General features: G+C 73.3%; 95 protein-coding genes and 2 pseudogenes (1 of these 97 running past the window's edge). 49 read left to right on the forward strand and 48 right to left on the reverse strand.

Annotated elements, in window-relative coordinates:
- Nucleotides 1-106: 106 nt before the first annotated feature.
- Nucleotides 107-1,555, forward strand: a complete 1,449-nt coding sequence (gene argG / locus ACZ63J_RS04540; protein ID WP_465342188.1) for an argininosuccinate synthase — start codon at nt 107-109, stop codon at nt 1,553-1,555.
- Between the two features lie 53 nt (nt 1,556-1,608).
- On the opposite strand, the gene ACZ63J_RS04545 is transcribed toward argG, so the two are convergent.
- From ACZ63J_RS04545 to ACZ63J_RS04555, 3 genes are all read right to left on the reverse strand, one after another.
- The gene (locus tag ACZ63J_RS04545; RefSeq protein WP_465399758.1) at nt 1,609-2,619 is read right to left on the reverse strand and encodes a medium chain dehydrogenase/reductase family protein; all 1,011 of its coding nucleotides are present in this window, start codon (nt 2,617-2,619) and stop codon (nt 1,609-1,611) included.
- A 77-nt stretch (nt 2,620-2,696) separates the two neighbouring features.
- Nucleotides 2,697-3,266, reverse strand: a complete 570-nt coding sequence (locus ACZ63J_RS04550; protein WP_465342186.1) for a TetR/AcrR family transcriptional regulator — start codon at nt 3,264-3,266, stop codon at nt 2,697-2,699.
- A 70-nt stretch (nt 3,267-3,336) separates the two neighbouring features.
- Nucleotides 3,337-4,038, reverse strand: a complete 702-nt coding sequence (locus ACZ63J_RS04555) for a S1 family peptidase (RefSeq protein ID WP_465304307.1) — start codon at nt 4,036-4,038, stop codon at nt 3,337-3,339.
- Between the two features lie 246 nt (nt 4,039-4,284).
- Here ACZ63J_RS04555 and ACZ63J_RS04560 point away from each other — a divergent pair, with 246 nt between their 5' ends.
- Nucleotides 4,285-7,065, forward strand: coding sequence for an AfsR/SARP family transcriptional regulator (locus ACZ63J_RS04560; protein WP_465399757.1), 2,781 nt, complete (start codon nt 4,285-4,287; stop codon nt 7,063-7,065).
- A 39-nt stretch (nt 7,066-7,104) separates the two neighbouring features.
- Here the strand turns inward: ACZ63J_RS04560 and ACZ63J_RS04565 are convergent, their stop codons facing one another.
- Nucleotides 7,105-7,611: a hypothetical protein gene (locus tag ACZ63J_RS04565; protein ID WP_465399756.1), complete on the reverse strand. Its 507-nt coding sequence runs from the start codon at nt 7,609-7,611 to the stop codon at nt 7,105-7,107.
- Between the two features lie 269 nt (nt 7,612-7,880).
- Here ACZ63J_RS04565 and ACZ63J_RS04570 point away from each other — a divergent pair, with 269 nt between their 5' ends.
- From ACZ63J_RS04570 to ACZ63J_RS04620, 11 genes are all read left to right on the forward strand, one after another.
- Nucleotides 7,881-8,477 (forward strand): DUF6801 domain-containing protein, encoded by a 597-nt coding sequence (locus ACZ63J_RS04570; RefSeq protein ID WP_465342183.1) that lies wholly within the window; start codon nt 7,881-7,883, stop codon nt 8,475-8,477.
- 189 nt (nt 8,478-8,666) lie between these two features.
- Entirely contained in the window at nt 8,667-9,254 is a 588-nt protein-coding gene (locus ACZ63J_RS04575) for a papain-like cysteine protease family protein (protein ID WP_465439310.1), read from the forward strand.
- Complete coding sequence (locus ACZ63J_RS04580; RefSeq protein ID WP_465342180.1) at nt 9,251-10,009, forward strand: hypothetical protein; 759 nt, start codon at nt 9,251-9,253, stop codon at nt 10,007-10,009. Before ACZ63J_RS04575 ends, ACZ63J_RS04580 begins: the two co-directional genes overlap by 4 nt.
- Before the next feature lie 72 nt (nt 10,010-10,081).
- Entirely contained in the window at nt 10,082-11,119 is a 1,038-nt protein-coding gene (locus ACZ63J_RS04585) for an Lrp/AsnC family transcriptional regulator (RefSeq protein ID WP_465342178.1), read from the forward strand.
- Nucleotides 11,120-11,166: 47 nt separating this feature from the next.
- A complete protein-coding gene (locus ACZ63J_RS04590; RefSeq protein WP_465439312.1) occupies nt 11,167-12,411 on the forward strand; it encodes an FAD-binding protein in 1,245 nt (414 codons plus the stop codon).
- 150 nt (nt 12,412-12,561) lie between these two features.
- The gene (locus tag ACZ63J_RS04595) at nt 12,562-13,836 is read left to right on the forward strand and encodes an ABC transporter substrate-binding protein (protein ID WP_465399750.1); all 1,275 of its coding nucleotides are present in this window, start codon (nt 12,562-12,564) and stop codon (nt 13,834-13,836) included.
- Nucleotides 13,837-13,839: 3 nt separating this feature from the next.
- Nucleotides 13,840-14,805, forward strand: a complete 966-nt coding sequence (locus ACZ63J_RS04600; RefSeq protein ID WP_465399749.1) for a carbohydrate ABC transporter permease — start codon at nt 13,840-13,842, stop codon at nt 14,803-14,805.
- The gene (locus ACZ63J_RS04605) at nt 14,802-15,647 is read left to right on the forward strand and encodes a carbohydrate ABC transporter permease (protein ID WP_465399748.1); all 846 of its coding nucleotides are present in this window, start codon (nt 14,802-14,804) and stop codon (nt 15,645-15,647) included. The genes ACZ63J_RS04600 and ACZ63J_RS04605 overlap by 4 nt, the downstream gene beginning before the upstream one ends.
- 4 nt (nt 15,648-15,651) lie before the next feature.
- Nucleotides 15,652-16,224 carry a DUF624 domain-containing protein gene (locus ACZ63J_RS04610; protein ID WP_465399747.1) on the forward strand — a complete coding sequence of 191 codons (573 nt, stop codon included), beginning with the start codon at nt 15,652-15,654 and terminating at the stop codon, nt 16,222-16,224.
- Nucleotides 16,221-17,330, forward strand: a complete 1,110-nt coding sequence (locus ACZ63J_RS04615; protein WP_465399746.1) for a Gfo/Idh/MocA family protein — start codon at nt 16,221-16,223, stop codon at nt 17,328-17,330. Before ACZ63J_RS04610 ends, ACZ63J_RS04615 begins: the two co-directional genes overlap by 4 nt.
- Nucleotides 17,330-18,544, forward strand: a complete 1,215-nt coding sequence (locus ACZ63J_RS04620; protein ID WP_465399745.1) for a Gfo/Idh/MocA family protein — start codon at nt 17,330-17,332, stop codon at nt 18,542-18,544. The genes ACZ63J_RS04615 and ACZ63J_RS04620 overlap by 1 nt, the downstream gene beginning before the upstream one ends.
- Nucleotides 18,545-18,563: 19 nt before the next feature.
- Here the strand turns inward: ACZ63J_RS04620 and ACZ63J_RS04625 are convergent, their stop codons facing one another.
- The 3 genes from ACZ63J_RS04625 to ACZ63J_RS04635 form a co-directional block, all read right to left on the reverse strand.
- Nucleotides 18,564-18,959 (reverse strand): hypothetical protein, encoded by a 396-nt coding sequence (locus ACZ63J_RS04625; RefSeq protein WP_465399744.1) that lies wholly within the window; start codon nt 18,957-18,959, stop codon nt 18,564-18,566.
- A 70-nt stretch (nt 18,960-19,029) separates the two neighbouring features.
- Nucleotides 19,030-19,893 (reverse strand): universal stress protein, encoded by an 864-nt coding sequence (locus tag ACZ63J_RS04630; RefSeq protein WP_465399743.1) that lies wholly within the window; start codon nt 19,891-19,893, stop codon nt 19,030-19,032.
- A 70-nt stretch (nt 19,894-19,963) separates the two neighbouring features.
- Nucleotides 19,964-21,175, reverse strand: a complete 1,212-nt coding sequence (locus ACZ63J_RS04635; RefSeq protein WP_465399742.1) for an MFS transporter — start codon at nt 21,173-21,175, stop codon at nt 19,964-19,966.
- Nucleotides 21,176-21,288: 113 nt separating this feature from the next.
- Here ACZ63J_RS04635 and ACZ63J_RS04640 point away from each other — a divergent pair, with 113 nt between their 5' ends.
- Both ACZ63J_RS04640 and ACZ63J_RS04645 read left to right on the forward strand, forming a co-directional pair.
- Nucleotides 21,289-22,167 (forward strand): LysR family transcriptional regulator, encoded by an 879-nt coding sequence (locus ACZ63J_RS04640; protein WP_465399741.1) that lies wholly within the window; start codon nt 21,289-21,291, stop codon nt 22,165-22,167.
- Between the two features lie 57 nt (nt 22,168-22,224).
- Nucleotides 22,225-23,193 carry a TIGR01777 family oxidoreductase gene (locus ACZ63J_RS04645; protein WP_465399740.1) on the forward strand — a complete coding sequence of 323 codons (969 nt, stop codon included), beginning with the start codon at nt 22,225-22,227 and terminating at the stop codon, nt 23,191-23,193.
- A gap of 21 nt (nt 23,194-23,214) precedes the next feature.
- On the opposite strand, the gene ACZ63J_RS04650 is transcribed toward ACZ63J_RS04645, so the two are convergent.
- Nucleotides 23,215-24,228, reverse strand: a complete 1,014-nt coding sequence (locus ACZ63J_RS04650; protein WP_465399739.1) for a helix-turn-helix domain-containing protein — start codon at nt 24,226-24,228, stop codon at nt 23,215-23,217.
- 103 nt (nt 24,229-24,331) lie between these two features.
- Between ACZ63J_RS04650 and ACZ63J_RS04655 the strand changes: the two genes are divergently transcribed.
- Entirely contained in the window at nt 24,332-25,282 is a 951-nt protein-coding gene (locus ACZ63J_RS04655) for an alpha/beta hydrolase (protein ID WP_465342169.1), read from the forward strand.
- A 7-nt stretch (nt 25,283-25,289) separates the two neighbouring features.
- On the opposite strand, the gene ACZ63J_RS04660 is transcribed toward ACZ63J_RS04655, so the two are convergent.
- The 3 genes from ACZ63J_RS04660 to ACZ63J_RS04670 form a co-directional block, all read right to left on the reverse strand.
- Nucleotides 25,290-27,092: a serine/threonine-protein kinase gene (locus tag ACZ63J_RS04660; RefSeq protein ID WP_465399738.1), complete on the reverse strand. Its 1,803-nt coding sequence runs from the start codon at nt 27,090-27,092 to the stop codon at nt 25,290-25,292.
- Nucleotides 27,089-28,960 carry a serine/threonine-protein kinase gene (locus ACZ63J_RS04665; protein ID WP_465399737.1) on the reverse strand — a complete coding sequence of 624 codons (1,872 nt, stop codon included), beginning with the start codon at nt 28,958-28,960 and terminating at the stop codon, nt 27,089-27,091. Before ACZ63J_RS04665 ends, ACZ63J_RS04660 begins: the two co-directional genes overlap by 4 nt.
- Before the next feature lie 106 nt (nt 28,961-29,066).
- Nucleotides 29,067-29,543: a hypothetical protein gene (locus tag ACZ63J_RS04670; RefSeq protein ID WP_465399736.1), complete on the reverse strand. Its 477-nt coding sequence runs from the start codon at nt 29,541-29,543 to the stop codon at nt 29,067-29,069.
- Nucleotides 29,544-29,660: 117 nt separating this feature from the next.
- Between ACZ63J_RS04670 and ACZ63J_RS04675 the strand changes: the two genes are divergently transcribed.
- Entirely contained in the window at nt 29,661-32,402 is a 2,742-nt protein-coding gene (locus ACZ63J_RS04675; RefSeq protein WP_465399735.1) for an AfsR/SARP family transcriptional regulator, read from the forward strand.
- Nucleotides 32,403-32,557: 155 nt separating this feature from the next.
- Complete coding sequence (locus tag ACZ63J_RS04680; protein WP_465439314.1) at nt 32,558-33,403, forward strand: DUF1932 domain-containing protein; 846 nt, start codon at nt 32,558-32,560, stop codon at nt 33,401-33,403.
- On the opposite strand, the gene ACZ63J_RS04685 is transcribed toward ACZ63J_RS04680, so the two are convergent.
- Nucleotides 33,387-34,424: an NADPH:quinone reductase gene (locus tag ACZ63J_RS04685; protein ID WP_465399733.1), complete on the reverse strand. Its 1,038-nt coding sequence runs from the start codon at nt 34,422-34,424 to the stop codon at nt 33,387-33,389. The genes ACZ63J_RS04680 and ACZ63J_RS04685 overlap by 17 nt on opposite strands.
- Nucleotides 34,425-34,894: 470 nt before the next feature.
- On the opposite strand from ACZ63J_RS04685, the gene ACZ63J_RS04690 reads away from it, so the two are divergent.
- Nucleotides 34,895-35,023, forward strand: a complete 129-nt coding sequence (locus ACZ63J_RS04690; RefSeq protein ID WP_465399732.1) for a hypothetical protein — start codon at nt 34,895-34,897, stop codon at nt 35,021-35,023.
- Nucleotides 35,024-35,029: 6 nt separating this feature from the next.
- On the opposite strand, the gene glgC is transcribed toward ACZ63J_RS04690, so the two are convergent.
- The 4 genes from glgC to ACZ63J_RS04710 form a co-directional block, all read right to left on the reverse strand.
- On the reverse strand, nt 35,030-36,247 hold the full coding sequence (gene glgC / locus ACZ63J_RS04695; protein WP_465399731.1) for a glucose-1-phosphate adenylyltransferase: 1,218 nt from the start codon (nt 36,245-36,247) through the stop codon (nt 35,030-35,032).
- Nucleotides 36,244-37,398, reverse strand: a complete 1,155-nt coding sequence (glgA, locus tag ACZ63J_RS04700) for a glycogen synthase (protein WP_465342161.1) — start codon at nt 37,396-37,398, stop codon at nt 36,244-36,246. Before glgA ends, glgC begins: the two co-directional genes overlap by 4 nt.
- Before the next feature lie 94 nt (nt 37,399-37,492).
- Complete coding sequence (locus tag ACZ63J_RS04705) at nt 37,493-39,025, reverse strand: hypothetical protein (protein WP_465399730.1); 1,533 nt, start codon at nt 39,023-39,025, stop codon at nt 37,493-37,495.
- A gap of 205 nt (nt 39,026-39,230) precedes the next feature.
- Nucleotides 39,231-40,778, reverse strand: a complete 1,548-nt coding sequence (locus ACZ63J_RS04710; RefSeq protein ID WP_465399729.1) for a choice-of-anchor A family protein — start codon at nt 40,776-40,778, stop codon at nt 39,231-39,233.
- 220 nt (nt 40,779-40,998) lie between these two features.
- Here ACZ63J_RS04710 and ACZ63J_RS04715 point away from each other — a divergent pair, with 220 nt between their 5' ends.
- The 3 genes and pseudogenes from ACZ63J_RS04715 to ACZ63J_RS04725 all read left to right on the forward strand — a co-directional run.
- Nucleotides 40,999-42,159 carry a sensor histidine kinase gene (locus ACZ63J_RS04715; protein WP_465399728.1) on the forward strand — a complete coding sequence of 387 codons (1,161 nt, stop codon included), beginning with the start codon at nt 40,999-41,001 and terminating at the stop codon, nt 42,157-42,159.
- Nucleotides 42,156-42,815 (forward strand): annotated as a pseudogene (locus tag ACZ63J_RS04720) (response regulator); the annotation flags it as partial. The gene ACZ63J_RS04715 and the pseudogene ACZ63J_RS04720, both read left to right, overlap by 4 nt.
- A 192-nt stretch (nt 42,816-43,007) precedes the next feature.
- Nucleotides 43,008-43,631 (forward strand): annotated as a pseudogene (locus tag ACZ63J_RS04725) (AfsR/SARP family transcriptional regulator); the annotation flags it as partial.
- Nucleotides 43,632-43,638: 7 nt separating this feature from the next.
- Here the strand turns inward: ACZ63J_RS04725 and ACZ63J_RS04730 are convergent.
- Nucleotides 43,639-44,013: an STAS domain-containing protein gene (locus ACZ63J_RS04730; protein WP_465399726.1), complete on the reverse strand. Its 375-nt coding sequence runs from the start codon at nt 44,011-44,013 to the stop codon at nt 43,639-43,641.
- Between the two features lie 402 nt (nt 44,014-44,415).
- Between ACZ63J_RS04730 and ACZ63J_RS04735 the strand changes: the two genes are divergently transcribed.
- Nucleotides 44,416-45,285, forward strand: coding sequence for a MerR family transcriptional regulator (locus ACZ63J_RS04735; RefSeq protein ID WP_465399725.1), 870 nt, complete (start codon nt 44,416-44,418; stop codon nt 45,283-45,285).
- Nucleotides 45,286-45,300: 15 nt separating this feature from the next.
- Here the strand turns inward: ACZ63J_RS04735 and ACZ63J_RS04740 are convergent, their stop codons facing one another.
- Nucleotides 45,301-45,735, reverse strand: coding sequence for an SRPBCC family protein (locus ACZ63J_RS04740; protein WP_465399724.1), 435 nt, complete (start codon nt 45,733-45,735; stop codon nt 45,301-45,303).
- A 243-nt stretch (nt 45,736-45,978) separates the two neighbouring features.
- Here ACZ63J_RS04740 and ACZ63J_RS04745 point away from each other — a divergent pair, with 243 nt between their 5' ends.
- The 3 genes from ACZ63J_RS04745 (at nt 45,979) to ACZ63J_RS04755 (ending at nt 53,113) form a co-directional block, all read left to right on the forward strand.
- Complete coding sequence (locus ACZ63J_RS04745) at nt 45,979-49,587, forward strand: discoidin domain-containing protein (protein WP_465399723.1); 3,609 nt, start codon at nt 45,979-45,981, stop codon at nt 49,585-49,587.
- Between the two features lie 101 nt (nt 49,588-49,688).
- Nucleotides 49,689-51,332, forward strand: a complete 1,644-nt coding sequence (locus ACZ63J_RS04750; protein WP_465304366.1) for a PucR family transcriptional regulator — start codon at nt 49,689-49,691, stop codon at nt 51,330-51,332.
- Between the two features lie 341 nt (nt 51,333-51,673).
- A complete protein-coding gene (locus ACZ63J_RS04755) occupies nt 51,674-53,113 on the forward strand; it encodes a M4 family metallopeptidase (protein WP_465399722.1) in 1,440 nt (479 codons plus the stop codon).
- A gap of 55 nt (nt 53,114-53,168) precedes the next feature.
- Here the strand turns inward: ACZ63J_RS04755 and ACZ63J_RS04760 are convergent, their stop codons facing one another.
- Both ACZ63J_RS04760 and ACZ63J_RS04765 read right to left on the reverse strand, forming a co-directional pair.
- Nucleotides 53,169-54,371, reverse strand: coding sequence for a cysteine desulfurase-like protein (locus ACZ63J_RS04760; protein WP_465399721.1), 1,203 nt, complete (start codon nt 54,369-54,371; stop codon nt 53,169-53,171).
- A gap of 23 nt (nt 54,372-54,394) precedes the next feature.
- A complete protein-coding gene (locus tag ACZ63J_RS04765) occupies nt 54,395-54,622 on the reverse strand; it encodes a hypothetical protein (RefSeq protein ID WP_465342148.1) in 228 nt (75 codons plus the stop codon).
- 87 nt (nt 54,623-54,709) lie between these two features.
- On the opposite strand from ACZ63J_RS04765, the gene ACZ63J_RS04770 reads away from it, so the two are divergent.
- The gene (locus ACZ63J_RS04770; protein ID WP_465399720.1) at nt 54,710-55,972 is read left to right on the forward strand and encodes a glycosyltransferase 87 family protein; all 1,263 of its coding nucleotides are present in this window, start codon (nt 54,710-54,712) and stop codon (nt 55,970-55,972) included.
- Here the strand turns inward: ACZ63J_RS04770 and ACZ63J_RS04775 are convergent.
- Complete coding sequence (locus tag ACZ63J_RS04775) at nt 55,923-56,357, reverse strand: DUF4383 domain-containing protein (protein WP_465342146.1); 435 nt, start codon at nt 56,355-56,357, stop codon at nt 55,923-55,925. The genes ACZ63J_RS04770 and ACZ63J_RS04775 overlap by 50 nt on opposite strands.
- A 106-nt stretch (nt 56,358-56,463) precedes the next feature.
- On the opposite strand from ACZ63J_RS04775, the gene ACZ63J_RS04780 reads away from it, so the two are divergent.
- Nucleotides 56,464-56,922 (forward strand): SRPBCC family protein, encoded by a 459-nt coding sequence (locus tag ACZ63J_RS04780; RefSeq protein WP_465399719.1) that lies wholly within the window; start codon nt 56,464-56,466, stop codon nt 56,920-56,922.
- Here the strand turns inward: ACZ63J_RS04780 and ACZ63J_RS04785 are convergent.
- Entirely contained in the window at nt 56,895-58,091 is a 1,197-nt protein-coding gene (locus ACZ63J_RS04785; protein ID WP_465399718.1) for an FAD-dependent oxidoreductase, read from the reverse strand. The genes ACZ63J_RS04780 and ACZ63J_RS04785 overlap by 28 nt on opposite strands.
- Nucleotides 58,088-58,531 (reverse strand): nitroreductase/quinone reductase family protein, encoded by a 444-nt coding sequence (locus ACZ63J_RS04790; RefSeq protein ID WP_465399717.1) that lies wholly within the window; start codon nt 58,529-58,531, stop codon nt 58,088-58,090. The genes ACZ63J_RS04785 and ACZ63J_RS04790 overlap by 4 nt, the downstream gene beginning before the upstream one ends.
- A 54-nt stretch (nt 58,532-58,585) precedes the next feature.
- On the opposite strand from ACZ63J_RS04790, the gene ACZ63J_RS04795 reads away from it, so the two are divergent.
- The 4 genes from ACZ63J_RS04795 (at nt 58,586) to ACZ63J_RS04810 (ending at nt 61,785) form a co-directional block, all read left to right on the forward strand.
- Nucleotides 58,586-59,041 (forward strand): MarR family winged helix-turn-helix transcriptional regulator, encoded by a 456-nt coding sequence (locus tag ACZ63J_RS04795; RefSeq protein WP_465399716.1) that lies wholly within the window; start codon nt 58,586-58,588, stop codon nt 59,039-59,041.
- Nucleotides 59,042-59,051: 10 nt separating this feature from the next.
- The gene (locus ACZ63J_RS04800; protein ID WP_465399715.1) at nt 59,052-60,344 is read left to right on the forward strand and encodes a cryptochrome/photolyase family protein; all 1,293 of its coding nucleotides are present in this window, start codon (nt 59,052-59,054) and stop codon (nt 60,342-60,344) included.
- Complete coding sequence (locus ACZ63J_RS04805) at nt 60,265-60,549, forward strand: hypothetical protein (protein WP_465399714.1); 285 nt, start codon at nt 60,265-60,267, stop codon at nt 60,547-60,549. Before ACZ63J_RS04800 ends, ACZ63J_RS04805 begins: the two co-directional genes overlap by 80 nt.
- Nucleotides 60,550-60,633: 84 nt before the next feature.
- A complete protein-coding gene (locus ACZ63J_RS04810) occupies nt 60,634-61,785 on the forward strand; it encodes a DICT sensory domain-containing protein (RefSeq protein ID WP_465399713.1) in 1,152 nt (383 codons plus the stop codon).
- Between the two features lie 131 nt (nt 61,786-61,916).
- Here ACZ63J_RS04810 and ACZ63J_RS04815 read toward each other — a convergent pair whose 3' ends face one another.
- From ACZ63J_RS04815 to ACZ63J_RS04830, 4 genes are read right to left on the reverse strand one after another with little or no spacing between them, the layout of a single operon-like run.
- Nucleotides 61,917-63,371 (reverse strand): MFS transporter, encoded by a 1,455-nt coding sequence (locus ACZ63J_RS04815; protein ID WP_465399712.1) that lies wholly within the window; start codon nt 63,369-63,371, stop codon nt 61,917-61,919.
- The gene (locus ACZ63J_RS04820; protein ID WP_465399711.1) at nt 63,368-67,543 is read right to left on the reverse strand and encodes a beta-ketoacyl synthase N-terminal-like domain-containing protein; all 4,176 of its coding nucleotides are present in this window, start codon (nt 67,541-67,543) and stop codon (nt 63,368-63,370) included. The genes ACZ63J_RS04815 and ACZ63J_RS04820 overlap by 4 nt, the downstream gene beginning before the upstream one ends.
- On the reverse strand, nt 67,540-69,234 hold the full coding sequence (locus ACZ63J_RS04825; RefSeq protein WP_465399710.1) for a fatty acyl-AMP ligase: 1,695 nt from the start codon (nt 69,232-69,234) through the stop codon (nt 67,540-67,542). Before ACZ63J_RS04825 ends, ACZ63J_RS04820 begins: the two co-directional genes overlap by 4 nt.
- A gap of 26 nt (nt 69,235-69,260) precedes the next feature.
- Nucleotides 69,261-69,899 carry a hypothetical protein gene (locus ACZ63J_RS04830; RefSeq protein WP_465399709.1) on the reverse strand — a complete coding sequence of 213 codons (639 nt, stop codon included), beginning with the start codon at nt 69,897-69,899 and terminating at the stop codon, nt 69,261-69,263.
- A gap of 447 nt (nt 69,900-70,346) precedes the next feature.
- Between ACZ63J_RS04830 and ACZ63J_RS04835 the strand changes: the two genes are divergently transcribed.
- From ACZ63J_RS04835 to ACZ63J_RS04845, 3 genes are read left to right on the forward strand one after another with little or no spacing between them, the layout of a single operon-like run.
- Nucleotides 70,347-71,360 (forward strand): alpha/beta hydrolase, encoded by a 1,014-nt coding sequence (locus tag ACZ63J_RS04835; RefSeq protein WP_465399708.1) that lies wholly within the window; start codon nt 70,347-70,349, stop codon nt 71,358-71,360.
- Entirely contained in the window at nt 71,357-72,187 is an 831-nt protein-coding gene (locus ACZ63J_RS04840) for an SDR family NAD(P)-dependent oxidoreductase (RefSeq protein ID WP_465399707.1), read from the forward strand. The genes ACZ63J_RS04835 and ACZ63J_RS04840 overlap by 4 nt, the downstream gene beginning before the upstream one ends.
- A complete protein-coding gene (locus ACZ63J_RS04845) occupies nt 72,184-73,392 on the forward strand; it encodes a glycosyltransferase (RefSeq protein WP_465399706.1) in 1,209 nt (402 codons plus the stop codon). The genes ACZ63J_RS04840 and ACZ63J_RS04845 overlap by 4 nt, the downstream gene beginning before the upstream one ends.
- Here the strand turns inward: ACZ63J_RS04845 and ACZ63J_RS04850 are convergent.
- The 3 genes from ACZ63J_RS04850 to ACZ63J_RS04860 all read right to left on the reverse strand — a co-directional run bounded on the left by ACZ63J_RS04850 (nt 73,382) and on the right by ACZ63J_RS04860 (nt 76,402).
- Nucleotides 73,382-74,353, reverse strand: a complete 972-nt coding sequence (locus ACZ63J_RS04850) for a YdcF family protein (protein ID WP_465399705.1) — start codon at nt 74,351-74,353, stop codon at nt 73,382-73,384. The two genes, ACZ63J_RS04845 and ACZ63J_RS04850, sit on opposite strands and share 11 nt — an antisense overlap.
- A gap of 94 nt (nt 74,354-74,447) precedes the next feature.
- Complete coding sequence (locus ACZ63J_RS04855) at nt 74,448-75,971, reverse strand: catalase (RefSeq protein WP_465399704.1); 1,524 nt, start codon at nt 75,969-75,971, stop codon at nt 74,448-74,450.
- Nucleotides 75,968-76,402, reverse strand: coding sequence for a Fur family transcriptional regulator (locus ACZ63J_RS04860; protein ID WP_465340408.1), 435 nt, complete (start codon nt 76,400-76,402; stop codon nt 75,968-75,970). Before ACZ63J_RS04860 ends, ACZ63J_RS04855 begins: the two co-directional genes overlap by 4 nt.
- Nucleotides 76,403-76,506: 104 nt before the next feature.
- On the opposite strand from ACZ63J_RS04860, the gene ACZ63J_RS04865 reads away from it, so the two are divergent.
- Complete coding sequence (locus tag ACZ63J_RS04865) at nt 76,507-76,875, forward strand: DNA polymerase ligase N-terminal domain-containing protein (protein WP_465399703.1); 369 nt, start codon at nt 76,507-76,509, stop codon at nt 76,873-76,875.
- Nucleotides 76,876-77,089: 214 nt separating this feature from the next.
- On the opposite strand, the gene ACZ63J_RS04870 is transcribed toward ACZ63J_RS04865, so the two are convergent.
- From ACZ63J_RS04870 to ACZ63J_RS04895, 6 genes are all read right to left on the reverse strand, one after another.
- On the reverse strand, nt 77,090-77,779 hold the full coding sequence (locus tag ACZ63J_RS04870) for a DUF998 domain-containing protein (protein ID WP_465399702.1): 690 nt from the start codon (nt 77,777-77,779) through the stop codon (nt 77,090-77,092).
- A gap of 107 nt (nt 77,780-77,886) precedes the next feature.
- On the reverse strand, nt 77,887-78,753 hold the full coding sequence (locus ACZ63J_RS04875; protein WP_465340411.1) for an NAD(+)/NADH kinase: 867 nt from the start codon (nt 78,751-78,753) through the stop codon (nt 77,887-77,889).
- 27 nt (nt 78,754-78,780) lie between these two features.
- Nucleotides 78,781-80,256 carry a flavin-containing monooxygenase gene (locus ACZ63J_RS04880; protein WP_465399701.1) on the reverse strand — a complete coding sequence of 492 codons (1,476 nt, stop codon included), beginning with the start codon at nt 80,254-80,256 and terminating at the stop codon, nt 78,781-78,783.
- A gap of 1 nt (nt 80,257) precedes the next feature.
- Nucleotides 80,258-81,100, reverse strand: coding sequence for an SDR family NAD(P)-dependent oxidoreductase (locus tag ACZ63J_RS04885; protein WP_465399700.1), 843 nt, complete (start codon nt 81,098-81,100; stop codon nt 80,258-80,260).
- A complete protein-coding gene (locus ACZ63J_RS04890) occupies nt 81,084-81,974 on the reverse strand; it encodes an alpha/beta fold hydrolase (RefSeq protein ID WP_465304419.1) in 891 nt (296 codons plus the stop codon). The genes ACZ63J_RS04885 and ACZ63J_RS04890 overlap by 17 nt, the downstream gene beginning before the upstream one ends.
- Nucleotides 81,971-83,266 carry a cytochrome P450 gene (locus tag ACZ63J_RS04895; protein WP_465399699.1) on the reverse strand — a complete coding sequence of 432 codons (1,296 nt, stop codon included), beginning with the start codon at nt 83,264-83,266 and terminating at the stop codon, nt 81,971-81,973. Before ACZ63J_RS04895 ends, ACZ63J_RS04890 begins: the two co-directional genes overlap by 4 nt.
- A gap of 94 nt (nt 83,267-83,360) precedes the next feature.
- On the opposite strand from ACZ63J_RS04895, the gene ACZ63J_RS04900 reads away from it, so the two are divergent.
- Complete coding sequence (locus ACZ63J_RS04900) at nt 83,361-83,948, forward strand: TetR/AcrR family transcriptional regulator (protein ID WP_465304423.1); 588 nt, start codon at nt 83,361-83,363, stop codon at nt 83,946-83,948.
- Here the strand turns inward: ACZ63J_RS04900 and ACZ63J_RS04905 are convergent.
- Complete coding sequence (locus ACZ63J_RS04905; RefSeq protein ID WP_465399698.1) at nt 83,945-85,003, reverse strand: amidohydrolase family protein; 1,059 nt, start codon at nt 85,001-85,003, stop codon at nt 83,945-83,947. The two genes, ACZ63J_RS04900 and ACZ63J_RS04905, sit on opposite strands and share 4 nt — an antisense overlap.
- A gap of 54 nt (nt 85,004-85,057) precedes the next feature.
- Between ACZ63J_RS04905 and ACZ63J_RS04910 the strand changes: the two genes are divergently transcribed.
- From ACZ63J_RS04910 to ACZ63J_RS04920, 3 genes are all read left to right on the forward strand, one after another.
- Entirely contained in the window at nt 85,058-85,633 is a 576-nt protein-coding gene (locus ACZ63J_RS04910; RefSeq protein ID WP_465399697.1) for a TetR/AcrR family transcriptional regulator, read from the forward strand.
- Nucleotides 85,634-85,643: 10 nt separating this feature from the next.
- Nucleotides 85,644-86,054 (forward strand): cupin domain-containing protein, encoded by a 411-nt coding sequence (locus ACZ63J_RS04915; RefSeq protein ID WP_465399696.1) that lies wholly within the window; start codon nt 85,644-85,646, stop codon nt 86,052-86,054.
- Between the two features lie 102 nt (nt 86,055-86,156).
- A complete protein-coding gene (locus tag ACZ63J_RS04920; protein ID WP_465399988.1) occupies nt 86,157-87,200 on the forward strand; it encodes an alcohol dehydrogenase catalytic domain-containing protein in 1,044 nt (347 codons plus the stop codon).
- 245 nt (nt 87,201-87,445) lie between these two features.
- Here ACZ63J_RS04920 and ACZ63J_RS04925 read toward each other — a convergent pair whose 3' ends face one another.
- From ACZ63J_RS04925 to ACZ63J_RS04940, 4 genes are all read right to left on the reverse strand, one after another.
- Nucleotides 87,446-88,198, reverse strand: coding sequence for an Asp23/Gls24 family envelope stress response protein (locus ACZ63J_RS04925; protein WP_465399695.1), 753 nt, complete (start codon nt 88,196-88,198; stop codon nt 87,446-87,448).
- Between the two features lie 226 nt (nt 88,199-88,424).
- Nucleotides 88,425-89,648 (reverse strand): SGNH/GDSL hydrolase family protein, encoded by a 1,224-nt coding sequence (locus ACZ63J_RS04930; protein ID WP_465399694.1) that lies wholly within the window; start codon nt 89,646-89,648, stop codon nt 88,425-88,427.
- Nucleotides 89,645-91,942 carry a beta-xylosidase/alpha-l-arabinosidase gene (locus ACZ63J_RS04935; protein WP_465399693.1) on the reverse strand — a complete coding sequence of 766 codons (2,298 nt, stop codon included), beginning with the start codon at nt 91,940-91,942 and terminating at the stop codon, nt 89,645-89,647. The genes ACZ63J_RS04930 and ACZ63J_RS04935 overlap by 4 nt, the downstream gene beginning before the upstream one ends.
- A 79-nt stretch (nt 91,943-92,021) precedes the next feature.
- Nucleotides 92,022-93,032: a LacI family DNA-binding transcriptional regulator gene (locus ACZ63J_RS04940; RefSeq protein WP_465399692.1), complete on the reverse strand. Its 1,011-nt coding sequence runs from the start codon at nt 93,030-93,032 to the stop codon at nt 92,022-92,024.
- Nucleotides 93,033-93,165: 133 nt separating this feature from the next.
- Between ACZ63J_RS04940 and ACZ63J_RS04945 the strand changes: the two genes are divergently transcribed.
- Genes ACZ63J_RS04945 through ACZ63J_RS04960 form a run of 4 tightly spaced genes read left to right on the forward strand, consistent with a single transcriptional unit; the run spans nt 93,166 to nt 99,241 of the window.
- On the forward strand, nt 93,166-94,458 hold the full coding sequence (locus ACZ63J_RS04945) for an ABC transporter substrate-binding protein (RefSeq protein ID WP_465399691.1): 1,293 nt from the start codon (nt 93,166-93,168) through the stop codon (nt 94,456-94,458).
- The gene (locus ACZ63J_RS04950) at nt 94,455-95,423 is read left to right on the forward strand and encodes a carbohydrate ABC transporter permease (protein WP_465399690.1); all 969 of its coding nucleotides are present in this window, start codon (nt 94,455-94,457) and stop codon (nt 95,421-95,423) included. Before ACZ63J_RS04945 ends, ACZ63J_RS04950 begins: the two co-directional genes overlap by 4 nt.
- Complete coding sequence (locus ACZ63J_RS04955; RefSeq protein WP_465340427.1) at nt 95,423-96,247, forward strand: carbohydrate ABC transporter permease; 825 nt, start codon at nt 95,423-95,425, stop codon at nt 96,245-96,247. Before ACZ63J_RS04950 ends, ACZ63J_RS04955 begins: the two co-directional genes overlap by 1 nt.
- A gap of 15 nt (nt 96,248-96,262) precedes the next feature.
- Nucleotides 96,263-99,241, forward strand: coding sequence for a glycosyl hydrolase 115 family protein (locus tag ACZ63J_RS04960; protein WP_465399689.1), 2,979 nt, complete (start codon nt 96,263-96,265; stop codon nt 99,239-99,241).
- Between the two features lie 194 nt (nt 99,242-99,435).
- Here ACZ63J_RS04960 and ACZ63J_RS04965 read toward each other — a convergent pair whose 3' ends face one another.
- Nucleotides 99,436-100,497 (reverse strand): LacI family DNA-binding transcriptional regulator, encoded by a 1,062-nt coding sequence (locus tag ACZ63J_RS04965; RefSeq protein WP_465340429.1) that lies wholly within the window; start codon nt 100,495-100,497, stop codon nt 99,436-99,438.
- Between the two features lie 102 nt (nt 100,498-100,599).
- Here ACZ63J_RS04965 and ACZ63J_RS04970 point away from each other — a divergent pair, with 102 nt between their 5' ends.
- On the forward strand, nt 100,600-101,583 hold the full coding sequence (locus ACZ63J_RS04970; RefSeq protein WP_465399688.1) for an endo-1,4-beta-xylanase: 984 nt from the start codon (nt 100,600-100,602) through the stop codon (nt 101,581-101,583).
- A 57-nt stretch (nt 101,584-101,640) separates the two neighbouring features.
- Here the strand turns inward: ACZ63J_RS04970 and ACZ63J_RS04975 are convergent, their stop codons facing one another.
- The 4 genes from ACZ63J_RS04975 to ACZ63J_RS04990 all read right to left on the reverse strand — a co-directional run bounded on the left by ACZ63J_RS04975 (nt 101,641) and on the right by ACZ63J_RS04990 (nt 105,847).
- On the reverse strand, nt 101,641-102,573 hold the full coding sequence (locus tag ACZ63J_RS04975; protein ID WP_465340431.1) for an acyl-CoA desaturase: 933 nt from the start codon (nt 102,571-102,573) through the stop codon (nt 101,641-101,643).
- Between the two features lie 296 nt (nt 102,574-102,869).
- Nucleotides 102,870-103,073 carry a cold-shock protein gene (locus ACZ63J_RS04980; RefSeq protein WP_004558414.1) on the reverse strand — a complete coding sequence of 68 codons (204 nt, stop codon included), beginning with the start codon at nt 103,071-103,073 and terminating at the stop codon, nt 102,870-102,872.
- A gap of 99 nt (nt 103,074-103,172) precedes the next feature.
- Nucleotides 103,173-104,468 (reverse strand): class I SAM-dependent methyltransferase, encoded by a 1,296-nt coding sequence (locus ACZ63J_RS04985; RefSeq protein ID WP_465340432.1) that lies wholly within the window; start codon nt 104,466-104,468, stop codon nt 103,173-103,175.
- Nucleotides 104,450-105,847 (reverse strand): FAD-binding oxidoreductase, encoded by a 1,398-nt coding sequence (locus ACZ63J_RS04990; protein ID WP_465399687.1) that lies wholly within the window; start codon nt 105,845-105,847, stop codon nt 104,450-104,452. Before ACZ63J_RS04990 ends, ACZ63J_RS04985 begins: the two co-directional genes overlap by 19 nt.
- A gap of 165 nt (nt 105,848-106,012) precedes the next feature.
- On the opposite strand from ACZ63J_RS04990, the gene ACZ63J_RS04995 reads away from it, so the two are divergent.
- The 3 genes from ACZ63J_RS04995 (at nt 106,013) to ACZ63J_RS05005 (ending at nt 108,946) form a co-directional block, all read left to right on the forward strand.
- Entirely contained in the window at nt 106,013-106,435 is a 423-nt protein-coding gene (locus tag ACZ63J_RS04995; RefSeq protein WP_465399686.1) for a DUF6292 family protein, read from the forward strand.
- A gap of 71 nt (nt 106,436-106,506) precedes the next feature.
- Nucleotides 106,507-107,415, forward strand: coding sequence for an aminoglycoside phosphotransferase family protein (locus ACZ63J_RS05000; RefSeq protein ID WP_465399685.1), 909 nt, complete (start codon nt 106,507-106,509; stop codon nt 107,413-107,415).
- Nucleotides 107,416-107,500: 85 nt separating this feature from the next.
- Nucleotides 107,501-108,946 (forward strand): trypsin-like serine protease, encoded by a 1,446-nt coding sequence (locus ACZ63J_RS05005; protein WP_465399684.1) that lies wholly within the window; start codon nt 107,501-107,503, stop codon nt 108,944-108,946.
- A gap of 50 nt (nt 108,947-108,996) precedes the next feature.
- Here ACZ63J_RS05005 and ACZ63J_RS05010 read toward each other — a convergent pair whose 3' ends face one another.
- A complete protein-coding gene (locus tag ACZ63J_RS05010; RefSeq protein WP_465399683.1) occupies nt 108,997-110,535 on the reverse strand; it encodes a S8 family peptidase in 1,539 nt (512 codons plus the stop codon).
- 273 nt (nt 110,536-110,808) lie between these two features.
- Between ACZ63J_RS05010 and ACZ63J_RS05015 the strand changes: the two genes are divergently transcribed.
- Entirely contained in the window at nt 110,809-113,676 is a 2,868-nt protein-coding gene (locus ACZ63J_RS05015; protein ID WP_465399682.1) for an ATP-binding protein, read from the forward strand.
- Between the two features lie 11 nt (nt 113,677-113,687).
- On the opposite strand, the gene ACZ63J_RS05020 is transcribed toward ACZ63J_RS05015, so the two are convergent.
- Nucleotides 113,688-113,964, reverse strand: partial view of an ATP-binding protein gene (locus ACZ63J_RS05020; RefSeq protein WP_465399681.1) — the 3' portion only. Its footprint extends 167 nt past the window's final position; 277 of the gene's 444 nt are visible here — the last part of the coding sequence; its start codon lies beyond the right edge, outside the window; the stop codon is at nt 113,688-113,690.

Genomic DNA, 113,964 nt, shown 5'->3' on the forward strand with positions numbered 1-113,964 from the left:
CCTCCCCCCCCCACCCCCCCCCCCCCCCCCCCCCCCCCCCCCCCCCCCCCCCCCCCCGGGGCACCCCGGATTGCACGACGATGCATAGCCGTGCATAATCATTCGCATGTCCAAGGTGCTCACTTCCCTGCCCGTCGGCGAGCGTGTCGGTATCGCCTTCTCCGGTGGCCTCGACACTTCCGTAGCGGTCGCGTGGATGCGCGACAAAGGCGCGGTCCCCTGCACCTACACCGCCGACATCGGCCAGTACGACGAACCCGACATCGAGTCGGTGCCCGGCCGGGCCGGGCAGTACGGCGCCGAGATCGCCCGGCTGGTCGACTGCAAGGAAGCCCTCGTCGAAGAAGGGCTCGCGGCGCTGACCTGCGGGGCGTTCCACATCCGCACCGGCGGCCGCAGCTACTTCAACACCACCCCGCTCGGCCGCGCGGTCACCGGCACGCTGCTGGTGCGCGCCATGCTCGAGGACGACGTCCAGATCTGGGGCGACGGCTCCACCTACAAGGGCAACGACATCGAGCGGTTCTACCGCTACGGCCTGCTGGCCAACCCCTCCCTGCGCGTCTACAAGCCGTGGCTCGACGCCGACTTCGTCACCGAGCTCGGCGGGCGCAAGGAGATGTCGGAGTGGCTGCTGGCCCACGACCTGCCCTACCGCGACAGCACCGAGAAGGCGTACTCGACCGACGCCAACATCTGGGGCGCGACGCACGAGGCGAAGTCGCTGGAGCACCTCGACACCGGCATCGAGATCGTCAAGCCGATCATGGGCGTGGCGTTCTGGGACCCCGAGGTCGAGATCGCCGCCGAGGACGTGACCGTCGGCTTCGAGCAGGGCCGGCCGGTGACGATCAACGGCAAGGAGTTCTCCTCCGCCGTCGACCTGGTGCTGGAGGCCAACGCCATCGGCGGCCGGCACGGCCTGGGCATGTCCGACCAGATCGAGAACCGGATCATCGAGGCGAAGAGCCGCGGCATCTACGAGGCGCCGGGCATGGCGCTGCTGCACGCCGCCTACGAGCGGCTCGTCAACGCCATCCACAACGAGGACACCCTCGCCAGCTACCACAACCACGGGCGCCAGCTGGGCCGGCTGATGTACGAAGGCCGCTGGCTGGACCCGCAGGCGATGATGCTGCGCGAGTCGCTGCAGCGCTGGGTCGGCACCGCGGTCACCGGCGAGGTCACGCTGCGGCTGCGCCGCGGCGAGGACTACTCCATCCTGGACACGACCGGCCCGGCCTTCAGCTACCACCCGGACAAGCTGTCGATGGAGCGCACCGAAGACTCGGCGTTCGGCCCGGTGGACCGGATCGGCCAGCTGACCATGCGCAACCTCGACATCGCCGACTCGCGGGCGAAGCTCGAGCAGTACGCAAGCATCGGCATGGTCGGCGGCAACTCGCACCCGAAGCTGATCGGCGCCGCGCAGGCCGCGTCGACCGGCCTGATCGGCGCGATGCCCGAGGGCGGCGCCCAGGTGATCGCCTCGCGCGGCAAGGCCGACGACGCCGAGCTGCTCGACAGCGCCGCGATGGAGTTCGGCACCGACTGACCCCCGCGTAGCCCGAAGGCCACCACGTTCTCGCGTGGTGGCCTTCGGTGTTTTCAGGGGACGAGCACAACCTTGCCGGTGACCGTGCCGGACTCGGCCAGCGTCAACGCCTTCGCGGCCTCGGTCAGCGGGATCCGCGCGGCCACCTGAGCCTTGAGCTGGCCCTTCGCCGCCAGGGCGAAGACGGCCGTCAGGTCCTCGGTGAGGCGCGCGCGGAACCGGGTGAGGTTCCGCTTGCCGCCCCAGACGTTGTAGAAGTGCGTGCGGCGCCGGTTCGGCAGCGCCTGCCACCACAGCAGCCGGGCGAAGAGCTTGAGCACCGGGAGCCGCGGGTTGCCGCCGGTGTCCTTCGTGGACGCGCTGCCGTAGGCGACCAGGGTGCCGCCGGGGGCGAGCAGCCGGAACGAGTCGACGATGCCGGGGCCGCCGACGTGGTCGAAGACGGCGTCGACTCCGCGGGGCGCCAGCTCGCGCACCCGCGCCGGGACGTCACCGCGGTAGTCGACGGCGGTGGCGCCGAGCGCGGTCACGACGTCGAGGTTGCGCGCCGACGCGGTGCCGATCACCTTGATGCCGGCCGCCTGGGCGAGCTGGACGAGCGTGGTGCCGACGCCGCCGCTCGCGCCGTGGACCAGGATCGTGCCGCCGGTCCCGACCTTCGCGATCCGGTGCAGCATCTGCCAGGCCGTGATGCCGTTGACGACGAACGTCTCCGCTTCGGCGGCGTCCAGGCCGTCGGGCACGGGGACCAGGTCGGCCGCGGGGACGACGAGGTGGCTGCTCCAGCCGCCGATCTTGGTCATCGCCGCGACGCGGCGCCCGACCAGCGCGCGGTCCTCGGCTTCGAGCACCGTGCCGACGACGTCGTAGCCGGGCACGAACGGGAACGGCGGCTGGTCGTAGTACTTCCCGCGGCGCATCTGCTGCTCGGCGAACGAGATCCCGCTCGCCTCGACGCGGACGAGCGCTTCGCCGGCGCCCGGGGCGGGCAGCTCGCGACGTTCGACGCGCAGGCCGTCCGGCTCGACGAGGCCGGGGAGGACGATTTCGGTGGTGGTGGTCATGGTGCTTTCCTTCCGATGTGTGAGTGACTGGTCAATCACTCGATGGGCGTGAAAAAGGGGGAACGGGGCTGGGTGGTTCAGTTCTTGCCGGGGTGGCGGATGCCGGCGGACAGGATCGCGGCCCAGTCGCCGGTGTGGTCGTCGAGGTCGAGGGTGGCGATGAGGTGGCAGAGCTGGCCGTAGGCGATGAAACGCTGGACCTGCTCGCCGGCGGCGCCGGAGCGGTCGCGGGCGAGTTCGGTGACCTTCGCGAGGCCACGCCGCAGGGCTTCGGCGATCTCGGGTGTGTCGGCCGCCGACTGGGCGTGCACCTGCAGCATGAGCAGGCTCCGGTCGGCGATCAGCTCGGCGTAGGCGCCGCCCATCTCGTAGAGGATCTTTTCGGGGTCGGTGCTGTCGGCGCGGGCGGCCCCGTTCGACAGCGCGTGCGCGACGAGCTCGTAACACCGGTCGAGCGCGGCGACGAAGAGGGAAACCTTGCCGGGGAACAACTTGAAGACGTAGGCGGGGGAGATCTCGGCCTTGGTGGCCACGGCGCTGATCGGCGTGCTGTGGTACCCGGCCCGGGCGAACTCGGTGATGGCCGCGTCGACCACGGCGTCCCGCCGGGCGTCGGAGGTGGAGAGGGTGGCACCGCGCTTCGTCATGTGAGTGACTGTACACTCACTCTTCTCGGCGAAGCAAGCCCCCGGGTCCCGGGGGCTGCTCGCGGAAGGCTCAGACGCCCGCGGTCTGGGAGATCCAGTCGCGGTACTTCGTGATGTTGATGTAGGCGGTGTAGGACTGGCGGTCGCTGGTCGAGGCGACGCCGACCTGCTTGCCGTTCGCGTACATCGGGCCGCCGGAGTCGCCGCCCGCGGTGATGCCGTCGCCGCGGTTCGCGCACACCGAAACGCCGGCCGCGCCGTCCGGGCAGTCGATCGAGGTGACGCTGACCTTGGCGACCTTCAGCAGCTGCGACTGGCACTCGATCTCCGGCTTGTCGGTGCAGGTCGCACCCCAGCCGTAGACCTCGGCCTGGTCGCCCACCTTGACGTCGCCCTCGCTGCCCAGCGGCGCGTACTCGGTCTGCACCTGCTGGTCGATCTGCACCAGCGCGATGTCGGAGTCCGGCGCCTCGTGCACCGAGGTCGCGTTGACCGTGGTGCCCTTGGTCTGGTCGAGGTCGCCGACGTGGAAGCTGATCGGCTGGCCGTCGGCGCCCTGCGTGCAGTGGCGCGCGGTGAGGATCCAGTCCGGGGCGATGATCGTCGCCGAGCAGATCTCCTGGCCGCCGGCGAACATCCGGGCCGCGGAGTGGAGCGAGTCGGCGTTGCCGCCGTCGATGATGGCCGGCTCGGCCGCCAGGGACGGCGCCGCGGCCGCCAGAGCCGAGAGAAGCACACCGGAGACGACTACGCCGGTTCGCGCGATACGCACTTTACGATCAACCTCCAGCCGCGGACCGGGGTCTCGCGGTGACGAGTGGTCAAGGACACGCTTACCGTCACCGTTGTGAGTGAATCCCGGAACCCGACGATGGTCGGTTGATCGAAAACACGACTTTCGTCGTGGGCTGTCCGGCGCAACCGGGAAACGGCTTCCCCTCGCGCCGCGTCGCAGTGCCGATACTGTCCGCGTGCAGGATTCACCCGCCTGGGGGCGGGCTCCGGAACGGGGGGCTCGATGGGGTCTGACGTGCGCTTTCACCTGCTCGGGCCGCTGCGGGTGACGGTCGGGGACCGGCCGCTGCCGCTCGGCGGGACGAAGCAGCGGGCGCTGCTGGCCCACCTGCTGCTCAACGCGAACCGGACGGTGACCCCCGGGCAGCTCGTCGACGTCGTCTGGCCGCGCGAGCCCCCGACGTCGGCCACCGCCAACCTGCAGACCTACGTCTGGCGGCTGCGCCGGCTGCTGCCGGAAACCGCGCTGCGGACCCACGGCCCGGGGTACTCGCTGGCCGTCGAGCCCGGCGCCGTCGACGCGCACCGGTTCACCCGGCTCGTCGCGGACGCCGCGCGGGCGGCCAAGGACGGCTCGCCCGAGACGGCGCTGACCCTGCTGGCCGAGGCGGAGGCGCTGTGGCGCGGCGACCCGCTGGAGGACCTGCCCACCGCGCCCGCCTGGGACGCCGAGCTCGGCCGGCTCGTCGAGAACCGGCTGGCCGCGGTCGAGGAACGGCTTTCGCTGCAGGTGCGTCTCGGCCGGCACGACGCGGCGATCGCCGAGCTCACCGTGCTGCTCGCCGAACACCCTTACCGCGAACGGCTGTGGCAGCAGTACCTGCTCGCGCTCACCGGCGCCGGACGCCGCGCCGAGGCGCTGCGGGCGTTCACGACGGCGCGGGAGCGGCTGGTCACCGAGCTCGGGGTCGAGCCGGGGCCGGAGCTGCGGGCCCTGCAGGCCGCGATCCTCACCGGCGACCCGCTGCCCGGGCCGGTCCCGGCCGCCGTCGCGGCGCCACTGCGGCAGCTGCCGGCCGACCTGTCCGACTTCACCGGCCGCGAGGACCACGTCCGGGAGCTGGAGGCCGCGCTCGGCGCGGGACCGGCGCCGGTCGTGCTGACCGGCGCGCCGGGAACCGGCAAGACGGCGCTCGCGATGCACGTCGCCCACCGCGTCGCCGGCCGGTTCCCCGACGGCCAGCTCTACGTCGACCTCGCGGGCACCGGCGCACCGCGTGACCCGGCCGAAGTGCTCGCCGACTTCCTGCATGCCTTGGGCGTCACCGGAAACACCGTGCCGGCCGGGCTCGGCGGGCGGGCCGCGCTGTTCCGCTCCCGCCTCGCCGGCCGCCGGGTGCTGCTGGTGCTCGACGACACCGCGACCGCCGCGCAGGTCCGCCCGCTGCTGCCCGCCGACGCCGGGTGCGCGGTGCTGGTGACGACCCGCGGGCGGCTGCCGGAGCTGGCCGGCGCGAAGCACGTCGAGCTGCCGGTGTTCGGCGAAGCGGAGGCCGAGCGGCTGCTGGCCGGGGTCGCGGGCGCCGACCGCGTGGTCGGCGAACCGGCCGAAGCCGCCGCCATCGTGCGCTGCTGCGGCTACCTGCCGCTGGCCATCCGCATCGCCGGCGCGCGGCTGGCCGGGCGGCAGGCGTGGAGCCTGCGCACCCTGCACGACCGGCTGGCCGACGAGTCGAGCCGGCTGAGCGAGCTGCGTGTCGGCGACCTCGGTGTCCGGCCGAGCTTCGAGCTGAGCCTGCGCCAGCTGCCGGCGGCCGCGCGGACCGCGTTCTGCCGCTCGGCGGTGCTGGGCGCGCAGGACTTCCCGAGCTGGGTCTTCGACGCGCTGCTCGGGCACGGCGGCGCCCACGAGGTGCTCGACGTGCTCGTCGACGCCAACCTGGTTTCCCTGGCGGGCCGCGACTCCGCCGGGCACCCGCGGTACCGGCTGCACGACCTCCTGCGCTGCTACGCGGCGGAGCTCCTGGCCGAAGAGCCGGCTTCGACGCGGCGGGAGACCTTGGTGCGGGTGCTGTCGGTGCTGCTGGCGCTGACCAAAGCCGCGGCGGCGGGGCTGCCGCCCGCGTTCGGCGCGATGACCGGGCCGCCGCTGGGCGCGGAGCTCCCGACGACGCTTGTCCGGCTGGTGGCCGACCCGCTCGGCTGGTTCACCGCCGAACGCAAGCTGCTGGCCGGCGCGGTCCAGCTCGCCGCCGACGCGGGCCTGGACGAGCTCGCCTGGCAGCTGACCGCGGCCGCCGTCCCGTTCTACGACCTGCGCGGCGCCTACGACGACTGGCGCCGCAGCCACCTGGCCGCGCTCGCCGCCGTGGAAGCCGCGGGCAACCGGGCCGGCGCGGCGGTGCTGTGCCGCGGGCTCGGGCAGGTCCGGCTCTACCACGACGAATACGCCGCGGCCGCCGACGACATGGACCGCTCGGCGCGGCTGTTCGCCGAGCTCGGTGACGTCCGCGGCGAGGCGCTGGCGGTGGCCGGGCTCGGCACCGTGTATCGCGTCCGGGACCGGCCGCGGGACGCGCTCGGCTGCTACCGCCGGGCCCTCGACGGGCTGGAACGGGCCGGCGACCGCAGCGGCGTCGCCCAGATGCGCAACTCGATCGGCTCGACGCACGTGCTGCTCGGCGAGTTCGCCGAGGCCCGGACGTGGTTGCAGCGGGCCAGGGACCTCGCGCGGGAGAGCGAAGACCCGCACCGTGAGGCGAAGGTGCTCACCGAACTCGGGACGCTGCACCGGGATTCGGGCCGGCTGCCGGAGTCGCTGACCTGCCTGCGGCTCGCGCTGAGCATCCTGGAGGAGCTCGACGACGAACGGTGCAGCGCGTACGCGTTGCTCGGCATCGGCCAGACGCTGCTGGCCGCGGGGGAGCCGATCCAGGCCCGCGGGGTCTGCGACCGCGCGCTGCGCGTGTTCCGGGAAACCGGGAACCGGCAAGGCGAAACGACCGGGCTGGCGTTGCTGGAGCAGGCCCGGCGATGGCGGCGCCCGTCGTCCGTGCGGGCGTGACGCGGGGAGGGGCCGCCCCGCGTCACGCCGGCCCGGCGATCAGTTGCTGTTGCCCGGCTTCCAGCCCAGGTAGCTGCCGAAGTAGCTCTGCTTCGCGTGGCCGATCGCGCCGTTGACGCTCGTCGCCCAGACCCCGCCGCTGCCGTCGGCGATGCCGACGTGGCCGTAGGCGGAGATGTCCCAGAACACGAAGGCGCCGCGCGGCGGGGTGCCGGTGGTGTGGCGGGCGCCGTCGGAGGAGCGCCAGTGCTCGATCGCGCTCGCGTGGTGCGTCGTGCGGTTCCACGACAGGCGTGCGGCCTTCTCGCAGTAACCCTGGTAGGCGGTGCTGCCCTGGCGGCTGGAGTACCAGGAGATCGCCTGGGCGGCGGTCCGCGCGGCGGCCAGCGCGGCCGGCGAGTCGGTGATCACCGCGCCCGGGTCGGCGATGTCGGCGGCGGTGACCTCGGCGTAGACGTCGGTGGGCGCGGGGGCGGCCGTGGCGGCGGTCGCGCCGCCGACGAGCAGGGCGGCCGAGAGCGCCACCGCCGGGTAGATGCTGCGCATGGGTTTGTCTCCCTCAGTGGACAAGTGCTTGCCGGGGAGGACCCTGGCCGCGGCCCCTACACCGCCACTACACCCGCGCTCTCGTGGTGCTGACGCGCGTGAGTGCGCGTGCGTCGAAAATTGTCATATCCGAACGGGCGCGTCACAAAAAACAAAACCCGTCCCCTCGAACCGCGTGACAAATTCCGGGACCGCCGGAAAGCGCATTGGCCGGTTGGGAAGTTTCCACCTAGGATCCGAAATGCCGTTCAACGACGAAAGGACGTGACATGACGGAAACCCTCATGCGGAAAACGAGCCGCCGTTTCCTCGGAATCGGTCTGGCCGCGCTGCTGGCGGGCGCGGTGGCCGTCGTTTCCGCGGGACCGGCCGCCGCGGCCGAGAAAACGCTCACCTACCGAGGGGGCTTCCCGCTGATCGGCGACCAGCAGGTGTCCGTGGTCGTCAAGGCGGACATCCCCGCGACGGCCACCGCGGGCACGCCGGTTTCGGTGCCGTTCAGCCTCGACGTCGACGCCGGACAGGCGGCCGGGGACGGGCTCCGGCTCGTCGGCGCCACGAAACTGTCCGGCACGATCAAGTCCAAGGTGAACGTCGCGATCAGCGGCCAGACGGTCGCCATCCCGATCGAGCTGCCGATCCCGGAGACCCCGGTGCCGGCCGAAGGCACCCTGAAGTTCACCGCGCAGGGCCAGGTCGACTTCACCGTCCCGGCGGGCACCCCGGCCGGCGACGCGACGAGCAGCGTCGACCCCGCGGCGACCACGCACGTGGTGACCGACAGCAGCCTCGGTGAGTTCGACGTCGAGCTGGCGCTCGACCCGCCGGACCAGGACGCCACCCTGGGCACGACGACGGTCGGCTGACCCGGCCCGGCGGAATCCGTCCGGCGGGCCGGGGCCGCTGCCGGATTCCGGCACCCGGGAACTGCCGGGATCCGCCGGAAGTCGTTCCCTCCCAACGTGATCCTCCCTTAGTAGGTACCGGATCGACGGGCCGGGCGCGGAGTATTCCGTGCCACCACGTCGCATCGTCACCGGCTGGAGGACCACTTCGTGAAAACCACTTCAGGAGTCCTGCGTGGACTCGCGGCGGTCTCGGCCGCCGCGGCCGCCGTCGTCGCGCTGCAGGCGCCCGCCGCGGCGGCCGCAGCGCGGACCGATCTCGGCATCACCATGCAGGCGCAGCAGAAGGACCAATGGTGCTGGGACGCCAGCGGGAACACGATCGCCGGCTACTGGGGCCACTCCCTGACCCAGACCCGGTTCTGCCAGGTCGCCCACAACGAGTCGGGCAGTGACTGCGAGAACAACCAGGGATACCTCTCCGACCAGCAGCGGGTGTTCCGCTGGCTCGGGTTTTCCAATGTCGGGTCGTACAACTCGAACGGGCAAGTGCTTTCCTTCGCCACCATCAAGAGCCAGATCGACGCCGGGCAGCCGATCGGCACGCGCATCGGCTGGCGTTCCGGCGGCGGGCACATGCACGTGCTCTACGGCTACGACAATTCCGGCGGCGCGACCCGCGTCGAATACGGCGACCCGTGGCCGAACAACAGCCGGTACAACTCGATGAACTACGACACCTACCGCTCGAACAACCAGTTCCAGTGGACCCACACGCTGTACGGGATCGAGGGATGAGCATGCTGAAGAAGATGCTGGGCGCGGCCGTGCTGGCCGGCGCCGCGATGCTCACCACGACCGGCGCCGCGAGCGCGGCCGGCGGCCCGGACGGCGTCCCGACCGCGGCCGACACCGCCGCGATCGGGCAGGTCACCGGCGGCTCCGCCACGCTCGCGCGGCTGGCGTCGACGAAGTTCCCCGGAGCGCACGCGGCCGCGGCGGCGACCGCCGAGCCCCGGACGCAGATCGCGGTCTACGAGCCGACGGCGGCGTTCGTCGCCGGCCGGTCGGACGTCCCGGCCGCGCTGGCCTACGTCGCGGTGCCGGCGCGGACCGGCGACGGCAGCACCGCCACCGTCTGGGCCGAGCGGCAGGGCGCGGCCTGGACGGTGGTGAACGTCGCGTCCGGCGACTACGAGCGCAAGTTCGCCGGGGCCGCGGCCGGCGGTTACCTCCTGCACGAGCCGCAGGTCAACGCCTGGTACGCGGTGCGCGGTGACGCCGTGACGGTGCTCGACGGCTCGGTCACCGGCCTCGCCGCGGGCACGAAGCTCACCCTCGCCGACTACCGCGCGGCGCTGCACCAGCGCTACGCCGACAAGCTGCCGGGCTCGGCCTACGACCGCGACGGCGCGGGCGGCGGGTACGGCGGCCGGGAGCGCGCCGTCCCGGCCGCGGACCCCGCGGAGACCCCGGTGCTGCCGTTCGTGCTCGGCGGTGCTCTCGTGCTGGTCGCGGGCGCGGTCGTGGTGCCGCGGCTGCGCCGGCGGTAAGACCGCGAAGGGGCTCACCGGCCCGTCCGGTGAGCCCCTTGGCAGAAGATCATGACCAGGTCACAATGCGCCATGCCCGTTTCCCCCGGTGCGCAGGTGGAACCGGCGCGCCCGGGCCTGAGCGCCTCGGACCTCGCGCTGGTGGAGGCGCTGCAGCGCGACCCGCGGGCGCCGTGGACGCGGATCGCCGCCGCGGTGGGCACCGACGCGACGACGGCGGCCCGCCGCTGGGACCGGCTGCAGGCGGCCGGGCTGGCCTGGCTGACCGCGTACTCCACCGCCCCGACGACCACGGTCGGCTACGTCGACCTGGCCTGCCGCCCGGACGTGCTGAGCGAGCTGACCCGCGAGCTGTGCGGCTGGCCGTCGGTGTTCAGCGTCGAGCGCACGACCAGCCGGTTCGCGCTGTTCCTCAGCGTGGCCGCGCGGGACCTCGACGCGCTGGACGCCCTGGTCACCAGCCGCATCGGCGCCTTGCACGGGGTGCGCGAGGTCCGCTTCGCCGTCGCCACCCGCGTCTACCGCGAAGGCAGCGGCTGGCTGGTGAACGCGCTGGCCCCGGAGCAGCGGGCGGTGCTGGACGAGACGGCGGTGCAGGCCCGGCTGGTCGTGCCGCAGCAGTGGAACGACCGGGACCTGCGGGCGCTCGTCGAGTCCCTCGGCGAGGACGGCCGGCGCAGCTACGCCGAGCTGGCCCGCGACTGCCGGATGAGCGAGTCGGCGGTGCGCCGCACGCTCGCGCGGATGCTGCGCAACCACGAGCTGGACTTCCGGTGCGACCTCGCGCACGTCCCGGCGGGCTGGCCGGTGATCGCGGGGTACCGCGTCGACGTCGCCCCCGGCGGGCTCGAGCGGGCCGGGACGGCGATCGCGCAGCTGCCCGAGACCCGCCTCTCGGCCGCGGTGGTGGGGGAGGGCAACCTCGTGGTGTCGGCCTGGCTGCGGGTGCCGGCCGACTGCACCGGCTACGAGGCGCGGCTGGCGGCCGCGGCGCCCGGCGCGCGCATCCTCGACCGGGCGATCACGCTGCGGATGCCGAAGCGGATGGGCCGGCTGCTCAGCCCGCACGGCCTCGGCGGCACCCACCAGGCGATCATCCCGGCCCGCTGAGCGGGGTAGGGTCGGGAGCGGGATCCGGCGCGGGGAAAGGACATTCGGTGGGCGAGTCGAACTGGGCCGGGAACCACACCTACGCCGCCGACGAGGTGCTCACCCCGCGCACGGTCGGCGAGGTCCAGGCCGCCGTCGCGGCCGCGAGCCGCGTCAAGGCGCTCGGCAGCCGGCACTGCTTCAACACCATCGCGGACGCGCCCGGCGGTGTGCTCCTCGACCTGCGGTCCCTCGCGATCCCGGTGGAGATCGGCGACGGCACCGTGACGGTCGGCGGCGCGGCGCGCTACGGCGACTTCGCGGCGCAGCTGCACGACGCCGGGTTCGCGCTCGCCAACCTCGCGTCGCTGCCGCACATCACGGTGGCCGGCAGCGTCGCCACCGGCACCCACGGCTCCGGACGGCGGCAGCCGGGTCTCGCCGCGGCCGTCTCGGCGGTCGAGCTGGTCACCGCCGACGGCGAGGTCCGGACGTTCACCCGCGCCGACGACGTGTTCCCCGGGGTGGTCGTCGGCCTCGGCGCGCTCGGCGTCGTCACGCGGCTGACCCTCGACACGGTGCCGGCCTTCGATGTCCGCCAGGACGTCTTCGACGGCCTGCCCTGGGACGCCGTGCGCGAGCACTTCGACAGCATCGAGGACGCCGGGTACAGCGTCAGCCTGTTCACGAACTGGGCGAACGACGTCGTCGACCAGGTCTGGGTCAAGAGCCGCGTGGACGCCTTCACCGAGCGGTCCGGGCTGTACGGCGCAATCCCGGCGGACGGGCCCCGCCACCCGGCGCACGCGGCCGGGATCCCGGCCGGCAACGGCACCCCGCAGCAGGGGGTGCCGGGCCCGTGGCACGAGCGGCTCCCGCACTTCGCGCTCGCGTTCACGCCGAGCGTCGGGGACGAGCTGCAGTCGGAGTACTTCGTGCCCTACGCGGACGCGCCGGCCGCGATCGAAGCGGTCCGCGGGCTCGGTGACCGGCTGGCGCCGCTGCTGCTGGTGTCGGAGATCCGCGCGATCGCGGGGGACGACCTGTGGCTGAGCCCGTGTCACGGCGGTGACCGGGTGGCCCTGCACTTCACGTGGCAGCCGCGCCAGGCCGAGGTCGAAGCGGTGCTGCCCGTCCTCGAAGAACGGCTCGCCCCGTTCGGCGCCCGCCCGCACTGGGGCAAGCTCTTCCACGGCGGCGAGGTCGCGGCGCGGTACCCGAAGCTGGCCGGCTTCCGGGCCCTGGCGGGGAAACTCGACCCCGCCGGCAAGTTCCGGAACCCGTTCCTGACGCGTCACGTCTTTTCGGAGTAACCATTCTTCGATGATTTCGAAGAATGAATTCGCACGTTGACACCATTGTCGCGGACCCCCTACCGTGGATCGCCGGGCTTGAGGTAAGCGCTTTCTCGATTCTCTTGGCGAGAGCGCCTCCGGCACCTTCCGATCGGACGGAGAGGTTCGATGCGTCGGACGAAGGGCAGCTTGCGCCGGATGGCCGCGGTGCTCCCGCTGCTGCTGACCGGGGTGGCCGCGTGCGGCCCGGGCCCCGGCGCGGGCGGCGACGTCACCCCCACGTTCGTCTGGTGGGGCAGTGAGGGACGGGCGAACCTGACGAAGCAGGCCGTCGAGCTGTTCCAGCAGAAGAACCCGAAGATCAAGGTGCAGACGTCGTTCTCGGCGTACGCGGCCTACTGGGAGAAGCTGGCGACGCAGACGGCGGGCGGCAAACCACCGGACGTCCTCACGATCGACACGCGCTACCTGGCCGAATACGGCGGACGGAACGTCCTGGCCGACCTGAACTCCGGTGTGGGGAAGGCGATTTCGCTCGCCGACGTCAACCCCGAGCTGGCCGCCACCGGCGTCTACCAGGGCAAGCGGTACGCCGTGCCGTGGGCGCAGAACACCCCGGCGATGCTCTACGACCCCGCCGCGTTCACCGCGGCCGGCGCCGACCCGGCGAAGGGCCTGACCTGGGACCAGTACGCGGCCGTGACGCAGAAGATCGGCGCCACCGGAACCGCAAGCGGCACCACCGACTTCGGCATTCTGGACACGACCCTGGAGATCTGGCTGCGCCAGCAGGGCAAGCAGTTCTACACCCCGGAGGGCAAGCTCGGCTTCACCGCCGACGACCTGCGCCGCTACTGGGAGCTCGCGAACCGGTTCCGCGAGACGAAGGCCGCGTCCCCGGCCGACGTCACGGCGTCGTACAACACCTCACCCGAGCAGTCGCCGCTCGGCCGGAAGCTGACCAGCTCCGAGTTCGCCTACGACAACCTCCTGCCCGCGTACCGGAAAGCCAACGGGAAGCCGCTGAACGTGGCGCCGTACCCGACCGGCACGGCCGGGGACACCGGGCAGTACCGGCGGCCGTCGATGTTCCTCGCGGTCTCGGCGCGCAGCGCGCAGCAGGAGGCGGGGGCGAAGCTCGTCGACTTCCTGGTCAACGACCCCGAGGTGGGCAAGATCGTCGGCACCGACCGCGGGCTCGCACCCAACCTCAAGGTCCGCGCGCAGCTCGCGGGGTCCGCGACCGGCGACGACAAGACGCTCTACGACTACGAAGCCGCCCTCGAACCGCGGCTCGGGGCCGCGCCGCCGGTGCCGCCGAAGGGCGCGGGCGCGATCCAGAAGCTCCTGCAGCGCACCTACGAGGAGGTCGCCTTCGGGCGGATGAGCATCTCCGACGCCGTCGGCCGGTTCATGTCCGAAGCCGGGAAGGGGCTCCAGTAGCCGATGGCGACCGTGCGCACGCCGGACCCGCCGGTCGCCGCGCCCGTGGCGGCCGCGCGCGCCCGGCCGGCCGGGCGTCGCCGCAAGACCCAGGCCGAAGCCTTCGTGTTCCTCACGCCGTGGCTGCTCGGGGCGGTCGCGCTGACCGTCGGGCCGATGGTCGTCTCGCTGTACCTGTCCTTCACGGACTACGACCTGTTCACCTCGCCGAAGTGGGTCGGCTTCGGCAACTTCGCGCACATGGTCACCGACGACGACCGTTACCTGCAGTCGGTGAAGGTGACGCTGATCTACGTCCTGGTCTCGGTGCCGCTGAAGCTCACGGTGTCCCTGCTGGTGGCGATGCTGCTCAACACCCGCCGCGGCGGAAGCGGCTTCTACCGGGCCGCGTTCTACGCGCCGTCGCTGCTGGGCGCGAGCGTCGCGGCGGCGCTGGTGTGGCGGGCGCTGTTCATGGGCGGCGGCCCGGTGAACGAGGTCCTCGCCGCGATCGGGTGGCACACACCGAGCTGGGTCGACGACCCGCGGTTCAGCCTCGCCTCGATCGTGCTGCTCGGGGTCTGGCAGTTCGGCGCGCCGATGGTGATCTTCCTGGCCGGCCTCAAGCAGATCCCCGCGGAGCTGCACGAGGCGGCGGCGATCGACGGCGCCGGCGCGTTCCGCCGGTTCCGCCACATCACGCTGCCGATGCTGTCGCCGGTGATCTTCTTCAACCTCGTGATGGAAGCGATCCACGCGTTCCAGGCCTTCACCCCGGCGTTCGTCATCGGCGGCGGCCGGGGCGGACCGGCCGACGCGGACCTATTCTACACGCTCTACCTGTTCGAGGTCGGCTTCCAGGACTTCCGCATGGGGTACGCGTCGGCGATGGCGTGGGTGCTGCTGGCAGTGATCGCGATCGTGACGGCGATCGTCTTCCGCACCGCGAAGCTGTGGGTGTTCTACGACGATGCCGAGGAGCGCCGATGACCGTGCTCCCGCGTTCCGCGCGCTCGTTCGGCCGGCACGTGCTGTGCCTCGTGCTCGTCGCCGTGGTGCTGTACCCGCTGGTGTGGCTGGCGTTCGCGTCGGTCAAGCCGCCGGACGAGATCCTTTCACGGCTGGCGCTGCTGCCGACGCGGTTCGTCTTCGACGGCTACACGAAGGGCTGGGAAGGCGCGGCGGACGTCGGGTTCGGCCGCTTCTTCCTCAACTCGTTCCTCGTCGCCGGGCTGTCGGTGGTGGCCAACGTCGTGTCGTGCTCGCTGGCCGCGTTCGCCTTCGCCCGGTTGGACTTCCGGTTCCGCGGCGCGCTGTTCGCGTTCATGATCACGACGTTGATGCTGCCCTACCACGTGACGCTCATCCCGCAGTACGTGATCTTCCAGCAGGCCGGGCTGGTCAACACGTTCGTCCCGCTGATCCTGCCCAAGCTGCTGGCCACCGAGGCGTTCTTCGTGTTCCTCATCGTCCAGTTCATGCGCGGCATCCCGCGCGAGCTCGACGAGGCCGCGACCATCGACGGGTGCTCGGTCTACCGGACGTTCTGGCACGTCGTGCTGCCATTGTCCAAACCGGCGCTCGTCACGACGTCGATCTTCACGTTCATCTGGACGTGGAACGACTTCTTCACGCAGATGGTGTACCTGAACGACACCGAGAAGTTCACCGTGCCGCTCGGCCTGCGGCTGTTCGTCGACACGAGCAGCGAGTCGAACTTCGGCGCGATGTTCGCGATGTCGGCGCTCGCGCTGGTCCCGATCGTGCTGTTCTTCCTCGCCTTCCAGCGCCTGCTCGTCGAAGGCGTCAGCACCAGCGGCCTGAAGGGGTGAGGTGATGCGGACCCAGCGGCGATCGACCCAGTGGCGAACCGGGCTCGGGGACTTCTCCGACTGCCTGCTGACCGGGCTGCTCGTCGCGCTCGCGTCGGTGCCGGTGGTGACCGCGGCCCCGGCGTTCGCCGCGGGCTGCCGGGCCGTCGACCGGACGCGCCACGGCGTCGGCGGTCCCTTGTGGACGACGTTCTGGGCGGACTTCCGGCAGGCCGTGCGCGGTGGGGTGGCGTTCGGCCTGCTGGGCCTCTTCGTGGCGCTCCTGCTGGTGGTGGACCTCGAGGTGACCCGCGCGATGCCGGGCGCGGGCCTGCTGCGTCCCGCGGTCGCGCTGCTGGCCGCGGCGGCCTTGGTCGTCGCCGTGCGGACGTGCGAGGTCGTCGCGACCCGGGAGCAGTCGTGGCGCCGGGCCGTGGTGATGGCCGCGCGCGAGACGGTGGCCTCGCCCCGCAACGCGCTGCTGACGGCGACTGCGCTGGCCATGTCCGTCGTGCTGGTGTGGATGCTGCCGATCCTGGCGCTCGTGATGGCCGGGCCGCTCGCGCTGGCCGCGGTGGCGACCGGCGGCCGCCGGTGATCCCGCGGGTGGTCGTGTTCGGCACGGCCGGCTACGCGGCCACCCACCTGCGCCGTGCCCGCGCGCTGCACGACCGGAGCGAGGTGGTGCTCGCCGGCGCCTGCGACATCCGCGAGCCGCCGGACGACGTCCTCGCGCTGGTGCCGGTGGTCACTCGTGACCCGGCCGAGCTGCTGGCCCGGACCACCCCGGACATCGCGGTGGTCGCCACCCCGCCGCACACGCACCTGCCCCTGGCGCGGCTCGCGCTCGCCGCGGGCAGCCACGTGCTCCTGGAGAAGCCGCCGGTGCTCGACCTCGCGGCGTTCGACGAGCTGACGCAGTGGGCCCGCGGCCGGGCCTGCCAGGTCGGGTTCCAGAGTTTCGGCTCGCCCGCGGTCCCGGCGATCCGGGCCGCGCTGGCCCGCGGGGTGATCGGGACGGTCACCGGGATCGCCGCCGCGGGCGCGTGGATCCGGCGTGACCGCTACTTCGCGCGGGCCGCCTGGGCGGGCCGTCGCCGGCTCGACGGGCGAGCGGTCGTGGACGGCGCTCTGACCAACCCGTTCGCCCACGCCGTCGCGACCGCCTTGCTGCTCAACGGCACGGCCGAGGCGCGGCCCGAGCGCGTGACCGTCGAGCTGTACCGCGCCCGCGACATCGAGGCCGACGACACGGCGTGCGCCCGGCTGCGTTTCGCCGGCGCACCGGACGTCGTCGCGGCCGCGACGCTCGCCGCCGAAGCCGACCACGAGCCCTACGTGCTGATCCACGGCACCGAAGGCCGGATCCGGTGGCACTACAAGACCGGCCTCTTCCTCGTCGGTGGTGAGCCGGTGCCGGTCGGCCCGCCGCGGGACCTGCTGACGAACCTCGTCGAGCACCTCCGGGACGGCGTGCCGCTGCTCGCCCCGCTCGCCGCCACCCGCGCGTTCACCGCACTGGTCGAGGCGGTCCGCGACGCGCCCGAGCCGAGACGGCTGCCGCGGGCCCGCGCGGTCGGCGCCGGGCTCGAGCGCCGGTTCGTCGTGCCGGGTGTCGACCAGGCCGTCGACGCCGCGGCCGAGCGGCTCGCGCTCTTCTCCGAGCTCGCCCTGCCGTGGACCCTCGCCCGAGAGGAGCGGTGATGGTGGTGCGCCGCCACGCGATCGTCGGCCTGGGGTCGCGGGCCCAGCTGTTCGCCCGGGCGCTGGCCGGGTCGCCGCGGGCGGAGCTCGTGGCCTTCTGCGACCACAGCAAAACCCGGATGCGCGTCCACAACGACTGGCTCGGCGCCGCGGTGCCCGGCTATCCGCCGGCGGACTTCGTGGCCATGCTGGCGAAGGAACGGGTCGACGTCGTCATGGTGTGCACCCCGGACCACACCCACGCGGACTACGTCGTCGCCGCGCTGCGGGCCGGCTGTGACGTCGTCACCGAAAAGCCGATGACGACCGACGTCGACGGCGCGCGCCGCATCCTGGCCGCCCGGCGCGAGACCGGCCGCGCGGTGCGCGTCGCCTTCAACTACCGGTACAACCCGGTGCACCGCCGGGTCCGCGAGCTGCTCGCGACCGGCGCGATCGGGGAGATCGGCTCGGTCGAGTTCAGCTGGCTGCTCGACACCGCCCACGGCGCCGACTACTTCCGGCGCTGGCACCGGGAAAAGGACCGCTCCGGCGGGCTACTCGTGCACAAGTCCGGGCACCACTTCGACCTGGTCGACTGGTGGCTGGACAGCGAACCCGAGACCGTCTTCGCCCTCGGCGGCCTGTTCTTCTACGGCGACGGCAACAGCCGCCGCGCCGACGACCGGTTCGCGCTCGACCTCGAAGCCTCGCCCAGGCTGCGCGCGCTCTACCACGACGCGGCGCGGGAAGACGGTTACGTCCGGAACCAGGACGTGTTCGCGCCCGGCGTCAAGATCGAGGACGACGTGTCGGTCCTCGTCCGGCACCGCGGCGGGGTGGTCCTGAACTACCACCTGCACGCGTACTCGCCGCGGGAGGGCTACCGCGTCGCGTTCTCGGGCAGCGAGGGCCGGCTCGAGCTCGACGTCCGGGAAAACGAGTACACGAACGGCCCTTCCGAGCCGGGGTGGGCCCGGCTGACCCGGCAACGGCTTTGGGAACCGCCGGAGGTCGTCTGGGACGGGCCCCTCGGCGAAGGCCACGGCGGTGGCGACGAGCGGATGCTCGCCGAACTGCTCGGCGAGGCCGGGCCGGACCCGCTCGGCTGCGCGGCCGACCACGGCGCGGGCCTGCGGGCCCTGCTCACCGGGCTGGCCGCCAACCGGTCGCTGGAGACCGGCCGGGCCGTGGCCGTGGCCGGGCTGCTCGCCGAGATCGGCGAGCAGCCCTGAGCCCCGGTTCCCTTGCGGGCTAGGTGATCGGCACCGTCGCGGTGCAGGACGCCGCGCCGCTGTCGAACGTCATCGCAGCGGTGCCGCGCCCGGTGACCGGCAGCGCGAGCCCGGTCGGCAGGAACTGCACGCCCTGGCTGGCCGGGCCGGTCTGGGAGTAGACGGTGTGGGGGTTGGGGCCCTCGAAGTACGAGATCCGCAGTGTCTGGGTGCCCACGTCCCCGATGTAGGGCCCCGAAACGGTGTAGGTGTTCAGCGGGCGGTGGTACCCGCCGGACGTCTCGTACCGCAGGGTGAAGGTGCCGCTGAAGGCACCGGAACGGCAGACGCTCGTGACCTGCTTGCCGATGTCCGCCTGCGCCGGGGGCGCGAGCACAACGGCGGCCGCGAGCACGGCCGGGACGACGATCCTCATCGTTTTCACCCGGTACATCCTGCCGTGGATCGCCCCGGTCCCGCTCCGTTTTCGGCAAGCCCGCGCGGATTCAGGAGACCGTGCGGACCAGGAGCACCGGGCAGGCCGCGTGGTGCAGGAGCGCCTGGCCGGTGGACCCGAGCAGCAGGCCGGGGAACCCGCCGCGGCCGCGGTCGCCGAGCACGACGAGCTGGGCGTCGGCGCTGCGCTCGACCAGCTCCCGTCGCGGGTGCGCGGCCACCACGACCTGCTCGACGTCGACGCCGTCGGTGTCGTGCGCGAGAACCCGTTCGTCGAGGAGCCGGTGCCCGGCATCGGTGACGCAGCGCGGGTCCCGGTGGGAGGGCGGGGTGTCCGCCCACGCGTGCAGCACCACGAGGGGAGCGCGGCGGGCGCGGGCTTCGGCGAGCGCGGTCGTGAGGACGCGGGTGCCGCTTTCGCTGCCGTCGATGCCGGTGACGACCGGGCGGGCGGCCGCGGCGGGCTCGTCCCAGCTGTCCCCGCGGACGACCACGGTGTCGCAGCGCGCGTGCGTCCCGATAGCTCCGGCGACCGACCCGGCGAGCAGGCTGGTGAGCCGGCCGTGCCCGGTCGAGCCGACCACGAGCAGCGCGGCGCTGCGGGACGCTTCGATGAGCGCCTGGGCGGCGCGGTCGGGGTCGAGCCGGGTCCCGGCGCCGGCGAACCCTTGCGCGGCGGCCAGTTCCGCCGCGGTCCGCAGCGCCCGGCGGCCCCGCGCGCGCAGGGCGTCGACCATCTCTTCGGGCGGCGGCACGACCCCGCTCGCGACGAGCGCCGGGACGTCGAGGGCGTGCACGATCTCCAGCGGCGCGTCCCGCAGGCAGGCGGTCCGCGCGGCCCACCGCACGGCGTCGAGGGACTCGGCCGAGCCGTCCGCTCCGACGACGATCGGCGCCCCGGGCACGGCTGTCATGGTCGCCTCCTGACGCGGCTGTCGTCTTGACGACTGTAGGCCCGCGCCCGGGATCCGGCGGCGGTTCGGGTCAGCCCGCGCCGAGCGTCCGGCGCGCCGACCAGCCGAGCAGGGCCAGCTCCAGCACCGCGAACCCGGCCAGCACCACCGCGCCCGGCGCGACGAGCATCGCGAGGCCGATCAGCAGCACCGGGAGCACCAGCCCCGCGTAGGCCGCGAGGAACAGCGCGGCCAGGACCTCACCGCGGGTCAGGTCGTCGGCCAGCGCGGCCACCGTGCCGACCGACGCCCGGAAGCCCAGGCCGAACCCGGCGCCGGCGAGCACGCTCGCGCCGAAGAACAGCGGCAGCGCGGCCGTGAACGCCGAGCCCGCCAGCAGCACCAGGCCGACGCTCATCAGCACGTACCCGGCCCGCAGCTGCGGGCGGGTGCCGACCCGGGCCAGCACGACCTGGGCGAGCGCGGCGCTGCCGAGCATCGTGAACGGCGCGATCCCGGCGAGCAGGCGGGACGGCTGGTGCAGCTCGTGCGCCAGCAGCGCCGGGGCGAGCGCCATGACCAGGCCGCTGATCGCGAAGGCGGCGAACGCGCCGAGGGCGGCGCCGGTGAACTCCGGGCGCGCGGCCGGCGGCAGGGAAAGCCGCTGCGGCCGGTACGCCGGACGTTCCTCGCGGCGTTCGACGGTCTCCGGCACCAGGCTCACGGCGATCGCCTCCAGCAGCAGCACGACCAGGAACACGGCGAAGGGTGTGCTCAGCGGGTGGCCGGCGAACCGCGCGAACAGCCCGCCCACGAGCGGCCCGAGGGCGAGCCCGCCGGCGTTCACCACGGTCGCGACCAGGCCGGAGCGCCCGAGACCGGCGTCCGGGCGGGACACGGCGTGCAGCTCGGACAGGTGCGCGGTGGCCGTCGCCGTGATGACGCCGATGCCGGCGCCGCTGACCAGCCGCGCGACGATCAGGCCGGGCACCTCCGGCCAGAGCAGGAACAACGCCGCCGCGAACGCCTCGGCCAGCAGCCCGGCGAGCAGGACCCGGCGGCGGCCCAGCCAGTCGCTGAGGTGCCCGGCCAGGTAGAGGCTCAGCATCACCCCGACCGCGTAGGCGGCGAAGATCACGGTCACGAGGAACGCCGGGAAGCCGTCGCGCTGCTGGTAGAGCGCGTACAGCGGGGTCGGCACGGTGGAGAACGCGAGCGCCGTCGTGAACGCGACCGCGACCACGCGGAAGCCCAGGCCGTGGCTGAGACGCAGGCGGGCGGCCGGGGCGGTGAGGACGGACATCGGGACCTTCCGGGGTTCGGGGAGCTTCCGATCTCCACGATCACCCTCCCGACTCAGCAAGTCCAACGAAAAGTCCTGGCCTGAGTTATCGGTATGAGCGATAGATTGGCCGCATGGAGACGCGTCAGCTCGAGTACTTCGTCGCGGTGGCCGAAGAGCTCAGCTTCACCCGGGCCGCTCAGCGGCTGTTCGCGGTGCAGTCCACGGTGTCCGCGGCCGTCCGGGCGCTCGAGACCGAGCTAGGCACCCGGCTGTTCGACCGGTCGACCCGCCGGGTCGCGCTGTCGGCGGCCGGCGCGGCGTTCCTGCCCGAGGCGAAGGCCGCGATCGAAGCCCTCGAGCGGGCGCGCGCGACCGTCCAGGAGGCGTCGGAAGGGCTGCGCGGCAGCCTCCGGATCGGCACGCTGACCTCGATCGGCACGGTGGACCTGCCCGCGCTGCTCGGCGCGTTCCACCGGCGCTACCCGCTGGTGGACATCCACGTGACGGTGTCGATCACCGGCTCGACCGGGCTGGCCGACGAGGTCCGGCAGGGCCGGCTCGACGCCGCGCTGGTCGGCCTGCCCGAGGCCGACCTGCCCGGGCTGAGCGTGCTGCGGCTCGACACACGGCCGTTCGTGGGGCTGCTGCCGGCGTCGCACCGGCTGGCGGGTGAGCGCGCGCTGCGGCTCGCCGACGTCACCGGCGAGGCGTTCATCGACATGCCGCGGGGGTTCGGCAACCGCGTGGTCACGGACCGCGCCTTCGACGCCGAAGGCCTGACCCGGCGGGTCACCGTCGAGGTCGCCGACCTGCGCACGGTGCCGGGGTACGTCCGCGCCGGGCTGGGGATCGCCGTCATCCCGGACACGCCGATGCCGGCGGAGCCCGACGTCGTGGTGCTGCCGCTGGCGGGCGCGGGCCTGGACTGGCCGCTCAACCTGGTGACCGCCGCCGCGCAACCGCCGAGCCGCGCGCTGCGGACGCTGCTGGACCTCGTCGAGAGTATTTGAACACGTTCAACTCCTCCGGTACCGTGGGTTCGGGGCGGACCGGCGAGGGGGACTTCCATGAAGATCGTGATTCCGGGCGGCACCGGTCATCTCGGCCGGGTGCTGAGCCGCGTGCTGGCCGCGCGCGGGGACGACGTCGTCGTGCTCACCCGGCGGGAGGCCGCGCCGGAGCCGGGAGTGCGGCACGTCCGGTGGGACGGGCGCAGCGCCGGGCCGTGGACCGCCGAGGTCGACGGCTGCGACGTGGTGCTCAACCTGGCCGGCCGGTCGGTGAACTGCCGGTACACCCGGGCGAACCTGCGGGCCATGTGGAACTCGCGGATCGATTCCGCGCGGGTCGTCGGCGGCGCGATCGAACGTGCGGCGCGGCCGCCGCGGGTCTGGCTGCAGATGAGCACGGCGACGATCTACGCGCACCGCTTCGACGCCCCGAACGACGAAACCATCGGCGTCATCGGCGGCCAGGAGCCGGGTGTGCCGGGCTACTGGGCCTACAGCGTCGACATCGCCCGGGCGTGGGAGCGCGAGCAGCGGCTGGCGGCGACCCCGCACACCCGCAAGGTCGCGCTGCGGACGGCGATGGTGATGAGCCCGGAGCCCGGCGGCGCGTTCGAGATGCTGCTGCGGCTGGCCCGCCTGGGCCTCGGCGGCCCGGTCGCGGGCGGCGGCCAGTACCTGTCGTGGATCCACGAGGACGACCTGGTCCGGGCGGTCGACCTGCTCGTCGCGCGCGACGACCTGAGCGGGCCGGTCAATCTGGCGGCCCCGGAACCGTTGCCCTACAAGGACTTCCTGCGCGAGCTGCGAGCGGCGGCGGGTGTCCCGTTCGGACTGCCCGCGACGAGGTGGATGGCGACGCTCGGCGCGTTCGTGCTGCGCAGCGACACGGAGCTGCTGCTGAAGAGCCGGCGGGTGGTCCCGGGCCGGTTGCTGGAGGCGGGGTTCGAGTTCGAGTACCCGGACTGGGCCTCGGCGGCGGAGGATCTGGTGCGCCGGACACGGAGTCCATTGAGGACGGTCAGCTGAGGACGGTCGGAGCTCCGGTGCTCAGCCGAGGTCGCCGTTGTCCCGCACCCGCCGCAGCATCAACGCCAGGTGCAGCCGGAAGCGGCCCGCGGGGGAGTCGACGTCGAACCCCAGCACGGCTTCCGCGCGGGCCAGCCGGGCGGGCATCGTGCTGTGGTGGCGGTGCAGCAGCGCTGCCGCCTTGCGAGCCGAGCCCGTCGCGCACAGCGCGTCGAGCGCCGCCAAGGTGTCTTCGGTCGCCAGGCGGTCGAGCGCGCGGACGTCGGACAGTTCGGCCAGCTCCGCCGGGCCGAGCCGGTCGGCGACCGCCGCGAGGCTGCCCAGGCGCTCCCACCACACCGCCGGCTCGAAGGCCGAGGTGAACCGCAACGCCGTCCGCGCGGCCGTCCACGAGCGGGCCACCTCGAGGGCCGGGAGCTCCGGTCCGATGCCCGCCCGGGCACCGGGCGGGAGCGAGCCGGGGACCGCGTCCGCGGTCAGCACCGCCCGGACACTGCCCAGCCGGGCCGAGCGGCCCGCGAGCGTGTCGACGCCGGTGCCCGCCAGCACCCGCAGCCGGGCCGCCGGGCCGAACCCCAGCAGGTGCAGGGCGCGCGCCCGGTCCGCCGTGCCGACGTCGTCCGACAGCACCAGCTCGACGAGCGCCGGGTCGCCGAGCTCGGGCCGCGGAACACCGTTGTGCTTCAGGAGGATCGCCGTGGCGATCGCGAACCGCTCCAGCAGCATGTCGTCGAGCGGGACCGGCGCGCCCGCGCGCGCCACCCAGACCGCCACCCCGCCTTCGAGCGCGCGGACGGCGGCGCCCGGTGGTGCCGCGCCGGGCGTGGTGACCTCGCCCGCCGGGTCCGCGCGCAGCGACATCCCCTGGCCGGGCGCGTGCACGCCGACCGGGCAGCCGGCGAGCTCGGCCGTGCTGCGCACCAGGGCGTCCAGCCCGGCGTGCCCGGTGATCAGGCGGTCGAAGAACCCGATCACCCGGACGGCGTTCTCGGCGTCGGCGTCGAGCCCGGACAGCCGCAGCAGCAGGCCTTTCATGCCGTCACGATAGGCGCGTCCGCCGCCGGATGGCGAGGTCCGGGCGAGGAACGCCCGCCGCGTGGCGGTGGCCGGGGCACCGGTGGCGGTCGATGATCGGAGCATGACCTACGCGATCGATCCCGAGCTGCTGCCCTGGCTGGACATGCTCCCGGCGGTGGTCCTGTCCGACTACGACTCCCTGCTCGCCGCGCGCTCTTCGATGGCACAGCTGGGCGACGTCATCCCGGCCTACGAGCCGGCGAACCCCATCGACGTCCGGGACACGTCCGTGCCCGGCCCGGCCGACGCGCCGGAGGTCCCCGTGCGCGTCTACAGCCCGGCGAACCGCACCGGCGCCGTGCCCGGCCTGCTCTACATCCACGGCGGCGGGTTCGTCGTCGGCGACCTCGACATGTTCCACGCGTCGCTGCTGCGCCTGGTCGACGAGCTGGGCATCGTGATCGTGTCGGTCGACTACCGGCTCGCGCCCGAGCACCCGTTCCCGGCGCCGGTCGAGGACTGCTACGCGGCCCTGCAGTGGGTCGAGGCCAAGGCCGCCGAGCTGGGCATCGACCCGGCCCGCCTCGGCGTGGGCGGCGAAAGCGCGGGCGGCGGCCTGTCGGCGGCGGTCGCGCTGCTGGCCCGCGACCGCGGCGGCCCGGCGCTGAGCTTCCAGCTGCTCGGCATCCCGGAGCTGGACGACCGCCTGGACACCCCGTCCATGCAGGCCTACACCGACACGCCGATGTGGAACCGGCCCAACGCGGTCTACAGCTGGACCAGCTACCTCGGCGCGGAACCCGGCGGTGCCGACGTCTCGCCGTACGCGGCCCCGGCCCGGGCGGCGGACCTCGCCGGGCTGCCGCCCGCGTTCGTGACGACGTGCCAGTTCGACCCGCTGCGCGACGAGGGAATCCAGTACGCGCAACGCCTCGCGCACGCGGGCGTCGCCGTCGAGCTGCGGCACTACCCGGGCACGTTCCACGGGTCGGCCCTGGTCGAGACGGCGGAGATCTCGCGCCGGATGTTCGCCGACGAGGTCGACGCGCTGCGCCGGGGCCTGCGGGTCTGAGCGGCGGTCACGCCCGGGGCAGCTTGCCCACGAGCGCCTTGGCGAACGCCGTCGCCTGGTCGCAGGCGCCGCCGGTCTTCTGCGCGCGGACCCGGACGTGTTCGGCCTCGCTCGCGGACAGCGGCCGGTGGCTCCAGCTCACGACGCAGCTGTCGCCGGTCGCCAGCCGGGTCGCGGTGACCCCGCCGAGGTCGACCGGGCTGCCGGTGTCGGGCACGGTGAGCGGCTGCTGGTCGAAGGTCAGCGTCAGCGCCGTCGGGGCCGTCCAGTCGCACTCGCGCAGCCGGGTCGGCTTGACCTCGCGGACCGGGCCGATCGCCTGCGCGGTCACGGTCTTGTCGACGACCGTGCACGGGTCGAGCGTGAGCAGGGTCCCGGCCGCCAGGGTGTATTCGGTGCCGCCGCGGATGCGCTCGAGGACCTTGCCGAGCGTGGACTTCGCCAGGCCGCAGGTCTCGGCGAGCGCCGTCACACCCAGCTCCGGGTGCACCGGGACCTGGACGCTCGCGTCGCACGTGCTCCCGCTGACCTCGGTGAACAGCACCAGCCGGCCGTCCAGGTCCTCGGTGGGCCGGCCGCCCTCGATGTAGATCGGATCGCCGAGGTGGACGGAGATCTTCTCGCCGGCCGTCGTCCGGTAGTCGCAGCGGCCGAGGTACAGCGAATCGGTGTCGGCGCGCAGCTTCCCGGCCGAGGGCACGGTCACGGCGTCGAGCACCCGGCAGGGATCGGTGCGCCGCAACGTCTCCAGGCTCGTCGGGTCGAGGTTCCGGCCGGCAGTCGGCGGGTCCGGGTCGCGGGCGGTGATCGTCACCGCGAGCAGGCCGCCGAGGGCGAGCGCGGCCACGGCCGACAGCGCGGTCACAACCGGCAGCCAGCGGCGACGGCGAGGTGTCGGGGCCACCGGCACCGGCTCGGGCACCGGCCACGACAGCGCGGTGCGGACCGCGGCCTCCTGCGTCCCGATCAGCCGGTGCACCGCCTCCGGCCACGGCCGGGTCCCGGGCGCCACCGGGCCGAGGAAGTCGAGGATCCGCTGTGGCGCGGGCCGCCGGGCGGGGTCTTTCGCCAGGCAGGGTTCGACGAGCGCGCGGATCTCGGGCGGCAGTCCGGTCAGGTCCGGGACGGCGTGCACGACGTTGTAGAGCATCTGCGCGGTCGTCGAGCCGGTGAACGGGCCGCGCCCGGTCGCGGCCATGACCAGCAGCCCGCCGAGGGAGAAGACGTCGCTCGCGGGGGTGAGCGGGCGGCTTTCGGCCTGCTCGGGCGACATGAACGCGGGGGAGCCGACGATGCCGCCGGTGCCGGTGAGGTCCGAGCCGCCCTCGGTGGCGCGCGCGATGCCGAAGTCGATCACGCGCGGCCCGTCCGCGGTCAGCAGGACGTTGCCGGGCTTGAGGTCGCGGTGGATCAGGCCGACCCGGTGGATCTCGATCAACGCCGTGGCGAGCCCGACGGCGAGCCGGCGGACCGGCTCGACCGGCAGCGGCCCGGTCGCTTCGACGGCCTCCTTCAGTGACGGCCCGGTGACGAACACCGAAGCGAGCCAAGGGGTCTCGGCGTCGGGGTCGGCGTCCATGACCGCGGCGGTGAAGGCGCCGGAAACCCGTTGTGACGCCTGCACCTCCTGCTTGAACCGGCTGCGGAAGCGGGCGTTGTGGGCGAACTCCGGGTGCACCTGCTTGAGCGCGACCAGCCGGCCGTCGGGGGCGACGCCGAGCAGGACGCGGCCCATGCCGCCCTCGCCGAGCGCGGCGACCAGCCGGTACTTCCCGGCCTGCCGGGCGTCCCCCGGCTCCAGCGGCTTCACGGCTTCGGCAGCCCGGGCCGGACCGCCTTGGCGAACTCCTGCGCCTGGCGGCAGATCTCGTCGTCGGTGAGCTTGCTGGCGGACGTGCGGTAGTCGACGATGACGTTCTCCGAGGTGTCTTCCCCGAGCGGGCGCTGCTGCCAGGTGAAGCTGCAGGTTCCGGTCGCGGGGTTGAAGCGCTTGGCGGCGAAGTAGGCGGTGACACCGCCGAGGTCGGCGCTGCCGGTCGAGTCCCAGTACGGGTCTTTCGCCTCCTTCGGCCGGAAGCCGCGGGCGAGGGACACGACGACTTCACCGCCGACCTGCCAGTGGCATTCGTGCAGCCCGCGGGGTTCGACCTTGGTGACCGGGCCGACGATCCGCTGCGCGGTCGCGGTGGCGACCAGGCCGCACGGGTCCACCGGGGCCAGGCTGCCCGGCGCCGCGGGCGAACCCACGCTCCCGGCGCGGAGGCGCTTCAGCGTTTCGGCGAGGGCCGCCTTCGCGGAGTCGCACGGCTTGGCGAACTTCGTGGCTTCGACGCTGATGGTGGTGTCGGGCCGGTCGACGACGGGCACCGAGGCGGTGCAGCGGCCCGCCTTGTCGTCGAGGGCGAGCGGGAGGCCTTCGAGCTCCCCGGAGACCGCGCCGGCGGCGGTCACCGGGCCGCCGACGGTCAGGTCCAGCCCTTGGCGCTGCGCGGTCTCGTAACCGCACTCGAAGAAGTGGACGTCGGTCTCGGGCGTGAGCTTCCCGACTCCGGGCACCGACGGCAGCACCTGGCACAGGTTGACCCCGCGCAGCTTGTCCGGGCCGAGCGGGTCCGGGTTCGGCGGGGCCGTGCTCGTCGTGACCGGCGGCGGCGCCGGGGTGTTCGCCGGGGCGGCGGTCGCGCCCTCGTCGCCGTTCAGCACCGTGACCGCGGTGATCGTCCCGGCCGCGACGACCACGGCCGCGGCGGCGGCGAGCACGGCCCGGCGGCCCCGCCGCCGGGGCTTCGGCGGCTTGGTGACGACCGCCGCGACGTCGGCCTGGTGCCGCGCGATCAGCGCGTGCACGGCGGGCGGCCACGGGCGCTGGACCGGCGGCAGGGGACCGAGCCGCTCGAGGACCTGCGCGGGCGTCGGCCGCCGCGCCGGGTCCTTGGCCAGGCACGGTTCGGCGAGGGCGCGCAGCTCGGGCGGGAGGAACCGCAGGTCCGGGTGCGTGTGGACGACGTTGTAGAGCGACTGCGGCGCCGAGGAGCCGGCGAACGGGCTGTGCCCGGTGGCGGCGAGCAGCAGCAGCGCGCCGAGGGAGAAGACGTCGCTCGCCGGGGTCAGCGGCCGCCCGTCGGCCTGCTCCGGCGACATGAACGCGGGCGAGCCGAGGATGACGCCGGTGTGGGTCAGGTCGGCGCCGCCCTCGGCGGCGCGCGCGATGCCGAAGTCGATCACCCGGGGGCCGTCGTCGGCCAGCAGGACGTTGCCCGGCTTGAGGTCCCGGTGCACCAGCCCGGCGCGGTGGATGCCGATGAGCGCCGACGCGAGCCCGGCGGCGAGGTGCCGCACGGCGGCCGGCGGCAGCGGCCCGGTCTTGTCGACGGCCTCCTGCAGCGACGGCCCGGCGACGAACACCGAGGCCAGCCACGGAGTGGGCGCGTGCGCGTCGGCGTCCATCACCGCCGCGGTGTAGGCGCCCGAGACCAGCCGGGAGACCTCGACCTCCCGGCGGAACCGCTCGCGGAACCCGGGGTCGCTCGCGAACCCGCGGTGGACCTGCTTGACGGCGGCGAGCCGGCCGTCGGGGGCGACCCCGAGCAGCACCCGCCCCATCCCGCCCTCGCCGACCGCCGCGAGCAGCCGGTACCGCCCCACCTGCGCCGGTTCCCCCGGACCCAACGGCTCCACGCCCACCTCCCGCGGGCGATCGTAGAGCGTCCAGTGGCCACGGTGGGGCCGAACGGCCCAGCCCGGCCCGGTGCTCTCCGCCACCGGGCCGGACCGCGCTCCCCGGTCAGGGCACGACGTCGGTGACCGTGTCCTTCACGACCTGCCACCGGCCGTGGTCGCGCACCAGCGTCAGGCTGATCGTGTAGTGGCGGTCGATCCCGTGGGCGGGCTCCAGGTAGTGCGCGTCGAGGATCGCGAAGCCCATCTGGCAGTTCTCGACGACGGTGTGCACCACCGTCCACGGCATCGAGTACTCGTAGGGCACCTTGAACTGCTCCAGCACCGGGTTCACGTTCGCGTCGTACCCGAGGTAGAGGTTGCCCTTGCGGCCCACCGTGACCATGTCGCGGTGGATGATCGCGCGGTAGCGGGCCGCGTCGCGCTTGTTGTAGCTGTCCATGTCCTCCCACACGGCGTGGTCGAACGCCCTCCGGCAGTCCTGCCCGCCGCCGCCCTGTTCACCGGCCGAAGCCGCGACCGGGGCGGCGACCGCCGCCGCGGCCAGCGCCGTCCCCAACGCCGCGTAAGCCCACTTGCGCATCCGGTTTCCCTTCTTCGTGGTTCCGGCCGGGACCCTGCTCCGGCGGCGCATCACAGCTGCATCACTTCCGCACCGGCGCCGCCCGGCGGCCGGTTAACCTCGCCCGCGGGGTGAGCCATGGAGTTCCGGGTCCTGGGTCCGGTGCGGGTGCTGGCCGGCGGGCGGCCGATCGGGCCGGCCGGGCCGCGGCAGGAACGCATCCTGGCCGCGCTGCTGCTCGGCGCGGGCCGGGTGGTGCCGGTGACGCGGCTGGTCGACGTCGTGTGGGACGGCGAGCCCCCGGCCACCGCGGTGCGCCAGGTCCGCAACCTGACCACGGCGCTGCGCCGGACGCTCGTCGCGGCGGGCGCCGGCGAAGACGTCCTCACCGCCGACGGGCCCGGCTTCACGCTGCGGCCGGGCACGTTCGACCTCGACACCTTCGAGGACCACACCGCCCGCGGTGAGCTGCGCGAGGCGCTGGCCTGCTGGCGCGGGCCCGCGCTCGCCGGGGTGGACAGCGCCGCGCTGCGCCCCGACGCCGAGCGCCTGGCGGAGCGGCGGCTGGCCGTGCTGGAGCAGTGCTTGGCCACCGAGGTCGACGCGGGGTCCGCCGACGCCGACGCCGTCGCCGAGTTGACCGCGCTGGTGGCCGAGCACCCGCTGCGCGAAGGCCTGGTCGGGCTGCTCATGCGCGCCCTGCACCGGGCCGGGCGGCAGGCCGACACGATCGACGTCTACCAGCGCGCGAAGCGGCGGCTGGCCGACGACCTCGGGATCTCCCCGGGGCCCGCGCTGCGCGCGCTCTACGAACGGCTCCTGCGCGAGGAGCCCGCGCCCGGGCGCTGTTTCCTGCCTTACGACGTGCCGGACTTCACCGGCCGCGCGGCCGAGGTCGGGCACGCGCTCGAAGCGTTGCGTGGCGGGCAGCCGGTGGTCGTCGACGGGATGGCCGGGGTCGGGAAGACGGCGTTCGCCGTGCATGTCGCCCACCGGGCCGCCGGGGGCTTCCCGGACGGGCAGCTCTTCGTCGACCTGCACGGCCACACCCCGGGCCGCGACCCGCTCACGGCCGAGGCCGCGCTGGCGGCGCTGCTGCTGCAGGCGGGGGTGCCGGCGAGCCGTCAGCCGGACGGGCTCGACGAGCGGGCCGCGCTCTGGCGCTCGCGGGTGGCCGGGCGCCGAGTGCTCGTGGTGCTGGACAACGCCGTGGCCGCCGGGCAGGTGATGCCGCTGCTGCCCGGCGACCGCGGGGTCGGGGTCGTGGTGACCGGCCGGCGGCGGCTCGCCGCGGTCGACGGCGCGGCCGCGCTCAGCCTGGACGTGCTGCCGCCGGCGGAAGCCGACGCCCTGTTCACCGCCGCGGCCGGCCGGTCCGGCGCGGGGGTCGCGCGGCTGTGCGGGTATCTGCCGCTGGCCCTGCGGATCGCCGCCGCCCGGCTCCAGGCGCGTCCACAGTGGACGGTGGTCGACCTGGTGGCGCGCCTGGGTTCCGAGCACCGGCGGCTGGGGGAGCTGCGCGCGGGCGGCCGGGACGTCGCGGCGGCGTTTTCGCTGTCCTACCGGGATCTCACGGCCGCGCAGCGCCGGCTGTTCCGGGTGCTGGGGTGCCATCCGGGCGGGGACTTCGGGGTGCCGGCCGCCGCGGCGCTGTCCGGCGCCGGCGTCGCCGAGACCGAGCGGCTGCTGGAGGACCTGCTCGACGTCCACCTGCTCCGCCAGCCCGCCCCGGGCCGCTACGGCTTCCACGACCTGCTCGCCGAGCACGCGCGGGAGGCGGCGGACCCGGCGGAGGCCGCGCCGGCGCTCGACCGGCTGCTGGACCACTACCGCGACGCCGAGTTCTCGTTCGCCGAGGAGCGCGCGAACCTCGTCGCCGTCACCGCGCTCGCGGGGCACGACGAGCACGTCTGGCGCATCGCCGACCGCGCGGTGGCGGCGTTGCGCGAACGGGGACACCGCGACGAGCTGACGGCACTGGCCCACGCGGGGGTCCGGGCCGCGGACCGGCTGGGTGATCCGCGGGCCCGTCAGCTGAGCCTGGCGAACCTCACGACGGCGCACTGGGAGACCGGCCGGCTCGCCGAGGCCGTCGAGGCGACGGCCGAACGGCTCCGGCTGGTTCGCGCGACCGGTGACCGCCCGGCCGAGGCCGCGGCGCTGGCCCGGATGGCGGCGCTGCACGCCATGCTCGGCCGGTACCCCGAGGCGGTCCGGCTGTACCGGCGGACGCTGGTGCTGGCCGGCGAGACCGGCAGTCACGCGGTCGCCGCGCAGGCCTGGGGCAACCTCAGCAACGCCCAGGAGGTGCTCGGCGAGCTGGAGGACGCGCTGACGTCGGCGTCGCGCGCCCGGGCGATCCGGACGGAGCTCGGCGACGGCGACGGCGCGGTTCTGGCGACGGCCCAGCTGGGCTTGGTGCTCGCCCGGCTCGGCCGGACCGCCGAAGCGCTCGAAGCGACGGAGAAGGCGGTGGGCGCCGCGGTCGAGCTGGGGTACGCGTTCGGCGAGGCGTGGAGCCGGATTGACTACGCGGAGGTGCTGCTGGTGGCTGGCCGCGCGGAGTGCGCGAGGGACCAGGCATCCCAGGCGTGTTCGATCCTCGGGCGGCTCGACCACCCGCTGCTGCTGACGATGGCGGCGAACAGTCTCGGCGCGGCGTGCCAGGCACTCGACGATCCGCCGGGCGCGCTGGCGGGGTACGGCCTCGCTCTGACGACCGCTCGGCGCATTGGGTATCGCGCCCAGGAGGCCCGCGCATTGGCCGGTCTTGGTGCGGCGCATGAGGCGTTGGGGCAGGAGGTGGAGGCGGCGAGGTGTGAGCGTTTGGCGGGGGAGTTGTCGGTGGAGCTGGGGTTGCCGGTGTCGGCGGATCGTTGAGCGCTGGGCGCGGCCCGGGTGCGGCGCGCGCGATGCGGAGGAGGCGGCGCGGGCGCTGGGCTGCCGCTGCCGCCGGATCGCCGAGTGCCGGGCGCGCGGGCCCAGGCGGGGCGCGCGCGATGCCGAGGCCGTGTGGTCCGCGCTAGGAAGGACTCATGCACACCGCGAAGACCACCGTCGGACTCCTCCACCCCGGCGCGATGGGCGCCGCGATCGGCGCTCTCCTGACCGCCGGCGGCACCGAGGTCCGCTGGGCCTCCGCCGGCCGCGGGCCCGCCACCCGGCGCCGGGCCGACGAAGCCGGGCTCACCGACGTCACCGACCTCGCCGCCCTGCGAAGCTGCGACGTCCTCCTCAGCGTCTGCCCGCCCGCCGCCGCGCTCGATGTCGCCCGCAGCGTCAACGGCTTCGGAGGCCTCTACCTCGACGCCAACGCCATCAGCCCCCGGCACGCCCGGGCGGTCGAGGAGATCCTGGGCACGACGGCCACCGTCGCCGACGGCGGGATCGTCGGCCCGCCGCCGCGGTCGGCCGGGACCACACGGCTCTACCTGTCCGGTCCGGCGGCCGCGACGACCCAGCTGGCGAGCCTGTTCGCCGGTACCCACCTCCAGACCGTCGTGCTCGACGGCCCAGTCGGCACGGCGTCCGCGCTCAAACTGGCCTTCGCCTCCTACAACAAGCTCACCTTCGCCCTGGCCGCGCAGTCCCACGCCCTCGCGGAGCGCCACGGCGTCGGCGGCGAGCTGCGTGAGCTCGCCGCCGACGTGCTGCCGCACACCCCGCTCGGCTCGCCCGACGGGATCACCTCCGCCGGACGACGGGCGTGGCGGTGGGAAGGCGAAATGGCCGAGATCGCCGAAGCCTGCGCCGACTCCGGGCTGTCCCCGGCGCTGCTCTCTGCCGCGCAGGAGCTGTTCGGCCGCTGGCGCGAGCACCGCGACGACACCGGCGTCACCCTCGCCGAACTCCTTCAGGCGCTGGTCACCCCGCCGGGGTGACGTCGATCAGCACCTTCCCGGTGACGCCCTTCTCCGAGGCGATGTGGGCCTCGGCGGTGTCGGCCAGCGCGAACCGGTGGATCGGCACCCCGCGGTCCTCGCCGAGCCGGAGCGCGCCGTCGGCCAGGGCCGCGGTGACGTCTTCGGCGCCGACGCGCAGCTTGTCCGCGCCGACCGTGTAGAGCACCAGGAACTGGTACCGCGTGTTCAGCCACAGGTTCGCCCCGAAGTCGAGGCTGACGGTCCCCGTGCCGCGGTCGTCGCCGTACACCGCGACCGTGCCGCGCGGGCGCAGCACCTCGGTGTGCAACCCGGCGTTGACCCCGACGGCGACCTCGACGACCAGGTCGACACCGTCGGGCGCGACCTCGCGGACCCGGGTGGCGAGCTCCGGGTCCGGGTAGCGCAGCACGTGCTGGGCGCCGGCCGCGCGGGCGAGCGCGGCTTTCTCGTCGCTGCTGACGGTCGCGATCACCGTCGCGCCGGCCCAGCGGCCGAGCTGGATCGTGGCGTTGCCGACCGCGCCGGCGCCGCCGCTGACCAGCACCGTCCGGCCCTCGAGCGCGCCGGGGGAGAGCCGGGACGGCCCGTCTTCGGCGACGGTGAGCGCGCGGTGCGCGGTGAGCGCCGGGACGCCGAACCCGGCGCCTTCGTCGAAGCCGGCGCCGTCGGGCAGACGCACCAGCTTCTCCGCCGGGAGCACGGTGTACTCCTGGGCCGTCCCGGCCGCCGGACCGTGGGTGCCCGCGAGGATCAGCCACACGCGGTCGCCGGGCGCGAACCCGGTGACCTCCGGGCCGACCGCGTCGACGACGCCCGCGCCGTCCTGGTTGGGCACCGTGTCGGGCGTTTCGGTCCCGGCCTCCGCGCCGCGGCCGAGCCGGGCCTTCCAGTCGGTCGGGTTGACCGCAGACACGACGACGCGGACACGGACCTCGCCCGGCCCGGGGTCGGTGAGGGCACGTTCCGCCAGCGACAGCACTTCGGGCCCGCCGTGGCGGCGGTAGACGACTGCTTTCATGTCCGGTGCAATCCCGCCCCACCCGGGGTTATTCCCCACCCCCGGAATTGAATCCGCGGTGCTTTTCCCCGCCGGCGACCGGAAAAACCGCGCCACGCGGGTGATCCCCCGGCCGGGCGATTTTCCGTGCTGCCCGAGCGAAATCGACCGCCGTCGCAGAAACTGGGCGCGTGGGAGAGGAAAAGCGCAGTCCGGGGGACGAGCGGCCGAAGCGCGACGACGGGGAACCGACGCCGATCTTCGACGCCGTGTTCAGCGCCACGCGCGCGCGGGCCACTACGAAGAATCCGCCGGGGGAGCCGGAGAAAACGGGACGCTGAATCACCATCGGCCGTGACGTACGCGCTGGTCCCGGCGGCGCAGGCCACCTCGCGAGCGGGGTCGCCGCCGACCTGAAGCACTTTGTTCGACGTCCGCAGCGAACATGTAGCATTCCGCGTGCACGTGCAGCCGCAGAGGAGGAGTGAGGCATGGCGGGAGTCGTGAACAGCATGATCGCCGCCGAGCACGCGGCGGGCGCCTCGATCTCCGAGCTGGCCGAGCGCTGGGGCATCGACCCGCGCCAGGTGGTCGAGCGGATCTCCGCCGCGCGCGGCTGACCGGCGTCAGATCGCCCGTTCCCCCTTGCCGAGCACCACGATCCCGCCTTCGCTGACGTGGTAGTGGCCCCGGTCGCGGGCCAGGTCCACCCCGATGTGTGCCCCGGGCGGGACCACGACGTTCTTGTCCAGGATCGCCCGCCGCACGACCGCGCCGCGGCCGACGCGGGCGCCGTCCAGCAGCACCGAGCCCTGCACGACCGCGCCCTGCTCGACCAGGACGTCGGGGGAGAGCACCGAGTCGACGACCTGCGCGCCCGAGATGATGCAGCCGTTGCTGACGATCGACTGGTTGGCCGAGCCGCCCTCGACGAACTTGGCCGCCGCGCGCTGGCCCGGGTGGGCCAAGATCGGCCACTTGCGGTTGTAGAGGTTGAAGATCGGGTGGGTCGAGATCAGGTCGGTGTGCGCGTCGTAGTAGCTGTCGATCGTCCCGACGTCGCGCCAGTAGCCGTGGTCGCGCTCGGTCTCGCCGGGCACGACGTTGCCGCTGAAGTCGTAGACCGCCGCCTCACCCGACTTGACCAGCGCCGGGATGATGTCGCGGCCCATGTCGTGGTGCGACGCCGCGTTCTCGGCGTCGGCGTGCAGCGCCTCCAGCATCACCTTGGTGGTGAAGACGTAGTTGCCCATCGACACGTACGACTCCTCGGGGGAGTCCGGCAGGCCCGGCGGGTCGTCGGGCTTCTCCATGAACGCGTCGATCATCAGCCCGTCGGTGGTCCGGATGACGCCGAACGAGCTCGCCTCCGCCCGCGGCACCCGGATCCCGGCGACCGTGACCCCGGCGCCCGAAGCGACGTGCGCCTCGAGCATCTGGCGCGGGTCCATCCGGTAGATGTTGTCCGCGCCGAACACCGCGATGTACTCGGGATCCTCGTCGTAGACCAGGTTCAGGCTCTGGTGGATCGCGTCGGCGCTGCCCTGGTACCAGCGCGGCCCCAGCCGCTGCTGGGCCGGCACCGGCGTGACGTACTCGCCGGTCAGCGCCGAGAGCCGCCAGGTCGTCGAGATGTGCCGGTCGAGCGAGTGCGACTTGTACTGCGTCAGCACGCACAGCCGCCGGATGCCGCCGTGCACCAGGTTCGACAGCACGAAGTCGACCAGCCGGTGCACACCCCCGAACGGCACCGCCGGTTTGGCGCGGTCGGCGGTCAGCGGCATCAGCCGTTTGCCCTCGCCGCCCGCGAGCACGATGCCCAGCACGTCGGCTCCAAGATTCACGACGACCTCCCGCACGCCTCGTAAAGGGCGACCGTCCGCTCGGCGATCGCCCTCCAGCCGAACTCGCCGACCGCGCGCTCGCGGCCGGCGGTACCCATCGCGGCGGCCCGGTCCGGGGAGCCCGCCACCTCGTTCAGCGCGGCGGCCAGGCCCGCCTCGAACGCTCGCGCGTCCTGCTCGTCGTAGTGCACCAGCAGCCCGGTCCGGCCGTCGTCGACGACCTCCGGGATGCCGCCGACGTCGCTGGCCACCACCGGTGTGCCGCACGCCATCGCCTCCAGGTTCACGATGCCGAGCGGCTCGTAGACCGACGGGCAGGCGAACACGGTGGCGTGGGTGAGCAGCTGCACGACCTCGGGCCGCGGCAGCATCTCGGGGATCCAGCGGACGCCGGTGCGCGTCTGCTCCAGCTCGGCGACCAGCCCGCGGAACTCCGCGTCCAGCTCGGGGGTGTCCGCGCCGCCCGCGCACAGCACCAGCTGGATGCCCGGGTCGAGCGACGCCGCCGCGCGCACCAGGTGCGGCACGCCCTTCTGCCGGGTGATCCGGCCGACGAACAGCACGTACGGCCGGTTCGGGTCGACGCCGTGCTTGACCAGCGCTTCGGTGCCGGGGTCGGGGCGGTAGAGAGTCGTGTCGATGCCGTTGTGGATCACGTGCACCCGCTCGGGCGGCACCGCCGGGTACGCGGCGAGCACGTCCCGGCGCATCCCGCCGCTGACCGCGACGATCGCGTCCGCGCTCTCGTAGGCCTCGCGCTCGATCCACGACGAAACGCGGTAACCGCCGCCGAGCTGCTCGGCCTTCCAGGGCCGCAGCGGCTCCAGCGAGTGCGCGGTGACGACGTGCGGGATGCCGTGGGTGAGCTTCGCCAGGTGCCCGGCCAGGTTCGCGTACCAGGTGTGGCTGTGCGCGAGGTCGTGACCTTCGAGCGCGTTCGCCATCGACACGGCGATGTCCATGGTCGTGAACGCGGGCTGGCGGTACCCGTGCGGATCCGTGTGCCCGGTGGCGTCGGGCCGGTCCGCGCCCCAGCAGTGGACGTCGAGATCGACCAGCGGCCGCAACTCCCGGGCGAGGAACTCCACGTGGACCCCGGCTCCGCCGTAGACCTCCGGCGGGTACTCCCGGGTGAGCAGGCCGACCTTCATGACCGAACCCTATGGCCTTCCCCGCCCGCCGCGCAGTCTGGCGTCCAGGGGAAATCCCGTGAATTTCCCGTGACTGCTCAGTTGAGCGCGGAGATCACGGCTCGCGCGTGAGCGTGAAGTGGCCGACGCCCTTCGCCGCGGAGGAGACCTGCCAGCTGTCCGGTCCGGTCGCGGGGCCCGTGGCGTACTGCAGCCGGTACTCGGGCTTGCGCGGCGCGACCGAGGTGTCCAGCCAGTGGTAGTTCACCCGCAGTGCGAGGCTCATCAGCGGGTTCGCCGTCGCGATCCGCTGCTCGACCAGCGTCACGGCCTGGCCGCGGTCGGAGAACTCGTCGATGATCGCGCATTCGCAGTAGTACGCCAGGGTGCCGATCTCGCCGGGGCTGGCCACGCTCGCGCCGTTCAGCCGGGCGCGCAGCTCGGTCCCGACCCGGGCGTAGTCCCGCGCGCTCGCCCAGTTGCCGAAGATCACCGGCGACGGCCACGGCACACCCTGCGCGACGTCGACCGCCGCGCCGCTCAGCACCAGCACCCCGGTGAGCCCGAGCGCCACCGCGGGCGGCCCGGTCCGCAGCGGCGGCCGCTCCCGGGTCTGGGCGTACCAGGTCCCGAAGGCGGCGACGGCGAACGTGCTCGCCGCCGTCACCGGGGCCACGTAGTACCAGTGGAACGGGCCGACGCCGATGAACGAATACGCGACGTAGTACAGGATCCCGCCGCCGCAGAGCGCGGCGAACGGGCCGAGCGCGGGGAAGTCCGGCCACCGGACGCCGAAGCGCGCCGCGGCCCACGCGGCGAGCGCGACCACGCCGACCAGCGCCGGGACGAACGACACGAGCACGGTGACCGGCCAGCCGAGGTAGTACATCATCGGCCCGGTGCTGTAGCTCCACGGCGCGAACAGCCCCGCCTGCAGCTGCTTGATCACCAGCGTGTCGGGCACGAACGAGCCGAACGCGACCCAGCTGACGACGAACCACGGCGCGGCGGTCAGCACCGCGGCGGCCGCGACGGGCAGCAGCCGCCGCCGGATCGCCGGGGCGCTCACCGCGATCACCACCACGAACACGACGAGGTCGAGCCGGGTCAGCACGGTGAGCCCGCCGGTCACGCCGAACCAGCGCGGCCGGCCTTCGAGCGCGAAGACCGTCAGCACCAGCAGCACCGCCGGGATCAGCAGCACTTCGAGGCCGATCGCGGACAGCACGAAGGGGTTGAGCAGCACCAGCGCGATCCCGAGCACCCCGGCCGCGGGCGGCAGCGCGAGCACGCGGCCCGCGCGCTGCCACGCCCAGCCGAGCGCGCCGCCGCACAGCACGGTGAGGATCCCGAGCGCCACCACCGGGTGCGGGCCGCCGGCGATCCGCGTCACCAGCGTCAGCGCGCCGAGGAGCAGGACGTTCAGCGGCGACGTCGCGGAGTTCGCGGGCGAGCCGGGGATGATGCCCCATTCGCCGTGCACCGCGAGGTTCTTCGCGTAGGCGAGGGTGATGTAGCTGTCGTCGGTGAGGCTGCCCCGCACCAGCAGGAAGGCGACGGCGCCCAGCACCGCCCCGAAGACGGGCAGCCACCACCGGCCGCGCGTGGTCGTCGTCGCCGTCTGCTCCGTTTGAGTTTCCGCAAGCACCTTTTCACCTTGCGGATGCGCCATCGGCGCGGGATCCGCCCTCTGCCCGATCACCATGACCCGAGGACCGTAGGGGCGGCGGATTACCGGGGTGCTACACCCGTGTCACGTCCGCCGTTCCCGTTCGGTCTCACCCGATGGTGTCACGCCCCGCGTGGTCCCGCAGTGTGGCCGGGGTCCCTTGTGGACACGCGGGACGGAACGGTCAGCGGGTCCGGCGGCGGATCGTGAGGAGCACCAGCGCGCCGCCGCCGGTGAGCAGCAGGGCGCCGAGACCGAGGACCGGGCCGACGTCGACGCCGGTGTCCGGCAGGGTGCCGGTGCCGCCGGGCGTGGTCGGCACGGGCGGCGGGACGGCCGAGGTCGACGACGTGGCGGTGCTGGTGGAGGTGCTGGTGCTCGTCGCGGTCGAGGTGGTCGGGCCGGTCGGGCTCGTCGGTGTGGCCGTGCTGGTGATGGTCGAGGTCTGCGTGGTGCCGGTCGGCTCGGTCGTGGTGGTGGGTTCGGTGGTGCCGGTCGGTTCCGTGGTGGTCGTCGGTTCGGCGGTGCTGGTCGGCACGGTCGTGCGGGTCGGTTCCGTGGTCCCGGTCGGCGCGGTGGTGCCGGTGGGCGTGGTGGTGCTCGTGGTCGGTTCAGTCGTGCTCGTCGGCGTCGTGGTGCCGGTGGTGGTCGTCGTGGTCGGGGTGGTGCTGGTGGTCGTGGTCGGCTCCGGCTTGCCGCACGAGGGCAGGTCGCCGGTGAACGGGTACGCGTGGAACTCCTGCCCGCTGCCCTGGCCGGCGCTGGAGCCGTGGACCAGGTCGCCCGCGGTGAAGAAGCGGCCGTTGGTGCCGGGCAGGGTGACCGTCGTGGTGCCGGCCGGGTTGCCCGCCAGCACGCTGCCCTGGAACATGCCGCTGCCGGTGAGGTGGACCGCCGTCGCGGCCGGGAAGTTCCACAGCAGGCGGGGGCGCAGCCGGTTGAGCGGGTCGCGGTCGTCGAGGGTGCCGCTGTAAGTGTTGATCGTCCGGACCGCGCCGGTGAGGTTGACCAGCACCGTCGCGCCCTCGGGGATGCCGGTGAACTCGATGCCCTGCGCGCCGCCGCCGGGCGCGGCGATGTCCTGCGTGACGGTGAAGACCTGCAGCGCGGACTTGTCGTCGCCGGTGAAGAGCGTCCGGTGGTTCTGGTTCTGCACGGTCCCGGTGGCGGCGGCGGCCGCGTAACACTCGCTGGCGGCCGTGAGCTCGGCCCGCAGCCCCGCGTACGGCTTCATCGCCGCCGGGTCGTGGACGAGCTCGCCGATCACGGTGCCGGTGACCGTCCCGGCGTGGCGGACCACCCCGCCGGCCGAGTCGCCGACGGCGTCGAGCCGCTGGCGTTCGGCGACGGTCAGGTCCCCGCCGACGGTGAGATAGTCGGCGCCGTCCGGCGGCGGCACGCGGGAGCCGACCCCGGCGACCCCGACGTTGTAGATCGAGGAGCCGGCGGTCTTCCGCAGCGTGAAGTCCCCGCCGACGACCACCCGCCCCTCGGCTTCGGCGGCGCTGCCGGTGACGCGCATGCTGCCGCCGACGAAGACGTTGATGCCGTTGTCGCGCCCGGCGAACGCACCGTTGCCGACCGGCGGATAGGTCCCGGGGCAGGTGCCCGGCACGCACGGCCCGAGGCCACCGGGCAGCGGGTCGGCCTGCGCGGACCGCACGAACGGCACCGAAAGCACCACGAGCCCGCAGGCCGCCAGCGCCGCCAGTGCGGCATGGGTCACGCGCACGGAACCTCCCCTGGTCCACTGTGGACTCTCGGGGTCGGACGATAGTGCCAGGTCACGCGGGTAGCCCGCCGATCCACCCGATCGGTGGCGCGCCGGGGACTGCCGGTGTTCACCGCCCGGCGGCCACAGTGGACCGACCTGGGCCGATGAAATCCGGATGACCGCGACACTCCTCCCGGGGCCGGATGCGCCGCCGGCGCGGGCTTCCTAGGCTGGTCCGGTGCGGGCGAGGGTGGTGAGCGGGCTCCGGGCCCGGATGGAGGCGAGCCTCGACCGGGCGGGCATCGCGCTGCCCTGGTGGGTGCCGGTCGCGGTGAGCGCCTTCGGGACCGTGCTGGCGGTCACCGCGGTCGTGCAGCGCGGGGCGCCCGTGCCGGCTGTGCTCGCCGGGCTGCTGGCGGTCGTGACGGCGCTGGGCTGGGCCGTCACCGGGGTCATCGCGCCGCCGTGGCTCAAGGCGCTCACCGTGCTCGGGGCCGTCGCGATCCTGCTGGCCGACCCCGTCGTCCCCGACTTCGCCCCGGTCGTGCTGGCAGTGCTCGCCGCCGAGACGGCGTCGATCGCCCGGCCGGTGCTCGCCTTCGCCGTGAGCGCCGCGAGCGTCGTGCTGCTGAGCGTCGCCACGGCTCGCGTCGGGCTCGTCGGCTTCCCGGTCTACGTCGCGGCCGTGCTGCTCGGGCTGGCCGCCGGGTTCATGCTCCGCTGGTACGTGCGGGCGCTGGCCGCCGAGCGCGCGGCGCGGGACGCCGTGCGCGACCAGGCCGTGCTCGCCGAGCGGCAGCGGATCGCCCGCGAGGTGCACGACGTCGTCGCGCATTCGCTGAGCATCACGCTGCTGCACCTGACGGGCACCCGGCACGCCCTCCGCCAGGACCGGGACGTCGAGGAGGCGCTGGAAGGGCTCGAGGAGGCCGAGCGCGTCGGCCGGGCCGCGATGGCCGACATCCGCCGGACCGTCGGGCTGCTCGCCGAGGCGCCCGCCGCGACCCGGCCGCTGCCGGACGCCCGTGACATCACCGCGCTCGTCGAGCGCACCCGCGCGGCCGGCCTGGCCGTGGACTACGAGCAGGACGGCGACCCGGCCGCGGTGCTGGACCTGGCCGGGCTCGGGCTGTACCGCATCGCGCAGGAGTCGCTGGCCAACGTCGCCAAGCACGGCGCCGGCGCGCCCGCGCGGATGCGGCTGGCCGTCGAGGCGGGCGAAGCGCGGCTGACCGTCCGCAACCGGCTCCCGGCCGGGGCCCTGCCGCGGGCCGCGGGCGGGTCCGGGCTCACCGGGATGGCCGCGCGGGCGGGACAGCTGGGCGCGCGGCTGAGCGCCGGACCGGAAGGGGCGGACTGGGTGGTGGCCGTCAGCGTGCCCGCGGGTGTCGCGCCGTGACCGGCGAAGAGCCGGTGCGGGTCCTGCTCGTCGACGACCAGGAGCTCGTGCGGTCCGGGCTGCGGCGGATCCTGCGCCGCCGCGACGGGTTCGTCATCGCGGGGGAGTGCGGCGACGGCGCGGACGTCCCCGCGGCGCTGGCCGCCGCCGAGGTGGACGTCGTCGTGATGGACCTGCGGATGAAGCACGTCGACGGGATCGAGGCGACCCGGCGGCTGCGGCGGGCCGGTCCTCGGCCGCCGGTGCTCGCGCTCACCACGTTCGACGACGACGAGCTGCTCGCGGGCGCCCTGCGGGCCGGCGCGGTCGGCTACATCCTCAAGGACTCGCCCGCCGAAGACCTCATTCGCGCCGTGCGCGCGGTCGCCGCGGGGGACGCCTGGCTCGACGCCGCCGTGACCGCCCGGGTGCTCACGACCTACCGCCGCGCGGCCGCCGACGGGTCCGCGGGCCCGCCGCCGGGTCTGCTGACCCCGCGCGAGCTGGACGTGCTGCGCGCGGCCGGCCGCGGCCTGAGCAACACCGAGATCGCCGCCGCGCTGGTCGTCTCCGAGCTGACGGTGAAGAGCCACCTGGGCCGGATCTTCACCAAGCTGGGCCTGCGCGACCGGGCCGCCGCCGTGGTCTACGCGTTCGACCACGGCATCGTCAGCCCGCGCGGTCCGGCGGTCGACGACGCGCCGGTGCGGCTCGCGCCCGAGCCGGATCCGGTGCCGGGACTGCGGTTCTCGGTGCTCGGCCCGCTGCGCGCGTGGCGGGGCGGCAGCCCGCTCGACCTCGGACCGGTGCGCCAGCAGGCGCTGCTGGCCGCGCTCGTGCTGCGCCCCGGGGTCACGGTCAGCCAGTCCGAGCTGCTGGACGGCGTGTGGGGGCTGGAGCCGCCGGGCACCGGGGGCCGGGTCGTGCCGGTGTACGTGCACCGGCTGCGCAAGTGCCTGCGCGGGCCCGGCGAGCGGACCCCGGACTCGGTGATCGGCCGCACCCGCGGCGGTTACCGGTTCGCCGCCGACGGCGTGCGGCTCGACGTCGCCCGGCTGGCGGAGCTCGACGCGGACGCGGGCGCGGCCGAAGAAGCGGGCGACCTGCCCTCGGCCGCCGCGTGCTGCGCCGACGCGCTGGCGCTGTTCCACGGCGAGCCCCTCGCCGGGCTGCCGGGGCCGTTCGCCGAAGGCCAGCGGCTGCGGCTGGGCGAGCGCCGGAACACGCTGTGGACCCGGCGCGCCCGGCTGCAGCTGAAGCTGGGCCGGGCCGCGGAAACGGCCGACGAGCTGTCCGCCGTCCTCGCGCTCGAACCGTTGCGGGAGCCGCTGGCCGTGTTGCTCATGCGGGCTTTGCTGGCCACTGGCCGCCGCGCCGAGGCGATCGCGGTGTACGGCCGCGTCCGCGACCGGCTGGCCGGAGACCTGGGTGTCCAGCCCGGCGAGGAACTGCGGCGCACCTACCGGGCGGTGCTCGGTGACGCCCCCGCGTAGGTCCGGTTCAGCACGCGCGGCGGCGCGGGTCCGGCGCGACGGCGGCCTGGGCCTCCGCCGAGGTGGAGTGCAGCGGCAGGTCCTCGTCCAGGCCGAGGATTTCCAACGGCCGGGCGACGGACTCCGCGTCGGCCGCGATGGCGAAGGGGACGTCACGCGCCCGGGCGTCGCGATGGGCTTCCACCAGGACGCTGAAGATCGTCGAGTCGCAGAAGGTGACTCCGGCGAGGTCGGCGACGACGCCGCGGGAGCGGCGGCGGATCGGAGGCAGGAGAGCGCGGCGGAAGCGCGGCGCGGTGTCCAGGTCGGCGGGGCCCGCGCACCGGACGGTCACGATCCCGGCGGCGGTGGTGGTCTCGAGCGCGGTGGGGTGCTCTGTCATGGGTTGTCCTCCTGGATAGCGGGTACCCGTAGCCGCGTGAGATCACTCGTCCGGCGCAGGTCCGCTGCGGCATCCGAGGGATAACGATGCACAAGCGATGCGTTTGCGGTATAGCGTGGCCGCGCAGCACCGTTTCCCCGGCACGTCGCCGGCCACGGCGGGTGCCACACCCCGCGGCCGGCGGGATCCGGCTGACGCGGGCCGGATCACCGGCGCCGGGCGGCGCCGAAGGGGACGCGGCAGGCCGACGCCCCGCCGCCGCGTCCCCCCGCACGCCTCCGCCCGGCGAGGTCCCGGTTGCGCGCGGGCGGCGGTGACCCGGCGGGTCGGTCGGTCGCCGCCGGGTGCGGCGGGCTTCGCGTCGCTAAGCTTCGGCCCACTCCGGTGAGGTGAAGGGACACGGTGGAACCCGAGAACGTCGACCCGCCGCCCGTCTGGGCGCCCGGCAAGGTGGCCGAGCTGCTCGGCGTGTCGCCGGTGACCCTGCGCAGCTGGAGCGCGCGGTACGGGATCGGCCCGCCGGTCGGCGAGGGGCGCCATCGCCGCTACTCCGACGCCGACGTCCGGCGCCTGCAGCACATGCAGCGGCTCGTCGCGCGGGGGATGCCTGTGCGGGAGGCCGCCGCCGCGGCGTTCGCCGGCCCCGCGGCGACGACGTCCGGGGTGCCGGCCGCCCGCCGCGTCCGCGAGCTCGCCGACGCCGCCGACGAGCTGCAGTTCGCCTCGGTCGCCGGGCTGCTCGACGAAACCCTGGGCACGCTCGGCCCGGCCGCCGCCTGGACCGAGGTCTTCGCGCCGGTGCTGCGCGGCCTCGGTGACCGCTGGCAGAGCGGCGACGTGTGCTTCGCGTCGGAGTGGGCGCTGACGAGCGAGATCTCCCTGGCGTTCGAGCGGTTCAGCCGCCGCTTCCCGGCCGCCGTCCCGGGCCGGCCGGTGCTGCTGGCCTGCTGTCCCGCCGAACGGCACTCCCTCCCGATGGAAGCGCTCCGGGCGGCCTTGGCCGAGGCGGGGGTGCCGGTCGCCTACCTCGGCCAGCTCGTGCCGGCCGAGACGGTGGCCGACCTGGCGGAGCGCCTCGACCCGGTGCTGGTCCTGCTCTGGTCCCTGGCGCCCCCGACGGCCGACGACCTGCTGGCCGCGCGGGTCCGCGACCTCGGGCGCGCGGTCGGTGTCGCGGGCCCGGGCTGGGCGCACCTCGGCGACCGCGGGTTCCCGCGGGTGGCCGACCTGGCGTCGGCGATGGAGCTGGTCGTGGCGTACGCCCACGCCTGATGGCGGTCGAAAGCGTCAGCGCAGCCTGCCGAGCTCCCGGGTCAGCTCCGGCACGACGTTGTCGCCGAGCCGCTCGAACTCCCGCTTGAGCAACGGGCCCGCCAGTTTCGCCAGGCCGTGGAACTCGATCGTCGCCTGGTACCGGACCTCGGTGCCGTCCGGGCCGGAGGTCAGCGTGAAGTCGTCGGTGGACGTCGCCGTCTTGTTCTTGCCGACGAAGGTCACCCGGCCCGGGTCGCGCCGCGTGAGGCGGTACTCCAGCTCCGTCTTCTTGCCGCGGAACTCCGACACGTTGTGCCACACCGCGCCGACTTCCAGCGGGCCCGAGTCGGTCCGGGTGCACGTGACCGTGCCCGGGTCCCAGTCCTCGGTGTGCGCGAAGTCCGCGAGGTAGCCGGCGACGAGCTCGACCGGCGTGCGCACGGTGACGGTGCGTTCGACCTGGACCATGGGGCCTCCCGGGACCGGTTCGCTGCGGAGTCGATGCAACCGTAGCGGTGCCCGCTCAGCGGGGCACAGCGGCGACGCGCGCAGACATCGATGTCATTATTCCTAATTCTTGTCTTCCTTGTCGTCTTGACGACTCCCGCGACCACCGTCGAAGCTTCGTGGCAACGTTGTCAGCCAACGGCGCCGACTCCCCGCGAGGTCCCCGCGTCCGTTCACGGCTGCCGCTTCGAGAACGGAGTTCGCATGGCTGAGGAGTACGGCGCCGGCCCGGACGTCGAGCCCGCGGAGGTGGCCGCCGTCTCGCGGCGGCACGTCCTCGCCGCCGGGACCGGGCTGCTGGCCGGGTTCGGCCTGGCCGCCGTCCTGCCCGGGGTCGCGTCGGCGGCGCCCGCGGTCGCCGAAACGGCCCCCAAGACCGACCTCGCGCTGTTCCGGCCGGTGCAGGTGTCCTCGACCGACTACGCCGCCACGCCGGCCGAGTTCGCCGTCGACGGCCTCGCGCGGCCCGGGGTCGGCGGCTCCGGCTGGCGCGCCGCGCCCGGGGACAACCAGTGGATCGTCGTCGACCTGCAGGCGCCGTGCCGGATCGAATCGGTCGTGCTGACCTTCGAAGCGAAGCCCGGCGACCCGGCCTTCGACGCCGGCGCGTCCCGCACCCACACCAGCGGCTTCGAGATCCAGTCGAGCTACGCGACCGTGTTCGACCTCGACGTCTCAGGTGACGGCAAGGCCTGGCGCACGGTCCACCACAGCGACTCCGGCGCCGGCGGGGTCGTGACGATCCCGCTCGCGGCCGTCACCGCGCGCTGGGTGCGGTTCTCCGCGTCGAGCCGGTCGACGACGAACCCGCTGGGCCTCAACGGGTTCCAGGTGTTCGGCACCGGCCCGCGCGACCGCCCGGCGGTGCACGGCTGGACGAGCTTCCCGGTGCGCCCGCACGACGACCCGCCCGCGCTCGCCGTCGCTCCCGACGGCACCGTGCCGCTCGAGTCCGGCTGGGTGCTCACGATGGACGACTGGGCGCCCACCGGCGACGGCAAGGCCCTTTCGGCGTCCACAGTGGACACCCGGGGCTGGCTGCCGGCGACCGTGCCCGGGACCGTGCTGGCTTCGCTCGTCGAGCAGGGTCAGCTGCCGGATCCGGTGTCCGGCATGAACAACCTGCACGTGCCGGAGGCGCTGTCCCGGCACGCCTGGTGGTACCGCCGCCGCTTCGGCCTGCCGCGCGGCCTCGACACCTCGCCGGGCCGGCACGTCTGGCTCGAGTTCGACGGGGTGAACCACGAAGCGCAGATCTGGCTCAACGGCGCGGAGATCGGCACCCAGAGCCACCCGTTCGGCCGCGGCGCCTACGACGTCACCGCAGCGCTGCGGCGCACCGGCGAGCAGGCCCTCGCCGTGAAGATCTCGCCGATGCCGCGGCCGGGCAGCCCCGGCGACAAGGGGTCCGCGGGGTACGCGTTCGTGGACGCCGGCAGCACGATGTTCGACAGCTCGCCGACCTACCTCGCGGTGTCCGGCTGGGACTGGATGCCCGCGGTCCGCGACCGCGCCTCGGGCATCTGGGACCACGTGCGGCTGCGCTCGACCGGGGCCGCCGTGCTCGGTGACGTGCGGGTCGACACGAAGGTGCCCGACGCCGGCACCGCCGAGGTGACACTCACCGTGCCGGTGCGCAACGCCGCCGCGACGGCCCAGCGCGTCAAGGTGAGCGCCGCGTTCGGCCCGGTGAACGTCTCGGCCACGGTCACCGTCCCGGCCGGGCAGAGCACCGACGTCGTGTTCCCGAAGCAGCAGGTGAAGAACCCGAAGCTGTGGTGGCCCAACGGGTACGGCGACCCGAACCTCTACGACCTGACGCTCACCGCGGCGATCGGCGCGGCGACGAGCGACCGGCGGACGGTCAAGATCGGCCTCCGGCAGATCGGCTACCAGTACGACCTGCCGATCGTCATCGCCGACGGCCGTGCGACGCAGACCGTCGACCTCGCACCGCAGACCGCCCGGTACGTCCGGATGCAGGGCCTGAAGCGCGCCACCGGCTGGGGTTTCTCGCTCTGGACGATGTCCGTGGTCGACAGCAAGAACCCCGCCGCCGACCTGGCGCAGGGCAAGACCGCGACGGCGCAGTCGGTGGCCGACGGCAACCCGCCCGAGCGGGCCTTCGACGGCGACCCGAACACGCGCTGGACATCGGCCTACGAAGACAACCAGTGGCTGCAGGTCGACCTCGGCGCCGCGACCGCGTTCGACCGGGTCGTGCTGACCTGGGAGACGGCCTACGCGGCGACCTTCAAGATCCAGGTGTCGCAGGACGGTGAGACCTGGACCGACGCCGCCTCGGTCGACAACAGCCCGAAGCCGCTGACCTTCCTCGTCAACGGCGTCAAGGTGTTCGCCCGCGGCGGCAGCTGGGGCTGGGACGAGCTGCTGCGCCGGATGACGCCGGAGCGGACCGACGCCGTCGTCGCGATGCACCGCGACATGAACTTCACCCTGATCCGCAACTGGGTCGGCTCGTCGTACCGCCAGGAGCTGTTCGACGCCTGCGACAGGTACGGCATCCTGCTGTGGAACGAGTTCTGGGACGGCTGGTCGACCGACCCGGCCAACCACGACATCTTCCTCGCGCAGGCGAAGGACACCGTGCTGCGCTACCGCCACCACGCCTGTGCGACGGTCTGGTTCGGCTGCAACGAGGGCACCCCGCCGCCGGTGATCGACAACGCGCTGCGCGAGATCGTCACCGGCCACACCGACCTGCTCTACCAGGGCAACTCTGCGGGCGGCGTGATCACCGGCGACGGGCCCTATCGCTGGCTGGACCCGAAGCAGTACTTCACCGGCGAGGCGACCGGCGGCAAGGCCGGGTTCTGGAGCGAGATCGGGCTGCCGACCGTCTCGGTCGTGGAGAGCATGCGCAACCTGGTCGGCAAGGACGACCCGGGCTGGCCGATCGGCGCGTCGTGGTTCCACCACGACTGGTCGGGCAACGGCAACCAGGCCCCGCAGACCTACCTCGCGGCGATCGACGCGCGGCTCGCGCCCTCGACGAGCCTGGCGGAGTTCTGCCGCAAGGCGCAGTTCGTCAACTACGAGAGCATGCGCGCGATCTTCGAGGCGTGGAACGCGAAGCTGTGGAACGACGCCACCGGCGTGCTGCTGTGGATGTCGCACCCGGCCTGGCACAGCACGGTCTGGCAGACCTACGACTACGACCTCGACGTCAACGGCAGCTACTACGGCGCGCGCAAGGGCTGCGAGGCCCACCACGTCCAGGCCGACCTCACGACGTGGCAGGTCCGGGTCGTCAACCACACGCCGGCGGCGCTGAGCGGGGTGACGGTCAACGCCCGGCTGTACGGTCTCGACGGCGCGAGCCTGGGCCCGGCGAAGGAGCAGAAGCTCGACGTGGCCCCGATTTCGGGCGCGGCGGCGTTCACGGTGCCGTTCGACGCCGGGCTGCCGCCGCTGCACCTGCTCCGGCTGACCCTGACCGACGCCCGCGGTGCCGTGCTGTCGGAGAACACCTACTGGCGCTACACCACGGACACGGCGATGCGGGCGCTCAACCAGCTGCCGGGCGCCCGGCTCACCACGTCGCTGCGGCCCGACGGCGACGCGTTCACCGCGACGGTCCGCAACGACGGCCGGACGGTCGCGGCGATGATCCGGCTGTCGCTGCGGGAACGCAACGGCGTCGACCGAGTGCTGCCGACCCGCTACGGCGACAACTACTTCTGGCTGCTGCCGGGGGAGAGCCGCACGGTCCGCGTCGAGCCCCGGCGGCGGGTGCCGGGCGCCAAGCTGCTGGTGGAGGCCTACAACGTGGCGGCGAAGCTGGCCGGCTGACCCACCTCGGGCACCCGAGTTCGTCGTCGTGGACGAACTCGGGTGCTGAATTCGTGGCCTCCGACGAACTAGGCTGGGGTCGGCCCGCCTAGCTTCGGGAGGTGCTCGTTTCCGTGAACCTGCGCCCGCACGCCAGCCTCGGCCGTGTCCTCGACGACCTGGGCGGCACCCTCCTGGACCTGGTGCTCGGGGACGGCGACCGGCCCGGCGGCATCGGCGGGGTCGCCATCCACGACCCGCTCGACGAGCCGGCGCTGCCGCAGCACGCGCTGGTACTGGGGGTCGGCCTCGGCGAGCCCGAGGAAGTGGTGCGGCAGCTGCGGGCCCTGGCCCGCCACGACGCGGCCGGGCTCGTGCTGCGGGCGCCGGTCACGGTGACCCCCGCCGTCACGGCCGCCGTCGAAGAGACCGGCGTCGCGCTGCTCGGGTTCGCGCGCGGCGCGTCGTGGGCGCAGCTCGCCGCCATGCTGCGGTCGCTGCTCGCCGAGGGCGACGTCGGTGACGCCGAGCCCGAGACCCTGGCCGGGCTGCCCTCGGGTGACCTCTTCGCGGTGGCCAACGCGATCGGGGCGTTGATCGACGCGCCGGTCACCATCGAGGACCGCCGTTCCCGCGTGCTGGCGTTCTCGGGACGGCAGGACGAAGCCGACCCTTCGCGCGTCGAGACGATCCTCGGGCGGCAGGTGCCGGAGCGGTTCGCCCGGATGCTGGCCGACCGCGGGGTGTTCCGGGAGCTCTACCGCACCGACCAGCCGGTGTTCGTCGACCGGCCGCCGGAGAGCCCCGACGGGTTCTCGCTCCCGCGGGTGGCCGTCGCGGTCCGGGCGGGGGACGAGATCCTCGGCTCGATCTGGGCCGCGGTGCGCGAACCCCTGACCCCGGACCGAACCCAGGCGCTCTGCGACGCGGCCCGCCTGGTGGCGCTGCACTTGCTGCGCGTCCGGGCGGGCGCCGACGTCGAACGGCGCCTGCGTGCGGACCTGCTGAGCACGGCGCTGGAAGGCGGGGCGGGCGCGCGCGAGGCGTTGAGCCGGCTGGGGCTGGCCGACCAGCCGGTCGTCGTGCTGGCGCTGGCGGTGCTCGACACGGCCGACCCCCGAGCGGCCGAGCTCGCCACCGAACGCCAGCGGCTCAGCGACGGCCTCGCCATGCACCTGAGCGCGGTGCACCCGCGGTCGGCCGCGGCGCTCGTCGGCGACACGGCGTACGGGCTGGTGCCGGTGACCCGCGACGCCGATGGCGAGCGGCGGGCCCTGCGGATCGCGAAGGACTTCCTGGACCGGGTCGGCGACCGCGTCCGGGCCGTCGTCGGCATCGGGCCGGTGGCGCGCAGCGCGGGGGAGCTGCCGGAAGCCCGCGACAGCGCCGATCGCGCGTTGCGGGTGCTGCGGTCCGGCAACGGCGCCGGCCGCCGCGTCGCCCTGCTGGCCGACGTCCACGTCGAAGCACTGCTGCTCGAGCTGCAGGACCTGGTGGCCGCGCGCGGCGACCGCCCGACCGGCCCGGTCGCCCGGCTCCTGGACTACGACGAGCAGCACCACGCGCACCTCGTCGAGACCCTGCGAGCCTGGCTCGACGCCTTCGGCGATGTCATCGCCGCTTCGGCCGCGGTCCACGTCCACCCGAACACGTTCCGGTACCGCCTCCGCCGCCTCGCGGAAGTCGGCGGCTTCGACATGACCGACCCGGAAGCCCGCTTCGCGGCCATGCTCCAGCTCCGAGTGGTGGCCCCACCCGCCCCCTGACCGTGCGCCAACAGCCGACACGCGTGATCAGAGGGTCAACACGCGTGATTAGAGGGTCGACACGGCTGGGGCCTCGATGTTCGCCGTGTCGACTCCTCAATCACGCGTGTCGACCCTTCAATCACGTGTGTCGGCTCCTTGATCACGCGTGTCGACTGCTTGATCACGCGTGTCGGCTCCTGGGTCACGTCTGGGTCGTCCGAAATGTCGGTGATTAACTACCGGTTGCCCGACTCCAGATGGTCAGTTACCTACTTTCGACCGGTGTGCGACCCCTTCGGGGCATGTGACTCTGCACGGACTTCACGTCAGGTGATCAAGCTTCCACGGAGGTGTACCGGGTGTCACGCAAACGGGTCATCGCGGGGGCGGCGACGGTGAGTGCGGCCGTCGTCGCGGTGTCGCTGGCCACGATCAGTTCGCCCGCCGAGGCGACCATCGCGCAGCCGTCGATGCACGCGCTGAGCTCGCTCGCGATGCCGTTCGGCAGCGTGCAGCGGCAGCAGCAGGAGATCGGCGGGGTGCCGGTGTTCGGCGGCCAGCTGGTCCAGCTGCGCGACAAGGCCGGCGCGGTGCTCGCAACGCACGGCCGCACCACGAAGAAGACCACCGGCGCCTTCCCGAAGAGTGACGCGGGGGCCGCCGACGCCGCCATCGCGGACGTCGCGAAGCGCACCGGCCTGCCCGCGAACACGTTGAAGGCCGACGCGCCCCGCGCGTACTGGTACGACGCCACCCTCGGCGGCGCGAAGGGCGACGGCGTCGCGGTGCCGACCTATCAGGTCACCGTGCACGGCAAGAAGTTCCAGGACAAGTGGACCGAGGTCGTCAAGGCCGGCACGGCCGACGTCCTGACGTCCTGGTCGGAGGTCCGCGAGGCCAACCGCGACGTCTGCGACGCCAACCGCAAGGTGGTCAGCGGCACGACCGACTCGGTCCGCTGCGGCGCCGCGTTCGACGTCACCCGCAAGGAAGGCGGCGCCGAGTCGAGCGTGCCGGACGTCAACAACGTCTACACCTTCTTCGGCCAGGCCTCGGACTTCTACCAGAAGTACGTCAACGTCGACCTGACCGGCCTCATCGGCGCCGACTACGGCGACGGCACCGGCAAGGCCCTGCGCGGCACCGTCCGGATCTGCGTCGACGGCGAATGCCCGTTCGCCAACGCCTTCTGGGACGGCGAGCAGATGGCCTTCGGCGAGGGTGTCACCACCGACGACATCACCGGCCACGAGCTCACCCACGGTGTCACCCAGCACACCTCCGGGCTGAGCGGCGGCCAGGCCGACTCGATCAACGAAGGCCTCTCGGACGTCTTCGGCAAGTTCATCGGCATCACCTCGAACGACCCCAACGACACCGGCGACAACCGCTGGCTGCTCGGCGCGGGCTCGTCGCTGGGCGCGATCCGCAACATGAAGGACCCGCGCTCGTCGCTGTCCCCGCAGCCGGACATGGTCAACGGCCCGGGCTGGCAGACGAACAACCCGGACGAGCACATCAACGACGGCGTCGTGAACAAGGCCGACTACCTGATCACCGACGGCGACACCTTCAACAACCAGACCGTGCGCGGCCTCGGCCTCGACAAGTCGGTCCAGATCTGGTGGGGCGTGGAGAACACGCTCACCCAGAGCGCGACCTTCAAGGACGTCGGCGAAGCCCTCAACTCCTCCTGCGCGGCGCTGGCCAAGGCGGGCACCGCGGGCATCACCGACGACGACTGCACGCAGGTCGCCAACGCGGTGAAGGCGACGCAGCTCGATCAGGACCCCAGCTGATCCGAGCCCGCGCGACGGCCACCCCGGGACGACTCCCCGGGGTGGCCGTCGGCGTTCAGCGGGGGAGCGACGCGACGCCGGCGAGCAGCCGGTCGACGTCGGCTTCCGTGGTGTACGGCGCGATCCCGGCCCGCACCGCGCCGGTGTCGCCGAGCCCGAGGTGCCGCGCGCACTCGATCGCATAGAAGCTTCCCGCCGGCGCGTTGACACCCTGGGCGCCGAGGTGCTCGTAGACCGCCTGTGGCGTGACGCCGTCGACGGAGAACAGCGCCGTCGGCGTGCGGTGCCGGTCCGGTGCGCCGTGCCGGGTGACGCCGGGCAGCCCGGCGAGGCCGGTGTCGAGCCGGCTGAGCAGCGCGTTCTCGTGTTCCTCCAGCGCCGCCAGGGAGCGGAGGAGACGCGCTCGCCGCGTGCCCTCGCCGGGGACGAGCCCGGCGAGGAAGTCGACGGCCGCGGTGGTGCCGGCCAGCAGCTCGTACGGGAGCGTCCCGAGCTCGAAGCGTTCCGGGACGGCGTCGGTCGAGGGCAGCAGCTTGTCCGGGTGCAGGGTCTCCAGCAGCGCGGGTGACGCGGCGACCAGCCCGAGGTGCGGGCCGAGGAACTTGTACGGCGAGCAGGCGTTGAAGTCGGCGCCGAGGGCCGTGACGTCGACCGCCGCGTGCGGGGTCAGGTGCACCCCGTCGAGGTAGAGCAGCGCGCCCGCGTCGTGCACCGCCGCCGCGATCGCCGGGACGTCCGGGCGGGTGCCCAGCAGGTTGGACGCCGCCGTCAGCGCGACGAGCCGGGTCCGCGCGGACAGCAGTCCGGTGACCGCGGCCGGGTCGAGCAGGCCGGTCGCGGGGTCGAAGTCCGCCCAGCGCACGGTCGCGCCGGCGGCCGCCGCGGCCTGCACCCACGGCCGGATGTTCGCGTCGTGGTCGAGCCGGGTGACGACGACCTCGTCCCCGGGACCCCAGTCCTTGGCCAGCGCGCGGGAGAAGTCGTAGGTCAGCTGCGTCATGCTCCGGCCGAAGACGACCCCGGCCGGGTCGGCGGCGAGCAGGTCGGCGACGGCCTGGCGGGCTTCGGTGACCACTGTGGCCGCCCGGCGCTCGGCGGCGGTGACCACGCCGCGGTTGGCGATCGCCGCGCACAGCGTGCCGGCCACCGCCTCCCCGACGACGTCGGGAACCTGCGAGCCGCCCGGCCCGTCGAAGTGGGCGGCTCCCTCGGCGAGGGCGGGGAAGTGCTTGCGGACCGTCTGCACGTCGTAGCTCATGGCTCCAGCGTGCCAGGTGAGCGTCACCGCCCGCGGTTGCGCGCGTGGTCGCGGGCCTGCCGTTCGTTGCCGTGCTTGTAGTTGCCGGTCGCGCGGGCCATCAGCAGCTGCGCGTCGTCCCCGCGGTCGAGTGCGGCGAGGAAACGCGCGGCGGCGCCACCGCGGAGCGTCCCGGCGGGACGGCCGTGGTGGGTGATCGTCACGGTGCCGCGTGCGTCGACGCGGTGGCCGAAGCCGTCCGGGGTCCCCATCCGCCCAGGGTGGCACGGGCGGCAACCGGTTTTCCCCGGGTCGGTCCGGGGGTTTCCCGGATGGCGCCGGCGCGGGGAGCCGACAGAATGCGTGAGACGACCGGAGGGGGACGAGGGGTGCGGGCGAAGCTCGGGAACAAGTACGTGCTGCTGGGCGCGCAGGTGCTCGTGCTGGTCGTGCTGCTGGTGTCCTACAACGACGGCCGCCTGCGGTTTCCTGCCTACCGTGTCGACCTGGACGTCTACCGGCTCGGCTCGGCGGCGCTGCTGCACGGCCAGGCGCTGTACGGCACGCTGCCGCCGACCGGGGACGGCCAGCTTCTGCTCTTCACCTACCCGCCGTTCGCGGCGATCGTGCTGGCCCCGCTGACGCTGCTGCCGTACTGGGCCGCCTGTCTCGCGCTCACGCTGCTGTCCCTCGGTCTGCTGGCCGCGGTGCTGACGACGGTGCTGCGCGCGCTCGGCGCCCGCTGCGACTGGCGCCGCGTAGGGGCGCTCCTGCTGGTGGCCGAGGTGCTGGAACCGGTGCTGCGCACGGTGTACGCGGGCCAGATCGACGTCCTGCTGCTGGCGCTGGTCGTGCTCGACGTGCTCGTCGACCACCCGAAGTGGCCGCGCGGCCTGCTCATCGGCCTCGCCGCCGCGATCAAGCTCACGCCGGCCGTGTTCCTGCTGTACTTCCTGCTCCGCCGCGACACCCGGGCCGCCGTGACGACCGTGGTGACGTTCCTGGCCGCGACGGCGCTGGGTTTCCTGCTCGCCGGCGCGGACTCGGTGCGGTACTGGACCGGCGCCCTGTGGGACACCGGGCGGGTCGGGGAGCCGACGTACGCCGGCAACCAGTCGCTGCTGGGGCTGCTGGCCCGGGCCGGGGTGCCGGCGGACGCGCGCACGGCGTGGTGGCTGCCGCTGGTGGCCGTGGTGCTGGTGCTGACCGCACTGGGCGTGCGGCGCGCGCTGGCCGCGGGGGAGACGACTGTCGCGCTCGGGGTGAACGCCGTCGGCGGGCTGCTGGTCTCCCCGATCTCCTGGACGCACCACTGGGTCTGGGCCGTGGTCGTCGTGCTCGGCTGGGCGGTGCTGGCGCGACGCACCCGGCGGCGTGGCTTCACGATCCTGGCCGGAGCGGGCGCGGTGCTGTTCGTCGCCGGCCCGCAGTGGTGGTGGCCGCGCGGCGGCGAGGTCGAGAACCGGTGGAACGTTCTCCAGCAGTTGACCGGGAACGGCTATGTCCTCTTCGGACTGGCGGTGCTCGTGGCCGCCGCCGTGGTGCGCTTCCCCCGGCCCGGCGACGACGTCGTCAGCGGTGGCGTCCTGGCCCGAGCCGGAGCCAGCCCAGCCCGAGGATGAGCATCGCCGTGCCGAGGCCGAAGCTCAGGCAGATCGCGGCGGTGTTCATCGGCAGCAGGTCCTCGACCGCGCCCGGCAGCGGCAGGAGCCCGGCGAGCCCGAGCACGGCGTACAACCCGCCGGCCCCGACGAGGAACCGGGCGGACAGCGCGGACGAACGGGTGCAGAAGACCGCGGCGGCGCCGGTGAGCAAATGGAGCAGTGTCCATACCCCCGAAACGGCGAAGACGCCGAACAACCGGCTCGGCTGCTCGCCGATGGTGACCCCCGGAATCAGTTCCAGCGCACCGAGCACGAGGAAGAGCAGGCCGATGAGCATGCCGATGCCCTGGATCGGAGCCGGGCCCGGTTTCGGCACCCGGGCGACGGGTTCGGTGCGTGCCATGGCATCCGGGTTCCCCGCCGGGCGCCTTTTAAAGCACCGGCGCGGGATTGTGTCCGGGCCGGGTGGGTAACCCGGGCCCGACCGGTCCGCCGACGAGGAGCTGACGATGACCCAGTACCGCCACACCGCGACCGCCGACGTCCCCGCGGACGAGCTGTTCGCGTTCCTGAGCCACCCCGAGAACCTCCCGCGGTACTTCCCGGAGATGAAGCTCGCCCAGCCGACGGGCGGGGACAGTGTGCACGTGGAGGCGGAGGTGCACGGGCACCGCGTCGCGAGCGAGGCGTGGCTGCACACCGACGCGGCGAACCGCTCGCTTTCGTGGGGCGCCGAAGGCCCGGACGACTACCACGGCGAACTGCGGATCGCCGACGCCGGACCGGCGTCGTCGGAGATCACGGTGACCCTGCACAGCGTGCGCGAGGCGGACGACGACGAGGTCCGGCAGGGCCTCGAGCGCACCATCGCGGCGATGACCCACGCGGTGACCGCCGACGCCGACGTCGCGGCGGCCGAGGGCCAGGGCGGCTGGAGCTCCTACGACAAGAGCGACTCGTCCAGCTGAGGCGGGAACGGGCCGTAGGCGTTGCCGCGCGCGCCGCGGGCGCGCACCGCCGGGATCGCGAACAGGAACTTGAGCAGCGCGGGTGGCGCGGTGCCCCGGCCGCGGGCCCGGGCCGCCGCGGCCCGCCGCTCGACGCGCACCTGGTCGGCCTGCACCCGTTCGATCGCGCGGATCCGGTCGGCCTGGACCGCGGCGAGGTCTCCGTCGGTGAGATCGCCCCGCCGCAGCGACGGAACCAGGCGGTTCGCCGCGGCGACGGCGTCCTGCACCGCCATGAGGATCCCGTTGCCGCCGACCGGGGAGATGACGTGCGCGGCGTCGCCGAGCAGCAGCAGCCCCGGGCGGTGCCAGCGCTCGACGCGGGAGATGTCCACCGAGAGCAGCGTGGTCTGCGCGAAGTCGGTGAGCAAGTGTGCCCGGTCGGCCAGCCACGGGACGCGCTCGCGCAGGAACGCGCGGATCGGCTCGACCCCGCCTTCGCGCAGCGCCGGGTAGGAGCCCTTCTCGATGCTGTAGCCCACCTGCCAGTCGCGGACGCCGCCGAGGACACCGACGTAGGCGTCCCGCCCGAAGTAGAGGTCGAGGTCGGCGTCGGGCGGGTCGCCGGGGGAGCGCGGCAGCCGGAACCACAGCAGGTCGGTGGTCGCGCCGAGCGGTTCGGCGGGGAGCCCGGCCAGGCGGCGCACGGTTGAGAACCGGCCGTCGGCGCCGACGACGAGCGACGTCTTCAGCTCGCCGCCGCGGTACCGGACGCCGGTGACGGTCCCGTCGTCGTCTTCGAGCAGCCCGGTGACCTTCGCGTTCGTCCGGAGCGTGAACGTCGGGAGGGCGCCGGCGCGTTCGGCGAGGAAGTCGAGGAACCGCACCTGGGGCATCAGCGCGACGTAGCCGAACGGCGTGTCGAGCCGGTCGTAGTCGGCGCAGCGGTAGACGCCGGCCGGGGTGTGGAAGCGGAACGAACGCGCCTTGAAGTGGTCGAGCCGCAGCAGGTCCTCGGCCAGGCCGAGCCGGTCGAGCAGCTCCAGGGTGTACGGGTGGAGGGAGTCGCCGCGGAAGTCGCGGTCGAAGTCCGACCGCGACTCCAGCACGGTGACCTCGATCCCGGCGCGGGCGAGCAGATAACCGAGCAGCAGGCCCCCGGGCCCGCCACCGGCGACCGCGACGCTCACGCCGTGTCCACTGTGGACAGCCGGAACACCGCCATGCTCGGCAGGTGCTCGCGAATCAGGTCCTCGGAAGCGTCCTGCGGGACCGGGAAGGCCTTGACCGCCCACGGCACCGACATCGCGGCCAAGTACGTCGCGACCACGCCGGCGGCCTCCGGGCCGTCGACGGTTTCGGCGCGGCAGTCCTGGCGTTCCCCGGCCGAAAGGAGTGCGCACTCGGGCGCGTCGAGGAGGTTCGCCACCCAGTCGCGGTCGCGGACCGGCGAGACGAGGTAGTGCCCGCCGTCCCGTGCGACGACGGCCAGCGGCACGCGCCGCGGTTCACCGGTGCTGCGGCCGCGGGTCTCGACCACCCGCAGCGCGTACCCGCCTTCGGGTGGCGGCTCCGCCGGGGCGCCGATCAGCCGGGCGGTCATCTGCGCGTTCATCGCTCGGACATCCACCGGGCCCACGGTAGCAAAACTAGCTAGATTGTCTAGCTACCGTAGAATGGGCCGGTGGAAGACAGCGTCGCGCTCCGGGTGAACCTCGCCCTGCGGGACCTGCTGGCGCTCGCCCACGACGTCCAGCTGGCCCTGGCCCGGCGCCTGGACCTCGGCGCGACCGACGTGCAGGCCCTGCAGCACCTCGCGGCGGGCACACCGATGGGCACGGTCGACCTGGCACACGCGCTCAAGATCCGCTCCGCGTCGGCGACGGTCCTGGTCGACCGCCTGGAGGCGGCCGGCCACGTCCGCCGCGACCGTCACCCGAGCGACGGCCGGCGCGTCACGCTGGTCATCGCCGACACCGCGCGCGCCGAGGTGCGGGCGGCGCTGGCGCCCCTGGTCGCCGCGATGACCCGGCTGACGGCGGAGCTGGCGCCGGGGCAGGCCGAGGTGGTGGCGAAGTTCTTGGGAGACACCACGGAAGTGCTGCGCGCGTACGCTGCGGAGCCGCCGGAAGCGGGTTAGCGTTCGGCCCATGGGAGACAAGCCCGCGCTCTGGCTGTTCGCCGACCAGCTCGGGCCGCACTTCCACGGCACGCCCGAGCTCCGCGACCGCGACGTGCTGCTGATCCGCTCGGCCGCGGCCTTCGCCGGAAAGCCGTTCCACCGCCAGAAGCTGCACCTCGTCCAAGCCGCCCTGTACCGGCTCGCAGCCGACCTCGGCGACCGCGCCACGCTCCTCGACGCGCCGGACTACCGCACCGGGCTGCGGCGGTTCGGGCGGCCGGTGGTGGTGCACGAACCGACGTCGCACGCGGCCGACGCGTTCGTCCGGCGGCTGCGTGACGAAGGCGTCGTGACGGAGATCCTGCCGACCCCGGGGTTCGTGCTGTCCAAAGCGGACTTCGCCGAGTGGGCCGACGGGCGCACCCGGTTCGTCATGGAGGACTTCTACCGCGACCAGCGCCGGAAGTTCGGCGTCCTGCTCGAGCCCGGCGGCGACCCGGCCGGCGGCCGGTGGAACCTCGACCACGACAACCGGGAACCGCCGCCGAAGACGACCCGGCTCGGCGTCCCCGCGCCGTGGCACCCGCGCGAGAACCCGATCGACGACCGCGTCCGCGCCGAGCTCGACCGCGCCGAGCGCGCGGGGGAGATCCACCCCGTCGGCGTCGACGGGCCGCGCCGGTTCGCCGTCGGCCACGACGAGGCGGAGCGGGCGCTGCGGCGGTTCCTCGAGCACCGGCTGCCGGACTTCGGCCCGCACCAGGACGCGATGCTCACGCACGACTGGGCGATGGCGCACGCGCTGCTTTCGGTGCCGCTCAACCTCGGCCTGCTCGACCCGCGGGACGTGATCGAGAAGGCCGAAGCGCGTTACCGAGCCGGGGAAGCGCCGCTGAGCAGTGTCGAAGGGTTCGTCCGGCAGGTGCTGGGCTGGCGTGAATGGGTGTGGCACCTGTACTGGCACCAGGGGCCGGACTACCTGCGCCGCAACGCTTTGCGGGCGCACCGGGAGCTGCCGCGGTGGTGGCGCGAGCTGGACGCCGACGCGGTCGAGGCAGCCTGCCTGCGCACCGCGCTCGCGGGGGTGCGCGACCGCGGGTACGCCCACCACATCGAACGCCTGATGGTGCTGGGCAACCACGCGCTGCAGCGCGGGTACGACCCGGGCCGCGCTCACCCGGTGGTTCGCGACGGCGTTCGTCGACGGTTTCGCCTGGGTGATGCCGGCGAACGTGATCGGCATGAGCCAGTACGCCGACGGCGGGCTCGTCGCGACCAAGCCGTACGCGGCGGGCGGGGCCTACATCAACCGGATGAGTGACCACTGTCCCGGTTGTGCCTTCGACCCGAAGAAGCGGACGGGGCCGGACGCGTGCCCGTTCACGGCGGGGTACTGGGCGTTCCTCGACCGCAACGCCGAACGTCTCCGCGGGAACCACCGGATGCGGCAGCCGTTGCGGGGCCTGGAAAAGCTCGCGGACCGTGACGAGGTCGTCGCCCGGGAGGCGGACCGGGACCACTTCTGAGTCCACCCCATCAGGTGGCTAGCCGGGGCGAGCGCGGTCTCTTACGGTGGTTGTCTCCCTTTCCCCGGCGAAGGCGATCCCCTGATGCCCGAAGCAGATCCGCGCGGCGCCGCCCGCGCGGGGGTGCTGTCCAAGCGTGCCCTGGTGACCGCGTCCCACGCGGTGGAGCGGGCGGCGCTCGCGGAGGGCGCGGGAGCCGACACCGTCGTGTTCGCGCTGTTCCAGCGGCTGCCGTACTTCGACCGCGAGCGCGAGGTCTACGCCCGGATCGCGCGGCGGGCCGCGGTGACGGTCGTCGGCATGGTCGACTCCGGCCGGCCCGACCTGCCGCACGGCGTCACGCCGGTGCTGCTGCGCGCCGACGAGCCGATGGCGCGGGAGTGGTCGGTCGCGGTGCTGTCGCCGACGTTCGGCGCTTCGGTCGTCGCGCAGGACCTGGACGAGGTCGACCCGCGGGCGTCCTCGGTGGAGCGGGCGCGGCTGTTCCGCGGGCGCTGGGGCCTGCGCCGCGACGAGGCGTACGCCGAGGTCGTCCGGCTCCGCGACGCGATGGGCGACCGGCTGCCGCCGTCGGTGCGCCGCCGGGTCGACGACGTCCTGGCGTCGGTCGACACCCCGGCTGCGCTCGACATCGAGAGCCGGGCCGAGGCGGCGTTGCGGCACGTGGCGGCGAAGCTGGACTCGGCCCGCGCGGCGGAGCCGTCGCCCACCGGCCCGCCGGTCGACCCGGACACCGGCCTCGACACCCTGGCGGGCATCACGTCCTGGCTCGGCGACGCGACCGACACGGTCCCGCTGGGCCTGGTCCTGGTGGTGGTCGACGACCCGGCCGCGGTCGAGCGCCGCCACGGCGTCCGGGTCCGGATGCACACGGAGCAGAACATCGCCGACCTCCTCCGCGACGGCCTCCGCCCCCTCGACCGCGCGGTGCGGCTCGGGCCGGGCGAGTTCCTGGTGGTCCAGCCGGCGGTCCCGGCGGGGGAGCTGGCCGAGCGCAGCCGCCGGCTCGAGAACCGCCTGGCGGCGTTGCACACGACGTACCCGTTCGTGGATCTCCATCCCCGCACGACGACGATGCTCACCCGGCGGCGGCCCCTGCCGTTGGCCGGTTTGCGGGCGCAGGTGCGCGACGTCCCCGCGGTGACGCTGTGGCCGCCGAGCCAGGGGTCGTTGCCGATTCCGCCGAAGTCACGCGGCCCGGTCATGCGGTCGGGTGCGGGGAGTTGGTTCCGGTAAGGGTTGTGTATAACGGCCTATACTGCGGGCGTTGAGTCAGTTCGCTACGTCCCGACGCGAAAGCAACACCACGGCAGCGACTGCCGCTCAACCTCCAAAGCGGCGAGGCGCCACATGCGGCTGATTTTGAGTCAAGTCACCCTGCCCCGGCGCACAAACGACACCACGGCAGCGATCGCGAACAGTCCACAAGCGACTCCCGCCGCCACCTGCACCCCGTCCGCGCAAGCCGCCCGCGCCGCCGCGAGCAGCTCCTCTGCCGCCGCCAACCCTCGTGCCGCCGTCTCCGCCTGCGCCGGACCCGCCGCCGCGAGCTGGGCAGCCGGCGAAGGCACTCCAGGCGGCACCACCAGCCGCGCCGCGTACACCGCCGCCGCCAGGGAACCGAACACCGTTGTCCCGAGTCCCGCTCCCAGCTCGTAGCCCGTCTTCTCGACCGCCGCCGCGCCACCCGCGCTGTCCGCCGGGGCCGCCGACAGGAGTGTGTCCGTGCTCGACGTCAGCGCGAGCGCCATGCCGAACCCCGAACCCACCAGCGCGCCGCCCAGCCACCACGGCGAACCGGACGCGCCGGCGGCCGGGATCAGCAACGCCACCGCCGCCACCGCGAACCCCGCCGTCCGGACCCGGACGTTGCCGAACCGCGCGAGCAGGCCCGGAGCCACCACGCTCCCGGCCGCCGACGCCCCGAGCACCAGCAGCAGCCGCGCCGCCGCGGCCGTCGGGGAGAGGCCGAGCACCACCTGCAGGTACTGGGCGAGCAGCAACCCCAGCCCGACCAGCGTGCTCATCACCAGCAGCACCCCGCCGACCGCGCCCGGCACGCCCGGCCGCCGGAACAGCCCGAGGTCCAGCAACGGCTCCGGCGAACGGCGCTGCCGCCGGACGAACAGGCCGAGCAGAACGCACCCGGCCGCGCCCGCCGCGAAGCCGCCCCCCGACGGCCCGATGGCGGACGCGACCCCCAGCACCCCGCCCGCGGCGAGCGCGGCGCTGAGCGCGTCCCACCGGCCCGGCCCCGGCGGTGTCCGCGGCAGCCACCGCAGCGCCGCCACCACCGCGGCCAGGATCACCGGCGGGTTGACCAGGAACGTCGCCCGCCAGCCCCACGCCTCGACGAGGACCCCGCCGAGCACCGGCCCGAACACCGAGCCGGCGCCGGCGATCCCGCTGCACACCGCGATCGCGGTGCGCCGCTGCCGCCGCTCGGGGAACAGCTCCCGCAGCAGCGACATCGTCACCGGCATGATCATCGCGCCGCCGCAGCCGAGCGCCGCCCGCGCGGCGAGCAGTGCCGGGACGCCGGGGGCGAGCGCGCAGCCGAGGGACGCCAGCCCGAACACGACGTAGCCGGTGACCAGCACCCGCCGCCGCCCGAAGCGGTCGCCGAGGGTGGCGAACGGCAGCAGCAGCGGCGCCGCCGTCAGCGGGTAGATCGCCACGATCCACACCTGGGCGGCGGCGCCGGGCCGCAGCTGCCGGACGACGTCGGGCAGCGCGACGTGCAGCACGGTCGCGTCGACCGCGACCAGCAGCAGCCCCGCGCCGAGCACGGCCAGCAGCGGCCAGGCCCGGACCAGGGTCACGGCCACAGCAGGCCCGCCAGGTGCCGCGCGACGACGTCGACGTGCGGCGGGTCGACCACCGAGAGGTGGTGCGCGGCGACGGGCACGATCTCCAGCCGCGGGCACAGGTCCGCCCAGCCGGCGGCGAGGTCCGTGCGGGAGTACCGCGGCTCCATCGCCAGCCCGGCGGCGTACGGCTCGGTGGCCCGGTAGAGGACGACCCGGCCGTCGTAGCGCCGGGGCGTCCCGCGTTCGGCGGCCAGAGTGTCCAAAAAGGACTGACGCTGGTGCCGCAGCACCCCGGGACTGAGCAGCCCGGCTTCGGCGACGCGGCGCATGGTCAGCTCGATCTGCTCCTCTTCGGGCAGCGGCGCGAGCTCGTCGTGGCCGAGGGCGACGGGCCGGCCGTAGGTGCCTTCGACGTAGCCGGTGAACCGCAGGAACCGCCGGGCCGATGACGCCCGCGGGTCGAGGTCCGGTTCCGGCAGCGGCAGCATGGTGTCGACGAGCGCCACGAGTTCGACCTCGTTGCCTTCGTCCGCGAGCCGCGCGGCGACGCCGTAGGCGAGCGCACCGCCGAACGACCAGCCGGCCAGGCGATACGGCCCGTGGGGCTGCCGCGCCCGCACCAGCGGGAGCAGGCGGTCGACGCGCTCTTCGATGCTCGTGCCGGGCACCCGTTCGAAGCCGACGCACGGCACACCCCCGGGCAGCCGCTCCAGCAGCGGCCGGTAGACGGTGCAGGTGCTGCCGCCGGGGTGGAACAGCAGCAGCGGCGGGGTCCCGGCGTCACCCGGTGAGAGCAGGTGCACGGGCCCGCGTTCTTCCCGCGTGTCCAGGACGGCGCGCGCGACGTCGGCGATGGCCGCGAGGGAGTCGTGCCGCAGCAGCTCGGCCGGGTCGACGGGGGTGTCGAGCTCGGTGGTGAGCCCGTCCGCGAGCAGCCGGGCGAGTGGCTCCGGCCGGGCGGCGCCGGACAGCCGGACGTGCGTGCCGCTCGCGTCGGCGCCGGTGTGGTCCCGCCACAGCCGCAGGACCAGCCGGTCGGCGGCATCCCACGCGCGGCCGCGGGCAGGGCGCGGAATCTCGTCTTCCCGCGGCGCGAGATCGCGGTTGAGGTCGGCGAGGGTGGCGCCGCGCAGGACGGCGGCGGCGTCGGGTTCGGCGCCGAGCTCCCGCCGGACGGCCTCGCGGATCCGGTTCGCCATCAAGGAGTCCAGCCCGAGCTCGACGAGCGGGACGTCGGCGTCGAGCCGGTCGGGGGACAGGCCCATGATCGCGGCGACGATCTCGGTGAGCCGGTCACCACCGGCGGCCCGAGGCGCCGCACTCGCCGGACTCCGGCGAGCGGGGGCAGGCTCGGGATCGGTGTACCAGAACCGTTCGTGCCGCCAGGGCATCGGCGGGACGTCGGTGAGCCGCGCTCCGTCGTCGGGGTCCGCGAGACTCAGCCCGATCCCCGCGCAGTACACCGCCGCGGCGGCCGCGCCGAACGCGCGGACCTCGTCCTGGCCGCGGCGCACCGTCCCCGTCACCACCGCGTCCGCCACTCCGGCGGCCGCCAGCGTCCGGGCCACCGAACCCCGCAGGATCGGGTGCGGGGACACCTCGACGAACACGCGGTGCCCGTCCGCGGCCGCCGCCGTCACGGCCTGCCGGAACCGCACCGGCCGCCGCAGGTGCGCCGCCCAGTACCGCGCGTCGAAGTCCGGCAGCTCCCGCGGGTCGGTCAGGACCGTGTCGTACCAGGGCACCAGCGGCCGCCGCCCGCCCAGCTCGGCCAAGGCGTGCCGCAGGTCGCCGAGCACCGGCTCGACGCCGGCCGAGTGCCCGGCCACCGCCACCGGGAGCCGCCGCGCGGTCCGGCCGGCGGCTTCCAGCTCCGTGACGAGCCGGTCCAGCACGTCGGCATCCGCGGCCACGGTCAGCTGCCCCGGCGCGGAGTCGACGGCCAGCTCGACCCCCGGGTACGCGGCGAGCTCGCCGGTCGTCAGCTCGACGGCGGCCATCGCGCCGCCCGGCCGGACCGTGCCCAGCAGCCGAGCGCGGGTCGCGACCAGGTGGACGGCCTCGTCGGCGGTCAGCACCCCGCTCACGACGGCCGCGGCCGCCGACCCGAGCGAATGCCCGAGGACCGCGGCGGGCCGGACGCCGAGCGCCTCCCACCGGGCGGCCAGCGCGACCTGCGTCCCGAAGATCGCCAGCTGGGTTTCGGCCAGCGAAAACGGGCCTGCGGAGCGCAGCAGCGCGCGCAGCGACCGCCCGGTGTGCTCGGTGAACGGGTCGCCGAGCTTGTCGACCTGCGCGGCGAACGCCGGTTCGGCGGCCAGCAGGCCGCGGCCCATTCCCGGCCACTGCGAACCGTGCCCGGAGAACACAAAAACCGGGCCCTCGCCGGGATTTGCGCTCCCGGTCACTGCGCCCGCGGGCAGCGGGTCGGCGCCTGCGCCGACGGCCCGCAGCAGCGTCGCCAGCTCGGCTCGGTCCCCGGCGACAACGGCGGCACGGTGCCGGCCGCCGTTGTCACGCCGGAAGAGCGTGTGCGTGACGTCGGCGAGGGAGCCGGCCGCGGGGGAGTCCAGCCAGTCCGCGAGCTGCGTCGCCCGCTCGGCGAGCCGGTCGCGGGTGCGGGCGGACAGCAGCCCGATCCGGACGCCGGCCGCTTCCGCGGGAGCCGCCGGGAGCGCGGCCTGCTCGACGACGACGTGCGCGTTGGTTCCGCCGAACCCGAAGGCGGACACGCCGGCGGTGGCCCGCCCGCTGTGCCGCGGCCACGGCGTCGGCTCGGTGACCACGCGCAGCCGCAGCTCCTCGAACGGGATGTGCGGGTTCGGCGTGGTGAAGTGCAGCTGCGGCGGCAGCTCGTCGTGGGTCATCGCCAGGACGACCTTGATCAGCCCGGCGATCCCGGCCGCGGCTTCGGCGTGCGCGATGTTCGTCTTCACCGATCCGATCAGCAGGGGCGCGTCCGCGTCGCGGCCCGCGCCCAGCACCGCGCCGAGCGCGCCGGCTTCGATCGGGTCGCCGAGCAGGGTGCCGGTGCCGTGCGCCTCGACGTAGTCCACAGTGGACGGATCGAGCCCGGCGCCGCGGTAGGCGTCCCGCAGCATCGCTTGCTGGGCCGCGGGATTGGGCGCGGCGAGGCCGTTCGAGCGGCCGTCGGAGTTGACCGCCGAGGACCGGATCACCGCGAGCACGCGGTCACCGTCGACTTCGGCGTCCGCGAGCCGCTTGAGCACCACGACCCCGCAGCCTTCGGCCCGCGCGATGCCGTCGGCGCCGGCCGAGAAGGTCTTGCACCGGCCGTCGTCCGCCAGCAGCCCGGCGGCGGCGAACGCGGCGGTCGGCCCGGGCAGCAGCATGAGGTTCACCCCGGCGGCGAGCGCCAGGTCCGCCTCGCCGTCGCGCAACGCCCGCACCGCGTGGTGCACCGCGACCAGCGAAGACGAGCACGCGGTGTCGACGGCCATGCTCGGCCCGCGCAGGTCGTAGAAGTACGACAGCCGGTTCGACGCGATGCTGCCCGCCGCGCCGGTCGCCGTGGCGAGGTCGGGCTCGGCACCGGCCATGGTCAGGTGGCCGTAGTCGTGCGTGGCGATTCCCGTGTAGACACCGGTGCGGCTGCCGCGCAGCGACGCCGGCGCGATCCCGGCGTGCTCCAGCGCCGCCCAGGTCACTTCGAGGAGCATGCGCTGCTGGGGATCCATCGTCGCGGCTTCGCGCGGGGTGACGCCGAAGTGCTCGGCGTCGAACCCGGCGACGTCGTCGAGGAACCCGCCGACGACCGGCGCCGCGTCACTGTGCCAGCGACCCGGCGGCGCGGTCCGGACGGCGTCTCGTCCGCTGCGAAGCAGTTCCCAGAACTCCTCGAGCCCGTCCGCGCCGGGCCAGCGGCAGCCGAGGCCGACCACGGCGACCGGGTCGGTCCGGCGGCGGTCCGTGGCCCGGGTTTCCGGCTCGGGCTCGTCGTCCGGGGCGAGGCTGCGGGCGAGGTGCTCGACGGTCGGGTTCTCCCACAGCAGGGTCGCGGGAAGCCGGGCGCCCAGCAGCTCTTCGAGGTCCGCGGTGATCCCGACGGCCTGACGGGAGGACAGGCCGTAGTCGGCGAGCGGGCGGTCCGGCTCGACGTCGGCGCCGAGGTGCTCGGCGAACAGGTCGAGCAGCCGCCGGCGCAGGGTGGGGTCGTTTCTCATCGCGCCAGGGCCTTTCCGTAGTCACCGGCGAGGTAGCGGTCGCGGCAGGCGGCGCGCGCGATCTTGCCGCTGGAGGTCCGCGGCACCCGGCCGGCCGGGACGAGCAGGACGTCACGCAGCGCGAGACCGTGAGCGTCGGCGACGAGCCGCCGGATCGTGGTGACGAGGTCGCGTTCCGCCTGCTCGCTCAGCTCTTCGTGGGCGCGGTGCTCGGCGACCACGACGACGGACTCGGTGTCGGCGCCGCCGACCGCGAACGCGGCGGTGCTGCCGGGGCGGATCGCGCCGTGGGCGGCCGCGGCGGTCGCCTCGACGTCCTGCGGGTAGTGGTTGCGGCCGTCGACGATGATGAGGTCCTTGATGCGGCCCGCGATGTAGAGCTCCCCGTCGTGGCGGAGGCCGAGGTCGCCCGTGCGCAGCCACGGCCCCTCGGGCAGCCCGCCGGCGGGCCGGGCACCGAAGGTTTCGGTGCTCTCCAGGGGTTTCCGCCAGTAGCCTTCGCCGACGTTCGGGCCGTGCACCCAGATCTCGCCGACCGACCCGTCGGGGACCGCGACGGCGGTGTGCGGGTCGACCAGGGCGACGTCCTGACCGGCCGGAACCCCGCAGGCGACCAGCCGGACGCCGTCGCCGGCCGGGCGCACGGTGCCCGTGGAGAGGGCGTCCCGGTCGAACGTCGTGACGCGCGGGGCCGCGGCGGGGCCGGTGGTGACGAAGACGGTCGCCTCGGCCAGGCCGTAGGCGGGCCGCGTCATCTCCGGCCGGTACCCGGCGGCGGCGAATGCGGTGTGGAAGCGGTCGAGGACGTCCGGGTTGATCGGCTCGGCGCCGTTGACGATCGCGGCGACCCGCCCGAGCCGCAGCCGGGCGCGGTCGGCCTCCCGCACCCGGGTCGCGCAGTAGTGGAAGGCGAAGTTCGGCGCGGCGCTCCAGACGCCGGCGTGGTCGCCGAGCAGCTCCAGCCAGCGGACGGGCCGCTCGATGAACGCGAGCGGGTCCATCAGCACCGACCGCAGGCCCAGCGCCAGCGGGGTGACCAGGCCGAGGACGAGGCCCATGTCGTGGAACAGCGGCAGCCACGACACCGTGGTGGCCGCGCCCGGGTCGAGCCCGAGCCCGCGCACGACCTGGCCGACGTTGCTGAGCACGTTCGTGTGGGTGAGCACCACGCCGGCCGGGCTGCGCGTCGAACCCGAGGTGTACTGCAGGTACGCGACGTCGCCCGGGGCCGCTGCCGGCGCCGGCCAGGATTGGGCGGGACCCGGCCGATCGGCCGCGACGACCGGGACGTCGACGAACTCCTCGACCGCGGCCTGGACGGCTGTCGTCGTGACGACCGCGGCGGGGGTGCAGTCGGCGAGCACCGCGGCGAGCCGTCCCGCGTGGCCGGGCAGGCCCGGGTCGAACAGCGGCACCGCGATCGCGCCCGCGGTGATCGCGGCGAGGAAGCCGACGACGTAGTCCGGGCCCTGCGGGCAGAGGACCGCGACCCGGTCGCCGGGACGCACCGGGAGCGCGGCCGCTGCGGTGTCGACGCGGTCGGCCAGCTGCCGCCAGGTGAGGGTGCGCCGCCGCCCGTCGCGTTCGGTGCTGAAGTCGGCGAAGGTGAGCGCGGCCTCGTCGGGCCTCGCGGCCGCCCAGTGCCGCAGGCAGGCGGTCAGGGTGTCGCCGCCGGTGTGCTCCAGGGACATCGGGTTCTCCTCTTGCTTCAACGGGGTCAGCGACCCAGCCGCGGCAGCGCGTGCTGCCACGCGGCGACGGCCAGGGCGTCGAGGTCGACATCGGTCGCTCCGGCGTCGCGGAGCAGGACGAGCACGGTGCCGGCGGCGATGGCGACGGTGCGCAGGCGCAGTCCCGGCAGCCCGGCCTGCCGGCCGGGAAGGGTCAGGACCTGCTGGTAGGAAAGGGTTTCCGCGCCGGGGACGGCGGGCGCGGTGCGCAGGGTGAGGGTCGAGACCGTGGGGAGGTCCTGGTCGTCGACGGTGACTTGGGCGCACCGGCGGACCTGCGCGGTCCAGCCGGCGAGGTCGGGCGGTTCGGGGGTGCGGGCGACGAGTTCGGACACCTGACCGCCGGGCACCGCGGCCTGGAAGCCCTGCCCGGTCGTGGTTCCAGGGCCGAGCAGCCGTCCGTGGGTCACGTTCGCGCATCCGTCTTGAGGCTCCGGCGCCGATCGCGCGGTGGCGGCGAGGTCGAAGACATCGCGCGGGCCGCTCCCGGGGACCGACTCGGCGGGCAGCAGCGCGGCCGGCGGGACGGCCGGTTTTCCGGCGGCCCCGGAAATGGTGGTCGCGGCGGCCGCGGCGATCAGGAGAGCGGCGGCGCGGGCCGGGGGAAAGCGAATTCGGGCAGGCATGAAAAGCCCTTTCGGGGGAGTGTTCTCGAGGGTTCGCGGTCCCCGCGCTGGGACCTTCGCCGGGGGACGGGGTCAAGGGGGTCCGAGCCCGGCGGCAGGGGAAGGCTACGACAGGAAATCGGTTACCGGAAGCCCGTCAAGAAAACGTAAACGGTCTTCGTGTACGCGGGGTGACCTGCTGATTTTCAAGTTACTGGCGAGTTTGGTGCGGGGGTGTGGCACGGCCGTCCGACTCTGGTGACGGTCGGTGACCGTACCCTCACCCCGACGGGGGAGGAAAAGCGTGGTTTTGTTTGCCTGCGCTTCACATTGTCCGGTGGGACCGTCGACCGGACAATTGCCGGGCGGGCCGTTCTTCCTCTAGGTTGACCGCGCATCCGATGTGGTTTCCGGGTGATCGCCGTCACTTTTCCGGATTCGATCGACCGACCGGGGAAAGGAATACGTATGCGCATATCTGGGAGGTGGCTCGGCGCCGCCGCGGTGGTGGCCACGGTGGCCTTGGTGGTGCCGGTGGTGCCGGCGCGGGCCGCGACCGGCGTCCCGGACGCCCGGGCCGACGACGGCTCGCACGTCGTCGCGGAGTCCACTGTGGAGGGTGACCCGCGGGTGCTCGACCTGACCGTGCGCTCGACCGGCGTCGGCGCCTACACGATGGTCCGGCTGATCCTGCCGCGGGACTGGGCCGCCGAGCCGGACCGGAAGTGGGCGGCGGTGTACCTGCTCGCCGGGGAGACCCGCCTGCAGGACTACCGCGGCTGGAGCGCCAACACCGACATCCGGGCGCTGGCCGACAACGCCGGTGTCCTGGTCGTCATGCCGGGCGCCGGGCCGGCGGGGTTCTTCAGCGACTGGTGGAACTACGGCAAGGACATCGCGCTGAACCAGTGGGAGACGTTCACGGCCGCCGAGCTGCCCCAGCTGATCGACCGCGGCTACCGCGGGGACGGCCGGCGGGCCGCGGCCGGTCTTTCGCTCGGCGGTTACGGCGCGATCGAACTGGCCGCGCGCCGCCCCGGCGTGTTCCGCTACGCGGCGTCCTACAGCGGGAACCTCAACCCCACCGGCCCGACGGGGGAGCTGCTGACCGACGCGATCGTCAGCTCGGCGCACCTCGACCCGGAGGCGCTGTGGGGCGATCGGCGTCGGGAGTCGGCGCGCTGGGACGCCCACGACCCGCTGGTGAACGCCGAGCGGCTGCGGGGGACCGAGCTCTACCTGTCGGCGGGCAACGGCCTGCCGGGACCGCTCGACTCGAAGCTCCCGATCGACGTCCTGCCGGGCGCGATGCTGCTGGAGTTCCTGTGCGGCGGCCAGACCACGGCGATGGCCGGCCGGCTGCGCGCGCTCGGCGTCCCGGCGACGGTGGATCTCTACGGGCCGGGCACCCACCAATGGGCGTACTGGCAGGAGCAGCTGCACAAGACGTGGCCGCGGATGCTGCAGGTGCTGGCGTCGTGAGGGCGTCCTATGTGGTCACGGGCGCGTCGAGCGGGATCGGCCGCGCGTGCGTGGCGGAGCTGGTCCGCCGCGGCGCGCACGTGTGGGCGAGCGTCCGCACCGACGGCGACGAGAAGGAGCTCGAACGCGCCTACGGCGAGGCGGTCACGGTGCTGCGGATGGACCTGCGCGACGCGGCGTCGATCGAGGAGTGCGGCCGGCGCGTCACGGCCGGCGGCCCGCTGCGGGGCCTGGTGAACAACGCGGGCCTGGCCCGGCCCGGGCCGCTGGAGTACGTGCCGCTGGAGGCGTTCCGCGAACAGCTGGACGTGAACGTCACCGGGCAGCTCGCGGTGACCCGCGCGATGCTCCCGGCCCTGCGGATAGCCTCGACGGCGCGCGTGGTGACGGTCGGCTCGATCGGCGGCCGCATCGCGGGGCCGATGATCGGGCCGTACCACACGTCGAAGTTCGCGCTGGTGGGGTTGACGGACAGCCTCCGGGCCGAGCTGGCGCCGGAGGGGATCGAGGTGGTCCTGGTCGAGCCGGGCGCGGTGGCGACTGCGATCTGGCCCCGCGCCCAAGCGGCGGCCGAGGAGGTCCGGTCGCTGCTGCCACCGGCGGGGCTCGAGCGGTACGGCGCGCAGCTGGCGGCGGCGGAACACAGCGCCGCGCGGTCGGCCAGGACGGGAGTGCCGCCGCGACGGGCGGCCCAGGTGGTGGTCCGCGCGTTGACGGCCCGACGCCCGGCGCCGAGATATTTGGTGGGAGGGGACGCCCGGGTGGCGGCGGTGCTGGCCAGCCTGCCGTTCCGGCTCCGGTACCGCCTGACGGCGGCCAAGCGATGAGCCGACTCGTGGTGATCCTCGCGCCCGGGTCGCGCGGTGATGTCCAACCCTGCGTCGCGCTCGGCCAGGGGATCACCGCCGACGGCGACCGCGTCCGGATCCTCGCCGCCGAAAGATTTCGCTCCCTCGTCACCGCGCACGGCCTCGCCTTCGCGCCCCTCTCCGCCGATCCCGGCCAAATCCTCGGCTCGGCCGCCGGCCGCGCCTGGACCACCGGCCGCAACCCGCTCAAGTTCCTCTCCGGCCTCCGGGAAGTCCTCACCCCGCTCCTCGACCGCCTCCTCGCCGACGTCCACACCGGCACGAAAGACGCCGACCTCGTCCTCGCCCCGACCCTCGGCTTCCTCGGCACGCACCTCGACGTCCCCAACGTCGAACTCCACTACCAGCCCGGCATCCCGACGCGCGCCTTCGCCCACCCCCTGCTGCCCCGCGCCCGCCACCTCGGCCCGTGGGGACGGCAGCTGAGCTTCACCGCGGTCGACACCCTGGCCTGGCAGCTCCTGCGGCCCGAGATCGACCGCTGGCGCACGGCCACCCTCGGCCTCCCCGCCGCCGGCCGTCGCGGGCCCCGGCGGAACGGGCCCGTGCTCTGCGGATTCTCCGACGCCGTGGTGCCCCGCCCACCCGACTGGCCCCCACGAGTGCACCTCACCGGCTACTGGTTCCTCGACGCCGACGACGGCTGGCGCCCGGACCCGCGGCTGCGCGACTTCCTCGCCGCCGGACCGCCGCCGGTCTACGTCGGCTTCGGCAGCATGGAATCCGGGGATGCCGCCGGGACCGTCCGGGAAGCTCTGCGGCGAGCCGGACTGCGCGGCCTTCTTGGCATCGCGGGAGAGGACTCCGACGACATCCTCACCGTCACCGACGTCCCGCACTCCTGGCTGTTCCCGCGCACCGCGGCGGTCGTGCACCACGGCGGCGCCGGAACCACCGCCGCCGCGTTGCGCGCGGGGGTGCCGGCGCTCGTCTGCCCGGTCTTCTCCGACCAGCCGTATTGGGGCGACCGCGTCTCCCAGCTCAGCGCCGGGCCGCAGCCGCTGCCTCTCGAGCAGCTGGACGTCGACGTGCTGACCGCCCGGCTGCGCGAGCTCACCGGCAACCCGCTCTTCCGCCGGGGCGCGCAGTACGTCGGCGCACGGCTGCGGGCCGAGGACGGCGTGGCGCGGGCGTGCGGTGTCCTGCGGGAGATCAGAGCGTGAGCAGCACCCCGGCCGCCACGACCACGACACACGCGGCGATCGTCGTGCGGCGGTAGTGCAGGATCAGCGCCGCGAACTCCCGCAGCAGCGCGCTCGGCAGGAAGTACCGGGCCGTCGGGGAGCCGACCGCGTGGAACGGCAGGTGCAGGCGGCGGCACTCGACCGCCGCGCGGAACACGTGGTAGTTGCTGGTCACCGCGACCACCCGGCGTGCGTCGTCCGGCAGGAGCGCGGCCGAGAACCGGAGGTTCTCCTCGGTCGTGCGCGCCCGGTCTTCGCGGCGGATCCGGTCGTCCGGCACCCCGCGCTCCAGCAGGTAGGCGTGCATCGCCTCGGCTTCGGTCACCTTCTCGTCCGGCCCCCGTCCACCGGACACCACCAGCAACGGCGGGGTGGACTCGCGGGTGTAGAGCCGGAGCGCGCGCTCGAGCCGGCCGGCGAGCAGTGGCGGCACCTCGTCCCCGGCGAGCCCGCAGCCGAGCACGATGACGGCGTCCAAGCCACCGCGCCGGCCGATCCGGCTGTACAGCACCGAATAGACCAGGAGCGAGAAGAACAGGAACCCGAAGTACCCGGCGAGCACCGCCGCGATGGCCACGGCCGCCGCGCCCCATCGGCCGAGCGGGACGAAGAGCAGCGCCTCGAGGAGGATCATCCCGGCACCGAGCGCCAGCGACAGCAGGTTCCCGGTGGAACGGCCTTCGCGGCGCCACATCTGGGCGCCGTTGACGAGCAGGGCGACCGGTAGCGCCAGCGCGACCAGGGCGATCACCCCGAGCACGACCGGTGTCAGCCAGTCCAGGTGCAACGCCTGGCGCAACAGCCACAACCCGGTCAGCAGGAGCGCGACGCCGAGCCACACGGCGTTGCCGAGCCGCCGCGGCTCGTGCGCCAGGCGCACGGCGAACACGAGCAGCGCCACCGCGGCCGCGACGGGCAGCACCCCGTCGGCAAAACGCAAGCGTGGCCTCCCTGATCGGTCCCCGAGGAAGCCAACCTAGCCGAACGCCCGCGGCGGTCTCCGCCCGCCCGGGAGCGGAGACCGCCGCGAGTCGTCAGGCCTTGTGCTGCATGCTCGACCGCGCCGGGTTGCCCTGGTCGGCGGCCTTCGGGTCCTTCTCGTCCTGCTTGGCGCGCACGCCCGACTCGATCCGGTCGCCGACGTCCTTGTCGACGTTGCGCCAGTAGTCGAACGCCCGCGCCAGCACGGGCTCGCTCACCCCGTTGAGCAGGTGCCCCACGACGTTGTCGACCAGCCGCCCGCGGGCGTCGTCGTCCAGGACTTCGCGGACCATCGTGCCGGCCTGCCCGAAGTCGTCGTCCTCTTCGCGCAGCGTGTACGCCGTGCGGACCATTTCGCCGTCGGCCTGCCAGCCGGACGGCTGCCCGTAGCGGGCGACGTCGGCGTGCGGGCCGCCCTTCGAGTTCGGCGCGTAGACCGGGTCGGACACCTTCGTGTACCGCATCGCGCCGTCCTTGCTGTAGCTGTGGACGGGCGCGACGGGGGCGTTGACCGGCAGCTGCTTGTAGTTCGCGCCGATCCGGTAGCGGTGCGCGTCCGGGTAGGAGAACAGCCGGCCCAGCAGCATCTTGTCCGGGCTCACGCCGATGCCGGGCACCAGGTTGCTCGGCTCGAACGCGGCCTGCTCGATCTCCGCGTGGTGGTCGGTCGGGTTGCGGTCGAGGGTCATCCGGCCGACCTCGATCAGCGGGTAGTCCGCGTGCGGCCACACCTTCGTCAGGTCGAACGGGTTGAGCCGGTAGGTCTTGGCGTCCTCGAACGGCATCACCTGCATCTTCAGCGTCCAGCTCGGGTGGTCGCCGCGCTCGATCGCCTCGTAGAGGTCACGCGTGTGGTAGTCGGTGTCGGCCGACGCCATCTGGTCGCCTTCGTCCTGCGTGAAGCACTCGACACCCTGGTCGGACTTGAAGTGGTACTTCACCCAGAAGCGGTCACCCGCCTGGTTGACCCACATGTAGGTGTGCGAGCTGTAGCCGTTCATGTGACGCCAGGTCCGCGGCAGGCCGCGGTCGCCCATCAGCCAGGTGACCTGGTGCGCCGACTCCGGGGACAGCGTCCAGAAGTCCCACTGCATGTCGTGGTCGCGCAGGTTGTTGTCGGCGCGGCGCTTCTGCGACCGGATGAAGTGCTGGAACTTCAGCGGGTCGCGGATGAAGAAGACCGGGGTGTTGTTCCCGACCATGTCGTAGTTGCCCTCGGTGGTGTAGAACTTCACCGCGAAACCGCGCGGGTCGCGCCAGGTGTCGGGGCTGCCCCGCTCGCCGGCGACGGTGGAGAACCGGACCAGCAGGTCGGTCTGCACGCCCGGCTGGAAGACGGCGGCCTTGGTGTACGCGCTGACGTCGCCGGTCACCTCGAACCGCCCGAACGCGCCGCTGCCCTTGGCGTGCGGCTGGCGCTCGGGGACGCGTTCGCGGTTGAACTGCGCCATCTGCTCGATGAGGTAGTTGTCCTGCAGCAGGATCGGGCCGTCGGGGCCGATCGTGAGGGAGTGCTCGTCGCTTTCGACGGGGACGCCGGCGTCGGTGGTGGTCGGTTCGGGTCGGATCTGCGTCACAACGTTCCTCTTTCCGCGGGGCGGGCGGCGCACCCGGGGCAGATGCCCCAGAACACCACTTCCGCCTCGTCGATGGTGAAGCCGTGCGCGGTGCCGGGGGTGAGGCAGGGCGCGGCGCCGGTCGCGCAGTCGACGTCCTCGGTCCGCCCGCACCGCCGGCACACGACGTGGTGGTGGTTGTCCCCGGCCCGGCGCTCGAACCGGGCGGGGTGGCCCGGCAGCTCGATCCGCCGGACCAGGCCGGCTTCCGTGCACGCGCCCAGCACGTCGTAGATCGCCTGGGTGGACACGGAGTCCAGCAGTTCCCGGACGCCGGTGCCGATGGCGTCCACAGTGGAATGAGGATGCTCGGTCAGCCACGTCAAGACGGCCCGGCGGGGCGCGGTGACCCGCAGACCCGCCGCCCGCAGACTCGACGCCGCATCGCTCATGACTCCCCACCGTGCGCCCTTCTCTGGAACCGGTCAAGTCCACGGATGGACGGTTTTGCGGGCGCGAAAACGGGTATGGGCGCCCGGTCTGGCATCGTGGGGGAGTGAGCGAGCGACCGGCGTTCGTGCTGCACGAGCACTGGCGCCCCCGGCACCACTTCGACCTCCGCCTGGAGGAGGACGGCGTGCTGCGCTCGTGGGCGGTGCCCCGCGGAATGCCCCCGGACGCGGCGGGCAACCGGCTCGCGGTCGCCGTGCCGGACCACGCGCTCGATCATCTGGCGTACGAGGACGAGACGAAGAAGATCGCGGACACCGGCTGGTGGGAGGAGCACGACCGGACGGAGAAGCGGATCCTGTTCACGCTGCACGGCCGGGCGGGTGCGGTGCGGTATGCCCTGATCCGCACGGACCGGGACTGGCTGCTGCATCGGACGCGGGATCAGCCGGGGCAGGTCTCGGTTCAGGCGTAGCAAATTCGCGGGTCGGCGCGACTCTTCACGACTTCACGGGCGAGAGCGACCGCGAGCTGGCCGACGCCACCTCCGCGTCAACGTCAAGCCGCCGCTGGTTGTGCTCGCCGGGGGCCCGGCGCCGGTGCGTGGCTCGCGCCGCAGTCACCTTGGCCGCGGTCGCCGCCGGAGCCATGCTCTCCGGCAGCGCGTACCGGTTCCTGGAGAGCCTCGGTCAGGCCGCCGACGAAACGCGCACCTGAGAAGGCTTCATCGCGCGGTGCGCCCACTGGCCCAACACCGCCAGCAGCGCGATCTCCAGCACCATCATCAACCGCTCCACCAGCCCGGTCGCCACCGTCGGCAGGTGGCCGCCGAGGATGACGTTCACCGCGAACGGGACGATGAACGGCAGGTAGAACGGGATCGCGGCCAAGGCGAGCCGCCGCGACCAGGACGCGAAACGGCGCCAGCGGGGGTCGTCGCGGTGGCGGCGGCCCAGGGCCCAGCCGACGATAGGCAGGCTCAGGCACGTCACCGCCGACGCGTACAGGTGGATCTTGCCGGTCGCCGTGATCGCGCCGCCCTGGGGGTCCTTTGCGAAGATCGCCACCGCCACCAGGCTCACGCACCACAGCGCCTTCGCCGCCACGAGCGCCGGGTTCGCCAAGAGGCCACGGCGATAGAGCGCGACCAGCAGCAGCGCCGAGCCGGTGCTGGTGAGGATCAGCGCGCCGTCCCACAACCCGCGGCCGGGGCTCAGCGCGTAGTCGCTGAGCATCGAGCTGACCGGGTCGAGCTGCGCGAGGCTCCGGTCGAGGTGCAGCACGACGAGCAGGACGACGGCGACGGCGAACGCGGCCAGCGCGCCCGGCACGAGCAGGCGGGCGCGGAGGCGGGGACGGACCGGTGAAGGGCACAGCATGCGTTAAGACACTCCGGGACGGCTCGGCTGGTTCAGGCGCAAGCCGCGGACGCTACCGTGACCGTTCCGTGACCAGTGTGAAGCCCGGCCGAGATGTGACGCAGGCCTCAGTGCTCGCCGTCCTGCGGGATCTCCGCCGAGTCCGTCAGCCGCAGCTTGCGCCGCGCCCGCTGGTAGAACGTCGTCATCCCGAGCCGGACGACCCGGGCGGCGCTGGGCCGGCCGCGCAGGTCGAGGCGGTCGCCGGGGGAGACGTAGCCCGCGACCTGGCCGTCGACCTCCACCGCCAGCCGCCCGCTGGTCGGCAGGATCTCCAGCGACACCTCGTCGTGCACCGACAGCACCACCCCGCGGCTGTACGCCGAGTGCGGTGCCGCGGGCGTGACCAGCAGCGCCTCCACCGCCGGGCTGGTGATCGGCCCGCCCGCGGAGAAGCTGTACGCCGTCGAGCCGGTCGGGGTCGCGACGACCACCGCGTCGGCCGAGTAGCTCACGAACGGCTGGCCGCCGACGCGCACCGCGACCACCGCGCTGCCGTCGCCGGGCACGCGGACCACGGCGATGTCGTTGAACGCCGTGATCTTCCGGCCCTCCAGCACGGCGTCCACGGCCAGCCGCGGCTCCACCGTGAACTGGTGGTCGTCGATGGCCGAGAGCGCGCCGGGCAGGTCGGGGACGTCGACCTCGGCGAGGAAGCCGAGCTTGCCGAGGTTCACCCCGAGCACCGGCGCGCGCTGCCCGTCGGCCAGCCGCATGGCGCGCAGCATCGTGCCGTCGCCGCCGAGGCTGACCACCAGGTCGGAGCGGCGGCCGAGCTCCTCGGGGGTCACCCCGATCGCCGCGCAGTTGAGCCGGACGATCTCGTCGGCGATGCCGAGGATCTCGATGTTCCGGTTGCCCGCCCAGCCGAGCACGGCGTCGACGGCGGCCGCGGAGTCGCGGCGGGGATGCAGGACCAGGCCCGCGGAGTGCATGTCAGCGGGCCGAGTCGGGAGCGAGCGTCATGCGCCCAGTCTGCCCGCTCCCGCCCCGCGCCGCGAGAACCGGAGCGCGCCGTCGTCGATCCGGCCGTGCCGGAGCTTGACGACGTCGTGCGCGTAGCTCATGCCGAGCGTCCACGGCGCCCGCGACCCGGCCTTCGGGAACTCGTCGATCGACCGCAGCACGTACCCCGCGTCGAAGTCCAGCAGCGGCCGCTCGGTGACGGCCGGGTCGTCGTTGACCGGCACGCACTGGTCGAAGCCCTGCCGGTCGAGGTGACGCAGCAGCCGCACGAAATACTCGCCGACGAGGTCGGCCTTCAGCGTCCACGACGCGTTCGTGTACCCGATCGTGAACACGAAGTTCGGCACGCCGCTGAGCATCATCCCCTTGTACGCCATGGTTTCCGGCAGCTTCACCGGCTCGCCGTCGACCACGAGCTCGATGCCGCCGAACGCGAGCAGCTTCAGCCCGGTGGCGGTGACGACGACGTCGGCTTCGAGCTCGTCACCCGATTCGAGGCGGACTCCCCGCTCGGTGAAGGCGGCGATCCGGTCGGTGACGATCGAGGCGTCACCACGCTTGATCGAGCGGAAGAGGTCGCCGTCCGGCACCAGGCAGAGCCGCTGGTCCCACGGCTGGTACCGCGGCTTGAAGTGCGTGTCGACGGCGTACCCCGGCGGCAGCTGCTTCATCGCCGCCTTGCGGATCATCGCCTTGACCACGCCCGGGCGGCGCCGGCTGAGCTGGTAGATCAGCGTGCTCACGGCGACGTTCTTCCAGCGCGCGATCGGGTACGCCAGCTTCGCGCCCAGCAGCCCGCGCAGCCGGTTGGCCAGCGCGTCTTCCGACGGCAGCGAAAGGATGTAGGTGGGGGAGCGCTGCAGCATCGTCACGTGCTCCGCGCGGTCGGTCATCGCCGGGACCAGCGTGACCGCGGTCGCGCCGCTGCCGATCACGACGACCTTCTTGCCGGTGTAGTCGAGGTCCTCGGGCCAGTGCTGCGGGTGCACGACGGTGCCGCCGAACCGCTCCAGCCCCGGGAACTCCGGCGTGTGGCCGCCCGCGTAGTCGTAGTACCCGCTGCACAGGTAGAGGAACTTCGCGGTGAGGGTCACGGGCTCGCCGTCGTGCACGGCGTCGACCGTCCACAGTGCGTCCTCTGTGGACCATTCCGCGCGGACGACCTTGTGCCCGAACCGGATGTGCCGGTCGGTCCCGGCCTCGGTTGCGGTGTCGCGCACATACTGCAGGATCGACGGCCCGTCCGCGATGGCCTTGTCACTGGTCCACGGCCGGAACCGGTACCCGAGCGTCTGCATGTCCGAGTCGGACCGCACGCCGGGGTAGCGGAAGAGGTCCCAGGTGCCGCCGATGGCGTCACGGGCCTCGAGGATCGTGTACGTGCGGCGCGGGAACGCCGTCCGCAGGTGGTGGGCCGCGCCGACGCCGGACAACCCGGCGCCGACGATCAGCACGTCGACGTGGTCGGTCATCTCAGGCGGCCTCCGTTCGCCGCAGGCGCTTCAGCAGGAGCGAAAGCACGGCGTTGTAGTGGGTGGGGGTGACACGCGCGAGCGCGTCGAAGAGCCGAGCGTCGGGCCCGACGAGGATGCGGGCCTTCCCGCGGTCGACGCCGGTGTGGATGACCTCCGCCGCCTTGTCCGGCGACGTCATCGTGACGGCCTCGAACTGCGCGGCCATCTGCTCCTTCGTGCGGCCCAGGCCTTCGGGGTCCTGCCGCATCCGGGCGTTGCGCGCGATGTTGGTCGTGATGCCGCCCGGGTGCACGGTGATCGCGCGGACCGCCGAGCCGCGCAGCTCCTGGCGCAGCGACTCGGTGAACCCGCGGACGGCGAACTTCGCCGCGCAGTAGGCGCTCTGGTGGGCCACCCCGAGCAGGCCGTAGACGCTGGAGGTGTTCACGATCGCGCCTTCGCCCTGCTCGACGAGGATCGGCAGGAACGCCCGCGTCCCGTGCACCACGCCGTGGAAGTTGATGTCGTGCAGCCAGTCGTCGTCCTCGGGGACGGCGTCGAGCACGGTCGAGGTCACCGCGACGCCGGCGTTGTTGAACACCGCGGCGAGCGGCGCCGGGAGCCACTCGCGCACCTCTTCGGCGAACCGGAGCTGGTCGGCGGCGTCGCGGACGTCGAGGACGCGGGTGAGCACCTTGCCGTGCAGGGCCGCGGCGGTGGCCTTGAGCCCGTCCTCGTCGACGTCGGCGAGGGCCACCGGCGAGCCGAGCCGCGAGAGCCGCGTGGCCAGGGCCCGGCCGATGCCGGACGCGGCGCCGGTGATCACCACCGGCCGGCCGCTGATGCTACGGGGCCGTGACATCGCTGCTCCTCACGTGCTTGTCGATGAGGTCGAGGACGGTCGGCCATGCGCCTTCGGGCAGGTCGTGACCCATGCCGGGGACGGTTTCGAGGCGGGCGCCGCGAATCGCCCGCGCGGTGGCCGCGCCGCCGGTCGGGTGGACCATCCGGTCACGGTCGCCGTGGATCACCAGCGTGGGCGCGGTGATCCGCTTCAGCCACGCCGTCCGGTTGCCGGACTTGAGGATCGCGCCGAGCTGACGGCCCACGCCGCCCGCCGTCGGGTCGCGGTCCCAGCCCGTCCCGGCCGTCTCGCGGACCCACGGCTCGTCGAAGGGGAAGCCGTGCGAGCCGATGTGCCGGAACATCGTCACGGCGCTTTCGATCGCCTCTTCACGCGACTTCGGCGGCTTCGCGCCCATCAGCCGCAGCGTCGAGAACGCCGGGCGGCCGATCAGCCGGGAGCCGGTCGTCGACATGATCGACGTCAGGGTCCGGACGCGCTCGGCGTGCAGCGCCGCGACCGTCTGCGAGATCATGCCGCCCATCGACACGCCGGCGATGTGGGCGGTCTCGATGTCCAGGGCGTCGAGCAACCCGACGGTGTCGGCCGCCAGGTCGGTCAGGTCGTACTGCTCCGGCGGGAAGCGGCCGGCCAGCATCGCGGGCAGGCTCGCCGGCCGGAACCGCGGGTGTGTCGAGCGGCCCGCGTCGCGGTTGTCGAACCGGATCACCTCGAAGCCGCGCTCGGCGAGCCGGGCGCAGAACGCGTCCGGCCAGCTGTGCAGCTGCTGGCCCAGCCCGGCGACGAGCACGACCGGCTCGGCGCCGGCGTCCCCGATCCGTTCGCAGGCCAGGGAAATCCCCCGGCCGGCGTCGGCGATCTGTTCGGTCACGAATCTCCTCCGGTGCTCCGGCGGCGCACGACCGCGCGGCCGCCCTTGGCCGGGGCGTACGCGACGCCCCGGGAGTGCCAGCGTTCGTCCGGCTCCGCCGTCGGAACGAGCGTGAAGTCCCGCAGCAGGGTGCGCAGGACGACGGACATCTCCATGGTCGCGAACGCGGCCCCGAGACACCGGCGGGTGCCACCGCCGAACGGGATCCACTGGTAGAGGTCCGGGCGCGCGCCGGCGAAGCGGTGCGGGTCGAAGGTGGCCGCGTGCGGGAAGACCGCGTCGTCGTCGTGGATCAGCGCGATGCTGACCAGCACGTTGTAGCCCTTCGGCAGTGTCCACCGGCCGAGCTGGAAGCCGTCCTGCTTGACCTGCCGGGCGGTGAGGTCGATGACCGGGCGGGCGCGCTGGACCTCGAGGATCGTCGCGTCGAGGAGCTTCCCGTCCGTCGCCTCTTCCAGCTCCTTCAGGAGCGCGGGGTGACGGCGGAGGCGTTCGACGGCCCAGGCCAGCGTGGTCGCGGTGGTCTCGTGCCCGGCGGTGAGCAGGGTGAGCAGCTGGTCGGCGATCTCGTCGCGGCTCAGCCCGGACCCGTCGTCGTAGCGGGTCTGCAGCATCATCGAGAGGACGTCGTCGCCGTCCGGGCGCGCCTTCGCGATCAGCCGGTCGACGATCGTGTCGTACTCGCGGCGCATCGCTTCGAAGCGGCGCCAGGGGTTGAACCGGCCCTTCTTCGGGATCGGCGCGACCGCCAGCCGCGAGCCCAGGGTGACGAACGGCGGGAGCAGTTCGCGCAGTTCGGCGAACTCGGCCCCTTCAGCCCCGAACACCGCGCGGAGGATGGCGTTGAGGGTGATCCGCATCATCGACGGCAGCGTCGCGAACGCGCGGCCTTCGGGCCAGGTTTCCAGCTCCCGGACGGTTTCTTCCTCGACGATCTTTTCGTACGCGGCGAGCCGGCGGCCGTGGAACGGCGGCACCAGCAGCTTGCGCTGCCGTTTGTGCTCGTCGCCGGACAGGGCGAACATCGACCGCGGGCCGAGCACCCGCCCGAGGTTGACCTCGAGGTTGTCGACCAGCTCCGGCCCGGAGGTGAACAGCTGCTTGATCTCGGCGGGGCCGCTGATCACGACGGCGTTGCCGAAGATCGGCACGTTCACCGTGAAGGCGTCGCCGTAGCGTGCCCGCAGGCGGCGCATGCCGCGCAGCGGGAACGTCAGCGCGTAGGCGCCCTGGACGGCGCGCGGTGCGGTGGGGCCCGGCGGCAGCGCCACCGGCCTCGTCATGGTCGTCATCGACCCTCCCGGAAAGGTGGTACGCGAACGTACCGTCGGTACGGTACGCCGGTGTACCATTCGATTTCAAGAGGAGGGGTATAGCGTGACGACGGTGACGACAACGGCTCCCGTGGCCGGCGGGTTCCGGCAGCGGCTGCTCGACGGCCTCGCCGCGGCCATCACCGCGGACGGCTTCCGCGACACGACGGTCGCCGACATCGTGCGCCAGGCCCGCACGTCCCGCCGGACCTTCTACGAACACTTCGCCGGCAAGGAAGAATGCCTCGTCGCGCTGCTGGCCGACGCCAACCGCGAGATGATCCGCCAGATCTCCGAAGCCGTGGACCCGCAGGCCCCGTGGGCCGACCAGGTGCGGCAGGCGATCGAGGCGTGGATCGCCTGCGCGGAGTCCGAACCGGCGATCACGCTGAGCTGGATCCGCGACGTCCCGGCCCTCGGCGCCCCGGCCCGCGAACTGCAGCGCGACGCGATGGAAGGGTTCATCGCGATGACGCACCGGCTGACCGACACACCCGAGCTGCGCGCGGCGGGGATCAGCCCGCCGTCCCGGCAGCTGGCGATCATGCTCCTGGGCGGCCTGCGCGAGCTGATCGCCACGACGGTCGAGGACGGCGGCCGCGCCGGCGACGTCACCGAGGTGGCGGTCCGGGCGTCCCTGGCGTTGCTGGGCCCGGCCTAGTGCTCGACGCCCGCGCACCAGACGCGGGTGATCGCGCGGGTGGCGTGGATGTCCGCGACCGGGTCGCCTTCGACGAGGACCAGGTCGGCGCGCAGGCCCGGCTCGATGCGGCCCCGGTCGGTGAGGCCGAAGTTTCGGGCGGGCAGCTCGGTGGCCGCCCGCAGCGCGTCCACTGTGGACAGGCCCGCCTCGACGAGCAGGGTCAGCTCGGTGTGCAGGCTTTCGCCGTGCGCCACCTGGGAAGGCAGGCCGGGCTGGGTGTGGGAGTCCGTGCCCGCGAGGATCGGCACACCCGCGCGGTACAGCTCGCCCACGGACAGCCGCGCGCCGGTGTACGCCTCCGGTGAGCCGAACCCGGACGCCAGGCCCTGCATCATGACCAGGGTCGGGACGACCACCCGCTCCGCGGCGACCGCACGTTCGACGTCGTCGGCTGCGACGGGAGCGCCGAGCGGCGCGTGGGTCAGGATGTCGGCGCCCGCGTCCAAAGCCATCGTGTACGCCCCGGCCGAAGCGGCGTGCGCGACCACCCGCAGCCCGGCTTCGTGCGCGGCCTCGACCAGCGCCCGGGCGGCGGGCAGCTCGGGCCCGCCGTCTCCCGGCGCTTCCAGGACGATCTTGAGGTAGTCGGACCCGGCGGACACCCGCGCCGCGACGAACTCCGCGGCCCGGGCGGGATCGGTGACGATGGCCTCGGCGGGCAGGCCGAGCACGCGGGCGTGGGGTCCACCCGGGCCGATCGCGGGCAGCCCGGCGCTGCGGATGTCGGTGAGCCCGGGCTGGTTCCGCAGGGACGTGAGGAGCTCGATGTCCGCCGTGGCCATGTCGAGGGCGGTCGTGACGCCGTGCCGGGTCAGCCGCTCCAGGTTGTCGCGGCTGTCGAGGTGGATGTGGGCGTCGATGAGCCCGGGCAGCAGGACGTGCCCTTCGCCGTCGACCGTCCGCGCGCCGGAGGGATCGGTGCCGAGGACGGCACCGTCGATCACGACGGTCCGCGGCTCGGTGAGCCCGGCGCCGTCGAACACCCGGACGTCGGTGATGGCGGTCTTGGTCATGGACACTCCCACGTTAAGGAACGATACTGTTCACTATAGCGGAAGGAGCGGACGATGACGGCGACGCGGCGGCGGGGTGACGCGCTCGTGCGGGCGATCTACGAGACGACACTGGCCGAGCTGGCCTCGACGTCGTTCGAAGAGCTGAGCTTCGAGAAGATCGCCGCCCGCGCCGGCACCGGGAAGGCCGCGCTCTACCGGCGCTGGTCGGCGCCGGCGGACCTCGTGCTCGCGGCGCTCACCGACCCGGTCGCCGGGTTCGAACAGACTCCGCCGCCGCGCACCGGCTCGCTGCGCGGTGACCTCGTGGTGCTGCTCGGCGGGCTGGCCCGGGTGCTCGACGAGCCGCACGGCCGGGCGCTGCGGCCGCTGATCACGCAGCGGGACCGGCACCCGGAGCTGTTCGAGCGCATCCGGGCGCTGGTGCTGCGCCCGCGTCAGGAGCTGATCGTGGCGGTGCTCGCGGAAGCCGTCTCGCGCGGGGAGGCGCGGCCTTCGGCGGTCACCGCGCGGTCGGCCGCGGTCGGGCCGCGCCTGGTCATCGTCGAGCACATCGAGACCGGCGCCGTGCCGGCGGCGGAGGTCGAGGCGATCGTCGACGAGGTCCTGCTGCCGCTGTACCGGCGGTAGGTTGCGGTTCATGGAAAGCGACAACAGCCAGAGCGTGTTCGACGTCCACGCCGAAGCCGCGGCCCTGCCGGCCACCGCGACGACGATGCTGGTGGACAAGTACTTCGTCGACAAGCCGTCGGCGAGCGCGCGGATCTTCCGGATCTACCGCGAGGTTCCGCTGCACTACCACGAGGAGTGCGACGAGCACCTGTACGTCCTCAGCGGCGGCGGCACGTTCCACCTCGACGGCGAGGAGTTCGAGGCGCGGCCGGGGATGTTCCTGTGCTTCGAGCGGCGGAAGGTCCACGGCTTCCCGGTGGTGGCCTCCGAGCCGCTGGTGGTGCTGGCGATCGACGTGCCGCGCCGCCGCCCGGACGACATCGTGTTCGTCGACCCTTCGGCCGGGGACGCGAAGACCTTCATGGCCCGCAACACCTGAGCCGCTGTCTCGAATTGCGACAGCCGGACGGCGGTGGCGGTCCTACCGTCGGTGGGCGGCCGTGCCCGGACGCCGATGCCGGGCGGCACGCCGGAGGCGACGATGAAGGCGCTGGTCTACCACGGTCCGGGCGCGAAGGCCTGGGAAGACGTCCCGGACGCCACCGTCCAGGAGCCCACCGACGTCGTGGTGCGCGTCGACACAACGACGATCTGCGGCACCGACCTCCACATCCTGCAGGGCGACGTCGCCGCGGTCACCGACGGCCGGATCCTCGGCCACGAGGCGGTCGGCACGGTGACGGCGGTGGGCGACGCGGTCCGCGCCTTCGCGGTCGGCGACCGGGTGCTCGTCCCGGCCATCACCCAGTGCGGGCGTTGTGAGTACTGCGGCCGCGGGATGCCGTCCCACTGCCAGACGGTCGGCGGGATCGGCTGGATCTTCGGCCACCTCATCGACGGCACGCAGGCCGAGCTGGTGCGCGTGCCCTACGCGGACACGTCGCTCTACGCGGTACCTGACGACGTCACGAACGAGCAGGCGATCTTCCTGGCCGACTCGCTGCCGACGGGCTACGAGGTGGGCGTCCTGGCCGGCCGCGTCCGCCCGGGCGACACGGTGGCGGTGGTCGGCGCGGGCGCGGTCGGCCTGGCGGCGATCCTGACCACGGGCCTGTGGGGCGCGTCGAAGGTGATCGCGGTCGACTCCAACAAGTTCCGCCTGGAGAAGGCCCTGGAGTTCGGCGCGACGGACGCGTTCGAAGCCGGCCCCGGCGTCCTGTCCGACGTCCAGGCCCTGACCGACGGCCTCGGCGTGGACGTCTCGATCGAGGCGGTGGGCTACCCGGAGACCCTCCTGACGGCGGCATCGCTGGTCCGCCCGGGCGGCCGCATCGCGAACATCGGCGTGCACGGGGTGCCGGTCGAGCTGCCGATGCAGGAGATGTGGATCCAGAACCTGACGCTCACGATGGGCCTGGTCGACACGGTGTCGATCCCGACGCTGCTGAAGATGGTGTCCTCGGGCCGCATCCCGGCCGAGCGCATGGGAACCCACCGGTTCACGTTCGCTCAGATGGACGAGGCGTACGAGGTGTTCGCCAACGCGGCGGCGAACTCGGCGCTGAAGGTGGTCATCACTCCCTGAGTGGGGCCCGCAGGATCCGGTCGTCGACGGTGCTGTGGAGGAGGACAAGCGGATTTCCGTCGCTGGAGCCGTTCTCCCACACGTAAGTCGAACTGGGCGAGCGTGCGGTGATGGTCCACGGTTGTCGGCGCCGCTCCGGCACTACTGGCGGCGGGCCTGTTGGACGAGCTGGAGCTGGTGCGGCACGTCGTACGGCGTTGAGCCGTCCCGCGGCTCCGGTCTCGGCCGGAGCCGCGGGGGAAGCGTCAGTCGGCGTCGGGGAAGTGGATGTCGGTGATGTGGACGTCCACCAAGGCGACCTCGAGGCCCAGGTACTGCTCGACCGCCTCGATCACCTTGATGCGGATCTGCTCCGCCACCGTCTTGACCGAGCGCCCGAACTCGAGGACCACCGCGACCGTGATCGTGGCGACGTCGTCCAGGATGTCGACCAGGATGCCGGACTCGTCGAGGGCGTGGACGCCTTCGGCCTTCGCCGTGACCTTCGTGACGATCTTGGTCACGACGCCGTCCGCGACCGTCGTGCTGCCGCGGGTTCCGGCCGCCTGGCGGGATTCCGCGGCCTCCGGCTCGGTGACCGCTTCCTCGGTCACGGCCGGCTCGGTCTCCTCGGCTTCTTCGGCGGTGTCCTCGTCGCTCTCGGCCGTCACCACGACCGGCTCGGCGACCTCGTCGGTGTCCTCGTCCTCTTCCACGACGGCGTCCTCGTCGGACTCGGCCGAGTCCTCGTCCTCAGCGGAGTCCTCGGTCTCGACCGCCTCGGCGCTGTCCTCGGCCTCTTCGGTGTCGTCGTTCTCGGTCAGGTCACCGTCGGCCGCGTCGGTCTCGACGATTTCCTCGGCCGAAGCCGTCTCGGGAGCGGATTCCGTTTCCTCGGTGGCGGGCTCGACGACGGCGGTCTCGGTGGCGACCGGTTCGGGGGAGCTGTAGCCGTACCCGCCGGAACCGGCGGTTTCGTTCTTGGGGCGGCCGAAGATGCTGTTGATGACGTCGGACATGTTTTCCCTTTCCGGGAGCGACGACTTCGGGTGGGGGGACGAGCAGACGGGCGAAATGATAGGGGCATCGCCCGGCTTTCGATCAGCGGCCCCCGCATCGAGACTTGCTTGTGTCCCAACGGATAACGCGCTCACTGTGCGTCAGGTCGCGATCAGCGATCAGCTACCGCGGTGGCCCGTTGTTGTCCCGGAGTTGTCCCTCGCCCGGCCAGTCCACAGTGTTATGTCAGCGTTCCTCGAACAGCCGGGCCGGCACGCTCGAACCCAGCGCCCGGTATCCGGCCGGGTTGAGGTGGAGATGATCACCCACGTCGTACGCCGGCAGCAGCCGCGAAGGCGCCGCCGGATCACGGACCACCCGGTCGAAGTCCAGCACCGCGTCGAAGTGGCCGTCGCCGCGGATCCATGCGTTGACCGACGTCCGGGCCGCCTCACGCTCGGGTGCGTCGTAGCCTTCGTTGCCGCCGAACGGTGTGAGCGTCGCGCCGTAGACCTGGATTCCGGCCGCGTGGGCTCGGACCAGGATCTGGTCGTACGCGTCGATCAGGTCCGACGCCGTCCGGGCTGCCGCCGCCGGGGGCGCGGTGCCGAGGTCGTTCACGCCCTCGAACACGATCGCCCGCGAGACTCCGCTCTGGGCGAGCAGGTCACGATCCAGGCGGGCCAGGACGTTCGGGCCCAGGCCGTCCTGCAGCACCCGGTTGCCGCCCGCCGCCTGGTTCACGATCGCCGTCGGCACCCGTGCGGCCAGGACGTCCGGCCAGCGGTCGTTGCCGTTGGTCGTCGAACCGCGGCCGTCCGAGAGGGAGTCGCCGATCACCGCCGCCGCCGACGCCGGGGACAGCACCTCGATGCCGCTCAGGAAGTACCAGTGGTCCACCGGCGTCGCGCCGGGCAGCTCGAGTGAAGCCACCTGGTTGCCGGACATCAGATAGGACGTCGTCCGTGAGCCCGGGTGCGATGTGATCAACAGCGAACCCTGTCCCGTGGCCAGATACGCCGTCACCGTGACGTTTTCGAACGCGCGCACCGGGAACGGCAGCGGGTCCGACACGACCTGCGCGCCCGCCGGGACCGTCGTCGACGGCTTTCCGTGGAACGTCACCGGGAGCACACTGCCCGGCACCACGCCGGACACCCCGGCCCGGCCGTCGACGGGACGCGCCACCGTGACGGCGGTCAGCGGCAGGGGAGCGCCGCCGAAGGCGTTCGAGAAGCGCAGGCGGATCCGCGGCCCGCCCGCCGACACGTGCGCGGTTTGGCGCAAGGAAGCGTTTTCGAAAACGCGGTCAACACCCGTGAACGGCACCGGAGGCAGGTTCGACGGTTCCGTCAGCTGCGGCATCGAGGTCCAGGTCGCGACCCAGCGCAACGACGGCGGACGGCCCGAAGCGCCCACGAACAGCGCTGTCAGGACGGCCAAGAGCAGGATCAGCAGTGGCCGTCTCACCCGGAGAACTCCGGGGAGAGCACCCGGTCGAAGCCGACGAGACGGCGCGGGCCGGTCAGCGTGCAGTGCAACGTCGTCACGATCTGCTCGCTCGAGGTCCCCACCCGCAGCTCGACGTCGCCGGGGTCGACCTGGCGCCGGCCCGCGCGGCCCGTGTACGACGTCAGGTCGGCGTGCAAACCGATCTCCAGCACGGAAGTCGCCCCGGCGGCCAGGGTGACCCGGCGGGCCGCGATCAGCTGACGCTCGGGCCGCGCGACCTCGGCGACCGGGTCGTGCAGGTACACCTGGACCACTTCCGTGGTCTCCCGCGAGTGGTCGTTGCGCAGGGTCACGCGCACGCGGCACACCCCGTCCGTCGGCCACACCGAGCCCGTCGCGCTGACGTCCAGCCAGGTCGCCGGCGCGTAGGAGAGCCCGTGGCCGAACGGGAACAGCGCGGACGGGTCGACCGTGCTCACCTCGCTGCGCCGGCCCAGCGGCGCCGCGAGGTAGGTCGACGGCTGGCTCGCGCCGGCCGCCGGGAAGCTCACCGGCAGCCGGCCCGAGGGGTTGATCCGTCCTTCGAGGACACCGGCCAGGGCCGCGGCGCCCTCCTCACCGGCGTAGAAGCCGCAGACCACCGCGGCCAGCCGGGAGATCTGCCGCGAGAGCTCGTACGGCCGTCCGGAAAGCAGGACGACGACCACCGGGGTGCCGGTGGCCAGCAACGCTTCCAGCAGCTCCTCCTGCCGGCCGGGCAGCCGCAGGTCGGCCGCGTCGCAGCCTTCGCCGGACGTCCCGCCGCCGAACAGCCCGGCCCGGTCGCCCAGCACGGCCACGCAGACCGAAGCGGAAGCGCACGCCGCCACCGCTTCCGCGATCGCGTCGTCGTCCCCGCCGGTCACCGGGCAGCCCAGCGCGTACGCGACGTCGTGCGACGAGCGCAGCGCTTCCAGCACGGTCGGCACCGAGACGCCGAACGGGACGTCGGGGTGGTGGACACCGACGTGCAGCGGAAACGAGTAGCAGCCCAGCATCGCGCCGGGGGCGTCGGCGCGGGGGCCGACCACGGCGAGCCGGCCGCCGGGGGAGAGCGGCAGCGTCCCGTCGTTGTGCAGCAGCACGATCGACTCTTCGGCCACTTCGCGCGCCAGTGACCGCGACGCGTCGTCGTCGAGGTTGATCTCCTCGGGCACGTCCGGCGCCCAGTCCGCGTCGAGCAGCCCCAGCTCGCACTTCTGCCGCAGCACCCGCTCGAGGGCGCGGTCGACGACGGCGGCGTCGACCGCGCCCCCTTCCACCGCGGCGAGCAGCGGCTCGCCGTAGCAGTCCATGGTCGGGAGTTCGACGTCGATGCCCGCGGTCAGCGCCTGCCCGGCGGCGTCGGCGCGGTCGGCCGCGACCCCGTGCAGCCGGTGCAGGAACGCCACGGAGAAGTAGTCGGACACCACGGTGCCGGTGAAGCCGTAGGTGTCCCGCAGCAGTTCGGTCAGCAGTGCCGGGTCGGCGGCGCCGGGCACGCCGTCGATGTCGGTGTAGGTGTTCATCACCGAGCGGGCGCCCGCGCGCAGCGCCTGCTCGAACGGCGGCAGCAGGACGTCGGCGATTTCGCGTGGCCCCGCCGAAACCGGTGCGAGGTTGCGGCCGGCACGCGAAGCGGAGTAGCCGACGAAGTGCTTCAGAGTCGCGACGACGCCGGCCGATTCGAGACCCGCGACGTAGGCGCTGCCGATCGTGCCGACCAGGTACGGGTCCTCGCCGATCGTCTCCTCGACGCGGCCCCAGCGCAGGTCGCGCGCGACGTCGAGCACCGGCGCGAGCCCCTGGTGCACCCCCAGCCCGCGCATCGTTTCGCCGATCCGCGCGGCCATCCGGCGGACGAGGTCCGGGTCGAACGTCGCACCCCAGGACAGCGGCGCGGGGTAGATCGTCGCCTGCCACGCGGCCAGCCCGGTCAGGCATTCTTCGTGCACCACGGCGGGAATCCCGTACCGGCTGCTCGCGACGATCTGCCGCTGGGTGCGGGCGAGGCTGCGCGCGCCGATCACCGGGTCGACCGGGCGGGTGCCGAAGGCGCGGGTCAGCTGCCCGATGCCGTGGCGGGCCAGGTCGTCGAGATCGATCGAGGCGTCCACGAAGTCGTGCTGGTGCGGCGCCATCTCCCCGCCGGAGTCGATGCCGACCCAGACGCCGTAGAGCTGGGCGATCTTCTCGCGGAGGGTCATCCTGGCCATCAGGGCGCGGACGCGCTCGGCCGGGTCGGCCGCGGGGTCGCGCCACGGCTCGGGAGCCGTCGCAGGCTGCGTGGTCAAGGCTTTCCGCCCTTCTTCAAGAGAGGCTTTCGGGGGTTCCGGGTGGCGGAGCCCCCGGCCCGGGGCGAAGCCCCGGATGTCACAGGAGGGCGCGGGTCGAGTGCCGCACCACCAGGCCGGTCTCGAGGGTGACGTGGGTGCGCTCGACGGCGTCGCCGTTGATCAGCGCGATGAGCATGCTGATCGCGCGGTGGCCCATCTCGCGGATCGGCTGGTCGACGGTGGTCAGCGGCGGACTGCAGAGCGCCGACTCGGGCACGTTGTCGAAGCCCACCACGGAAAGGTCGTCGGGCACCGAAAGACCCAGCTCGCGCGCCGCGCCGACGGTCGCGATGGCCGAGATGTCGTTCGCGGCGAAGACCGCGGTCGGCCGGTCCGGGCCGGTGAGCAGGTCGTGGGCCGAGGCCGCGGAGATCTCCGGGTCGTAGGCGCCGATCCGGATCAGGTCTTCGTCGGCCGGCACGCCCGCGGCTTCCAGCGCCCGCAGGTAGCCGGTCTTGCGCAGCGACGCCGATTCGAGGTCGGGCCGGCCGGAGAGGAACCCGATCCGCCGGTGCCCCAGCTCCAGCAGGTGCTCGGTGGCCAGTTGCGCGCCGCGCAGGTTGTCGGAGTCGATGGTCGGCAGGTGGGACGGCCCGGTGTGCGGGTCGACCGCGACGACCGGTGTCCCGGGCACGGCTTCCAGTGAGACGGCCGGCGTGACCAGCACGGCGCCGTCGACCAAGGTGCCCGAAAGCCGTGACAGGTAACGCTTTTCCCAGCCCTTCGGGTCGCCGGTCCGCCCGCCCGCGGAGTAGACGACCAGCTCGAAGCCGCTGCCGCGGATGGCGTCGGCCGCGCCCTTGAGCAGCTCCGTGGAGAACGGTTCGAGGTCGGCGACCAGGATCCCGATCACGTTGGTCCGGTGGTTGCGCAGGCTCTGCGCCACGAGACTCGCCTCGTAGCCGAGCTCTTCGATCACCGCGCGGACCTTCGCGAGCGTTGCGGCGGAGACGCCGTAGCGCTCGTTGATCACTTTGGACACCGTGGCCACCGAGACGCCGGCACGGGCCGCGACGTCACGGATGGTCACCCTCGAACTGGGCTGCATCGGCTCAGACTAACCATGGAAAACGTTATCGACAACGATTGACATCCGATTTGCCCGGGAGCAAACTCTTCGCCAACCCGGGCGCTGTGACGCCCCGTCCTACTCGGCCGAAGTCGTCAGGAGTGGACCCACGATGTTTGCGAAACGCAGAATCCCCGTTCTCGCCGCGCTGGCGGCGATCGTGCCGCTCGCGCTCTCGGCGTGCAGCGGGGGGAGCGAAGCACCCGCGCAGCCGAGCGGGCCGGTCACCCTCACCTGGTGGCACAACGGCACCACCGACCCGATCAAGTCGATCTGGGAGAAGGTCGTCACCGACTACCACCAGGCGCACCCGGACGTCACGATCAAGGCGCAGCCGCTGCAGAACGAGGACTTCCCGACCAAGGTCCCGCTCGCCCTGCAGGGGGCCACGCCGCCGGACGTCTACCAGTCCTGGGGCGCGGGTGAACTCGCCTCGCAGGTCACCTCCGGCAAGCTCGCCGACATCACCGAGGCGACCAAGCCGTGGATCTCGCAGGCCGGCAAGTTCGCCGAAAGCTGGCAGGTCGACGGCAAGCAGTACGGCGTGCCGTTCGAACAGCACTTCGTCGGCTTCTGGTACCGCAAGGACCTCTTCACCCAGGCCGGGATCACCGCGCCGCCGAAGACCATGGACGAGCTCAACACCGCCGTCACCCAGCTGAAGGCCAAGAACATCGCCCCGGTCGCCGTCGGCGGCAAGGACCGCTGGCCGGACGCGTTCTACTACAACTACTTCGCCGTCCGCGAGTGCTCCGCCGACGTGCTCAAGCAGTCGGTGAAGGCCGTCAAGCTCGAAGACCCGTGCTGGACGAAGGCCGGGCAGGACCTGAAGAACTTCCTGGCCACGCAGCCGTTCCAGACCGGGTTCGCCGGCACCCCGGCGCAGCAGGGCGCGGGCAGCTCCGCCGGCCTCGTCGCCAACGGCAAGGCAGCGATGGAGCTGCAGGGTGACTGGGAGCCGGGCACCATGTCGTCGCTGACCGACGACAAGCAGCTGGACTCGAAGGTCGGCTGGTTCCCGTTCCCGTCGGTGGCCGGCGGGCAGGGCGACCCGGCGGCGGTGCTCGGCGGCGGTGACGGGTTCGCCTGCACCTCCCGCGCGTCGAAGGCGTGCGCGGACTTCCTGCAGTACCTCAACACCGAGCCGGTGCAGACGCAACTCGCGGCGCAGGGGGCGGGTCTGCCCGTCAACAGCGCGGCCGCGAAGTCGCTGAAGACCGACACGCTCAAGGCGGTCTACGACTACGGCGTCAAGGCTCCCTACCTGCAGATGTACTTCGACAAGGCGTTCCCGACCGCGGTCGGCGCGGCCCTGAACGACGCGGTGGCCAACATGTTCGCCGGCCAGGGCACCCCCGAAGGCATCGTGGCCGCGGTCAACCAGGCCGCGGCGGGCAACAAGTGACAACGACGACCAGCCCGGTGCGGGCGGCGCGACCGCCCGCACCGGCGGCGCCGGTGCGGAAGCGGCGCTCGAGCCTGCGCAAGCGGCTCGAGCTGGCGTTGCTGCTCGGCCCGGCGCTGCTGCTGTTCGCCGGGTTCGTCCTGGTGCCGATCGGGATCGCCGGGTTCTACAGTCTCTTCCAGTGGAACGGGTTCGGCCCGCTCGAGGACTTCGTCGGCTTCGACAACTACGCCGACGCCTTCGCCGGCGACGTGTTCCAGGGCGCGATCGGGCACAACCTGATCATCGCCGGGCTGTCGATCGTGGTGCAGCTGCCGCTGTCGATCGGGCTGGCGTTGCTGCTCAACCGCAAGCTCCGCGGCCGCGCTGTGCTGCGCGCGCTGGTGTTCGCGCCGTACGTCCTGTCCGAGGCGATCACCGCGGTGATCTGGGTGCTCATGCTGCAGCCGAACGGGTTCGCCGACCAGGTGCTGCAGGGCGCCGGGCTCGGCGGCCTGGTCCGGCAGTGGCTGGCCGACCCGGGCATCGTGCTCTACACGCTGTTCGCGGTGATCACCTGGAAGTTCATCGGCTTCGGCATCATCCTGCTGCTGGCCGGCCTGCAGGGCGTGCCCGCCGAGCTGCGCGAGGCCGCGGCGCTGGACGGCGCGTCGGCATGGCAGACCACCCGGCACGTCGTGCTGCCGCTGCTCGGGCCGACCATCCGGATCTGGGTCTTCCTGTCGGTGATCGGCTCGCTCCAGCTGTTCGACATCGTGTGGATCATGACGCTGGGCGGCCCGGCGAACGCGTCGACGACGATGGCGACCTACCTCGTCGACCACGGGTTCAAGCGGTACGAGTTCGGGTTCGGCTCCGCCGTCGCGGTGATCCTCTTCGTCATCTGCTTCGTGTTCGCCCTGCTGTACCAGCGGTTCGCGCTGCGCCGCGACACCCAGGGCGCCCTGACGAGGATGGTGGGCTGATGCGCTCGCGCCGGTTCGGGCTGTCGATGGGGTACCTCGCGGCGATCGTCGTGGTCGGCGTGACCCTCGTGCCGCTGCTGTTCGTGGTGCTCGGCGGGTTCCGCAGCAACGCGCAGATCAACTCCGACCCGGCGGGCCTGCCCGGGCCGTGGGTCACCGGGAACTACGCCTCGGTGCTCGGGTCGGGCGCGTTCTGGACGTTCCTCGGCAACAGCGCGCTGATCGCGGTGATCGCGACCGCCGTCGCCGTCGGCCTGGGCTCGATGGCCGGGTTCGCGCTGTCGCGATACCAGTTCAAAGGCCGTGAAGCGCTCTACACGTTGTTCACGCTCGGCCTGCTGTTCCCGCTCACGGTGGCGACGCTGCCGCTGTACCTGTGGCTGCGGCAGCTGGGCATGCTCGAAAGCTTCTGGGGCGTGGCGATCCCCGAGGCGGCGTTCTCGCTGCCGGTGACGATCGTGATCCTGCGCCCGTTCATGCACGCCATCCCCGGCGAGCTGGAGGACGCCGCCGTGCTCGACGGCGCGAGCCGGCTCGGGTTCTTCTGGCGCATCCTGCTGCCGCTCTCGGCGCCGGCACTCACCACGGTCGGCGTGCTCGCCTTCGTGACCAGCTGGAACGCCTACCTGCTGCCGCTGCTGGTGTTCAACGACACCGCGCACTTCACGCTCCCGCTCGGCGTCGCGACGTTCCAGTCCCAGTACTCCCAGGACACCGCCCGCGTGCTCGCGTTCACGGCGTTGTCGATGGTCCCCGCGCTCGCGTTCTTCGTGCTCGCCGAACGGCGCATCGTCGGCGGGCTGACCGGATCCGTGAAGGGCTGACTCAGGAGGTCTGCCGTGCCGTCCGAGGTCCACCGTCGTGCCTTCCTGCAGTTGCTCGCCGTGGCCGGGGCGGGGTCGGTCGCCGCGCCCGGGCTCGCCGAAGCCGGGACCGGGTTCCCGCTGGTGTCGCGGGGGAAGGCCGCGACGATCGTGGTCGACCCCGGTGACCGGCCGGGCGTCCGGCGGGTGGCCGCCGACCTGGCCGCCGACGTCGAGCGGGTCACCGGGATCCGGCCGGTCGTGGCGGACGCCGTCCCCGCGCACGGGCCGGTGGTACTGGTCGGCACACTCGGGCACAGCCCGCTGGTCGACTCGCTGGTCGACGCCGGCCGCCTGGACGTCCGCGACATCGCCGGGAAGTGGGAGACGTCGCTCAGCCAGGTCGTCGACGGACGGCTGGTGCTCACCGGCAGCGACCAGCGGGGCGTCATCTACGGCGTGTACGAGGTTTCGCGGCGGATCGGCGTTTCGCCGTGGTACTGGTGGGCCGACGTCCCGCCCGCCCGGGCTTCGGAGCTGCACCTTCCGGGCGAGCGGTTCAGCCTGGGCACCCCGCACGTGAAGTACCGCGGGTTCTTCATCAACGACGAGAACCCCGCGCTCGGGACCTGGGCGCCGGCGTACTTCGGGCCGGGTCTCGCCCCGGGTTATCCCGGCGGGTTCAACCACAAGTTCTTCGCCAAGGTCTTCGAGACGATGCTGCGGCTGCGCGCCAACTACCTGTGGCCGGCGGTGTGGGGGCGCGCGTTCGCCGAGGACGACCCGCTCAACCACGCCACCGCCCAGGAGTACGGCGTGGTCATGGGCACGTCGCACGAAGCGCCGATGATGCGCGGGATCGAGGAGTGGAACCGGCACGCGTCCCCGGGGCACGACCCGTACGGCGGCACGGGGGAGTGGAGCTTCCGCCGCAACGGCGAGGCGATCAAGGCGTACTGGACCGACGGCATCCGCCGGATGGCCCGGGAAGGCTTCGAGGGCGTGGTCACGCTCGGGATGCGCGGCAACGGCGACGTCAGCCTGCCCGACGGTGACGGCATCGAGCTGATGCGGGAGATCATCGCCGCGGAACGGGAGATCCTGGCCCGTGAGCTGAGCACGGACGTCCCGCAGGTGTGGACGCTCTACAAGGAGGTGCAGCGGTACTGGGCGCAGGGCCTGCGGCCGCCCGACGACGTCATCGTGGTGTTCACCGACGACAACTGGGGCAACATCCGCAAGCACCCGGACCTCTCGCTGCCGCCGCACCCCGGCGGGTACGGGCTGTACTACCACTTCGACTACGTCGGCGGCGGCCGCAACTACAAGTGGGTCGACACGGCGCTGATCGCGAACACGTGGGAGCAGCTGAACCAGGCTGTTTCGTACGGGAACGACCGGCTGTGGGTGGCCAACGTCGGCGACCTGAAGGGCAACGAGCTGCCGCTGCAGTTCTTCCTCGACTTCGCGTGGGATCCCTCGGCGCTGCCCGCATCGCGGCTGTCCACTTGGGAGCGGGGCTTCGCGGCCGAGAACTTCGGCTCCGCCCTGGCGTCCGACATCGCGTCGGTGCTCCACGACTACGGACGGCTGCAGTCCCGGCGGAAGCCGGAGCTGCTGAACCGGCTGATCACGCTCCTGCCGGACGGCACGATCGTCTACGACGACCAGGCGTCGCCGTTCAGCCTGGTCAACTACGGCGAGCTGGACCGGGTCACGGCGGAGTGGCAGGCGTTGTCGGCGAGAGCGTCGCGGATCTCGGCCCGGCTGCCGTCCGCCTGGCGTGACGCCTTCTACGAACTGGTGCTCTACGAGGTGACGGCGACAGCGAACCTGTATGCGCTGCGACGGGCCGAGTTCACGAACCTGCTCCACGCGGCCCAGGGCCGGGCTTCGGCGAACGGGCTCGCCGCCGTCACCGAGGCCCGGTTCGCCGACGACCTGGCGCTGGCGGAGAAGTACAACACCGGCATCGCCGGCGGCAAGTGGCGGGGGTTTCAGACCCAGCCGCACATCGACTACGGCGACGTCGAGCGGTACGGGCCGAACGCGCCGTGGCAGCAGCCGGAGAAGGACAACGTGGCGCTGCCGGACGTGATCTTCCCGGCGGTGAAACGGCTCTCGGTGCCTTCGGCCGCTTCGCTCGGTGTCGCCGTGGACGGCTCGGCTGAGGCGTGGCCGGGCGCCGCGGGGCGGCCGGCGCTGCCGGAGTTCAGCCCGTTCCAGACGGCGCCACCGCAGTACATCGACGTCTTCAACCGCGGCCGGACGGCGTTCCGCTGCACGGTTTCCGCTGGTGTGCCCTGGGTCGTGGCCGAGCCGCGCGGCGGCCGGGTGGAGGAGGAGCTGCGCGTGACGGTGCGGATCGACTGGAGCCGGGCGCCCCGAGGCGTGACGACCGTGCCGGTGACGGTTTCGGGCGCGGGGGCTTCGGTGGTGGTGGACGCGGTGGTGCGCAACCCGGTCGTGCCGCCGTCGTGGCGGCGCGGGTTCGTCGAAGCCGGGGGATATGTGTCGATGGAGGCCGGGGGGTGCACCGCGAACATCGGCGCGGCGGGCGTGACCTGGCGGCGCATCCCGGACCTCGGCATGACGCCGTTCCCGGTGACGTCCCCGAGTCACGCGGCGGGCGCCGGACCGCGGCTGGAGTACCGGATGACGCTGTTCACGGCCGGTCCGGTGACGGTGTGGGCGTACCTTTCGCCGCGCAGCAACGTCCTGCCGGGGGACGGGCTGCGGTACGCGGTGTCCTTCGATGACGCGTCGCCGCAGGTCGTGAACATCACGAAGGCCACGGGCGCGGACGACATGACCATGAACCGCCAGTGGGAGCGGACCACTTCGGACAACGTGAACCTGACCTCGACGCGGCACGAGGTGAGCGCGGCGGGCCCGCACGTGCTGAAGGTGTGGATGGTCGACCCGGCGGTGGTGGTGCAGAAGCTGGTCGTCGACACGGGCGGGGTGCGGCCGAGCTATCTGGGGCCGCCGGAGAGCCTGCGGTGGCCGGGATGAGGGCTGCCGCGGAATCGAGGCGGCCGATCGCCCGCGGGGGCGCTCCCCGTCTTCCACTCTACCGGCGGGTACCGACAGTTCCGGCGCCCGGAAGCCCGCCGGCGGCCGGTTATCCCGGGCCCGCCGGAACCACCTCGATCGCCGGGGTCGCCGTGCTGTGCCGGACCACCAGGCTTGTCGCCAGCTGCACTCGGTTATCCCCGGCCCGCCGGAACCACCTCGATCGCCGGGGCCGCCGTGCTGTGCCGGACCACCAGGCTCGTCGCCAGCTCCAGCCGGTGGCTCTCTGGATGCGTCCCCCTCGCCAGCGAAATCGCCAGCCGGGCACCCGCCGCCGCCATTTCCTGGAGGGGTTGGCGGATCGTGGTCAGCTCCGGGGTCAGCCAGCGGGCGATCGGGAGGTCGTCGAACCCGACCACGCTCAGGTCGTCCGGGATGCGCAGCCCCGCGTCGCGCGCGGCCTCGTACACCCCCAGCGCCTGCAGGTCGCTGCCCGCGAAGACCGCCGTCGGGCGGTCGGGGAGGGTCAGCAATGACGCCAGCTCGCGATAGCCCGACCGGGTGTGGAAGTCGCCGCGGCGGACCAGGGCCGGGTCGAACGCCAGGCCGGCCGTCTCCAGTGCCGTGCGGTAGCCGTCGATGCGAGCGCGGCTGCACAGCACGCCGTCCGGGCCGCCGATCATCGCGATCCGGCGGTGGCCCAGCTCCACCAGGTGCCGCGTGGCCGTCAGCCCGCCCTGCCAGTTGGTCGCCCCGATCGAGGGCGTCTCCGGGCCCGGCGCGCCGGCCGGGTCCACCACCACCAGCGGGATGTCGCGGGCACGCAGCTTCGCCAGCTGCCCGCCGGTGAAGTCGGAGCACACCGACACGATGCCGACGGGCCGCCGGGCGAGCACGCTCTCCAGCCAGCTCTGCCCCGGCGTGTGCCGGCCCGACGATTCGGCCAGCACGACCGCCATTCCGTTTTCGCGGGCGACGAACTCGACCCCGCGGATGATTTCCAGCGCCCACGTGCTTTCGAGTTCGTGGAACATCAGTTCCAGCAGCCGGGAACGGCGGGAGCGCTCGTCCGCCCGGCGGCGGTATCCGTATTTCCCGATGACCGCTTCCACCCGCGCCCGGGTGCTTTCGGCGACGTCGGGACGACCGTTGAGCACCTTCGAAACAGTCGGGACGGAAACCCCGGTCTCGGCGGCGATCCGGGCGATGGTCACCCGGGACGCCACGGGCTCGAGGTCCTCGGACTTCGTTGTCATGAAGGAGATTCTAGGTCATCGAAACCCGAATTGACACTCGTCGAAACTTTCGGAAAACGGAGGAAAGAGATGCTGCGAAGTATTCCTATTAAACGCGCTCTGGTGACGGTCGCGGTCGTCGCTGGTTTTGCCGCATGGCAGGCGCCCGCGGCGTCGGCCGCCGTTCCGTTGAAAGACATCACGCACCGCTACGTCGGCAGCGCGGTGGCGGCGGCGTACCTGGCGGACGAAACCGATTACCGCGCCGTGCTCACCCGCGAATTCGACAACGTGACCCCCGAGAACGAGATGAAGTGGGGCACCGTCGAGGCGGTGCGCGGGCAGTACGACTGGTCCGGCGCGGACGCGATCGTGCGGTACGCGCAGGCGCACCACAAGACCGTCCGCGGTCACACGCTCGTCTGGCACTCCCAGCTCCCGGACTGGGTCGCCGCGCTGCCCGCCGACGAGCTGAGACGAGTCCTGCGGGACCACATCACGACGGAAGTCAAGCGGTACAAGGGAAAGGTCCGCGCCTGGGACGTCGTCAACGAGATCTTCAACGAGGACGGCACCCGCCGCGACACGGTCTTCCGGCAGAAGCTCGGCGACGGCTTCGTCGCCGACGTCTTCCGCTGGGCGCACGCGGCCGACCCGAAGGCGACCCTCTACCTCAACGACTACAACATCGAAGGCCGCAACCCGAAGAGCGACGCGGTCTACGACCTGGTGAAGACGCTGCGGCGGCAGGGCGTGCCGATCGGCGGAGTCGGCGTCCAGGCGCACCTGTCGATCCAGTACGGCTTCCCGGCCGGGTACCGGGCCAACCTCGACCGCCTGACGAAGCTCGGCGTGGACGTCGCGATCACCGAGGCGGACGTCCGGATCCCGACCCCGCCCGACGCGGCGAAGCTCGACATGCAGGCGAGCTACTTCGACCGGCTGTGGGACGGTTGCCAGGCGGTCCGGCGGTGCGTCGAGTTCACGACGTGGGGCTTCACGGACCGGCACTCGTGGGTCCCGGACGTCTTCCCGGGCGAGGGCGCGGCCTGCCTGTTCGACGAGAACCTGCGGCCGAAGCCGGCCTACACGCGGATCAACCCCTGACCGGACGAAGGCGCCTCCGCGGCCGTCGAGGCCGCGGAGGCGGGTCCGGCAAGGGGATCAGCGAGCGAGGGCGGCGAGCCGCTTGGCCGTCGGCCAGCGGACGTTCCACGCCCAGCCGAGCTTCTCGAACAGCCAGATGACCCGCGCCGAGATGTCGATCTGCCCGCGCTGCGCGCCGTGGCGGGCCGAGGTCGGGTCGGCGTGGTGGGTGTTGTGCCAGGACTCACCCATCGACAGGATCGCCAGCGGCCAGAAGTTCGCCGAGCGGTCCCGGCTGGTGAACGGGCGTTCGCCGATCATGTGGCAGATCGAGTTCACCGACCACGTCACGTGGTGCTGGAAGGAGATCCGCGCCAGGCCGGCCCAGAGGAACGCGGTCAGCGCGCCCCACCACGAAAGGGTGATCAGGCCGCCGAGCAGCGGCGGGACCAGCAGGCTCACCACGACCCAGAGCGGGAAGAGCCGGTCGACGACGCGCATGTCGCGGTCGGCCGCCAGGTCGGGGGCGAAGCGGTCGATGTTGGTCTTGTCGCGCCCGAAGAGCCAGCCCATGTGGGCGTGCCAGAAGCCGCGCGCCAGCGCCATCGGCGACGTGCCGAACAGCCACGGCGAGTGCGGGTCGCCTTCCCGGTCGGAGAAGGCGTGGTGCCGGCGGTGGTCGGCGACCCAGCCGATCACCGGGCCCTGCGCGGCGAGCCCGCCGGCGACGGCCAGCGCGATCCGCAGCGCGCGCTTGGCGCGGAACGCGCCGTGGGTGAAGTAGCGGTGGTAGCCGACGGTGATGCCGAGGGTCGACAGCACGAAGAACGCGCCGCCGATGGTCAGGTCGAGCCAGCTGACGCCCCAGCCCCAGAACACCGGGACGGCCGCGGCGAGCGCGAGGAACGGGACGAGGAGGAACGTGCGGATGGTGATCAGCTCGGCCACGGTCTGACGGCCGGAGAGCACGGGTTTGGCGACGGGACGGGGAGCCTTCACGGAGGCTGTCATGCACTACTCGTTTCGATGTCGTTCGCGCGCGGAGCGGGGGCCGGGCTCACGCACGGGTGGCCGGGGAGCGGGAACACCCGGCGGTCAGCGGTCTGTGGTGGGCCGGACTCGTCGCCGCTCCTGCCGGCGACCGGGTTCGGCCGGGGGTCGGGAGCGGGGCCGGCGGGGAAGCCGGCATCCGAGGGGCTCTCGACTTCTCCCACGGTACAGGACCGCTGTGAACCCGCAGTGTGGCGCGAACGAGAAAGGCCCCCGCCCCGGCAAGTGCCGGGGCGAGGGCCTGGGTGCCTCGTGGCTCAGATGACGCTGACGCGCTGGGCCTGCGGGCCCTTCTGGCCCTGGCCGATTTCGAACTCCACGCGCTGGCCCTCGTCGAGCGACTTGAAGCCGCTGCCCTGGATCTCGGAGTAGTGGACGAACACGTCCGGACCCCCGCCGTCCTGCGCGATGAAGCCGAAGCCCTTTTCGCCGTTGAACCACTTGACACTGCCCTGAGCCATACCCATACCTACTCTTTGTAGTGAGCCTGGACGTCCCGTTCGGACACCCGGTCTCACGACCATCCTCCCATTACCGGTCCGGACGGGCTAGCCCGGTCGTCAAACTCCCCAATCGGGGCGCAGCGGCATGCCCATTCCGCCCTCGCTGTCGGTCCGCACCCCGAGGATGTGGTGCAGTTCGATCTCCCGCCGTTCGAACGCCAGCCGGCAGGCCGCGAGGTAGAGCGCCCACACGCGGCTGCGCCCGGGGCCGGCCTCGGCGACCGCCTCGTCCCAGTGTTCGTCGAGGTTGGCGCACCACGCCCCCAGCGTCGTCGCGTAGTGCTCGCGCAGGTTCTCGGTGTGCCGGACCTCGAGGCCGGCGTCGTGCATCGCCGTGACGAGCTCGCCGGGCGACTCCAGCTCGCCGTCCGGGAAGACGTAGCGGTCGATGAACCCGCGGGAGCGGTGGGCGACGCTGCTGTCGGGGTTGGTGATGCAGTGGTTGAGCAGGCGTCCGTGCGGCTTGAGCTTGCCGGCGAGGAAGCGGAAGTACCCGGGCACGTTGCGTGCGCCGATGTGCTCGGTCAGGCCGATCGACGAAATAGCGTCGAACCCCGTCTCGGTGACGTCCCGGTAGTCGAGGTGGCGGATCTCGGCGCGGTCGGCGAGGCCGAGGGCGACGACGTTCTTCTGCGCCCACTGCGCCTGTTCACGCGAAAGGGTGACACCGAGCGCTTCGACGCCGTAGTGCCGGACGGCGTGCGCGACCATGCCGCCCCAGCCGCAGCCGACGTCGAGCAGCCGCATCCCGGGCTTGAGGCCGAGCTTGCGGCAGATCAGGTCGAACTTGTTGGCCTGGGCCTCCTCGAGGGTGGCCTCCGCCGACGGGTAGACGGCGCACGTGTAGGCCATCGACGGGCCGAGGACCAGCTCGTAGAACCGGTTGGACACGTCGTAGTGGCTGGCGATGGCCTCGCTGTCGCGTTCCTTCGAGTGCCGCAGCGCGGTCATGCCGCGGCGGAACCGGCTCGGGTGCTCCTCGGCCGGCGGCTTGACCAGCCGCAGGTGGCGGGGCCCGAGCCGGCGCAGCAGCCACACGCGGTCGGCCGTCGAGAGCTGGTCGACCTGGGCCGAGAGGGCGTGCAGCGCCGTGTAGAGGTCGCCGGTGACGTCCAGCGCGCCGGCGACGTACGCGCGGGCGAGGCCGAGGTCGCCGGGGGAGGACATCAGGTAGTCCAGCGCCAGCGGCGAGCGCACCTCGATGGCCACCGGCGCGTCGGCCGGGCCGCTGCTGCTGCCGTCGTAGGCGGTGATCGACACCTGGGCCCGCGGGCCGAGCAGGCGCTCGAAGACGGCGCCGACGGAGGTGTTTTCCTGGGTCACGATGGTTCCTTTCACCGGCGGCGGACGCATTTTTCGTAGAGGCCGAGCAGCCGCCCGGCGGGGTCGTAGGTCCGCTTGAGGTCCCGGTAGACGTCGCCGTTGTAGAGCCGCCAGAACTCGTCCTCGGCGTAGAAGCTGTCCGAATAGAGCGACTTGTGCCCGCCGAGCCGGGTGACCTCGGCTTCGATCATCCGGTTGTGCACGCCGTCCCGCTCGCCGGGGTCGAGGGGCACGGCCGACCAGAACCCGAAGTTGACGTACAGCTCGTCCGGGTTCAGCTCGTAGAGCGGCCACCGGACGCCGCCGGGGCGCTGGCGCAGCGGGCAGATCCAGACCGGGCTGATCGGGATCTCCCGCTCGAAGAACTCGAGGAAGTCCGCGGCGCGCGCGAGCGGCACCTCGATGTCCTGGACGATGGTCTCCTCGGGCGGCATCCGCCGGAGCTTGAGGAGCTTGTCGGCGATCTTGAACCGGCGGTCGAGCGCCACGGCCTTCCAGTACACCGACGAGCGCAGCAGCCGCCGGCCGAGCAGCAGCCGCGGCAGCCGGTGCTGCACGCCGAACGCGCGGGAGCACCAGAACCAGTCGGTGTCCCAGCGCCAGAGGTAGTCCCGGACGGTCAGGTGGTCGGTCTCGCGCCGCTGGATCGAGCGGTAGTAGATGTCCAGCCAGGTGTAGTCGCTCGTCGCCGGCGCGTGGTCGGTGAACGTGCCCAGCGTGAGGTACAGCTCGTCCGGGCCGAACACCGTGCCGTCCACGAAGTCGACGCGCGCACCCTCGAACTCGCTGGTCCGGCAGATCTCGCCCAGCGCGGTGAAGTAGGTCTCCCGGTCGTGGTGGCGGACGTGGCGCACCTGCACGAACGGCTTCACCGGCTCCAGCAGGATCCGCAGCCGCAGGGCGTAGCCGAGGGAGCCGTAGGAGTTGGGGAAGCCGTGGAACAGCGCGCTGTGCTCGTTGTCCGGGCGCGCGACGACGATCCCGCCGTCGCCGGTGAGCACCTCGAGCTCCAGCACCGACTCGTGCGGCATGCCGTTGCGGAACGACGAGGACTCGATGCCGAGCCCGGTCACCGCGCCGCCGAGGGTGATCGTCTTCAGCTGCGGGACGACCAGCGGCATCAGGCCGTGCGGCAGCGTCGCGTCGACGAGCTGCTCGTAGGTGACCATGCCTTCGACGTCGGCGGTGCGGGTCTCGGGGTCGACGCGCAGCACGTGGGTGAACCCGGACACGTCCAGGCCCGGGTGTTTCGTCCGGGTTCGGGCACGGAAGAGGTTGGACGTCCGTTTCGCCAGTCGGACGGAGCTTTCGCCGCCGAGGGCGGTGAGCTGCCGCCGCAGGGCGTCGACACGGGCTTCGTGGTCGGGGAAGGCCGGGGCTTCGGGGGCACCGGCCCGTTGGGTGGTCACCACCTGATCCTGCCTCACGGGAAGAGCGGGCGCACCGTGCCTCCGGCGTGAGGAAGATCCGGGTGTCCCGCGAGGTGGGATCTTCGCGGTTGATCGCCCCGGGGCGGGGTATCCGGCGCTCGGACCGCGGGGATCCCGCGGCGGCACGGGGAAAGCGGGGCGGCGTTGAGCATTCTGATCGACTTCGGGCGCGACACGGAGTTCTCGTTCGAGCGGCGGCTGCGGAGGTACCTCGGCGCCGTCGCCCGGGCGGTGGGGGTGGGACTGGAGTCCTGCACGCTCGACGCGGGCACGCCCGCCGCCGCGTACATCGCCCTCGACTGGCGGCTGGACCGCTTCCCCGGCCACGACCTCTCGCTCGTCTGGGACGAGGTGCACGGGTGGGCGGCCGCGATCGAGGACGCCGGCGGTGACGCCTCGACCGTCCTGGTGTACCTCGGCCGCGAGGTGCACCAGGAGCCCCGCGCGGTCGTCCGCTTCCTCGCGGCGGTGCGTGCGGACGACCCGGCGGCCGGTCTGCTCGAGGCGCCGAAGCTGCGCGAAGCCGGCGACCACGAGCAGCTGCTCACCGAGGTGAAGCCGGTTTAAGGCCGCGCACCTTGCCCGGGGAGCTGGCATGATGTCGCGCGGTTCCCCGCCCCCTCCCGGATCGGACACTGGTGAGCAGCCCGTCCCCGCTCGGCCCCGCGCCCCGGCGCCTGACCGTCGACGTCGACCAGGTGCGCCGGCTCGTCGCCGGGCAGTTCCCGGAGTGGGCCGGGCTCCCGGTGCGGCCGGTGGCCCGCGGCGGCTGGGACAACTGGACCTTTCACCTGGGTACGGACAAAGTGGTGCGGCTGCCCAGCGCGTCCGAATACGCCCTGGCCGTCGCGAAGGAACAGCAGTGGCTGCCGGTGCTCGCGCCGCGGCTGCCGCTCCCGATCCCCGTCCCGCTGGGGGCGGGCCGGCCCGGCGCGGGGTATCCGCACCCGTGGTCGGTCTACGCCTGGCTCGACGGTGAGCCCGCGCGAGCCGACCGGATCGCCGACCCCGTCCGGTTCGCGCACGACCTGGCCGGGTTCCTGGCCGCCCTGCAGAGCGTCGACCCTGCCGGCGCGCCCGCGCCGGGGAAGCACAACTGGTTCCGGGGCGGGACAGTGCGCACGTACGAAGAAACTGCCGAGCGCGCGCTCGCGAAGCTGGAAGGCCACGTCGACGCCGCCCGGGCCCGTGAGGTCTGGAAGACGGCGGTGGACGCCCCCTGGGACGGCGTGACGCGCTGGTTCCACGGTGACGTCGCCGCGGGAAACCTCCTGCTCGACAACGGCGAGCTGGCCGCGGTTCTCGATTTCGGGACCTGCGGCGCCGGTGATCCGGCCTGCGACGTCGCCATCGCGTGGACGCTGCTGACCGGCGACGCCCGCGAGGCGTTCCGCGAGCGGCTGGCCGTCGACGACGCGACCTGGGCGCGCGGCCGCGGGTGGGCCCTCTGGAAGACCCTCGTCGCCTGCGCGCAGGCCCTGGGCCGGGACGACGCCGACGCCGTGGCCGCCCGGCGCGTGCTCGGCGAGCTCCTCGCCGGGCAATAGTTCCGTAGCCGTACGGGGTGGCTCCCCGGTTGTTCTCACACCCGGCGTCACCGGAAGGTGACCGGCAGCAACCTAAGGAGCTGCCGTGAACTCGAGACAACGCTTGCTGGGGGCGTTCGCCGCCGTCCTCGCCCTGCCGCTGTTCGCCGTCCCCGACGCCGGCGCGGCCGGGAACCCGCCCGCGGTCACCCCGCTCGGCGGAACCCCGCTGCCGGCCGGGGTTTCGCCGTCTTCGGTCGGCGGGTCACCGGCTTCGGTGGCCGACTACCCGTTCATCATCGCGGGCCTGCGCGAGGGCGGCACCCGGCCGCTGGGGCAGACCTGCACCGGTTCGGTGGTCGCACCGCGGAAGATCCTCATCGCCGCCCACTGCAAGGCCGCCGAAGGGCAGAAGTCCTTCCTGTACGGACTGGACGACCTCAACGCCGGCGGCGGCACGCCGATCGGCGTCACCAGCTACGACACGCACCCCAAGTACGTCAACTTCGACCAGGGGTACGACGTCGCGGTCGTGACCACCGACCGGGACATCCCGGTGCCGGGCGGGAAGTACGCCAAGGTGGCGACGTCGGCCGACACCGACCTGAACAAGCCGGGCAAGACCGGGCTGGGCCTCGGGTACGGGAAGAAGGACTTCAACGACAACACCCGCGACGTCACGCTGACGAAGTTCAGCCTGCCGGTCGTGGCCGGGAGCAACTGCAGCGGCGTCGGCGCCGGCTTCCAGGAAGCCACGATGATCTGCAGCGGCTATTCCGACGGCCACGTGACGATCCTGCCCGGCGACAGCGGCGGCCCGCTGATCGTCGACGGCAAGGTCACCGGTGTCGCTTCGTGGAGCCGCAGCGACTTCAAGTGGTACAGCGTCTACGGCCGCCTGAACAACGACATGGGCGACTGGGTCGCTCAGCAGATCGGCGACGTCACCCCGCCGCAGACCTTCGGCCTCGGGGTCACGCCCGGCAACGTCAAGGTCGACCCGGGCAAGTACGTCTCGGCCACGGTCACCAGCACCGCGGGCCAGAACGGGAGCGAGAAGGTCGACCTGACCGCGTCGGGTCTGCCGGCCGGGGCGAAGGCGACGTTCCAGCCGGCGACGATCACCTCCGGCGAGTCGGCCAAGCTGACCATCGAGACGGCCGCGAACACCCCGCAGCAGGACTACCCGGTCACGGTCACCGGCACCGGCCCGAGCGGCACGGCGACCGCGAAGCTGACCCTGACCGTCGGCACCGGCCAGCCGCCCACCGGCGACCTGAAGGTGAGCGTCAACCCCGGCAGCGGGACCGTGCAGCCCGGCTTCTTCACCACCGCGACCGTCACCGTGTCCGGCGGCACCGGCACCGTGACGCTGTCGGGCACCGGCCTGTCGTTCGCGCCGTTCTTCAACCCCTCGACGGTGAACGGCGCCGGGACCTCGCAGATGCAGGTGGTCGGGCCGTTCCAGCGCGGGACCTACCCGGTCACCGTGACGGCGAAGGACTCGACCGGCAGGACGGCGACGGCCAGGTACACCCTGACCGTCCAATAGGGACGAACGAGCGGGAGGCCGCCGCGCCACGGCCTCCCGCCCGGCCCGCGTCAGAACGTGATCGTGAAGCCGTCGATCGTCCCCGTGTCGAACCGGTAGACGTCCTGCACCCGCAGCTGCCAGGTGCCGTTCGCGGTCTCGCTCGCCGCGTTCACCGAGTAGGTGGTGTGGACGCCCGACGCCGTCCCGGAGCCACCGGCCTTCTGCAGTCCGAAGACCGCGCCGCCCGGGCCGACGAGGTCGATCACCAGGTCACCGGGGTAGGAGTGGCTGATGTCCACCTTCACCGCCAGCGACGCGGACGCCTTGCCGTCACAGCCGTCCTGGGTCACCGAGCTGGTCACCGCGGCCCCGGCGTCCGGGATGGCCACCGGGGTGGTGTTCGACTTCGCGCCGCACCGGGACGGCGGGGTGCCGCCGCCGATGAACGACACGTTGAGCAGCTTGTTCGGTGAGCCGGTGCCGGCGTTCTTGACCACGCCCGAGGTGGCGCCGCCGACGAGCGCGTCCCGCACCTGCTGGGCCGTCGCGCCCGGGTTGGCGGCCAGGTAGAGCGCGGCCGCGCCGGTGACGTGCGGGGTCGCCATCGAGGTGCCGCTCATGTTCGCGCTGCTGCCGTTGGACAGCCCGAGCGAGGTGATGTTGTTGCCCGGCGCGAAGAGGTCGGTGCAGGTGCCGTAGTTGGAGAACGACGCCCGGTTGTCGTTCTCGTCGGAGGCGTTCACCGTGATCGCCTCGGGCACGTGCGCCGGGCTGGTGTTGCAGGCGTCGGTGGAGCTGTTGCCCGCGGCCACCGAGTAGACGATCCCGGCCGCGATCGAGCGCTTGATCGCGTCGTCGCCGACGCCGACCTGGTCCATGGTCAGGCTCATGTTCGCCACCGCGGGCTTGACGGCGTTGGCCGTCACCCACTCGATCGCGTCGACCGCGGCGGAGTCCGGGCCGTTGCCGGAGCAGTCGTTGCCGAGCACCTTGAGCCCGACGAGCTTGACCTTCTTCGCGACGCCGTAGGTCTTGCTGCCGATCGTCCCGGCGGTGTGCGTGCCGTGGCCGTTGCAGTCGCTGCCGTTCCCGCCGACGAAGTCCTTGCCGATCGAGGCGCGGCCTTCGTACTCCGGGTTGTCCGGCTTGATCCCGGTGTCGAGGTCGTAGGCCGTGACGCCTTCACCGGTGTTGGGGTAGGTGTAGGACTTGTCGCGGGGGAGGTTCGCCTGGTCGATGCGGTCCAGGCCCCAGGTCGGGTTGGCCTGGGTGCCGGCGATCGTCGCCGTGCCGTCTTCGTAGACCGCCGCCACCGCCGGGTCGGCCGCCAGCCGCCGCGCCTGCGCCGCGGTGAGGTGCCGCGCGGAGAACCCGTGCAGGACGCGGCTGTAGGTCGACCGGACTTCGCCGCCGTACCGCCCGGCCAGCGACGCCGGGTTCGCGAGCCCCTGGGCGTCCTTGAGCACGACGATGTACTGGTCGCCGTAGTGCCGGCCGGCCGCGACCACGCTGCCTTCCGGCTGGGCGGCGGCGGCCGCGCCGGTCGTGGCCAGGGTGGCCAGGACCGCCGCGGCGAGGACGACCGCCTTCCGATGAACTGTGCGCATGCTTCAGCTCCACTCACTCGAACAGGTGAATCGGTGCGCGGCGCGGCCAGGTGACCGAGAGCCACCGCCGTCTCACTCTCGGGGGTGATCACCTGCACTAACAAGCGAGGCAGCGCCCCGTAGGGCTACGTAACTAATGGCTCCGGCGGCGCCCCTACGAAAGTTCCGTGCCCGCTCGCGCGGGTTCCGCGCGCCCGAGCGGCGGACCTAAGCTCCGGACCATTCGGACAGGGTGGTCCGGGTGGGCGTGCCGCTTTCAGGCGGGGGACGGCGATGACGGACGGGATCGTGGCCAGGACCAGTTCACCGGTCCTGATCGGGCGGGCGGACGAGCTCGCCGCGCTCGTGTCCGCCGCCGTGCGCCCGCCCGCGGTGCTCGTGCTCGAAGGGGAGGCGGGGGTCGGCAAGACCCGGCTGACCGGCGAGCTGCTGGCCCGCCCGGAGCTCGCCCGGACGCGCGTGCTGGCCGGCTGCTGCCAGCCGCTGCGGGAGCCGTTCCCGTACGGCGTCGTCGTCGAAGCGCTCGGCGACGCGGGGAAGTACCTGCCGGCCGCGGCGCGGCTGAGCCCGCTCGCCGGTGTCCTCGGCCGGTACCTGCCGGAGCTGGCGCCGCAGCTGCCGCCGGCCCCGGAGCCCCTGGGTGACGGCCGCGCCGAAGCCCACCGCTTCTTCCGCGCCGTCCGCGAGCTGCTGGACCTGCTGGGACCGCTGGTGCTGGTCGTCGAAGACCTGCACTGGGCCGACGACGGGTCGCGGCGGCTGCTGCGGTTCCTGATGAGCGACCTGCCGCCCGGGACGGTCCTGGTGGTGAGCTACCGGCCCGAGGACGTGCCCGGCGACCTCCCGCTGGGCCGCGCGCACCGGCCCGCGCCGGGCAGTTCGACCACGCTGGTGCGGCTGGGCCCGCTCGGTGTGGACGGCGTGCGGCGGCTGGCCGGCGCCCTGCTCGGCGAGCCCGGCGTGTCCGCCGCGTTCGCGGCGCGGCTGCACGAACGCACGGCCGGGATCCCGTTCGTCGTCGAGGAGACCCTGCACGCGCTGCGCAACCCCGCCGGGGCGGTGCACGCCGACGGCGCGGCCGCGCGGCGGCTGCTCGACACCGCCGAGGTGCCCGCGCTGCTGCGGGAAGCGACGGTCGAGCGGCTCGCGACACTACCGCTCGCCGCACGCCGGATCACCGAAGCCGCCGCGGTGCTCGCGGAACCCGCGCCGGCCGAGCTGCTCACGACGGTCGCGGGACTCGGTGCGGCTCGCGGGCGGCACGCGCTGGTCCTGGCCCTCGAACGCGCCGTGCTGGTCGAGGTCGCCGAGTGCCGCTACGGCTTCCGGCACGAGCTCGCGCAGCAGGCCGCGTACGGGACGATCCCGGGACCCTCGCGCCAGGAGCTGCACCGGCGGGTGGTCCGCGCACTGGCCGGACGCCGGCCGGCGCCCCTGGTGCGGCTGGCCGAGCACAGCCGCAAGGCCGGTGACACCGCCGACGCCCTGCGGTACGGCGAGGCCGCGGCCGACCGCGCGATCGACGTCGGCGACCCGGCGACGGCCATCGGGCTGGTGCGGGCGCTGCTGGCCGCCCCGGACCTCGAACCGTCCGATGTGGACAGACTGGCCGCGAAGCTGGCTTCGGTGGCCAACAACGACGTCTCCCAGGCCGAGGTCGTCGCGACGCTGGAGGCGCTGCTGACCGACGACCGGCTGTCCGGCCGGCTGTCGGCGGAGATCCGGCTGAGCCTGGGGCTGCTGCTCGTCCGGCAGGCCGGCGGGCTGGAGGCGGCCCGGGCCGAGATCGAGGTGGCGCTGGCCGGCCTCGGGCACCGCCCGGACCTGGCCGGGCGAGGCATGGCGGTGCTCGCCCAGCCGTGGATCGGCGCGACGCCGTTGCGTGTCCACCGGCCGTGGCTCGACCGGGTCGACACGCTGATCGAGACCGCGGCCGACGCGCGGCTGCGGCTCACCCTGATGGCCAACAACATCCCGTCCCGCCTGCACACCGGCGACCCGCGGGCCTGGGCGTCGCTCGACGGCGCCCCGGCCGTCGCCGGGACGGCCGAGGAGCAGCGCCAGCTCGCGCGCCTCTACTGCAACGCCGCCGACGCGGGCGCGTGGACCGGGCACCACCGCCGGGCGCGCGGCCTGCTGGAACGCGGGATGCAGCTCGCGGCCGACTCCGGGACGCCGTACGTGGTCAGCACGGCGCGGACCACCGGGGTGCACATCGACTGGCTCGGCGGCGCGTGGGCCGGGCTGGACGAGCGCGCGCTCGCGCTGCTGGCGGAGTACCGCGACCTGCTGCCGGTCACCAGCGAGCTGTCGCTGGTCCTGGGCCTGCTCGCTACCGCGCGGGGCGCCTGGGACCGCGCGGCGGCCTGCTTCGCGGCCACCGGCGTCGACCGGCCGGAGAACGCGTTCACCCCGGTGGTGGTCGCCGCGCACGGCGGGATCGCCGGGATGCTGCTCGCGCAGGACGCCGTCGACGCGGCGGCGGCCGAGGCCGCGCGCGGGCTGGAGCTGTTGCGCACCAAGGGAGTCTGGGCGTGGGCGGGGGACCTGGTCCCGGCCGCGGCGGAGGCGTTCTGCCGGACCGGCCGCGCCGGCGCGGCCCGCGAGCTGCTGGCCGAGCTGGAGTGCGAGACGAGCCTCCTGGACGCGCCGATGGCGGCCGCGGTCCTCGCCGAGGGACGCGGGATCGTCGCCGCGCACGACGGTGAGGTCGCCGACGCGGTGAAGGCGTTCGAAGAGGCCCGTGACCGGTACGAGCGGCTCCCGGCCCCCTACTCGGCGGCGCTGGCGGCGGAACGGCGGGCGCGGTGCCGCCTGGAGAGCGGCGAGTCGACGGCGGCCGCGGAGTTCGGCGACCTGGCGGACGTCTTCGCGGCCCTGGGCGCGACCCGGGACGCGGCCCGCTGCCGCCACACGTTCCGCTCGACGGGGGCGACGGCGCCGTCCCGCCGCGGCCGCCGGGGATACGGAGACGAGCTCTCACCCCGCGAGCGGGACGTCGCCCGGCTGCTGACCGACGGGCACACGAACCGCGAGATCGCGGAGGTGCTGTTCCTGTCCCGGCGGACGGTCGAGCAGCACGTGGCCAACGTGCTGCGGAAGCTGAAGGTGCGGTCGCGGGGTGAGCTGCGCACGGGCTGAGGCCGGCGGGCTCAGCGTTCGAGGAACGTCCGGTTCGGCACGAGCGCCCACACGACCTTGCCGGCCGGGGTGGTCCGGACGCCCCAGCCGTGCGAAAGCTGGTCCACCAGCCGCAGGCCGAACCCACTGCCGGCCGCCACCGGTTCGATCGAGCCGTCCTCGTCGGCCACCTCCACCAGCAGGCCGCCGCGCTGCCTCGTCACCTGCAGCCACGACGGCCGGGAGGAGTGGCGATAGGCGTTGCTCACCAGCTCGTCGACGACCAGCAGGAGCGCGCCGAGGAGCTCT

This window comes from Amycolatopsis sp. NPDC104863 (assembly GCF_055582965.1).

Coding starts and splice junctions, on each gene's coding strand:
- argG (WP_465342188.1), top strand. CDS start 107: ATGTCCAAGGTGCTCACTTCCCTGCCCGTCGGCGAGCGTGTCGGTATC.
- ACZ63J_RS04545 (WP_465399758.1), bottom strand. CDS start 2,619: ATGACCACCACCACCGAAATCGTCCTCCCCGGCCTCGTCGAGCCGGAC.
- ACZ63J_RS04550 (WP_465342186.1), bottom strand. CDS start 3,266: ATGACGAAGCGCGGTGCCACCCTCTCCACCTCCGACGCCCGGCGGGAC.
- ACZ63J_RS04560 (WP_465399757.1), top strand. CDS start 4,285: ATGGGGTCTGACGTGCGCTTTCACCTGCTCGGGCCGCTGCGGGTGACG.
- ACZ63J_RS04565 (WP_465399756.1), bottom strand. CDS start 7,611: ATGCGCAGCATCTACCCGGCGGTGGCGCTCTCGGCCGCCCTGCTCGTC.
- ACZ63J_RS04570 (WP_465342183.1), top strand. CDS start 7,881: ATGACGGAAACCCTCATGCGGAAAACGAGCCGCCGTTTCCTCGGAATC.
- ACZ63J_RS04580 (WP_465342180.1), top strand. CDS start 9,251: ATGAGCATGCTGAAGAAGATGCTGGGCGCGGCCGTGCTGGCCGGCGCC.
- ACZ63J_RS04585 (WP_465342178.1), top strand. CDS start 10,082: ATGCCCGTTTCCCCCGGTGCGCAGGTGGAACCGGCGCGCCCGGGCCTG.
- ACZ63J_RS04595 (WP_465399750.1), top strand. CDS start 12,562: ATGCGTCGGACGAAGGGCAGCTTGCGCCGGATGGCCGCGGTGCTCCCG.
- ACZ63J_RS04600 (WP_465399749.1), top strand. CDS start 13,840: ATGGCGACCGTGCGCACGCCGGACCCGCCGGTCGCCGCGCCCGTGGCG.
- ACZ63J_RS04605 (WP_465399748.1), top strand. CDS start 14,802: ATGACCGTGCTCCCGCGTTCCGCGCGCTCGTTCGGCCGGCACGTGCTG.
- ACZ63J_RS04610 (WP_465399747.1), top strand. CDS start 15,652: ATGCGGACCCAGCGGCGATCGACCCAGTGGCGAACCGGGCTCGGGGAC.
- ACZ63J_RS04620 (WP_465399745.1), top strand. CDS start 17,330: ATGGTGGTGCGCCGCCACGCGATCGTCGGCCTGGGGTCGCGGGCCCAG.
- ACZ63J_RS04625 (WP_465399744.1), bottom strand. CDS start 18,959: ATGAGGATCGTCGTCCCGGCCGTGCTCGCGGCCGCCGTTGTGCTCGCG.
- ACZ63J_RS04630 (WP_465399743.1), bottom strand. CDS start 19,893: ATGACAGCCGTGCCCGGGGCGCCGATCGTCGTCGGAGCGGACGGCTCG.
- ACZ63J_RS04635 (WP_465399742.1), bottom strand. CDS start 21,175: ATGTCCGTCCTCACCGCCCCGGCCGCCCGCCTGCGTCTCAGCCACGGC.
- ACZ63J_RS04640 (WP_465399741.1), top strand. CDS start 21,289: ATGGAGACGCGTCAGCTCGAGTACTTCGTCGCGGTGGCCGAAGAGCTC.
- ACZ63J_RS04645 (WP_465399740.1), top strand. CDS start 22,225: ATGAAGATCGTGATTCCGGGCGGCACCGGTCATCTCGGCCGGGTGCTG.
- ACZ63J_RS04650 (WP_465399739.1), bottom strand. CDS start 24,228: ATGAAAGGCCTGCTGCTGCGGCTGTCCGGGCTCGACGCCGACGCCGAG.
- ACZ63J_RS04655 (WP_465342169.1), top strand. CDS start 24,332: ATGACCTACGCGATCGATCCCGAGCTGCTGCCCTGGCTGGACATGCTC.
- ACZ63J_RS04670 (WP_465399736.1), bottom strand. CDS start 29,543: ATGCGCAAGTGGGCTTACGCGGCGTTGGGGACGGCGCTGGCCGCGGCG.
- ACZ63J_RS04675 (WP_465399735.1), top strand. CDS start 29,661: ATGGAGTTCCGGGTCCTGGGTCCGGTGCGGGTGCTGGCCGGCGGGCGG.
- ACZ63J_RS04680 (WP_465439314.1), top strand. CDS start 32,558: ATGCACACCGCGAAGACCACCGTCGGACTCCTCCACCCCGGCGCGATG.
- ACZ63J_RS04685 (WP_465399733.1), bottom strand. CDS start 34,424: ATGAAAGCAGTCGTCTACCGCCGCCACGGCGGGCCCGAAGTGCTGTCG.
- ACZ63J_RS04690 (WP_465399732.1), top strand. CDS start 34,895: ATGGCGGGAGTCGTGAACAGCATGATCGCCGCCGAGCACGCGGCGGGC.
- glgA (WP_465342161.1), bottom strand. CDS start 37,398: ATGAAGGTCGGCCTGCTCACCCGGGAGTACCCGCCGGAGGTCTACGGC.
- ACZ63J_RS04730 (WP_465399726.1), bottom strand. CDS start 44,013: ATGACAGAGCACCCCACCGCGCTCGAGACCACCACCGCCGCCGGGATC.
- ACZ63J_RS04740 (WP_465399724.1), bottom strand. CDS start 45,735: ATGGTCCAGGTCGAACGCACCGTCACCGTGCGCACGCCGGTCGAGCTC.
- ACZ63J_RS04745 (WP_465399723.1), top strand. CDS start 45,979: ATGGCTGAGGAGTACGGCGCCGGCCCGGACGTCGAGCCCGCGGAGGTG.
- ACZ63J_RS04760 (WP_465399721.1), bottom strand. CDS start 54,371: ATGAGCTACGACGTGCAGACGGTCCGCAAGCACTTCCCCGCCCTCGCC.
- ACZ63J_RS04765 (WP_465342148.1), bottom strand. CDS start 54,622: ATGGGGACCCCGGACGGCTTCGGCCACCGCGTCGACGCACGCGGCACC.
- ACZ63J_RS04770 (WP_465399720.1), top strand. CDS start 54,710: ATGCGTGAGACGACCGGAGGGGGACGAGGGGTGCGGGCGAAGCTCGGG.
- ACZ63J_RS04775 (WP_465342146.1), bottom strand. CDS start 56,357: ATGGCACGCACCGAACCCGTCGCCCGGGTGCCGAAACCGGGCCCGGCT.
- ACZ63J_RS04780 (WP_465399719.1), top strand. CDS start 56,464: ATGACCCAGTACCGCCACACCGCGACCGCCGACGTCCCCGCGGACGAG.
- ACZ63J_RS04800 (WP_465399715.1), top strand. CDS start 59,052: ATGGGAGACAAGCCCGCGCTCTGGCTGTTCGCCGACCAGCTCGGGCCG.
- ACZ63J_RS04805 (WP_465399714.1), top strand. CDS start 60,265: ATGAGCCAGTACGCCGACGGCGGGCTCGTCGCGACCAAGCCGTACGCG.
- ACZ63J_RS04810 (WP_465399713.1), top strand. CDS start 60,634: ATGCCCGAAGCAGATCCGCGCGGCGCCGCCCGCGCGGGGGTGCTGTCC.
- ACZ63J_RS04820 (WP_465399711.1), bottom strand. CDS start 67,543: ATGAGAAACGACCCCACCCTGCGCCGGCGGCTGCTCGACCTGTTCGCC.
- ACZ63J_RS04825 (WP_465399710.1), bottom strand. CDS start 69,234: ATGTCCCTGGAGCACACCGGCGGCGACACCCTGACCGCCTGCCTGCGG.
- ACZ63J_RS04830 (WP_465399709.1), bottom strand. CDS start 69,899: ATGCCTGCCCGAATTCGCTTTCCCCCGGCCCGCGCCGCCGCTCTCCTG.
- ACZ63J_RS04835 (WP_465399708.1), top strand. CDS start 70,347: ATGCGCATATCTGGGAGGTGGCTCGGCGCCGCCGCGGTGGTGGCCACG.
- ACZ63J_RS04845 (WP_465399706.1), top strand. CDS start 72,184: ATGAGCCGACTCGTGGTGATCCTCGCGCCCGGGTCGCGCGGTGATGTC.
- ACZ63J_RS04860 (WP_465340408.1), bottom strand. CDS start 76,402: ATGAGCGATGCGGCGTCGAGTCTGCGGGCGGCGGGTCTGCGGGTCACC.
- ACZ63J_RS04870 (WP_465399702.1), bottom strand. CDS start 77,779: ATGCTGTGCCCTTCACCGGTCCGTCCCCGCCTCCGCGCCCGCCTGCTC.
- ACZ63J_RS04875 (WP_465340411.1), bottom strand. CDS start 78,753: ATGCACTCCGCGGGCCTGGTCCTGCATCCCCGCCGCGACTCCGCGGCC.
- ACZ63J_RS04880 (WP_465399701.1), bottom strand. CDS start 80,256: ATGACCGACCACGTCGACGTGCTGATCGTCGGCGCCGGGTTGTCCGGC.
- ACZ63J_RS04885 (WP_465399700.1), bottom strand. CDS start 81,100: ATGTCACGGCCCCGTAGCATCAGCGGCCGGCCGGTGGTGATCACCGGC.
- ACZ63J_RS04895 (WP_465399699.1), bottom strand. CDS start 83,266: ATGACGACCATGACGAGGCCGGTGGCGCTGCCGCCGGGCCCCACCGCA.
- ACZ63J_RS04905 (WP_465399698.1), bottom strand. CDS start 85,003: ATGACCAAGACCGCCATCACCGACGTCCGGGTGTTCGACGGCGCCGGG.
- ACZ63J_RS04910 (WP_465399697.1), top strand. CDS start 85,058: ATGACGGCGACGCGGCGGCGGGGTGACGCGCTCGTGCGGGCGATCTAC.
- ACZ63J_RS04915 (WP_465399696.1), top strand. CDS start 85,644: ATGGAAAGCGACAACAGCCAGAGCGTGTTCGACGTCCACGCCGAAGCC.
- ACZ63J_RS04920 (WP_465399988.1), top strand. CDS start 86,157: ATGAAGGCGCTGGTCTACCACGGTCCGGGCGCGAAGGCCTGGGAAGAC.
- ACZ63J_RS04925 (WP_465399695.1), bottom strand. CDS start 88,198: ATGTCCGACGTCATCAACAGCATCTTCGGCCGCCCCAAGAACGAAACC.
- ACZ63J_RS04940 (WP_465399692.1), bottom strand. CDS start 93,032: ATGCAGCCCAGTTCGAGGGTGACCATCCGTGACGTCGCGGCCCGTGCC.
- ACZ63J_RS04945 (WP_465399691.1), top strand. CDS start 93,166: ATGTTTGCGAAACGCAGAATCCCCGTTCTCGCCGCGCTGGCGGCGATC.
- ACZ63J_RS04955 (WP_465340427.1), top strand. CDS start 95,423: ATGCGCTCGCGCCGGTTCGGGCTGTCGATGGGGTACCTCGCGGCGATC.
- ACZ63J_RS04965 (WP_465340429.1), bottom strand. CDS start 100,497: ATGACAACGAAGTCCGAGGACCTCGAGCCCGTGGCGTCCCGGGTGACC.
- ACZ63J_RS04975 (WP_465340431.1), bottom strand. CDS start 102,573: ATGACAGCCTCCGTGAAGGCTCCCCGTCCCGTCGCCAAACCCGTGCTC.
- ACZ63J_RS04980 (WP_004558414.1), bottom strand. CDS start 103,073: ATGGCTCAGGGCAGTGTCAAGTGGTTCAACGGCGAAAAGGGCTTCGGC.
- ACZ63J_RS04985 (WP_465340432.1), bottom strand. CDS start 104,468: ATGCGTCCGCCGCCGGTGAAAGGAACCATCGTGACCCAGGAAAACACC.
- ACZ63J_RS05010 (WP_465399683.1), bottom strand. CDS start 110,535: ATGCGCACAGTTCATCGGAAGGCGGTCGTCCTCGCCGCGGCGGTCCTG.
- ACZ63J_RS05015 (WP_465399682.1), top strand. CDS start 110,809: ATGACGGACGGGATCGTGGCCAGGACCAGTTCACCGGTCCTGATCGGG.